General features: G+C 56.5%; 105 protein-coding genes and 2 pseudogenes (1 of these 107 cut by a window edge). 60 read left to right on the top strand and 47 right to left on the bottom strand.

What is annotated here, in order from left to right; all coding sequences use genetic code 11:
* The first annotated feature begins 98 nt into the window (after window positions 1-98).
* The 6 genes and pseudogenes from QMZ18_RS08280 (at window position 99) to QMZ18_RS08255 (ending at window position 3,886) form a co-directional block, all read left to right on the top strand.
* On the top strand, window positions 99-689 hold the full coding sequence (locus QMZ18_RS08280) for a hypothetical protein (protein ID WP_282605809.1): 591 nt from the start codon (window positions 99-101) through the stop codon (window positions 687-689).
* Between the two features lie 171 nt (window positions 690-860).
* Window positions 861-974 (top strand): annotated as a pseudogene (locus QMZ18_RS08275) (transposase domain-containing protein); the annotation flags it as partial.
* 142 nt (window positions 975-1,116) lie between these two features.
* Window positions 1,117-1,581 carry a hypothetical protein gene (locus QMZ18_RS08270; protein WP_282605808.1) on the top strand — a complete coding sequence of 155 codons (465 nt, stop codon included), beginning with the start codon at window positions 1,117-1,119 and terminating at the stop codon, window positions 1,579-1,581.
* Between the two features lie 283 nt (window positions 1,582-1,864).
* The gene (locus tag QMZ18_RS08265; protein ID WP_282605807.1) at window positions 1,865-2,281 is read left to right on the top strand and encodes a DUF6756 family protein; all 417 of its coding nucleotides are present in this window, start codon (window positions 1,865-1,867) and stop codon (window positions 2,279-2,281) included.
* A gap of 162 nt (window positions 2,282-2,443) precedes the next feature.
* A complete protein-coding gene (locus QMZ18_RS08260; protein WP_282605806.1) occupies window positions 2,444-2,896 on the top strand; it encodes a hypothetical protein in 453 nt (150 codons plus the stop codon).
* Between the two features lie 213 nt (window positions 2,897-3,109).
* Window positions 3,110-3,886 (top strand): PEP-CTERM sorting domain-containing protein, encoded by a 777-nt coding sequence (locus QMZ18_RS08255; RefSeq protein WP_282605805.1) that lies wholly within the window; start codon window positions 3,110-3,112, stop codon window positions 3,884-3,886.
* Window positions 3,887-4,359: 473 nt separating this feature from the next.
* Here the strand turns inward: QMZ18_RS08255 and QMZ18_RS08250 are convergent, their stop codons facing one another.
* A complete protein-coding gene (locus QMZ18_RS08250) occupies window positions 4,360-4,878 on the bottom strand; it encodes a thermonuclease family protein (protein ID WP_282605804.1) in 519 nt (172 codons plus the stop codon).
* A gap of 1,235 nt (window positions 4,879-6,113) precedes the next feature.
* Between QMZ18_RS08250 and QMZ18_RS08245 the strand changes: the two genes are divergently transcribed.
* Window positions 6,114-6,647: a PEP-CTERM sorting domain-containing protein gene (locus QMZ18_RS08245; RefSeq protein ID WP_282605803.1), complete on the top strand. Its 534-nt coding sequence runs from the start codon at window positions 6,114-6,116 to the stop codon at window positions 6,645-6,647.
* 750 nt (window positions 6,648-7,397) lie between these two features.
* Here QMZ18_RS08245 and QMZ18_RS08240 read toward each other — a convergent pair.
* Complete coding sequence (locus QMZ18_RS08240) at window positions 7,398-8,345, bottom strand: FadR/GntR family transcriptional regulator (RefSeq protein WP_282605802.1); 948 nt, start codon at window positions 8,343-8,345, stop codon at window positions 7,398-7,400.
* On the opposite strand from QMZ18_RS08240, the pseudogene QMZ18_RS37030 reads away from it, so the two are divergent.
* From QMZ18_RS37030 to QMZ18_RS08230, 3 genes and pseudogenes are all read left to right on the top strand, one after another.
* Window positions 8,283-8,438 (top strand): annotated as a pseudogene (locus QMZ18_RS37030) (antibiotic biosynthesis monooxygenase); the annotation flags it as partial. The gene QMZ18_RS08240 and the pseudogene QMZ18_RS37030 overlap by 63 nt on opposite strands.
* A gap of 150 nt (window positions 8,439-8,588) precedes the next feature.
* Complete coding sequence (locus QMZ18_RS08235) at window positions 8,589-8,915, top strand: hypothetical protein (RefSeq protein ID WP_282605801.1); 327 nt, start codon at window positions 8,589-8,591, stop codon at window positions 8,913-8,915.
* The gene (locus QMZ18_RS08230) at window positions 8,912-9,256 is read left to right on the top strand and encodes an antibiotic biosynthesis monooxygenase (RefSeq protein ID WP_282605800.1); all 345 of its coding nucleotides are present in this window, start codon (window positions 8,912-8,914) and stop codon (window positions 9,254-9,256) included. The genes QMZ18_RS08235 and QMZ18_RS08230 overlap by 4 nt, the downstream gene beginning before the upstream one ends.
* Window positions 9,257-9,506: 250 nt before the next feature.
* Here the strand turns inward: QMZ18_RS08230 and QMZ18_RS08225 are convergent, their stop codons facing one another.
* Complete coding sequence (locus QMZ18_RS08225) at window positions 9,507-10,418, bottom strand: LysR family transcriptional regulator (protein WP_282605799.1); 912 nt, start codon at window positions 10,416-10,418, stop codon at window positions 9,507-9,509.
* Between the two features lie 108 nt (window positions 10,419-10,526).
* Here QMZ18_RS08225 and QMZ18_RS08220 point away from each other — a divergent pair, with 108 nt between their 5' ends.
* The 4 genes from QMZ18_RS08220 to QMZ18_RS08205 all read left to right on the top strand — a co-directional run bounded on the left by QMZ18_RS08220 (window position 10,527) and on the right by QMZ18_RS08205 (window position 14,014).
* Window positions 10,527-11,303: a CmcJ/NvfI family oxidoreductase gene (locus tag QMZ18_RS08220; protein ID WP_282605798.1), complete on the top strand. Its 777-nt coding sequence runs from the start codon at window positions 10,527-10,529 to the stop codon at window positions 11,301-11,303.
* A 6-nt stretch (window positions 11,304-11,309) separates the two neighbouring features.
* The gene (locus QMZ18_RS08215; protein WP_282605797.1) at window positions 11,310-12,275 is read left to right on the top strand and encodes a TIGR03571 family LLM class oxidoreductase; all 966 of its coding nucleotides are present in this window, start codon (window positions 11,310-11,312) and stop codon (window positions 12,273-12,275) included.
* Between the two features lie 12 nt (window positions 12,276-12,287).
* A complete protein-coding gene (locus QMZ18_RS08210; RefSeq protein ID WP_282605796.1) occupies window positions 12,288-13,076 on the top strand; it encodes an SDR family NAD(P)-dependent oxidoreductase in 789 nt (262 codons plus the stop codon).
* An 89-nt stretch (window positions 13,077-13,165) separates the two neighbouring features.
* Complete coding sequence (locus tag QMZ18_RS08205; protein WP_282605795.1) at window positions 13,166-14,014, top strand: enoyl-CoA hydratase/isomerase family protein; 849 nt, start codon at window positions 13,166-13,168, stop codon at window positions 14,012-14,014.
* 338 nt (window positions 14,015-14,352) lie between these two features.
* Here QMZ18_RS08205 and QMZ18_RS08200 read toward each other — a convergent pair whose 3' ends face one another.
* Window positions 14,353-15,147, bottom strand: a complete 795-nt coding sequence (locus QMZ18_RS08200) for a helix-turn-helix transcriptional regulator (RefSeq protein WP_282605794.1) — start codon at window positions 15,145-15,147, stop codon at window positions 14,353-14,355.
* 135 nt (window positions 15,148-15,282) lie between these two features.
* Here QMZ18_RS08200 and QMZ18_RS08195 point away from each other — a divergent pair, with 135 nt between their 5' ends.
* The 5 genes from QMZ18_RS08195 to QMZ18_RS08175 all read left to right on the top strand — a co-directional run bounded on the left by QMZ18_RS08195 (window position 15,283) and on the right by QMZ18_RS08175 (window position 22,809).
* Window positions 15,283-17,118, top strand: a complete 1,836-nt coding sequence (locus QMZ18_RS08195) for a BCCT family transporter (RefSeq protein ID WP_282605793.1) — start codon at window positions 15,283-15,285, stop codon at window positions 17,116-17,118.
* Window positions 17,119-17,487: 369 nt separating this feature from the next.
* Window positions 17,488-19,182: a hypothetical protein gene (locus QMZ18_RS08190; RefSeq protein ID WP_282605792.1), complete on the top strand. Its 1,695-nt coding sequence runs from the start codon at window positions 17,488-17,490 to the stop codon at window positions 19,180-19,182.
* Between the two features lie 219 nt (window positions 19,183-19,401).
* The gene (locus tag QMZ18_RS08185) at window positions 19,402-21,135 is read left to right on the top strand and encodes a chloride channel protein (protein ID WP_282605791.1); all 1,734 of its coding nucleotides are present in this window, start codon (window positions 19,402-19,404) and stop codon (window positions 21,133-21,135) included.
* The gene (locus QMZ18_RS08180) at window positions 21,122-22,180 is read left to right on the top strand and encodes an extracellular solute-binding protein (protein WP_282605790.1); all 1,059 of its coding nucleotides are present in this window, start codon (window positions 21,122-21,124) and stop codon (window positions 22,178-22,180) included. Before QMZ18_RS08185 ends, QMZ18_RS08180 begins: the two co-directional genes overlap by 14 nt.
* Window positions 22,181-22,341: 161 nt before the next feature.
* Window positions 22,342-22,809 (top strand): GNAT family N-acetyltransferase, encoded by a 468-nt coding sequence (locus QMZ18_RS08175; RefSeq protein ID WP_282605789.1) that lies wholly within the window; start codon window positions 22,342-22,344, stop codon window positions 22,807-22,809.
* 71 nt (window positions 22,810-22,880) lie between these two features.
* Here the strand turns inward: QMZ18_RS08175 and QMZ18_RS08170 are convergent, their stop codons facing one another.
* Window positions 22,881-23,615 (bottom strand): DUF3047 domain-containing protein, encoded by a 735-nt coding sequence (locus QMZ18_RS08170; protein ID WP_282605788.1) that lies wholly within the window; start codon window positions 23,613-23,615, stop codon window positions 22,881-22,883.
* Window positions 23,616-23,702: 87 nt separating this feature from the next.
* Between QMZ18_RS08170 and QMZ18_RS08165 the strand changes: the two genes are divergently transcribed.
* Entirely contained in the window at window positions 23,703-23,876 is a 174-nt protein-coding gene (locus QMZ18_RS08165) for a hypothetical protein (protein WP_282605787.1), read from the top strand.
* A 99-nt stretch (window positions 23,877-23,975) separates the two neighbouring features.
* On the opposite strand, the gene QMZ18_RS08160 is transcribed toward QMZ18_RS08165, so the two are convergent.
* The 11 genes from QMZ18_RS08160 to QMZ18_RS08110 form a co-directional block, all read right to left on the bottom strand.
* Entirely contained in the window at window positions 23,976-24,452 is a 477-nt protein-coding gene (locus QMZ18_RS08160; RefSeq protein ID WP_282605786.1) for a GNAT family N-acetyltransferase, read from the bottom strand.
* 281 nt (window positions 24,453-24,733) lie between these two features.
* Complete coding sequence (locus QMZ18_RS08155; RefSeq protein ID WP_282605785.1) at window positions 24,734-25,333, bottom strand: ANTAR domain-containing response regulator; 600 nt, start codon at window positions 25,331-25,333, stop codon at window positions 24,734-24,736.
* Complete coding sequence (locus QMZ18_RS08150) at window positions 25,330-26,415, bottom strand: transporter substrate-binding domain-containing protein (RefSeq protein ID WP_282605784.1); 1,086 nt, start codon at window positions 26,413-26,415, stop codon at window positions 25,330-25,332. Before QMZ18_RS08150 ends, QMZ18_RS08155 begins: the two co-directional genes overlap by 4 nt.
* 51 nt (window positions 26,416-26,466) lie before the next feature.
* The gene (locus QMZ18_RS08145) at window positions 26,467-27,828 is read right to left on the bottom strand and encodes an amidase (RefSeq protein ID WP_282605783.1); all 1,362 of its coding nucleotides are present in this window, start codon (window positions 27,826-27,828) and stop codon (window positions 26,467-26,469) included.
* Window positions 27,815-27,967 carry a hypothetical protein gene (locus tag QMZ18_RS08140; RefSeq protein ID WP_282605782.1) on the bottom strand — a complete coding sequence of 51 codons (153 nt, stop codon included), beginning with the start codon at window positions 27,965-27,967 and terminating at the stop codon, window positions 27,815-27,817. Before QMZ18_RS08140 ends, QMZ18_RS08145 begins: the two co-directional genes overlap by 14 nt.
* Window positions 27,968-27,969: 2 nt before the next feature.
* Window positions 27,970-28,668, bottom strand: a complete 699-nt coding sequence (locus QMZ18_RS08135; RefSeq protein WP_282605781.1) for an ABC transporter ATP-binding protein — start codon at window positions 28,666-28,668, stop codon at window positions 27,970-27,972.
* Window positions 28,661-30,472, bottom strand: a complete 1,812-nt coding sequence (locus QMZ18_RS08130) for an ATP-binding cassette domain-containing protein (RefSeq protein WP_282605780.1) — start codon at window positions 30,470-30,472, stop codon at window positions 28,661-28,663. Before QMZ18_RS08130 ends, QMZ18_RS08135 begins: the two co-directional genes overlap by 8 nt.
* A 12-nt stretch (window positions 30,473-30,484) precedes the next feature.
* A complete protein-coding gene (locus QMZ18_RS08125) occupies window positions 30,485-31,351 on the bottom strand; it encodes a branched-chain amino acid ABC transporter permease (RefSeq protein ID WP_282605779.1) in 867 nt (288 codons plus the stop codon).
* A 54-nt stretch (window positions 31,352-31,405) separates the two neighbouring features.
* The gene (locus QMZ18_RS08120) at window positions 31,406-32,614 is read right to left on the bottom strand and encodes an ABC transporter substrate-binding protein (protein ID WP_282605778.1); all 1,209 of its coding nucleotides are present in this window, start codon (window positions 32,612-32,614) and stop codon (window positions 31,406-31,408) included.
* 219 nt (window positions 32,615-32,833) lie between these two features.
* Entirely contained in the window at window positions 32,834-33,235 is a 402-nt protein-coding gene (locus tag QMZ18_RS08115; RefSeq protein ID WP_282605777.1) for a VOC family protein, read from the bottom strand.
* Window positions 33,232-33,540 carry a helix-turn-helix transcriptional regulator gene (locus tag QMZ18_RS08110; protein WP_282605776.1) on the bottom strand — a complete coding sequence of 103 codons (309 nt, stop codon included), beginning with the start codon at window positions 33,538-33,540 and terminating at the stop codon, window positions 33,232-33,234. Before QMZ18_RS08110 ends, QMZ18_RS08115 begins: the two co-directional genes overlap by 4 nt.
* A gap of 157 nt (window positions 33,541-33,697) precedes the next feature.
* On the opposite strand from QMZ18_RS08110, the gene QMZ18_RS08105 reads away from it, so the two are divergent.
* Together QMZ18_RS08105 and QMZ18_RS08100 are read left to right on the top strand one after the other, a co-directional pair.
* On the top strand, window positions 33,698-34,198 hold the full coding sequence (locus QMZ18_RS08105) for a VOC family protein (protein WP_282605775.1): 501 nt from the start codon (window positions 33,698-33,700) through the stop codon (window positions 34,196-34,198).
* 147 nt (window positions 34,199-34,345) lie between these two features.
* On the top strand, window positions 34,346-34,903 hold the full coding sequence (locus QMZ18_RS08100) for an AAA family ATPase (RefSeq protein WP_282605774.1): 558 nt from the start codon (window positions 34,346-34,348) through the stop codon (window positions 34,901-34,903).
* 324 nt (window positions 34,904-35,227) lie between these two features.
* On the opposite strand, the gene QMZ18_RS08095 is transcribed toward QMZ18_RS08100, so the two are convergent.
* Window positions 35,228-35,668: a GFA family protein gene (locus QMZ18_RS08095; protein WP_282605773.1), complete on the bottom strand. Its 441-nt coding sequence runs from the start codon at window positions 35,666-35,668 to the stop codon at window positions 35,228-35,230.
* Window positions 35,669-35,802: 134 nt separating this feature from the next.
* Entirely contained in the window at window positions 35,803-36,852 is a 1,050-nt protein-coding gene (locus QMZ18_RS08090; RefSeq protein ID WP_282605772.1) for a LacI family DNA-binding transcriptional regulator, read from the bottom strand.
* 218 nt (window positions 36,853-37,070) lie between these two features.
* On the opposite strand from QMZ18_RS08090, the gene QMZ18_RS08085 reads away from it, so the two are divergent.
* The 7 genes from QMZ18_RS08085 (at window position 37,071) to QMZ18_RS08055 (ending at window position 47,118) form a co-directional block, all read left to right on the top strand.
* Window positions 37,071-38,135: a glycine betaine/L-proline ABC transporter ATP-binding protein gene (locus QMZ18_RS08085; protein ID WP_282605771.1), complete on the top strand. Its 1,065-nt coding sequence runs from the start codon at window positions 37,071-37,073 to the stop codon at window positions 38,133-38,135.
* A complete protein-coding gene (locus QMZ18_RS08080) occupies window positions 38,135-39,607 on the top strand; it encodes a proline/glycine betaine ABC transporter permease (protein ID WP_282605770.1) in 1,473 nt (490 codons plus the stop codon). Before QMZ18_RS08085 ends, QMZ18_RS08080 begins: the two co-directional genes overlap by 1 nt.
* A 123-nt stretch (window positions 39,608-39,730) precedes the next feature.
* Window positions 39,731-40,705 (top strand): glycine betaine ABC transporter substrate-binding protein, encoded by a 975-nt coding sequence (locus QMZ18_RS08075; protein ID WP_282605769.1) that lies wholly within the window; start codon window positions 39,731-39,733, stop codon window positions 40,703-40,705.
* Window positions 40,706-40,927: 222 nt separating this feature from the next.
* Window positions 40,928-43,324, top strand: coding sequence for a DUF1989 domain-containing protein (locus QMZ18_RS08070; RefSeq protein WP_282605768.1), 2,397 nt, complete (start codon window positions 40,928-40,930; stop codon window positions 43,322-43,324).
* Between the two features lie 319 nt (window positions 43,325-43,643).
* Window positions 43,644-44,669, top strand: a complete 1,026-nt coding sequence (locus tag QMZ18_RS08065) for a TRAP transporter substrate-binding protein (RefSeq protein ID WP_282605767.1) — start codon at window positions 43,644-43,646, stop codon at window positions 44,667-44,669.
* Window positions 44,670-45,134: 465 nt separating this feature from the next.
* Entirely contained in the window at window positions 45,135-45,656 is a 522-nt protein-coding gene (locus QMZ18_RS08060; protein ID WP_282605766.1) for a TRAP transporter small permease subunit, read from the top strand.
* Window positions 45,657-45,747: 91 nt separating this feature from the next.
* Window positions 45,748-47,118, top strand: a complete 1,371-nt coding sequence (locus QMZ18_RS08055) for a TRAP transporter large permease subunit (protein ID WP_282605765.1) — start codon at window positions 45,748-45,750, stop codon at window positions 47,116-47,118.
* Window positions 47,119-47,201: 83 nt separating this feature from the next.
* Here the strand turns inward: QMZ18_RS08055 and QMZ18_RS08050 are convergent, their stop codons facing one another.
* Window positions 47,202-47,900: an RraA family protein gene (locus QMZ18_RS08050; RefSeq protein ID WP_282605764.1), complete on the bottom strand. Its 699-nt coding sequence runs from the start codon at window positions 47,898-47,900 to the stop codon at window positions 47,202-47,204.
* A 147-nt stretch (window positions 47,901-48,047) separates the two neighbouring features.
* Between QMZ18_RS08050 and QMZ18_RS08045 the strand changes: the two genes are divergently transcribed.
* From QMZ18_RS08045 to QMZ18_RS08020, 6 genes are all read left to right on the top strand, one after another.
* Window positions 48,048-48,986: a phytanoyl-CoA dioxygenase family protein gene (locus QMZ18_RS08045; RefSeq protein ID WP_282605763.1), complete on the top strand. Its 939-nt coding sequence runs from the start codon at window positions 48,048-48,050 to the stop codon at window positions 48,984-48,986.
* A 275-nt stretch (window positions 48,987-49,261) separates the two neighbouring features.
* On the top strand, window positions 49,262-50,326 hold the full coding sequence (locus QMZ18_RS08040) for an ABC transporter ATP-binding protein (RefSeq protein WP_282605762.1): 1,065 nt from the start codon (window positions 49,262-49,264) through the stop codon (window positions 50,324-50,326).
* Window positions 50,327-50,431: 105 nt separating this feature from the next.
* On the top strand, window positions 50,432-51,754 hold the full coding sequence (locus QMZ18_RS08035) for an ABC transporter substrate-binding protein (RefSeq protein WP_282605761.1): 1,323 nt from the start codon (window positions 50,432-50,434) through the stop codon (window positions 51,752-51,754).
* Window positions 51,755-51,832: 78 nt separating this feature from the next.
* On the top strand, window positions 51,833-52,780 hold the full coding sequence (locus QMZ18_RS08030) for a carbohydrate ABC transporter permease (protein ID WP_282605760.1): 948 nt from the start codon (window positions 51,833-51,835) through the stop codon (window positions 52,778-52,780).
* Window positions 52,773-53,681: a carbohydrate ABC transporter permease gene (locus QMZ18_RS08025; RefSeq protein WP_282605759.1), complete on the top strand. Its 909-nt coding sequence runs from the start codon at window positions 52,773-52,775 to the stop codon at window positions 53,679-53,681. Before QMZ18_RS08030 ends, QMZ18_RS08025 begins: the two co-directional genes overlap by 8 nt.
* A gap of 231 nt (window positions 53,682-53,912) precedes the next feature.
* A complete protein-coding gene (locus QMZ18_RS08020) occupies window positions 53,913-55,685 on the top strand; it encodes a monovalent cation:proton antiporter-2 (CPA2) family protein (RefSeq protein WP_282605758.1) in 1,773 nt (590 codons plus the stop codon).
* A 37-nt stretch (window positions 55,686-55,722) separates the two neighbouring features.
* Here QMZ18_RS08020 and QMZ18_RS08015 read toward each other — a convergent pair whose 3' ends face one another.
* Complete coding sequence (locus tag QMZ18_RS08015) at window positions 55,723-56,151, bottom strand: hypothetical protein (RefSeq protein WP_282605757.1); 429 nt, start codon at window positions 56,149-56,151, stop codon at window positions 55,723-55,725.
* Between the two features lie 48 nt (window positions 56,152-56,199).
* On the opposite strand from QMZ18_RS08015, the gene QMZ18_RS08010 reads away from it, so the two are divergent.
* Window positions 56,200-57,426 carry a hypothetical protein gene (locus tag QMZ18_RS08010; RefSeq protein WP_282605756.1) on the top strand — a complete coding sequence of 409 codons (1,227 nt, stop codon included), beginning with the start codon at window positions 56,200-56,202 and terminating at the stop codon, window positions 57,424-57,426.
* Window positions 57,427-57,440: 14 nt separating this feature from the next.
* On the opposite strand, the gene QMZ18_RS08005 is transcribed toward QMZ18_RS08010, so the two are convergent.
* Window positions 57,441-57,767, bottom strand: a complete 327-nt coding sequence (locus tag QMZ18_RS08005; protein ID WP_282605755.1) for a cupredoxin family copper-binding protein — start codon at window positions 57,765-57,767, stop codon at window positions 57,441-57,443.
* A gap of 43 nt (window positions 57,768-57,810) precedes the next feature.
* Window positions 57,811-58,341: a DUF4142 domain-containing protein gene (locus QMZ18_RS08000; RefSeq protein WP_282605754.1), complete on the bottom strand. Its 531-nt coding sequence runs from the start codon at window positions 58,339-58,341 to the stop codon at window positions 57,811-57,813.
* A gap of 340 nt (window positions 58,342-58,681) precedes the next feature.
* Between QMZ18_RS08000 and QMZ18_RS07995 the strand changes: the two genes are divergently transcribed.
* Window positions 58,682-59,629 carry an AraC family transcriptional regulator gene (locus QMZ18_RS07995; protein WP_282605753.1) on the top strand — a complete coding sequence of 316 codons (948 nt, stop codon included), beginning with the start codon at window positions 58,682-58,684 and terminating at the stop codon, window positions 59,627-59,629.
* Between the two features lie 52 nt (window positions 59,630-59,681).
* Here the strand turns inward: QMZ18_RS07995 and QMZ18_RS07990 are convergent, their stop codons facing one another.
* A complete protein-coding gene (locus tag QMZ18_RS07990; RefSeq protein WP_282605752.1) occupies window positions 59,682-60,392 on the bottom strand; it encodes a FadR/GntR family transcriptional regulator in 711 nt (236 codons plus the stop codon).
* Window positions 60,393-60,677: 285 nt separating this feature from the next.
* Here QMZ18_RS07990 and QMZ18_RS07985 point away from each other — a divergent pair, with 285 nt between their 5' ends.
* The 3 genes from QMZ18_RS07985 (at window position 60,678) to QMZ18_RS07975 (ending at window position 63,112) form a co-directional block, all read left to right on the top strand.
* Complete coding sequence (locus QMZ18_RS07985) at window positions 60,678-61,445, top strand: SDR family NAD(P)-dependent oxidoreductase (RefSeq protein ID WP_282605751.1); 768 nt, start codon at window positions 60,678-60,680, stop codon at window positions 61,443-61,445.
* A gap of 39 nt (window positions 61,446-61,484) precedes the next feature.
* Window positions 61,485-62,426 carry a 2-dehydro-3-deoxygalactonokinase gene (locus QMZ18_RS07980; RefSeq protein ID WP_282605750.1) on the top strand — a complete coding sequence of 314 codons (942 nt, stop codon included), beginning with the start codon at window positions 61,485-61,487 and terminating at the stop codon, window positions 62,424-62,426.
* A 68-nt stretch (window positions 62,427-62,494) separates the two neighbouring features.
* Window positions 62,495-63,112: a 2-dehydro-3-deoxy-6-phosphogalactonate aldolase gene (locus tag QMZ18_RS07975; RefSeq protein WP_282605749.1), complete on the top strand. Its 618-nt coding sequence runs from the start codon at window positions 62,495-62,497 to the stop codon at window positions 63,110-63,112.
* Between the two features lie 37 nt (window positions 63,113-63,149).
* On the opposite strand, the gene QMZ18_RS07970 is transcribed toward QMZ18_RS07975, so the two are convergent.
* From QMZ18_RS07970 to QMZ18_RS07945, 6 genes are all read right to left on the bottom strand, one after another.
* Complete coding sequence (locus QMZ18_RS07970) at window positions 63,150-63,776, bottom strand: DUF3726 domain-containing protein (protein WP_282605748.1); 627 nt, start codon at window positions 63,774-63,776, stop codon at window positions 63,150-63,152.
* On the bottom strand, window positions 63,773-65,476 hold the full coding sequence (locus tag QMZ18_RS07965; RefSeq protein WP_282605747.1) for a hypothetical protein: 1,704 nt from the start codon (window positions 65,474-65,476) through the stop codon (window positions 63,773-63,775). Before QMZ18_RS07965 ends, QMZ18_RS07970 begins: the two co-directional genes overlap by 4 nt.
* Before the next feature lie 236 nt (window positions 65,477-65,712).
* The gene (locus tag QMZ18_RS07960) at window positions 65,713-66,156 is read right to left on the bottom strand and encodes a carboxymuconolactone decarboxylase family protein (protein WP_282605746.1); all 444 of its coding nucleotides are present in this window, start codon (window positions 66,154-66,156) and stop codon (window positions 65,713-65,715) included.
* Window positions 66,157-66,160: 4 nt separating this feature from the next.
* Complete coding sequence (gene fdxA, locus QMZ18_RS07955; protein ID WP_282605745.1) at window positions 66,161-66,493, bottom strand: ferredoxin FdxA; 333 nt, start codon at window positions 66,491-66,493, stop codon at window positions 66,161-66,163.
* A 49-nt stretch (window positions 66,494-66,542) separates the two neighbouring features.
* Window positions 66,543-67,547: a 2-oxoacid:ferredoxin oxidoreductase subunit beta gene (locus QMZ18_RS07950; protein ID WP_282605744.1), complete on the bottom strand. Its 1,005-nt coding sequence runs from the start codon at window positions 67,545-67,547 to the stop codon at window positions 66,543-66,545.
* Window position 67,548: 1 nt separating this feature from the next.
* Entirely contained in the window at window positions 67,549-69,417 is a 1,869-nt protein-coding gene (locus tag QMZ18_RS07945; RefSeq protein WP_282605743.1) for a 2-oxoacid:acceptor oxidoreductase subunit alpha, read from the bottom strand.
* A 182-nt stretch (window positions 69,418-69,599) separates the two neighbouring features.
* On the opposite strand from QMZ18_RS07945, the gene QMZ18_RS07940 reads away from it, so the two are divergent.
* The 5 genes from QMZ18_RS07940 (at window position 69,600) to QMZ18_RS07920 (ending at window position 76,173) form a co-directional block, all read left to right on the top strand.
* On the top strand, window positions 69,600-72,410 hold the full coding sequence (locus tag QMZ18_RS07940; protein WP_282605742.1) for a molybdopterin cofactor-binding domain-containing protein: 2,811 nt from the start codon (window positions 69,600-69,602) through the stop codon (window positions 72,408-72,410).
* A gap of 60 nt (window positions 72,411-72,470) precedes the next feature.
* On the top strand, window positions 72,471-73,505 hold the full coding sequence (dctP, locus tag QMZ18_RS07935) for a TRAP transporter substrate-binding protein DctP (RefSeq protein ID WP_282605741.1): 1,035 nt from the start codon (window positions 72,471-72,473) through the stop codon (window positions 73,503-73,505).
* A gap of 98 nt (window positions 73,506-73,603) precedes the next feature.
* Entirely contained in the window at window positions 73,604-74,164 is a 561-nt protein-coding gene (locus QMZ18_RS07930; protein ID WP_282605740.1) for a TRAP transporter small permease, read from the top strand.
* Window positions 74,165-74,169: 5 nt separating this feature from the next.
* A complete protein-coding gene (locus QMZ18_RS07925; protein ID WP_282605739.1) occupies window positions 74,170-75,486 on the top strand; it encodes a TRAP transporter large permease subunit in 1,317 nt (438 codons plus the stop codon).
* 27 nt (window positions 75,487-75,513) lie between these two features.
* A complete protein-coding gene (locus QMZ18_RS07920; protein WP_282605738.1) occupies window positions 75,514-76,173 on the top strand; it encodes a TetR/AcrR family transcriptional regulator in 660 nt (219 codons plus the stop codon).
* 71 nt (window positions 76,174-76,244) lie between these two features.
* On the opposite strand, the gene QMZ18_RS07915 is transcribed toward QMZ18_RS07920, so the two are convergent.
* A complete protein-coding gene (locus QMZ18_RS07915; protein ID WP_282605737.1) occupies window positions 76,245-77,792 on the bottom strand; it encodes a trimethylamine methyltransferase family protein in 1,548 nt (515 codons plus the stop codon).
* Window positions 77,793-77,940: 148 nt separating this feature from the next.
* A complete protein-coding gene (locus tag QMZ18_RS07910; protein ID WP_282605736.1) occupies window positions 77,941-78,873 on the bottom strand; it encodes a LysR substrate-binding domain-containing protein in 933 nt (310 codons plus the stop codon).
* Window positions 78,874-79,029: 156 nt separating this feature from the next.
* On the opposite strand from QMZ18_RS07910, the gene QMZ18_RS07905 reads away from it, so the two are divergent.
* The 6 genes from QMZ18_RS07905 to QMZ18_RS07880 all read left to right on the top strand — a co-directional run bounded on the left by QMZ18_RS07905 (window position 79,030) and on the right by QMZ18_RS07880 (window position 85,197).
* Window positions 79,030-80,061 carry a glycine betaine/L-proline ABC transporter ATP-binding protein gene (locus QMZ18_RS07905; RefSeq protein ID WP_282605735.1) on the top strand — a complete coding sequence of 344 codons (1,032 nt, stop codon included), beginning with the start codon at window positions 79,030-79,032 and terminating at the stop codon, window positions 80,059-80,061.
* Between the two features lie 7 nt (window positions 80,062-80,068).
* Entirely contained in the window at window positions 80,069-80,941 is an 873-nt protein-coding gene (locus QMZ18_RS07900; protein WP_282605734.1) for a proline/glycine betaine ABC transporter permease, read from the top strand.
* A 2-nt stretch (window positions 80,942-80,943) separates the two neighbouring features.
* Window positions 80,944-81,882, top strand: coding sequence for a proline/glycine betaine ABC transporter permease (locus tag QMZ18_RS07895; RefSeq protein ID WP_282605733.1), 939 nt, complete (start codon window positions 80,944-80,946; stop codon window positions 81,880-81,882).
* A gap of 29 nt (window positions 81,883-81,911) precedes the next feature.
* Window positions 81,912-82,889: a glycine betaine/L-proline ABC transporter substrate-binding protein ProX gene (gene proX, locus QMZ18_RS07890; protein WP_282605732.1), complete on the top strand. Its 978-nt coding sequence runs from the start codon at window positions 81,912-81,914 to the stop codon at window positions 82,887-82,889.
* Window positions 82,890-82,952: 63 nt separating this feature from the next.
* Window positions 82,953-83,882, top strand: a complete 930-nt coding sequence (locus tag QMZ18_RS07885; RefSeq protein WP_282605731.1) for a glyoxylate/hydroxypyruvate reductase A — start codon at window positions 82,953-82,955, stop codon at window positions 83,880-83,882.
* Between the two features lie 4 nt (window positions 83,883-83,886).
* Window positions 83,887-85,197 (top strand): FAD-binding oxidoreductase, encoded by a 1,311-nt coding sequence (locus tag QMZ18_RS07880; protein ID WP_282605730.1) that lies wholly within the window; start codon window positions 83,887-83,889, stop codon window positions 85,195-85,197.
* A gap of 91 nt (window positions 85,198-85,288) precedes the next feature.
* On the opposite strand, the gene QMZ18_RS07875 is transcribed toward QMZ18_RS07880, so the two are convergent.
* From QMZ18_RS07875 to fmdA, 3 genes are all read right to left on the bottom strand, one after another.
* A complete protein-coding gene (locus QMZ18_RS07875; protein WP_282605729.1) occupies window positions 85,289-85,615 on the bottom strand; it encodes a zinc ribbon domain-containing protein in 327 nt (108 codons plus the stop codon).
* 92 nt (window positions 85,616-85,707) lie between these two features.
* Complete coding sequence (locus tag QMZ18_RS07870) at window positions 85,708-86,223, bottom strand: AmiS/UreI family transporter (RefSeq protein ID WP_282605728.1); 516 nt, start codon at window positions 86,221-86,223, stop codon at window positions 85,708-85,710.
* Between the two features lie 255 nt (window positions 86,224-86,478).
* A complete protein-coding gene (gene fmdA / locus QMZ18_RS07865) occupies window positions 86,479-87,717 on the bottom strand; it encodes a formamidase (protein ID WP_282605727.1) in 1,239 nt (412 codons plus the stop codon).
* Between the two features lie 416 nt (window positions 87,718-88,133).
* Here fmdA and QMZ18_RS07860 point away from each other — a divergent pair, with 416 nt between their 5' ends.
* Window positions 88,134-88,892 (top strand): response regulator, encoded by a 759-nt coding sequence (locus QMZ18_RS07860; RefSeq protein ID WP_282605726.1) that lies wholly within the window; start codon window positions 88,134-88,136, stop codon window positions 88,890-88,892.
* A 13-nt stretch (window positions 88,893-88,905) separates the two neighbouring features.
* Here QMZ18_RS07860 and QMZ18_RS07855 read toward each other — a convergent pair whose 3' ends face one another.
* The 5 genes from QMZ18_RS07855 to QMZ18_RS07835 all read right to left on the bottom strand — a co-directional run bounded on the left by QMZ18_RS07855 (window position 88,906) and on the right by QMZ18_RS07835 (window position 97,209).
* Entirely contained in the window at window positions 88,906-91,383 is a 2,478-nt protein-coding gene (locus QMZ18_RS07855) for a response regulator (protein ID WP_282605725.1), read from the bottom strand.
* A gap of 214 nt (window positions 91,384-91,597) precedes the next feature.
* Window positions 91,598-94,273: an ATP-binding protein gene (locus QMZ18_RS07850; RefSeq protein WP_282605724.1), complete on the bottom strand. Its 2,676-nt coding sequence runs from the start codon at window positions 94,271-94,273 to the stop codon at window positions 91,598-91,600.
* A 517-nt stretch (window positions 94,274-94,790) separates the two neighbouring features.
* Complete coding sequence (locus QMZ18_RS07845; protein ID WP_282605723.1) at window positions 94,791-94,934, bottom strand: hypothetical protein; 144 nt, start codon at window positions 94,932-94,934, stop codon at window positions 94,791-94,793.
* Between the two features lie 339 nt (window positions 94,935-95,273).
* Window positions 95,274-96,374 carry a BMP family ABC transporter substrate-binding protein gene (locus tag QMZ18_RS07840; protein WP_282605722.1) on the bottom strand — a complete coding sequence of 367 codons (1,101 nt, stop codon included), beginning with the start codon at window positions 96,372-96,374 and terminating at the stop codon, window positions 95,274-95,276.
* 94 nt (window positions 96,375-96,468) lie between these two features.
* Window positions 96,469-97,209, bottom strand: coding sequence for a GntR family transcriptional regulator (locus QMZ18_RS07835; RefSeq protein ID WP_282605721.1), 741 nt, complete (start codon window positions 97,207-97,209; stop codon window positions 96,469-96,471).
* Window positions 97,210-97,409: 200 nt separating this feature from the next.
* Here QMZ18_RS07835 and QMZ18_RS07830 point away from each other — a divergent pair, with 200 nt between their 5' ends.
* The 7 genes from QMZ18_RS07830 (at window position 97,410) to QMZ18_RS07800 (ending at window position 104,637) form a co-directional block, all read left to right on the top strand.
* Complete coding sequence (locus QMZ18_RS07830; protein WP_282605720.1) at window positions 97,410-98,282, top strand: aromatic ring-hydroxylating dioxygenase subunit alpha; 873 nt, start codon at window positions 97,410-97,412, stop codon at window positions 98,280-98,282.
* Between the two features lie 124 nt (window positions 98,283-98,406).
* Complete coding sequence (locus QMZ18_RS07825; protein ID WP_322097171.1) at window positions 98,407-99,195, top strand: aromatic ring-hydroxylating dioxygenase subunit alpha; 789 nt, start codon at window positions 98,407-98,409, stop codon at window positions 99,193-99,195.
* Window positions 99,196-99,231: 36 nt separating this feature from the next.
* Complete coding sequence (locus QMZ18_RS07820) at window positions 99,232-100,995, top strand: Rieske 2Fe-2S domain-containing protein (RefSeq protein ID WP_282605718.1); 1,764 nt, start codon at window positions 99,232-99,234, stop codon at window positions 100,993-100,995.
* 8 nt (window positions 100,996-101,003) lie between these two features.
* On the top strand, window positions 101,004-101,657 hold the full coding sequence (locus tag QMZ18_RS07815; RefSeq protein WP_282605717.1) for a glutathione S-transferase family protein: 654 nt from the start codon (window positions 101,004-101,006) through the stop codon (window positions 101,655-101,657).
* Window positions 101,658-102,386: 729 nt separating this feature from the next.
* On the top strand, window positions 102,387-103,085 hold the full coding sequence (locus QMZ18_RS07810; RefSeq protein WP_282605716.1) for a hypothetical protein: 699 nt from the start codon (window positions 102,387-102,389) through the stop codon (window positions 103,083-103,085).
* Window positions 103,086-103,117: 32 nt separating this feature from the next.
* The gene (locus QMZ18_RS07805; RefSeq protein WP_282605715.1) at window positions 103,118-103,564 is read left to right on the top strand and encodes a DUF3293 domain-containing protein; all 447 of its coding nucleotides are present in this window, start codon (window positions 103,118-103,120) and stop codon (window positions 103,562-103,564) included.
* Complete coding sequence (locus QMZ18_RS07800; RefSeq protein ID WP_282605714.1) at window positions 103,561-104,637, top strand: NAD(P)-dependent oxidoreductase; 1,077 nt, start codon at window positions 103,561-103,563, stop codon at window positions 104,635-104,637. Before QMZ18_RS07805 ends, QMZ18_RS07800 begins: the two co-directional genes overlap by 4 nt.
* Before the next feature lie 24 nt (window positions 104,638-104,661).
* On the opposite strand, the gene QMZ18_RS07795 is transcribed toward QMZ18_RS07800, so the two are convergent.
* Complete coding sequence (locus QMZ18_RS07795) at window positions 104,662-105,600, bottom strand: LysR family transcriptional regulator (protein WP_282605713.1); 939 nt, start codon at window positions 105,598-105,600, stop codon at window positions 104,662-104,664.
* Between the two features lie 175 nt (window positions 105,601-105,775).
* On the opposite strand from QMZ18_RS07795, the gene QMZ18_RS07790 reads away from it, so the two are divergent.
* The gene (locus QMZ18_RS07790; RefSeq protein ID WP_282605712.1) at window positions 105,776-105,898 is read left to right on the top strand and encodes a hypothetical protein; all 123 of its coding nucleotides are present in this window, start codon (window positions 105,776-105,778) and stop codon (window positions 105,896-105,898) included.
* A 357-nt stretch (window positions 105,899-106,255) separates the two neighbouring features.
* On the opposite strand, the gene QMZ18_RS07785 is transcribed toward QMZ18_RS07790, so the two are convergent.
* The 7 genes from QMZ18_RS07785 to QMZ18_RS07755 form a co-directional block, all read right to left on the bottom strand.
* The gene (locus QMZ18_RS07785; RefSeq protein WP_282605711.1) at window positions 106,256-108,706 is read right to left on the bottom strand and encodes an ATP-binding cassette domain-containing protein; all 2,451 of its coding nucleotides are present in this window, start codon (window positions 108,704-108,706) and stop codon (window positions 106,256-106,258) included.
* Window positions 108,707-108,808: 102 nt separating this feature from the next.
* Entirely contained in the window at window positions 108,809-109,393 is a 585-nt protein-coding gene (locus QMZ18_RS07780) for a hypothetical protein (RefSeq protein WP_282605710.1), read from the bottom strand.
* A complete protein-coding gene (locus QMZ18_RS07775) occupies window positions 109,393-110,160 on the bottom strand; it encodes a hypothetical protein (protein ID WP_282605709.1) in 768 nt (255 codons plus the stop codon). Before QMZ18_RS07775 ends, QMZ18_RS07780 begins: the two co-directional genes overlap by 1 nt.
* A gap of 62 nt (window positions 110,161-110,222) precedes the next feature.
* Entirely contained in the window at window positions 110,223-111,869 is a 1,647-nt protein-coding gene (locus QMZ18_RS07770) for an SUMF1/EgtB/PvdO family nonheme iron enzyme (protein ID WP_282605708.1), read from the bottom strand.
* A gap of 1 nt (window position 111,870) precedes the next feature.
* Entirely contained in the window at window positions 111,871-113,073 is a 1,203-nt protein-coding gene (locus QMZ18_RS07765; protein WP_282605707.1) for a hypothetical protein, read from the bottom strand.
* Window positions 113,070-113,810, bottom strand: a complete 741-nt coding sequence (locus QMZ18_RS07760; protein ID WP_282605706.1) for an ABC transporter ATP-binding protein — start codon at window positions 113,808-113,810, stop codon at window positions 113,070-113,072. Before QMZ18_RS07760 ends, QMZ18_RS07765 begins: the two co-directional genes overlap by 4 nt.
* Window positions 113,807-115,343 carry the 3' portion of a vWA domain-containing protein gene (locus QMZ18_RS07755; RefSeq protein ID WP_282605705.1) on the bottom strand. 458 nt of this gene lie beyond the right edge of the window, so 1,537 of the gene's 1,995 nt are visible here — the last part of the coding sequence; its start codon lies beyond the right edge, outside the window; it ends in the stop codon at window positions 113,807-113,809. The genes QMZ18_RS07760 and QMZ18_RS07755 overlap by 4 nt, the downstream gene beginning before the upstream one ends.

Here is a 115,343-nt window from a genome sequence, read left to right as displayed (position 1 = left end):
AAGCGTGGAGAAAGGGGGCTGACCATGCCATCCTCAATGCTTGAAAAACTTTATCTGGGATATGTCGGATTAAGTATTGTCTGATGGACAAACCGTTCATGAATAAGGTCGCCATGATCTCTGGGCTAATCGCCCTTGTATGCGCGGTGGTGATACGGGTGGGAGCCTATTTCGAAGGCCTCAGCTTCGCAAACTCCTGGTTCTATCCAATTATAGTTGTGCCAATTATTTTGCTTTCATCGATCCTGTTCGTTGTATATTTCCTGAGTTTATTATTGTTCGTCAAAAAGACAAAACCAACACTGCGTATATTGGGGCGACAGAGCCTTATTATTGCCTTGGTCGTGGGCGTTTTCTATTTTCCATTCCCCACTTTTCTGGACGGCATGCATGAAGCGGTTTACTCGAAGTTGGATCGCGACCGGCTTTTGGAAATGGCAGAAGAATCTCGCAAGACAGCGAGTGTTGCAGCACTTAGGGAGAGGTTTTCTCAGGAGCTTTCTTTGAGTGAATATCCTCCAAGGATCAACGTTTCAGAAGACTCGGTTGAAATCTATTACGGTGGCGCCTTATCCAAGCACTGGGGCTATGCGGTGGTTGAAACGGATAAATGCCCTCGCGACTACATTCCAAGCCATCTTTGCCGAAAGGTCTTTGACAACGTTTGGGTCTACAAGGATATCTGGTAGCAATGAATATGAAGTAGCATCCCTATCAATTGGAGGCCATGCAGCATATCGGCTTCCCTGAAGTACGACAAGCTTCTCCGCGGCTACGGTCTGAAGGCGATCGAGTTCTGGCTGGATGGGCGCAGCGGGATCGGGGAGAGAGTACTTAGATCTGTCAATGTCGATAGTCAGATCGAAACCGCGAACCTCAACGGTGTCGATCCAGAGGCCTGGTTCACTGACGTTCTCAGCCGCATCGCAGATCGTAAGATCAACAGGATCGACGAACTCCTGCCGTGGCATTAAGCGCGAACGACAGCCTAAACTCTATGCGCACAATTCAATAGAGCGTCCGCGCCGAACGCTCACGAAAAATATAAGATTTATGGATATGCACTTAGAAATCAGATGTTGCCTCCAGGAATTAAAATTTTCAGGTGAATAAGTTATGGACGTGGGGATTGGGATATATTCGGATATAGAAGCCGAAAGCAAAGTGCGCTTGATTGTAAAGGCGGAGAGTTGTCTGAAGAATTATTTCAAAGACAGGGATTACGGACCTGACATAAAGAACATTACGATCGGATTTATATGTGAAAGGGATCAGCCTGGATTCGAAAAGTTCTCAGAAAAAAGGAAACCACAGTATAGTTCCAGGCGGAAGGTCGAAACTATTATGGGCGAACCCGTCGAAGATATACATAATCACTTTAGCTATAGCGTAAAATTCGACGAAGCCAGCTACGAACTGTTTGTTCAATCATCTGATATACAATCCCTAAGTTTAATCGCGGCCGAGCTGATTGAGGGACTATCAAATTTTGATAAACTGCCAAAGAAAGTTAAAAACTTTGATGTCGCGAAGTTTAAGGCAGATATGGTTGAACTCTTGAATGGGCTCGCTAGTTCGTGATCGGAGTCATGGGATTTGTCGCATACTTCAGATGAGGTCGAGCCTGACACCATTACATCTTACGAACTTGGCATTGCCATTTGGTCTGCGTCATCATCCGATGATCCGCATGCTGCTATTGACACCGTTCTCGTGTTTGAAAAAGGCTACAACGATTAGCTGATGCCCCATGCAACTTTCCACGTCACGTACCAGCCAATCAGTCTCTTCAAGGCCAGTGAGGCAGCACGCTATTGCGAGATAACCTTTAATTCGCGGAGTTGCGTGGGAATGGGATGGCAGGATGGATACTGAGCTACTCGCCAATCTCAGAGCCACGGTTGAAACATTGCCCGCTGTAAAAGAACTAGAAAGTGCCAAGGCTCAAGCTCTAGTCGACAGCATTGCGCAGAAATATGTCAGGGACCGTGATTGCATTTGGTGGTGGGGGAGCCTCTCGGTTGCCGCCCGAACGATCGACTATGGTGACAGCGGCGCTTTCGGCACCATCATCGAATTAGCTGGGCCAAATCCCGTGGTCTCTCTGATCGTTTCCGATGACGAGCCAGAACCTTGGCCGGTTTTTAAAGGCCCGCTTTCCGATGTCCTTTACGTAATTGGCGAGCAATGGTTCTTCGAGTATTTGCTAGTCGATGAAACAGAAAATTGGTGCATTTTCGATACACATCATAATCGTCTGGTGATCGCTGGAGACTTATAGGCAATCGATCGAGCTATGGCTGGACGATCGCAGCGGGATTGGGGAGGCTGATTTGAATTTATTCATTCTTCTTTGGGTATCTGTATTGACAATTCGAGATTGACTAATCGTCCCTCGCTCTCAACTCTGCGGCCCTTGCGAGGAATCCAGGAGGGACACGGCGTGACAATAGATTCGGGGACAGCTCGGAAGGCAGGATGGCTGCTGCTGGTCGTTGCAGTGCTCATGGGTAGCGCTATCTTGGTCTGGAAGGCAACTTGGAACCATAACGTGACACGTAAAGACAGCATTGTCCTACAGGCAGTGAAAGGCGCGATTGTCGCGGCATGGGATGTAGATGAGTTCTGCTGTCTTAGTTACAGAGGTCCGGGCGCTGATCCTGACTTTAAGATGACACGCGAAATGCTCGACGACTGGACGGAGGATATGGGAGCCAATAGCGTACTAAAATTCTCTGAGGCTGTGAGCAAAGAACACGCTATTTTCATCCGAGACCGCATTCATCTCAGGCAGGCTGCAACCTCGGCGTTGCTTCTGTCGGATTGGTCCGGACTGCCTCTTCTTATCAGTGCGCGTAACAGCAAAGCCCGCGAGATTAACGCGCGATACCCCTAACTTCGCTCAGTCGCCCAGGTCGGCGAACTCCTGCCATTTGCATTGCTAAGCAGACACAGATTAAGCCTCAGGTAATCAGTGCTATAAAAGCGCATATGTCGCTCGCTCACCTTCATTCATTAGAGAGAAAATAAACATAGACAAGTTACCATAAGTTGTTTATTTGTTGGTTTACATTTGAATGGTTGAGCGTGTCTCTTACAGGAGAACAAAATGCTTGGCTTAAATGGCTCTTCACGATCCACATTTTTGATGGTTGCTGCGGCGAAATTTGCCGTCTTATCGCTTGGAGCAGCTCCAACGAGTGCCGTTCCAATATCATACACTTTCACATTAGAAACTCCGCTTCAGGCCGAAGCTGTTCTGGAAGGTGATCTCGTTACCGGTCAGTGGGAATCTTCAGGACCGGGTTCGGACCTTGAGACCTTCGAAATTGTTGCCACTTCTCCTAACAATTTTTGGACGACGAAAATCCTTTTAACGCGAACTCCTTTTGATGAATTTAACGTAAAACCGTTCTCATATTCGATAGTTGAAATTTTTGGCCAACACATCACCGCCCCACATCCCGGCGAATCTGAGAAAGGGCCAGAACTAACAATTGGCAAGCGCGGTACAGGGCAAAATCCAGTACCAGGGAGTGTTCCGGCCTATGAAGATCTTGGTGACGCACTGGACTTACCGGCCGCACGTTTGAATCGCGGGATTATGACGAGAAGTGGGGTTCACCCAGGACCCGGTGAGAGACCACATGTTGACTGGATGTGGTCGGCATTCGATAGGAACAAGCGAACTCTTCGGGATGTCCTAGACGATCCTGACGATACGATTAGATTGAGAGTTTTCTTAGAGCATAATGAAGGAGGCCAACCAAAGCGATTGAGAAGGCTCCCCGAACCTGGCTCGTTAATCCTCTTTGGGTTTGGTGTTGCTTGTATGGTTCTGCTCGGAACAACTTCGCGGAGGTTCAAAAAGAACTTCGGAGTTTGAACGCTCGTTGTTGGTTTCGGAAAATAGCAAGAACTAGGCGCACTCTGTCTCGCCTTATGGTATGTCCTTTACCAGTTCACACACCATTGTATTCCACTCTCCAACCCAATTGCCCCACATTGAATTCCGTGCCAGTGTTTCTCGCGGGGGAGGCAGGAAGCCGGCAGCATAGCTTGTAACCTGCCTGGAGGAAGCGAGGAATGGATGCGGGTAGTTTTGTTGTTGGCGATAGGGCTGTTGATGTCTAGCTGCGCCTCGGAGCCAAATCCGGGGCCTCGCGGGCAGCCTACTGATGCAACGTCTGAACAACGAGAATCCCAGTGCGAGTGGATTAATCGAGAACTTACCGGCACTCGAAGCCACGCCAGTCTTCCAAGCGTTGAAAACGCAGGCCCAAAAGAAAAGCGTTTACTCCTTGACGCCATTAAGGCTGATATTGCCACGCTGGAGAAGCTGCACGAGAAATTCAGCTGCTAACCCCTCCTCGACACCGGATTCAGCATTAAAGTGACGAAGTAGCTACTTCCGCTTCCGCCACTCCCAAGGCATCTTAAACTCACTCCCCCACAGCCCTCTACTCGTCTTTTGGCTTCAGCCTCGATCGGCAGATACTCCGGGTTCGGCGCATTGCCCCTATACCGGTAGGCCACAGCCAGACCGTCGCGGATGATGCCGGCGCCCAAATCCTCGCCATCCACCCTGCAGACAGCCAATAGTCGCTTGTAGCGGTCCCGCTTGCTGGCCACACAGCGCGTCACCTTGCCGAGAACCATCCAGGCGGTCGCCATTATGCCGCAGGGCCACTCCTGGCCATTCAGGCTGGCTTTCTGGCGGCTCTCACAAGCGTCTATGCCGATGATGCGGATCCGCTCGTCGCGGACTTCCAGTGTGTCGCCGTCAATGACCGTGGCTGGGCCGGTGACTGTTTGGGCTTGTGCGGGGAGGGCAAACAGCAGAGCAACTAGGACGGGGATAACTCGCAGAACCCTCAAGTTAACGCGCTCGCTCTATCAGTTTGATCTTGCCGAAAACTTCTTCTGATACTTCGCAAGGAAGTCTGCCGGCACCTCAAGCACGTTTTCATCGTCACTGTCAATTAGCTGGCAAGTACATTCATACTGAAATTGCCGCTTCTTATTCCGACAGTTTCTCAAGGCCACGAATTCGGCATTGGACTGATCCGAGCCTCCTCCCATGTGTGCTCGCTTATATGTCACGGATACATTCTCCAGATCCTAAACCAAGCAAGCCGATAGCGCTTTGTGGGCAGAGCCACGCATACCTTCGCGATAAGGATTTGGATCGCCTTTCTTGTGATTCGACCCAATTCCAACTGAGATAATTTTTTGCTTTAAAATTTTCGCCATCAGCTCTTCATGGAACCAGTCTGTGCCAGTCTTGGCGGAGGTTTCTGTAGCGGTGCTTGCCGTATCAGGCTGCTGGTCCGACGCCGGTTTCTGGGCGCACGCACCCAAGACGATTAACGCCATGCCGAAGGCGGTAAAAGGGCAAAACTACTCGCATATTTATCTTCCCCAACGAAATTACCTATCATCGCAGACGATATTGAAGCACGATCGTAGGTGGTGGGGGAAGATTGTTCGTTTTAAGCCGTCCAGCCGCTCTTCTACCCATCGGAAGGCGGACTTTAACCGGGAAAACTGGGTACGGTAGGCTCGACGTCAGGCGGGAAAGGTCAACAACCTTTTTCCACGGTAACCGGTTCGTTGGTTGGCGTTTTCCCCACCGTCCGCTCACTCATGCAGCGGAACCAACTCGCAGAAAAAGTAAATGGTCATGGGGTGGCGCAGCTACCCACCGACATCCGCGTCCCTTTTGGGTTGACTAGGCCATGACCAAGGCCCGTGAGTGCACGTCCGACACTCTTGACCCAATTGCACGACGAATTTAGGTGAGCAGGTCAGTGCAGTAAGCCTGTAATCTCGATCGACACTGAAGCCACTCTTTTGTCGGCGGAATTTACAGTCGAAAATGTGAGTTAAGGCATTTAAAAGTATAATTTTTATGTCCAGGCTGCTGCCAATTATACAATTTTTGAGAGAATTTCTGTCGACGCTATTTACAGTTGCGTGGTGCGGCCCATGGTTGTTGAGTGGAAACTGGCGGATTTCCAACGTTGGCATGGTGTTTGCAAAATTTTGCTCCTACTGAGCAGATAGGACATCTGTTACAGGCGAGGCAATAAGCTCTAACATTGGGAACGGCTATGAAACTCGGTAAAATCGCAGTGGCTATCGTAAGCGCACTGTTCTTTTCCTTCACTAACAGCGCAAGCGCAACTCTCATTGGCGACGACGTGACGCTGGAGATTACAATTAACGGTGCCACTTTTGGTAGCCCGATAACAGAAACCGTAGGTGCCGGGGTTGAATTCGATTTCGGCAGCCTCATCGTGGATGTAAGCGCGTCACGTATTGATATTGTCGTTACCGATGGAGGTGGCCCTTTAAGGGCTAATGTAGACTATATTTTAACCGACCTGGACTGGGTTGGAGAGGTCGGAGAGATCGTCAATGTTGTTTTGAACCCGAACCCGGGGATCGGTAGTGTGAGTTTCACCGAGGATAGCGTGACGTTTTCGTCGTTTGCTGGAGAACCCTTTGTTGGGGGGCTTCTTGCTTCGATTGAAATTGTGACACCACACAGTAGCAGCGTCAGCGTTCCTGAACCCGGCACGCTCGCTCTGCTGGGCCTGGGTCTTGCCGGAATCGCCGTTGCGCGGCGCAAGCGGGCGAGTTAAGTCCATCAGATAGTATTCTGAATGAACGGCGGTCCGTTGAGGCCGCCGTTTTTGCTATGGCGTTTTCTCCGTAAGCGGTTCTGTCCGTCCGATGCGCGAGAAAGGCTCCCGGCTGCTCAGCCGATTCCTGATCTCGCGTGATACACCATTTGCATCGTGCTGGTTTGCGATGACGCGCGCCGAACGCTTGAGCAATTTGAGGGCACCGTGCCCGGCGCGCTTGCCCAAACCCACGACGAAGAACATGAAAACCAAACCCGCAGACTCTCGTTATGAATGAGGGAACATCGGGGAGCAGGTCAGGTGAGCAAGCGCTTCAACCCTTCAATCCAATGATGGTCCTCGCTAACAAGAAACCGCTCCGGAGGGCGGCTGTGCTGCTGGCTGTGATCCGTTATTCCGGTCGTCGTGCCGGTTCCGGATCTTGCGCCAGCGGGTTATAGCGGTAGACGTTCCCGTCCTGGTCTGTGGCCTCAATGTCCGGCCCAAATTCCACCAAATCCCCGAATCCTTGCCGCCACACGCCACAACCCGCAGAAACGCTGGGGTTTTTGGTACTTTTTGCCGCCACAAACCCAATTGTGTGGCGGCTACGAATTCGCTGTAACCCGCAGTATCGTTGACTTGTGGCGGCGTTGCGCTTTGAGCAGGGGGGTACAGGAAACAGGGAAGGATTCAGGGATGGAACAAGCGGTCGGTAGGGTCTGGAGCGGTCGTTCGTTCTGATTGCAGCGAAGGTCCGGAAGGAGCTCATTCTGCTCTTTCGTCAGGGTGCAGCGAACGTCTGGTTTCCTGACCAAGCTCCGAGAACTGAGGAGAACCGGGCGCTGCCTGAAGGGCTGCAATAATCGTACTCAGGTGCGATTGCATTGCGTCGTTCGCGCCCTCCGGATTTCTCCCTGCGATGGCGGCAACGATACGTTGGTGCTGATCGCTGTGCTGCTGTTTGAACATTTCGATGCCTAGGTGGCGGTATGTCCGATCCCATTGTGTCTGCCATGTCGAACGCCGCCGAGCGTCGGATAGGAAGTTCAGAATCGAAAAAAGCACCGCGTTTTTTGCCACCTCTGCAATTGTACGATGGAATACATCGTCTGCCTTCTGACACTCGAACCGATCACGACCGACCCGACCCGCTGCGACGCATTCATTCAGTCTCTTCACATCTGCCTTTGTTGCACGCCTTGCAGCTTCTCCCGCAACGACCGGCTCGATCAAGTATCGGGCCGTCACAAACTCTTCGACCGAAGTTGCGTGAACCAGGAAGTTCTCTCGAAGTGGTGCACTACCAGGCCTGGGTCCACGGAACGTGCCTTGACCTACGTGTCGCCAGAGCTTGTTCTCGCCTTCGAGCGTCGATAGCGCACGACGAACGGTTTCCCGACTACAGCATAAGCGCCGTGCCAACTCCCGTTCTGTGGGCAGCTTTTCTCCAATGGCCACCTCGTCACTGTCGAGTAAGCTACGGAGCTGAATGAGCGCACTTGATGATTTCATCTCTTTGCCTTCAATCAGACCAATTTGTAGACCAATATAACACGAACTCATGTTCCGGACACAACTGGCCGTGAGCATGGAAGCTGTTCTCTCGGTCGTTGCAGGATCACTCTGTGGAGCACTCAAAGAGGTCAGGATATGCACGCTCTGCTTTTTGAGCTGGAACCCCGAGCCGGGCATGAAGCCCATTATTTCAGGCACGCGGACAAGTTGCGACCTCTACTCCAGGAGCATAAGGGGCTCCTGTTCATTGAGCGCTTCAAGTCTCTCTCTCGACCAAACGTGATCCTATCCCACTCACATTGGAGGGACGAAGCTTCCCTCGCGAAGTGGCGGAGTGATCCGAAGCATCACGGCTCACAATCGGCTGGCCGGAACACTCATTTTAAAGACTATCGCCTTCGGATATCACATGTCCTGACGATGGCACGACCGGATGCGGAAGTGGAAACGTGGACCACCGAAGGTGCCTATGCCGATGTGGAATCGACCGAGCCGAGATATCTCACAATCGTCGCTTCAAAAGGTAAACCAGTCGAAGCGAACGGCGAGGCATTTCAAAGCGTGACCGTTGACGGCAGCTATCTCTCGGTCGAAGACGCGAGTTCATTAGATCACGGCAAGGTTGCCCTCGCGACAGCTATGGAAAATCCTTCCGTCACAAGTGCCATGCTGACGCTGGTTTCGCGGGATTATGGGATGTTCGAGCGCACCGAGGCGCCCCAGTATTTTCCAGCCATCAATTCGACGCTGAAAGGATACTCGTCATGATCGTCGTGATTTTCGAATCGTGGCCCAAACCTGACAAGGGGCAAACCTATCTGGATATGGGTCAAAGCATGATGGCCCTCGTCGAGGGTTTCGATGGCTTCATCTCCATCGAGCGCTTTGAAAGCGTGGTCGAGCCCGGAAAGTTCGTTGCACTGTCCTATTGGCGGGACGAGGCAGCCGTGACAGCTTGGCGAAACGTCGCGGAACACCGGCGTATTCAACAGGGCAGCCGCAAGTCGGTGTTTGACAACTATCGAATGCGTGTTGCCGACATATCCCGTGACTACAGCATGAAGGACCGGTCTCAAGCACCAACCGACAGCATCGATGCTCACGCTTGAACCGTGATCGGCGGCAAGCTTTAGCAAAAGGTGATGAGATTCCAATCGTAAGAGTTTCCATGCAGGCCGGGAAATCCTCCGCCTAGCTTCAACCGACTGGCCGCTTCGGGTCAACTCCTGCCCGTCGCGGCGGTCGCGAAGACTCCGATCTCTGAGGCAGTGAAAGAAGGCCCGGAGTCGGCCAGAATCGGTCGTTCGTCAGGGTGCAGCGAACGTCCGGTGTTGCGGTGTCACGTGATCTCGTGACGCGCTAGAGTTCCCATCGCGGGCTCTTCCCGATCTCGGTGATCAGGAAGTCGATGAACACCCGGACCTTGGGCGACAGTACGTTGGATTTGGGGTAGATGAGCCACAGGACGTTGTCCTCGGCTCCTTCGTATTCGGGCAGGACGCGTTTGAGCTGTCCCGATGCAAGTTCTTCCTGAATACTCCACAGCGCATTCAAAGAGATGCCCGCGCCGGCCAGGGTCGCACGCTTCTGGCTCAGCCCGTCATCCATAATCAACTGGCTCTTCGCCGCCCCGGGGTCGAATGCCGCGACAGCGCCTTGCGCGGTTTTCAGTGGCCGCGGGCCAAGGTGTTGAAAGGCGATGAGTTTGTGACCGGTCAGATCGGACGGTGTTTCGGGTGTGCCATGCGCGTCAAGGTAGGCGGGGGCGGCGCACAGGATGCGCTTGTCATCTGCCAGCTTGCGCCCTTTCAGACTGGTATCGAGCAGCGGCGCGTTTCGCAGGGCGAGGTCATAGCTGCCTTCGATCAGGTCGAACTGTACGTCGGACAATCGCAGGTCCAGCGTGAGATCCGGGTGCCGGTCCAGGAAATTCGGCAGGATCGGTGCGATATAGAGCTGTGCAAAGGTGCTGGGCGCGGTAAATCGCAGCGTTCCACTGACATGGGCCGATCCTTTGCCCAGAGCGGCGAATGCCGCCTCTTCCTGGGCGATCATCTCGCGCGCGAAGGGCAGGAAGTCGGCCCCTTCCACGGAGAGCGAAACTTTGCGTGTTGTGCGATGCAAGAGCTCTGCGCCCACGCTGTGTTCGAGCTTGGCAAGTTTCGCGCTGGACACGGCCGGGGCCATAGCCAACCGGCGCCCGGCTGCGCTGATGTTCAGCAACTCGGCAGCCAGAATGAACAGGCGTAACCCGTCAGTGTCAACACTCATTATATTCATTCTCCGAATTATGAATACGAAATTAGGCTGTTTATTCACTTTTGGCCAGAAGTCATATCCATGGGCAGCGGAAGGCACAGATCACAGGAGAGTGCTTCGATGGCACGCACCGCCACGGTCAACTACCATGTCCATAAAGACGAACGGCAAGCCTTTGAGCTCGACGCAGGCGGTATCGTCGGCAATCTGATTTCGCCGGAACTCGCTCCGACACAGGTGCAGTTGACCGATATACGGTCGTCCGTGGATCGGGTGCGCTTCGCGACAGACGCCGTGGAGTTTGCCACCGTCTGGAGTGCGGTTGAGGACTTTTCCGGGGAAGGCAGGAGTGAGACCTATGACCATGAACTCACGCAGCTTCTGACGGACAGGCTGGGTGCACGCGAGGTCGTCGTCTTTGACCATACAGTGCGCGTGGATAACCCGGATGCCACGCGGAAACCGGCGCGCAATGTGCACAGCGACTACAGTGAAGACGGGGCGAAGCAGCGCCTTGTTGATCTTCTGGGCACTGACAGGGCAGCGGAGTGGAGAGACGGACATTACGCCTTCATCAATGTATGGCGGCCTGTCGAGCATAGGATCAACAGCGCGCCTCTTGGCTTTGTGCGCCCGTCGAGCGTTGATCCCGCGGACTGGATCCTGCTCGATCTGATCTATCCGGATCGCAAGGGCCAGATCATGGGGCTTGCGGGTAATCCCCATCACGAATGGCTGTACCAATCCAAGATGACACCGGATGAGGTGGTGCTCTTCAACATCTACGATAATCGCGGTCTGCCTTCGATCGCGCATAGTGCGCTGGATATGGTCGAGGACCCGAGCGTGACGGTGATTCGCAAGAGTATCGAGAGCCGCACTTTGGTGCGGTACTGACCGACCATGCTGGACAACACGCAGACTGCTAGCTTTCCCCGGCTCAACACGGCCTACAATCGGGTCTTTCAGCCGGGCCGGCTGAGCCTGGGGCTGGTGCTGCCGCTTGAGGCTTACGTGGTCGGAGCGGAACCCACGATGAAGGGCCATCTCAAGGCTGCACGACTGGCCGAGCATCTGGGGTTTTCCGCGCTCTGGCTGCGGGATGTGCCTTTTAACGTGCCAAGTTTCGGCGATGCCGGGCAGATTTTTGATCCCTTCGTCTATCTGGGTGCGCTTGCCTGCGTGACGGAACGCATTGCGCTTGGCACGGCCAGCATCATCCTGCCCTTGCGACATCCGGCGCACGTGGCCAAGGCTGCTGCGACGGCGGATGTGCTGTCGGGCGGACGGCTGCTGATGGGTGTGGCGTCGGGGGACCGGCCCGAGGAATATCCGGCGATGGCGCAGAGCTACCCGGATCGCGGCGCGCGGTTCCGCGACAGCGTGGAGTACATCCGGGCGGTTGGCGCGCCATATCCGCTCCACCAAAGCGCGCAGGGCAGCTTGTCGGGCGGTATCGATCTTTTGCCAAAACCCACGGGGGAACGTCTGCCTCTGTTGATCACAGGTGGGAGCCAGCAAGCGCCCGATTGGGTTGCGCAGAACGGGGATGGCTGGATGACCTACCCACGGGACGCTGCCTCTCAGGGGCGCGTGATCGCTGACTACCGCGCACGGCTTGTGGCTTCGGGCCAGCCGGGCAAGCCGGTGATGCAGTCGCTCTATGCCGACCTGCTCGACGACGCAGAGGCGACCGCGCAGCCCATCCATCTGGGCTTTCAATCCGGCAGTGGATTCCTGCGCCGCTACCTGCGCGAGATCGAAACGCTGGGCGTGAACCACGTCGCCCTCAACCTCCGTTTCAATCAAACCTCAATCGACACCACGCTCAAGCGGCTGGCGGATGATCTGCTGCCCGACTTTGCCTAAAGGACCGATCATATGACCAAGACCATCCTCATCACAGGCTCCACCGACGGGATCGGCCTGCTCACCGCAAAACAGCTTGCCGCTGCCGGGCATCGCATTCTGCTGCACGGCCGCAGCGCGGAAAAGCTGGAGACCGCCGCTGCAGATATCGGCGGCACCGTCGAGGCGTTCAACGCGGATCTGTCCGACCTGTCAGCGGTGAAATCGCTCGCCTCGGAGATCTGCGCCAGATACGACAGGCTGGACGTGCTGATCAACAATGCCGGCGTGTTGAAAACCCCCCGGCCGGTGCTCGAAAGCGGGCTCGATATCCGCTTTGTCGTCAACACGCTCGCGCCATACCTGCTCACGGACCTGCTGTTGCCGATCATCCCGAAGGATGGCCGTGTGGTGAACCTGTCCTCCGCGGCACAAGCGCCGGTGAACCTGAATGCGATGCTGGGCAAAGGGCACCTGTCCGATATGGATGCCTACGCGCAAAGCAAGCTCGCCATCACGATCTGGACCCGTGAATGGGCCAAGGCGCTCCCGGACGGTCCCGCCATGATCGCTGTGAATCCCGGATCGCTGCTTGCGTCCAAGATGGTGAAAGAAGGCTTTGGCGTGGCGGGCAACGACCTGAGCATCGGCGCCGACATCCTGATCGAAGCCGCGCTCGGCCCCCGGTTTGCGGATGCGTCCGGCGCCTTTTTCGACAATGACAGCGGAACCTTCGCAAACCCACATTCCGCCGCTCTTAATGCCGCACCTGCAGCGGAGGTTGTTGAGACGATCAAGACCTTAGTGCGCCAGCACGGCTGACCCCCGCGGCGCTCTGCCTCCGCAAACCCAAACCGCTTAACCCCAACGCCTCTCATCCGTGATTCCGAGGCCCAAGAAAGAACTGCCCGATGAAATACGAGAACTTCCAAACCTTCGATGTGACGGTCGAAAACGCCATCGCGACGGTGACCTTCAATTTCGGATCCGTAAACGTACAGGGCCAGGAGATGCTGGCCGACCTCAACAGCCTTGCCATGCGCCTGGAACGGGACCGCGACACCAAGGTCGTCGTTTTCCAATCCGCCAATCCCGAGATCTGGGTCTGCCACTACGACACCGAACTGCTCAAGGACATGTCCACCCAAGCCGTATCGCGCCAAGATGCGCGGCTGCTCGACCTGCAATCGGTGTGCGAACGCCTCAGCAAAGTGCCGCAGGCGACCATCGCCAAGCTCGAAGGCTTTGCACGCGGCGGTGGGCACGAACTGGCACTGGCCCTCGACATGCGCTTTGCCGCGCGGGGCAAGTTCAAGTTCATGCAAATGGAAGTGGGCATGGGCATCCTACCCTGCGGCGGCGGCGCCTCACGCATGGCGCGTCAAACCGGCCTCGGCCGCGCGCTCGAGATCATCCTGAGCGCGCAGGACTACGACGCCGACGATGCCGAGCGCATGGGCACGATCAATAAAGCTCTGGAACCGGACGAAATCGGTTCCTACGTTGATGCACTGGCCCAACGGATCGCCCAGTTCCCCGCCGAGTCCATCAACGCCTGCAAACAGATGGTCTACGAGTCCATCGACAAGCCCATCGATGAGGCGTTGAAAGCGGAGGCCTACTGGCTCTATCAGGCCACCAGCAAAACCCCAGCCATCAAGCGCTTCACGATCGCCGATGAGCAGGGTCTGGAACATGACATCGAAAATCAACGCAACTGGAATGAGCTGGTCATGAAGGTTCAGGAAATCAGCAACTAACAAGAATTCGGGGAAAGCGGGCTCACGCCTGTCTGCCTAGCGCACCCGCTTTCTCTCAGGCTTCCAACCCTCGTGCAGCATCCTGAAAGTCTGGTTGCGCGCAGCCTCCAGAAACTCGGTCCCTGAAAGTAAATGCCGGATTTGTCCGCACTGCCGGCCCTAGGTTGAGGTTATTTACCGGGTTAGCCCAGGAAAACGCGATGCTGCACTGGGATCAGGTAACGGCTTCTTCGAAACGTACTGAAAAAAAACAAAGCCCGGAATGACGACCGGCACCGCCACTGTCACCGCCTGCGCAGCGTTGCAAGTGTCTCCACCCCCGGCAGGCAAGTGGCAGCTCATCCGATCTGGGCAACAAACTCATTCGGGTAAGCCAGTTCGATTAAGCGATTGCGAATGACAGGATCCACGGCCGTGCTGGTTTTAGGAAAGATCCCCGTTTGTTCGAGGCTTCGGCGTGCTGAAATCCGCTCTGGAATCCTTTTCCAGATAATTGGCGATGCGTAGGGCGTAAGGCGCGGGCGTGTTGCGACACCCATGGTCAGTCCCTGGAGCAGATTTATCTGCTGCCGATGGGCGGGAAACATGATTGTGCTGGAGATAAAGCCATCTTCGCTATTCGCGTTTTCAATAAGATAAATTCGGTTTCCCTGATATGCGACCTGTCCTAAAAGCCGCGTTTTTTGCCGGACGCTTCCGTCCTCGCTGTAAGCGCGTTCGAAGGTATGGCTGAGAACTTTGCCTTTGTCTTCCCGCAGCCATACCAAGGTTCGGATGATGTTTTCTCCCCAGGTGGGAGTCCGAAAATGCCCATGGAAGAACCCGAGGTATCTCCGCAAATGCCGGGCTTGGCCTTCGAAAACGTAATCCAGGGAATGACGCGTTCGCCTGGAATCGTCGAATTCCAGGTTGTCCATTTCAGCAGAAAACTGATTTTTATCTGCAACGAGTGTTTCTACGCTCACCCCAAAGTACTGAGAAATTCGGCGCAGATTATGGGCCGACGGCATACCGCCACCGTTGAGATAACGGTTAAATTGCTGACGGTTGAATCCGATTTCCCTGCAGACCTGTGCGATGCTGACCCGTTCAGAGCACAGACTTCGCAAATTATTCGAAAAACTTTCCGACATAACCCCTCCGCATTTCGCATGTTTATACTAACCCGCGTACAAATGGTTACAAGTGTGCAAAGCTGAGAAATATGAGGAGGTGGCGGTTTGTGGTGACTCTCATCATTGAACACATTGCTGTGGATGGGGGAACAGATGATAAAGCCACCTTTTACTGATGTCGTAATCAAGAAGGCGCCGGCCGGGTTTTACGAAAATTACAGCCTTCCGATTGCGCTGGGCAGCAAATGCATCATGGTCGTTCTGGTGCTTTGGGCACTGCTCTGGCCGAAATCCGCGAACAGCATTCTAGACAGTTTCAAATGGGAGCTTCTCGAGAGCTTTAACGCCTTTTACATCGTCCTCTTTGGATGTTTCGCAGTCTTCCTGATTGCCATTGCAGTTATCCCCTCAACGGGAGGGCGCGTGATGGGGCGGCCGGGGGAAAAACCGGAATTTTCGAATTTCTCCTGGTTCGCAATGATGTTCGGCGCAGGTTTGGGTGTGGGACTAATGGTCTTCGCCACCGCCGAACCCTTGGGGCTGTGGGCGTCGAATCCTGAAGTCCTGGCCCAGAACGTCGACGCAAATTCCAAAGAGGCCATCCGGCCCGCCTATATATTTACCTTTGCACATTACGGCTTTCACACATGGGGCGTGTTTGTCATCGCAGGTTTGGCGATGGCGTATTGTTCATACACACGCGGGATGCCCTTGACGCTGAGAAGTGCTCTGACACCGCTCATCGGGCGGCATGCAAATGGTCTCTTTGGACATGTAATCGACACGCTTGGCGTCGTGGCGACGATTCTTGCGGTCTCCGTGACCATCGGATTTGGTGTCAGCCAGTTTCTCAACGGCGTGTACGCGATCACCAACGTTGAATGGATTATGAATCTTGGTGGTGAGGCACCAACACCCAGCGCTGCAGGCTTGATTGCAGGTTTGATACTGATCATGGCCCTGTCAATCATCTCTGCCGTGTCGGGTGTGGGCCGTGGGGTTAAGTACTTGTCAAACCTCAACCTGGTTCTGTCGATGGTTCTGTTGTTGGTTTTTGTGATATTCGGCTCGTTTTTCTTTGCAATGACAACATACGGAGTCGCTCTGGCCGACTATATTCTGCACTTCATATCACTGTCCTTTAACGCTTATTTCCCACTGAACGAGGCTGATTTCACCGCTGCACTGCCACTGGCTGCGCAGCCTCTGGCGGGGGATCTTATTGGTGGAGCGACCAACGCCTGGGGGAGCTATGAAGGATTTGTATCCGGGCTGAGCGGTGATGCCGCGGCGCTCGATGAAGCGACTCTTACAGCGGCTTATGAGGCCGGCAATGAGGGCCGGCAGTTCGCATGGCAGGCGGGATGGACAACATTCTATTGGGCATGGATGGTCGCTTACGCACCTTTCGTCGGGCTGTTTCTTGCCCGGATTTCAAAAGGGCGCACAATTCGAGAGTTTGTCATTGGGTGTGTTATTGCGCCATCGCTGGTTTGCTTTGCCTGGATGACGATCCTCGGGGCCACGGCGATTGATCTGGAACTCAGTGGTGTTGCTGAAGGCGCGATCATCGGCGCGTCTAACACCAACAAGCTTTTCGTCACCTTGGCATACATTTTGGACGGCGGACTGTTGTCCGCGCTGTATGTGATGTGCGTTGTCCTGGTTCTGACCTTCCTGGTTACCTCGGCTGACTCCGGTATTCTTGTGATGAATACGATCATGTCCGGCGGAGACCAGGAAACGGGCATTAAGCACCGTATCGTCTGGGGCGTCATTCTGACTGCCGTGCTTGGCACGCTGTTGCTCGCAGCCGGTGAAAACAATCCGATGGAGGCGATAAGAAACGCGATGATCATCGGCGCTTTGCCGTTTGCCATGATTTTGGGACTGATGATGATTGCGTTGGGAAAAGCACTGTATCGCGATCACTTGCGTGACAAGTACCGTGATTTAATCCCTGCACCTAGCGCGTCGCCGATCGATTAAAGCGCCTTCGTCATTTCAAAAGGGAGGTGGCCTGCTTCACCTCCCTTGATAAAACCGCGCCGCTCATAAAACCGGGCCACTCATAAAACCGGGCCGCGTGGCGGGCGAAACTCCTAACCGCGGCTTTGGCTGCTCTTAACCCTCTGCGCTTGAAATGCTCGCCAAGGAAGTCGAAACCCCGTTCGATCCGACCGAGAACGCCTCGCCAGCGTCACCCCTTATCCCGAAATAGGGTACACCATTCCTGTCAGACCCGTTTCAAAGCGGGTGGGTAATTGCGATTGATTGGCCGGAAACGAACTCTTCGCCGCGGGCAGCGGCGGTTATGGTAAACTTGACGTTCGGCGAATTTTTCCTGGGGTAAACGACATGGCCAGCAAGTCCGATATTCAATGGTTCAAGAAAACATTTTACAACGAAATTGCCGCAGCGACGAAGAATACGATCTTCGATCCAGACATGCTGATCGCTATTGCGACGCAAGAAACCGGAAGCCTGTGGTCGCCGATGCGAAAGAAGGGGCTGCGCAAGAGCGAGATCGTCCGGCTATGTTGCGGCGATACGTTGGATGCGCCGAACAGAAGTGCGTTCCCCAAGACGAAGGCTCATCTGGTTGCCGTCAAGGACGGGGATAAGATGTTCGATATTGCCCGGGCGGCGTTGCTGGCAATGTCCCAGCATGTGCCGGGATATGGGTTTGCCAAGAATCGAAAGAACAAGTTTTGCCACGGCTACGGCGTGTTTCAGTACGACTTGCAGTTCTTCAAGGTCGATCCGGGTTATTTCCTCAACAAGCGCTACGAGAATTTCAAGCAGTCATTGGGTAAGGCGATGGAAGAGCTGACATCGTCGGCCCGGAAACGCAAACTACACAATCGCTCCTCGATCACCGATCTGGAGTTCACGACGATCGCCATAACCTATAACACCGGGCGGTATCGGTCCTCGCGGGGATTAAAGCAGGGCCATTTCGATGGGTCCAAGTTTTACGGCGAGCACATTCGCGACTACATTGCCATCGCCCGGTCGATCCCGAACCCCGACGGTTCTTCCCTTGGCGCGCCGACAGGTAACGGAAATGCGGTCGTCAATCCGCCAGCGCAAAAGATCGCGACCGGTCCGAAGATGAAGGTCGATGTGAACCAGACAAGCCATCTGCGGATGCGCAGCGAGGCCAAGATCAGCAGTCCGACGACCAAGAACATTGTCGCCCATCTGCCTGATGATCACCCGGTCCGCGCCTTCACCGGCAAGTCCGTCAACGGCTTCATCGAGATCGAAGCCGAACTCAACGGCAATGTCTTCCGCGGCTTCAGTTCCGCCAAGCACCTGAAGAAGACCTCCAGTGCGGCTGTCGTCGCGCCGCCGCCCCTGGCGACCGGGGACATCCCGGAGGCGCATGTGCCGCGCAAGGCCAGTTCCGTCACCAAGCGGACGCAGTCCGCGAATGCGTTTACGGTCAGGGAATCGGGGATGCCGTCGCGGACGGGCGGCACGCCCGAGGAGTTGCGCAAAGATCTGGCGCAAATCATTTCCTACCTCAATCCGCAGAAGGCCTCGCACAAGCGGTACCAACCCCGCTCGAACACCACGTTCTGCAATATCTATGCACACGATTACTGCGCTTTGGCGGGCGTCTATCTGCCACGTGTCTGGTGGACGGAGCGTGCGGTGATCGAGATTGCAAAGGGGGAGAAGGTCAAACCCCGCTATGGCTCGACGCTGCGAGAGATGCGGGCCAATGACATCTTCCGGTGGCTGGATGATCACGGCGCCTCGTTCGGCTGGCGGCGTGCATCGTCGCTGACGGATGTGCAGGACAACGCGAACCAGGGTGCTGTTGCCTTGATCATTGCCCGGCGTAAGAACGAGGGCCGGTCTGGCCATGTCTCGATAGTGGTGCCCGAGACAGATAAACATGCCGCCCGGCGTAACAGGCTCTCGGAAGTCACGGCGCCGCTGCAAAGCCAGGCAGGATCGCGGAACTTCAACTACAGTGCCGGTACAACCGGATGGTGGAACGCCGAAAAGTTTGCCGATAGCGCCTTTTGGTTCCACCCATAGAGGTGTCCCCGTCATGACGATATCCTCTGGCGGCACAAACACAACGTCAGGGTGCCAGCGAGATAGCAGCCGTTTTTCGAGCTGCCCGCGTTCGGTCGTTCCGTTCGGCTGTCTCTCGGACGACCGGTTTGTGCTGCACTGCTGATTCAATCCGATCCGCATTTACCGCACGAACCTGGGTTATTGCGTAACCGAGGAATAACGCCGATGATCTCGTAGATGCCCCCGAGAACGCAAAGCAAATCAGCTCCTCCCTTTGTGCGCATGCTTGTTCTGACCGGCATTGCGCTCGTTGTAGGGAGTGCGGCATCACTGGCCGCTATCGCACTTTTAGAACTGGTTTCGATTCTCAACAGCGCATTTCTGGTCGCGCCCAAATCGCGCGTGCAATGGGAAAGCATGCCGTGGCTGGTGGCCCTTGCAACGGTTCTCGTTCCAACTCTGGGCGGGCTGATCGTGGGGCTGATCCATCGGCATCTGTCACCTGCCGGGCGGCCGCTCGGCCCGCCGGACGTTATCGAGGCGGTTCAGTTCCACAGGCCACTTCCGGATCTTCGTAGCGGACTGATCTCGACTGGGACCGCCGCACTCTCGCTTGGCGCCGGTGCGTCGGTGGGGCAGTACGGACCGATGGTCTATCTCGGTGCTCTCTTCGGAAATTTTGCACATCGGCTGCAACTGGGTGTGCCGAACCTTGCCAGCATTGCGGTCAGTTGCGGCGTGGCCGCGGCGATCTCGACGGCCTTCAATGCCCCAATAGCCGGTGTTCTTTTCGCGCATGAAGTGGTCTTGCGCCACTATGCGACCCGTGCCTTTGCGCCGGTGACAGTCGCATCCGTGACAGGTTACGTTATCGCGAATGTGGTTTTCGAACGTCCCGCCCTTTTCCGCATCGAGTTTCCGGGCGTAGCGCATGGTTACGAGTTCGCCCTCGTCGCCCTCCTTGGCCTTCTTGTGGCAGTGGCTGCCATTGCATTCATGCGGCTTCTGCTTGCTGTCGGGCCCGCGTTCGCAGCTACGATCAAGCGGCCCGAGCTGCGCACGGCGTCGGCGGGTCTGGCGGTCGGCCTGACAGCATTGGCTTTGCCGGATGTGCTCGGTATCGGAACCTCGACACTTCGCTTTGCCACGATCGACGGCGCCTTTGGATTGGGCGAAGTGATTGTCCTCATCATCGCCAAGATCATGCTGACCGCTGTCTGTATCGGAGCAGGCTTTTCAGGGGGCGCGTTCAGCCCGTCGCTCCTGATCGGCAGTCTGATCGGCGTGTTTTTCTGGACGCTGGCCTCTGGGGTGGCAGGCGTCCCCAGTTCAGGCGCAGCGATCTATGCGATCAGCGGCATGATGGCCTTCGCCAGTGCCGTCATCGGGGCGCCTTTGACCTGCATACTGATCGTGTTCGAACTGACACGGAACTACGATGTGACCATTGCCGCCATGGTCGCGGTGGTCTTTTCCAACTTCGTTTCGCATCGGATATTCGGACGGTCACTGTTTGACGTACAACTCGCCAGGCGCGGCATTGATTTCTCGCTGGGCCGCGATCATGCGCATCTCACGGCCTTGAAGGTTGTCGATTACCTCAAGGCGGAGGCTGTGACCGCAACCGCAGAGGAAGCCCCGGAAGTCGTAGCCAAACGCCTTGAAGAGCGGGGGTGGCGGGAGGCGTTCGTTCTCGACCTGGAGAGTAAGCTTCTGGGCGTGTTCACATCCGGCCCCCATCAAGGCGTCACCCGTGTGGATCAAAGCGTTGTTCCTGCCAAGCTGGTATTCGACGACGGCACCGACCTGGCCGAGGCGATGCAAAGCCTGCGCGGATTTGTCGGCGACGCCGTCCCGGTCGTGTCGCGTGAAGGCGGTCAATATCTCGGTGCGGTGTCCGAGGCCGATTTGGTCTCGGTCTGGCTGGATGAAGCGGGCCGCTTGCGGAAAGAAGAAAATGCGTCTGTCTGAACTACTCCTTTTCTCGTCACTCTTTGCCGCACCGGCTGCGGCAGAAGATCTTACTGTCGTGTCATGGGGCGGTGCTTACGAGGCGGCGCAACAACAGGCCGTCATCAGCCCCTTCGCAGACCAGACCGGCATGGAGGTTCAAGTCATACAGTACGACGGAACCTGGGCCGCCCTGGCCGAGCGTGGCCCCAACGAAGGCTGGGATGTGATCGACATGCTGGACGATCAAGCGCGTGTCGCCTGCGCGCGCGGTCTGCTGCTCGAACTCCAGCCAAATTCGCTTTTCACGCCCGACGCGTTGGCGGATTTCACTCCGTTCGGCCCCGACCGCTGCGCCGTGCCGCAAAATGCCTATGCACGGGTCATGGCATTTAGCGACCGTGCTTTCCCGGGGGTGAAACCCACTCGCATCGAGGATTTCTTCGACATTGCCCGCTTCCCAGGCCCGCGCGCAATTCAGCGCAGCCCTGACGGCATCCTCGAATGGGCATTGATGGCCGAAGGCGTGCCGCCCGAACAGGTTTACGGACTGCTCAGCACCGATCGCGGCCTCAAGCTGGCCTTTCGGCGGCTTGATAGTATCCGTGACGATATCCTTTGGTGGCAGGATCCGGCCGAACCTGCCGAAATGCTGGCCGAGGGCCGTGCCGTCATGGCGGCCGGTTACAATGGCCGCTTCTTCGATATGGCGCAGCGCGGCCGCGCGCCCATCGATATTGTCTGGGATGGTCGCATTATCGGGATAGAGGTCTGGGCCATCGCCGCGTCGTCCGATGCACCGGATGCGGCGCGCGCCTTCCTGACTCATGCGGCGCAGCCCTCCAGCATGGCGCGTCTCGCCACGCACATTCCCTATGGTCCGACCCGGCGTTCCGCATTCGACAGGATCGGACTCAACCCCGACACGGGTGTGCCGATGCGCGCCTATCTGCCAAACGCGCCCCAGCATGGCGGCAGGTCACTTATTCAGGATAGCGGTTGGTACGCGAATACCGAACAGCTGCGAACGCGCCGGTTCCGAGCCTGGCTCGATGAGACAAACTAACCCGGGCTCGGGTCCCCACTGACCGGGGCGTCTTCAATGGTGCCAATCGATAGACCGCCCTCACGCCTATTGTTCGCAGAACGGCATCTCGCTAGTTTCGCGAACTTCGACTTTTGATCGGATATTCCATGTCTAGGAGGCCTGAGCCGGAAAACTTGAAAGTGATCGCTGCGGATGCGTCCGAGAAACCCCTCTTCGGAAACCTCATCCAATTGTATCTCTACGACATGGCCCTTCATTTCGGGACATCGGTCAATGCCACTGGGCATTATGAACATGACATTCTGGAAGAATGCTGGGAGCACCCGTATCTCTTCCATCTCAACGGCGAAATCGCGGGCTTCGCTCTGGTCACAAGGCATTGCACGATAAGGGAAAGAAGCCCTTGTTGGTACATGGCAGAATTCTGTGTGCTTCGGCCATATCAAAGAAAAGGGGTGGGGCGGGCAGCGTTCGGTTCAATCCTGGATATGCATGCGGGCGAATGGGAGATAACGTGGTTTGACGGCAACGTGCCTGCGGCTGGCTTCTGGCCTGCGACAATCCCGGTATCTGATCAGGAAATACACCAGCTCACGGTAAACGGCATGGACTGGACCTCTGTCGCATTCACTTCGCAAACAACCTGAAAAGCTTGTCGTTGAGAGGCCGCGTTCTCCCGCACCGGCGTTATCTGGCCTTCAAGCAGCAAGCCTGTGCATTACCTGCTTGATAGAGTGATTTTGTCAAAATAAGCGAGGCTTTCACCACCGGTGTTATCACTATCGCAAAAGAATCCCAAAACCGTCAGATGCGGCGCCGCTTCCTGTCCGCCAATGTCTTTATACAGCTGCAATAGGTCAACGCGCTGATCGTGCCAAACTCCCGTGTTCCCGGGCAGGCCGTTGGCCACATAATGATAGAAGTCGCCAATAATCTTGAATTCACCAGGTGCGTATTTTTTATTGCTCCAAATGATCTCGGCGGCGCGAGCTTTACCGCCATCATCTTCAAACTTTAGAAAAAACCGTGCTGGATGGTCGTCGCCTTCTTTGGTGTTTTCATCTATGTTTTTTTCGATGGGGCGCACGACTTTCCAGGCCCAGCTCAGGATTGGAAAGGCGCTAACGTCAATGCGAGTGTGCCGCGCAAGAATCGACCCGCTGTTATTGGTCTTGCACTGCAAGACGCGGCGTTCTTCGACTGTCTCGATGGAATAACTGGTTGGGGTGACGCCGAAAAAGGTGCGGTGGGCCCATCCATCGGCAAGTGGGTCTATCTGAAAATCACCATCAACGAGCAGGATTTGAGAGGCGTTTTCTGCCGGCGCAGTGAGTGGTTTGCCGGTATCGAAAGGATCGGACAAAATCGAATAGGCGGCAAATGCCAAACCGCCGAAGGCAACGACCGCCAGGCTCCCGAAAAACGCTGTTTTACCTGTCGGTTTCACAAACATATCCGCCCGTCCTCTATTCGCCAGGGTATACCAGAACACCGCGCGATCCATCTTCTTGGTAAGGTGTGCCTGTGGCACATGGGCCCAATGACTGATAAATTCCAGCTATCTTTGACCGACCCAGATCGGGAGACTCTGTCTCTCTACCGGATCAGCAATAACTTCATTTCATATGGCCAGTATCTGAAGCCCATGTCGGACTTGGTTCTCACCAATGACAGCTTTCGGGAATGCGGCTGCAAAATCCGAGTCCTGGTGTGAACGGCAGGATTGGACCGTGATCGATGATCCCCTAATAGAGGGCTTGCGGCACCGCCGCATGACAGCATTGAGCCCAAACCTACCAAGTCACCCAAGGCCTCAGGCGAGCTCCTTTGCCATTTTACAGACTTCAATTTCAAGCCCGCCGCGCGTCTTCCAAAGGCGCGTCCCTTCAGCTCTGTATCCATGCGACTTGTAGAATTCCAACGCTGACAATGCGGAATTCAGAGTGATCGTTACTGGGCGGGCAGAGGCAATTCCAGCTTCAGCGGCGCGTATCAGTAGAGACCCTACGCCTTTACGACTGGTGGACGGATCGACGTAGAGGCCGACGATTTCGTTTTCCTTATAGGAGCAGAAACCGACTAATTTTCCGGCATTTAAAGCGACCAGATAGGTCTCTCCCCCTGTTGTCATCGCATCCCGGTATTGGCTTACCTCAAGTCCAAAAGCCCAACTTTGGCATTCTTCGTTGTTGTACGAGAGTTGTCCAAGGCCCAAAACTGAACTGGAATGCACGCGAAGGATCGCTTCAACATCATCGGATGTACCTGCTCGGATATGAAGTTGATCCATTCCCTGTCCTCTAAAGCTTAGTTAGATTGCAGAAAATCGCATTGAGCTTCAATGGCTGCTTTGTCCGCCATCCGGACCTCCGCTCGTGCCTCTGGTTCGCGAGTGCGGCGAATGACAGCTTCCGGCAGTGCGGCTGACGGCTTCGGGCCGTTCTCGACACTCTGGATCCAGCCTTCTGGTGAGATGTCGCGGTGCAGGAAATGACCGGATCGAGTCTTCGTGGGACATTCGCCCGATGCCGCACGAAAAATAGACCATTCAAGGAGAAGCAGCCGCTTTCCCTAGATATCGCTCGATGCGATGATAGCGTCCGCAATAGCAGAGATGGGCGTTTTCGAGTTTTGGGACTTATCCCTTAGCCGCTTGTAGGCCTCTTCTTCGCTGATCTCTCTAGTCTTGGACAAAATCGCTACAGCCTGTTCGATTTTGCGTCTGGCTTTTAGCGTGTCGTCAAGCGATTGAATGCGGCGTTTAAGGCGTGACTCATGCCGAGCCAGGCCGATTGCAGTGGTAAGCGCCGCCAGTACGCCAAACACCCGGATTGGTTTGGAAAGAACACCATGTACATTCAGGCGTTCAAGCTCAGAGAGAACTTCTGGTGTTTCGAATGCAATGATTGCAATCCTGGCAATCGCATTTTCTCCCGCAAGCCAGGACAGGTTTTTATTGTCACTCAGAGGGGTGAGCAGGAACAGTACAACATCGACGTGATCCGGTAGGCTTTCAGGTGCTGGCCACAGACTTTCTACCTGACATCCAATACGCTTGAGCTGAGCAAGCAGCAGGGAGCGCTCTTGGTCGTCAGGATGAATAACTAACACTCGCATTCGTCGCAGGCGGCGAAGCAGGTTCTGATCTCTTACCGGCATGTCTTCGTTCATACGGCTAACTGTCCGCTGACTGAACGATCATAGGCGACCAGGTATGGGTCTGCTCGGACCACGCTTGGATTCTTGGAGACGATTTCGAACGTACCATCTTCGCAAGACCTTCCGATAAGTGGTCTTAGATTGAAATGGTTTGTATCGATATCGATAGACAGATCACCACCAGGCCCTTTGAATACCGCTCCTGAAAGCGCTTCGAGAACAGTGTCAGAATCTGTCGTGTCGGAAAGCCCGGCGGCATTGGCGAAGAAGTGGACGAGGGAATAGCAAACCTCGCTGTACACACCCGGAACCGCGTTATCTCCAAAACGGCTTTTGAAGGCTGCAACAAATTTTTGGTTCTGAGGCGAGCCGACCGAGCCAAAATAGGACGCGACTGAAAGATGTCCTGCCCGCGCCTCAGCAGGCATCTTCGCCAGTTCCGATTCAGTTGTTGTTAACGAGGCGATCGGAAGATTGCGATCCTGAGGAAACACACTCGCATAGGCGGAATAGAGATTGACGCTGTCCTCGCCAACAACGGTCGAGAGGATGACGTCGACTTGTTCCGACCCAATGTTTTTTAACTCGGTTTCCATTCGAATCTTGCCGGTCCCGAATGGGAGATAGGTTTCACCCACAACGGTTCCACCGCTGCTGGAAAGAAACTCCATGACGATTCGATTGATCTCGCGGGCATAGAGCGTGTCTGATCCAACGAGAGCGATTCTGTTCCCGTGATTTTTGAAAACATAGTCAAGAAGCGGCAAGATCATCTGGTTGGGAACTGCGCCGCCATAAATCACGTTTGGCGAATATTCGAAGCCCTCATAGACGGAAGGGTAAAAGAGCACTCCATTGTATCGCTCAATGATCGGCAGAACGGCTTTCCGGCTGGTCGACAAGCAACACCCAAAAATGCTGTTTACTCGGTGCTTAAGCAAAAGCTCTGCTGCCAGCTCCGTATATCTTCGGTCGTCACCCTCCGGGTTCAATATGACGGGTTCGATCTTGGAACCGCTGAGTCCACCGGTGGCGTTTATTTCTTCACAGGCCAGGAGGATGCCCTGAAGATGAGCATTTTCCGTAACCGCCATTGGACCTGTCTGTGAAAACAAAACGCCGATTTTAACTGGCTCACTCCCCATTTAGGCCTCACCACCATTTATACTTTGATCAATATTGCGCGCGATCGCCAAGAGTTTCTCATCACACCCTGGTTTGCCCATGAGCATCATGCCGATCGGCAGACCCTTAGACGATTTACCCACCGGGATGGTCAGACACGGTAATCCCGCCAAGTTCCCAATCCAGCAGAACCAGGTCATGCTGTCCTGTGTGGTTACACTTCGACCACCAAATTTTTGCTTGTCCTGTCCATGAGGCGGTGCCGGGACGGGCAGCGTCGGCAATACCAGCGCGTCCCAGTCAGGTAACTCGTTGAGCATAACCTTCAGCAGATGCGTTCGCAATTTTTGTGCTTCCAGAAACTCGACTCCGGTTAGACGCCGCCCTGCTTCGAGATGTGCTCTGGTGACAGATGTAAATCCTTCCGGGTTTTTGGCAAGCAGCGCATTGTGATAGGCGGTTGCTTCGCAATGGAGGATGGCTTCCCACGCCGCAAAATAACCTGTGACGTTAGCGAGTTGAGCTTCTGTGATAGCGGCATCGAGGGTAGAAAGAGCGCTCCTGATGGCAGCATCAACCTCATCCGACCGCTCCAGACCCTTACCTGTCAGACTTAGAAGTTTCGGCTTGCCCTCAAACGAAATCTGGCCAAACGGCGCAGCATTGAAGGTCGAGTTGTCTTTTGGGTCTGCCCCTAAAAAGAACGGAAGGAGATGCCCGATATCCTCTAAAGCAGCAGTCATCGGGCCTGGGGCATCCAGAGACCAGCTGAGTGGCAGGACACCGTTTCGCGAGGCGCGTCCGTAGCTGGGTTTGAAACCGTAAATGCCACAGGCAGAAGACGGGATGCGAACCGATCCACCGGTATCGCTTCCGAGGGCCGCCGCAACAATACCTGCAGCAACGGCCGCTCCAGACCCGCCGCTGCTGCCCCCTGTAATATGATCAAGATTATGAGGGTTGCGCGTGACGCCTATCGTGGATGTGTCGTTGGTCGCGCCGTAGGCCCATTCGTGCATGTTGGTCTTGGCGAAGATAACTGCACCGGCCGCACGCAAATTCGCCACAAGCGTTGCATCTGTGCCACTTGGTTCAAGAGGTGCCGCGTTTGAACAGGCCGTCGTCGGGTAGTCTTTTGTCAGATAGTTGTCCTTAACGGCAATCGGCACTCCGTCGATGGGACTGAGCGTTTTGCCGCTGCTGCGTCTTTGGGTCGCGGCTTCGGCCTGCGCCAGGACAGTCCGTTCGTCGAGGGCCGCAAATGCATTCAAACCAGCGTTTTTCTTTGCGCGCTCGAGGGATCGTTCGGCCAGGAAGGATGCTGTTTGCGATCCATCGGCGAGCGCGGCGACTTGCTCCGAAAGGCTTTCACTTCTTTTCATTGACCGCCTCCGGTTTAAAAATATGTGCCGGCTCCTCATCGGGTGACGGGACGCCCCGTTTAAGTCCTGCCCGTATGCGTTTTAGTGTGGCATCGATGCGATCATTCTGATCGTCAGTCAGTTCGGCTCGATCAGTCATAATCACACTCCCAATAGTTCCTGTTGGAGTTCTTTGTCCCTGCTGAGACTCTCCCGATCCGTCTCGAGATAAATGCTGCCCTTCTCCATCACGTAGGCCCGCTCTGCGATAGACAGGCAGAAATCAAGATTTTGCTCGGCTACCAGAATCGCAATTTCGCTTTCCTGATTGATGCGCTTTAGAACGCCTGCAATCTCATCAATGATGGAGGGCTGAACCCCTTCGGTCGGTTCATCAAGGAGTAGAATTTTCGGCTTGATCGCCAAGGCTCGGGCAAGTGCCAGAACCTGTTGCTGCCCGCCAGACAAGCCGCCAGCCAGATCATTCGCCTTGGGACCCAGAAGCGGAAAATCCGCCAACATCTTTTTGACGGTTTCTTTTGCATCAAAGCCGTTCGAAGCGGCGGCAACGGCGATGTTTTCCGTGACCGTCATTCTGGGAAATACAAATCGGCCCTGAGGTACGTAGCCAAGCCCCAACCTTGCCCTCTTGGCGGGAGCTGCCGGCGCGCGCGCGCCGGCTATTTCTACGCTGCCTTTTTTTGCCAGTATGAGGCCGGTTGCGTACCGCATAAGGGTCGATTTGCCGACACCATTACGACCGAGCAGGGCAACGATTTCGCTTGCCTTCACTTCAAGTGTGACATCCCGGATGATGGTGGTTTTACCATAGCCACCTGTCGCATTCGTAACCTTAAACATGCTCGCGCCTCCCCAGATAGATATCGAGGACGGCGTCATTGGCGCGGAGTGTTTCTATATCTCCCTCCGCGAACAGTTTGCCTTGATGAAGGACGGTAACGTGGCCTTCAAGCGTCCTGACGAATTCCATGTCGTGTTCGACCACAACAACCGTTGTGTGTTTTGCGAGAGTGCGAACCAGCAATGAGAGCTCGCGGGTCTCTTCATTGGTCATGCCTGCTGCGGGTTCATCCAGAAGGACAACGCGGGGTGCCAGGCAGAGGACCATACCGATGTCCAACCATTGCTGTTGGCCGTGAGACAAAGCAGAGGCTTGTGCGTTGGCCTGCTCCTCAAGGCCCAGCATGCCCAGAACTTTTTGGCTGATTGCTGTTGCCTGCTGCCCCTCTTTGGTTCGTGCATAAGCGGCGGACCACAGGTTCTGTTCGACGGTGTTTTCACCGAAGACCTGAGGCTTTTGGTTTTTGACACCCATGCCCTTGCGCACGCGCTCGAATATCGGAGCTTTCGTAACGTCATCATTGCCAAGTTTGATGCTTCCGCCCTCAGGGCGGTAAAGCCCGACACATGTCTTGAGGTATGAGCTTTTTCCCGCTCCATTCGGACCGATCAATGCGTAGGGTTTACCTGGCGCGAATTCGCGACTGACATCATTGACCGGAATGACACCTCCAAAGCGCTTGAAGAGATTATTGCTGTCGAGTTCCTTGGCGGGGCCTGCCTGTTCAGCAGCATCTGTGAGAATAGTCTCCAGAACTTCCGTATCTATCTTCACGGCACCGGCATGGCGTGCCGCGTCGTTTGGATCCGGTATGAATTGCCGCCAGAATTGACCGAGAGCCCCAAGGATTCCGTTTTGCAGGAAGAGCACCAGCAGAATCAGAATGGCACCGAGGATGAGTGTGGTCTGTCCACTCGCAGCACCGCCGCCAAGCCAGAATGACAAAGCGCCTATGGCAAGCGCTCCTAGGAATGGCCCGGCCAGTGTCCCCAGTCCTCCGACAAGAACATAGATTGGGACGAGTAGGGCCTCGGGCACAGAAAAGAGTGATGGATTGAGATAATTTGCCCACAGCGCAAAGAGAGCGCCGGCTACACCTGCAACGGCTCCTGAATACGCAAAATTCATTACCTGAATTTTACGAATGTCGTATCCGAGCAGTTCGGTCTTTTCGACATCGATGCGGATACAATCGACGACCTTTCCGAAATTGCTGCGCATCAGCCAACGGGTAAAGAAATAGATGACCGCCGAGATTGCCACAACGGTGGCAAATGTTTGATTGGGGTCGAGTGATTCAGCTTTTGATCCAAATCCCAGAACAATTCCCGGAATATTTGAAAGCCCGTTGTCTCCACCGATGGCGGCCTTGCCAATGTCGATCTTGAAGCTTTGTGTAACCGCCCACAAAAGAAGTGTGAAGGTATAGGAGAGAATTGTAGATTGCAGCTCGCCCATTCGAGCGAAGAAGATAATGTAGCCAAGTGCTGCCGCGACGACAGCTCCGAACAGAGCGCCCGAGGGCACCGCCCAGACCAGTGTCATGCCCCATTCCGATGCCATGTTGATGGCAATGACCGCGCCAAAATATCCGCCCAGTCCATAGAAGGCCGTTTGAGCGAGGCTGAGCAATCCGCCGCGACCCCAAATGATGTCGAGGCTCAGTCCGAGGAGACCAAAAATGATCCAGGAAGTGGCGACAAAGGCCAGGTATGGATCAAGCGAATGGGAGACCGCCAGGGCAATGGCGGTTGCAATTGCCGGGAACACCAGTCCTGATGAATAGTAGAGTCTTTCAAGCATCCAGCAGCACTCCTAGAGCTTACGGCGCCATCTGGCGGAGATACCCATCGGGTACAGCCACAGAAGGAGAGCGGTTACGAGGAAAAAGAAGACGTCACCGACAACGGACGTCATGAAACTGGCTGTCACTGATGCGCCACCACCAAGGCCAAGGGCTGTCAAGGCGCTGCCGGTCAAAGCGACGGGGCCGGCAACCACAACTGTGAGGAAACCTTTAACGGCGAAGAAGAGGCCCATGGACGGTGTGGCTGGGATAATGGGCAAAAGGATCGCCCCTGCGAAACCCGCCAGACCACACCCGATCGCAAATGTGAGTGTATTGACCCGCGAGGAGTCGATGCCAATCGCCTGAGCCATTTTTGGCTCTTGGATCGAGGCACGGGCTTTCATGCCATAGACGGTTTTCGTCATCAGAAGATAAACAAACGCGAGCATGACCGCAGCAACCAGGATCATGGCAATCGAATAGGCGGCGAGGCTGTAGCCGCCGATTTTGAAGTTGTATTGCGGCATGCCGATGCCTGGGGAAACGGTCCCGAAGAGCAAAACGGCGGCCTGGTTGAACACCATGCCGAGACCCCATGTCGCGAGCATGGTGTCAAACAATCGTCCGTATAATCGCCGTATGATGAGCAGCTCGACTATTGCGCCAATCAGCATGGTCGTGACAACGGCCACGGGAATGGCCAACGGATAAGGAATGCCGATCTGTGTCGCGGTGAGGGCAGAGTAAGCCCCGACCATCAGGAATTCCCCATGGGCGAGATTGATGACGCCCATGAGTCCATAAACGACCGCAAGTCCCAGGGTTGCGATCAGCAATATGGACGCGCTGGAGAGTGACGACAGAAGGACTGTCACCAGATAATCAAGTTCCATGCTTTCCTCCGGAAAAGAACACGCCTGTCTGTTGACAGGCGCGTCAGGTGGTTCTTAGTGCTCTTCGGGAGAAAAGTGTTCGGCGAGATCTGGATTATCGATCAGGTTGCACTTCTCGTTTTCATAGGTCGGTGCAGAGCCGGCAAAGGTTTGAACAATCTCGAAGCCATGATTGTTGTCGCCCTTTGCGATGTAAATGTCCTGACGCAGGTGGTGCGAGCCTGGCTCCAGAGTGACTTTGCCGTTCGGTGCGTCAAAGGTCAGACCACTTTCCAGAGCAGCAATCACCTCGTCGGGTTCGGATGACCCGGCTTTGTTTGCGGCCGCCGCCCAGATATGAACAGCGTTCCATACATCGACAGCGCCTGCCACGATCGGTGTGTCGGTGCCGTACCTGGCTTCCCAGGCGGACTTGAACTTGGTGTTCGCCTCGCTCTCCACGGACGGGAAATATCCCATAGCCGAAATAAGGCCTTCACCTGCTTGCGGAGACACAACAACCTGTTGGTTACCTGAACCATAGTTTGTGGAAACCATTCCGATAGTGTCTTTTAAACCGGCCGCCGCGAACTGCTCCAGGAAGCCTGTCTGGTTGGCGCCGACTGGAAGCGCGATAACCACATCGGGTTTTTCAGCCTGAATTTTTTGGATGGTCGGCGCGTAGTCAGTGACCGAGAGGGCGAGATAGTCTTCACCGACAACCTCAGCCCCGTTCTGCTTGGCAAATTCGTGGATCCAATGACCGGATATGGTTCCGAAATTGTAGTCCGGCGCCATGATATAGATCTTCTTGCCATAGTTCTCGACGGCCCATTTGATCAGGACGTTGAGCTGCTGTGAAGCAGAAGACCCCGTTACAAAGGTCTGCTTATCGCAGGCACCGCCTTCATAAAGCGAAGAATAGAAGTAAGGGATTTTCGCTTTGCGGAAGATCGGTCGAATGGCTTCGCGGGATGAACTGGTGAGACCGGCAAACATCGCGGAAATGCCGTCACGCAGAACAGAGGTCTGAGCGAACTGGGTATATTTGGCAAGTTCTGACTGGGCGTCATAGCCGACCACCGTGACCGGTTCGCCATTGACGCCGCCGGCTGCATTGACGGCTTCGATAGCAAGGTTCAGCGCGTTGTTCTGCTGAATGCCATAGATATTGAGTCCACCGGTGAGATCAAAGATAGCACCGACTTTAGTTTCGGCTTGAGCAACGGTTGCAGTGAGCGCAACAGCAGTGGTCAAACCGAGCGTTCGAAAGAAGTTTTTCATGTGAGGTGTTCCCGCCTGTTTTTGAATCAGACTGGACACCTAGACCGGATTTTCAGGAATTTTGTGCTTCAAAAACGCAAAACGACCCAAACAGGAATACATGTCCAGCTGAGTCGCTTGATAATTTTGCGTGCTTCGTCGCACAGCTACATATCCTCACACCGCTTGTTGGATGTCAAGCCTTTGCCATCAACAAGCCTATGCTGGCTTCTGCGAAGATCACGCTGGAGCGGCGTCTTTCATCTCGATCAGCTGAATAAGATTCCCGCAAGTGTCATCGAAAACCGCCATGCGAACCGGCCCTGCATCCATCGGCTCAAGAACAAACTCTACGTCCTGCTCGACCAGTCTTTTCCGCTCCGCATCAAGGTTCTTTACCTGAAATGAGTGCGCCGGAATGCCATCGGAAACCAGTGCATCTTTGTAAGGCTTAACAGCAGGATGCGTGCTTGGCTCAAGTAGCAATTCCGTTCCTTCAGGGTCTTCGTCAGACACGACAGTCAACCAACGACTTTCCCCTAAAGGAACATTGTTCTTCACCTTGAAACCGAGAACATCAGTGTAGAATTTCTCTGCTTTGTCTTGGTCATCGACAAAGACGCTAGTTATATAGATTTTCATGTTTTAGCTCCGTTTTGTTTGTATTTTTTGATCCATGAAGCAGCCGCGATATGATCTTCGTTGATGCTCAACGAATGTGCTTTCGTGCGTCCCTTCCATGATGTCTTGATCAAGCCGGCTTTCTCTAAAACGTCGAGATGCTGGGAAACCGTTTGACGGGAAAAGGCAACGCCATTCTCCGCAACTGATGCGGCGCACACCTCGAACAATGACTGACCGGGTTGCTGGCTCAAACGGTCGATGATGCGACGGCGAGTGCTGTCAGAAAGAGCTTTGAAAATGAGGTCGAGTTGATCGTCTTTCACTGTTCGCTTATTATGCAGTAATTTTACTGCATATCAAGTTCTGTCGAAAAGCGGTCATCTGAACGGAACAGTGCAATGACCCCTTCGTCCGCGTTGCCGGCCTCCGGCAGATGCATAGCGAATGACCGGTCAGAGCTCAAAATGACCAATTTTTGTAATGGCTGCATTTGCCGTTGAGGGCTCAAGAATTCACATGCAAAATGTGGAGAGATGGGGAGCCGTCAGCATGAAACTATTGCACGTTAGTGTAGCGGCACGCGATGCCGATGTCCTTTCCGCATTCTATAAAACTGTGTTTGGTTACGTGGACAGACGGCCACCAACGACGCTTTCCGGCGAGAAAGTTTCGAGAGGCAACGGCCTGCCAAACACGCACATCTACTCGGTTTGGCTGCGTCTACCTGACGACGAGGGGCCATTTTTAGAGATACTCGAATACAAGAACACCCTGGATCGACCGGAGCCAAGGGTGAACGAACCCGGTTTCGGACATCTCGCATTTGAGGTGAGCGACATCGAAGCGACAGTTGCAGAGATAATCAAGGCGGGCGGAAAATCGCAGGGTGAAGTCACTGACTTCGGAACTTTGAACAGCCCACTTCTAGTGGTCTATGTGCGGGATCCAGAAGGAAATATTTTGGAATTGGAACAGCCTTAAAGGCTGGGCAAAGAAGAAATCGGTTCAACCATCCGAAACGGCAACAAAGGCCGCTCTGACGACAGGCCGGGAAGGATTTGAGAGGTTTAAGAGGGCGTTGCAGCAAAATAATCTGAATACACAGAATGATTTTGTAGGTTTGCGAATATGAAGCTGGTCATCATAGTTGGCCCACCAGCGGTCGGTAAAATGACTGTAGGTCAAGAACTGGAAAAGCTCTCCGGCTATAAGCTTTTTCATAATCACATGACGATCGAAATGGTTGCGCCGTTCTTCAGCTACGGCAGTCGCCAAGGCCGCAGGTTGGTTCAAAGGCTGCGGCATGAATTTTTCGAGGCCTTCTCCGAGGACTGCGGGCCCGGATACATTTTCACATATGTTTGGGCATTTGGTGAGGCTGGAGAGCGTGAGTACATTGAAGGTGTCGCTGACAAGTTTGCGAAAAAAGGGCACGAGGTTTTTTGGATCGAGCTAGAAGCAAGCCTTGACGAAAGGCTCAAGAGAAACCGAACTGAGAACAGACTGAAGCATAAGCCTTCCAAAAGAGACCTCGCTTGGTCGGATAACAATGTGCTCAATATGAGCGACGAATATCGCCTCAATTCCAGCCAAGGCGAGATTGAACACCCCAACTACTTGCGAATTGACAACACCCGTGTGTCAGCTCCTGAGTCTGCAAGACAGATCTGGGCTTATGTGAAATGAATTTCTCTTAATCTCGAACCATCGACACACCTACGCGGGGAGCTGACGTTCAGCATTTCTGAAGCGACGACAACTCCGGCCCCCACTGCCGTCATTGGTTCAAAGTGCAGCGGACTTGCGCGCCGGGTCCCTCTCAGATTTTTCCGAAAGGCTGTTTGAGGACGGCGATAGCGATTCCGGAAGTGACCGCTTAGGTTCTATGCTGCCTCGAAACCAAAGCTGTTGCGTGAAGTCGTCTTTGCCGGCCTCGCCGGGATCCGGCGGCGCCGTCAAAAGGGAGGCGTCCAAATCGGATATTGACGCGCCTTGGCATAAGGACTGCAGTCATTGCTTCGAGGGGTCGGCGATGGTTGCACGCCCCGAGGTCGCAACCCGCTCCAGGTCATCGTCGATGTGAAGCCACGTCAGCCGCTCCGACTCATGGGTGTGAATTCTTGGCGCGAAGTCGTCGGCCTGATCGACAACGCCCAGCGAGATGTAAACCTGTCCGGGGAGATAATCGTAGCGCCCGGTCAGCGAAGAGCCGCAGTCGGCGCAGAACGTGCGTGTTACGCCGGGATTGACGGCCGCCTTGCGGCCTTCGTCCGGTGTAAATGTCACCGCCTGTTCCTCGAATGCCGCAAACGCGGCGACTGGTCCGCCCGTCGCACGCCGGCAGTCGTCGCAGTGGCAGTAGGCGACGGTTTGCGGCGCCTGAGTCGTGGTGAATGTTCGCGCGCCGCAGTAGCATCGACCTGTGCAGACAGTTTCGCCTTTGATGGACATGTGACGTCTCCCTTTGAATGACCGATTAGCGCGAGAAACCTTGCCCCAGCAAATCATCATATTTCTATCCACGCTCTCTGGTGTAAGCGCCATAGACCGGCGGGCTTTGAGCGCGATCTGAGCGATGCGGCGTGTTACGGTTTTTTTGGCGGTGCCGTCGAGCCGCCAGGAACCAGCCTGGTTTCGATGAGGACTGCGTGTGGCGCTTCTTCGCCCGACAGCATGGTGACCAGGGACTCGGCAGCCTTCAGGCCCATCTGGGCGGTGGGTACGTGCATGGTGGCAATCTGCGGGACCATTTCCTGCGCGATATCCAGTCCGTCAAATCCGCAGATCGAGAGATCTTCGGGGACGTTCAGTCCGCGGGACTGCGCCTCCATCAGTGCGCCGATGGCCAGCACGTCGTTGCCGCAAATCACTGCCGTGATTTCCGGTGCCCCATCGAGCAGCTGGGACAGGCCTTCGCGGCCGTTGCGGACGGAGAAGCTGCGGCTCGTCAGACGGTGCGCTGGAAGCTCCAGGTCAAAAGCATTCAGCGCATCCCTGATCCCGCGCGTACGGAGTCTCGCACGGTCGCTGACGCCGGAGGGGCCCTCTATCACTCCGATCTCCCGATGGCCCAGCTCCAGGATGTGACGCGCCATGGTTTCGGCGCCGGCGCGGTTGTCGTAGCCCACGCAGCGGTGGGGGCTGTCGGGGAGATAAATGGAGATCAGCAGATAGGGAATTCTGCGTGTTGCCAGCAGCTCGTAAAGATCCGGCGTACGATGTTCTCCGGCGAGGATCAGTGCGTCTATTCCTGACTCGACCAGGGCACGGGCTTCTTCCATCTCCAGGGCCTCGTCGAAATCGTAGTTGGCGATCACGAGGCTATAGCCCGACTCGCGCAGGCGTCGCTGAAGGGCTTCGATGAAGCGTGAATAGATGGAGTTGGCGATGGTGGGGATCAGGGCGCCGATCCTGAAGGTCTTCTGTGATGACAAGGCGCGCGCGGCGGGGTCGGGGATGTAGTTGAGCTCGGCAGCCACCGAGGTCACGTGCTTGCGCAGCTCCTCGGAAACCTGATGCGGCTGATTGAGGGCACGCGAGACGGTGGCCGTGGAGACACCGGCGGCCTTGGCGACCTGGCGCACGCCGACGCTGCCCGTCGTGCGGCGGTTCACACCGATTACCTGTTTGACCACGCCGTCCGTTCCAACATCAAACTGCTCTCCAATCGCCGGTCTGCACGCGGAATCGCCCGTGTGTGCCGGGGAAGCTTATCGCCGAAGCGAAGACATACCAAGCAGCATTGCGGCCCGATGACTCCCGCGCCACAGAAAGTGGCTTGCACTCGACGATAATTTGGGTTTATGTTTTATGTAACCGGTTACATTAAGCGGAAACGCGGGGTAGCGGCATAATGAATAATGCAAGTACAGGGGATCCGGTCATTGAGGTCCGGTCGGTCTGGAAGATTTTCGGATCGCGTGCGGCGGAGGCACTGGAGGCCATCCGCAGGGACAATCTCGGTAAACCGGAAGTCTTGGCGCAGTTCGGCTGCGTCGTCGGGGTGGCGGATGCCTCCTTTGCCGTCGAGCAGGGTGAGATCTTCTGCATCATGGGGCTGTCGGGCTCCGGCAAGTCGACCTTGGTCAGGCATATCAACCGGCTGATCGAGCCTACCGCCGGCGAGATTTTCCTCAAGGGACGGGACGTGAATGTCCTGAACGAAGAAGAGCTGCGCCAGGTGCGGGCCGAGACCATCGGCATGGTGTTCCAGAACATGGCACTGCTGCCGCACCGCACGGTGCGCGACAATGTCGGCTTTGCCCTGGAGCTGCGCGGTGTCGATTCCTATCAGCGCAGCATTGCGGCGGAAGAGACCATCGCAAAAGTCGATCTGACAGGTTACGGCGACCGCTATCCCTCGGAGCTGTCAGGTGGCATGCAGCAGCGGGTCGGCCTGGCGCGGGCGCTCGCCGCCGATCCCGACATTCTGCTGATGGATGAACCCTTTTCGGCGCTGGACCCGCTGATCCGCCGCCAGCTTCAGGACGAGTTCCTGGCGTTGTCACACGTCATGCACAAGACCACGCTCTTCATCACCCATGATCTGGACGAAGCGATCCGCATGGGCAGCCGCATCGCGATCATGAAGGACGGGGTCATCGTGCAGATCGGCACGCCGGAAGATATCGTGACCAAGCCCGCCGATGGTTATGTCGCGGACTTCGTTGCCGGCATTTCCCGGCTCAAGCTTGTGTTCGCCCATACGGTCATGCAGCCGATCGAAGCCTACAAAGCGAATGGCGGTAACGGTCTGGACGAGAGCCTCTGTCCCGTTGCGGATCCGGAAACCGATCTGAATGCGCTGGTCGATCTGTCGGTCGACAGCGAGCACCCGATCCTCATCAAAGACGACGGCAACGCGGTTGGCGTGGTGACCAAAACCGCATTGCTGCGCGGCATACAGGGAGAGCCGTGATGACTGATACACCCGCGATGACTGATACACCGGCAACTGCCGATCTCGGTGCCGAAGCGCAGGACAGTGGCCCGAGCCTCGAGGAACAGAAGCTCGTTACGGAATTCGCCGCCGAGAAAACCGACTACTACAGCGGCACCTTTGTTCAGCTACAGCAAAACCGCCTGACGGCAACGCATGTGAACCGCTCGGCGCTGTTGGCAGGCCCGTTTTGGGGCGCACGGCGCGGCAACTGGACCCACTTCTGGATCGCACTGCTGCTGGACGTTTCCGGAATCATGCTGATGGCCCGCGGGCTGTTCGCGGCATCCGAAGGGACCGGTAGCGTCAATCTGTTGTGGGGGGTGGCGGTTTTCGTCTGCGGACGGGTGCTGACTGCACGTTTTGCCGATCTGCTTTATTACCGCCAATACCAGAACTGGCGCATCGATCGCGCGATCAACGCGGGCATTTCCGCGCGCCGGGTGCAGTTGGGTCTTGCCCTGATCCTCGCGATCGGCCCGATGCTGATTTACCGCGCGACCCAGGTGGCGCCCACTCTGCGTGAGTGCAAGCGCATGTGGCGAGCCATGGCCAAAGGCGACGAGGCCGGATTTGCCGACCGCTTCAATTGCTGGGTCATCGGCGAGGTTCCGATCGGAAAGAACCTTCAGCAGCCGGTTGCCGGCGGCATCAACGACTTTATTGACTGGCTGACCATTACCTTCGTTTCGCTGTTCGATGCCATTACGATCAGTATTCGCGCCGTGCTCAATCTGCTGGAATTGATCTTCGTCGGGACGCCGTGGCCGGTGATGGCATTCCTGCTGATCCTGATCGCCTGGCGGACCGCCGGAAAGAACGTCGCGATCTTCACCGCGCTGGCGCTGTTTTATCTGGGCATGTTCGGCTTTTGGCAAAAGTCCATGTCGACCCTGTCGCTGGTTGGCGCCGCGACCCTGATCTGTGTCGTGCTCGGTGTGCCCATCGGCATCTGGTGTGCCAAGTCGCCGCGGATCTACGCCTTCATCCGGCCGGTCCTGGACATCATGCAGACTCTGCCGAGTTTCGTGTACCTGATCCCCGCCATCGCGTTCTTTGGGGTCGGCAAGCCGCCCGGCATTCTGGCAACCGTGATCTTCGCGTTGCCGCCGATGGTCCGTTTGACGGTGCTGGGTATCACGCAGGTGCCCGAAAGCGTCAAGGAAGCCGCGCTGGCCTTCGGCGCGACCCCGCGGCAACTGCTGTGGAAGGTCGAACTGCCGCTGGCCGTGACCTCGATCATGACCGGTATCAATCAGACAATCATGATGAGCCTGTCGATGGTCGTCGTTGCCGCCCTGATCGCAGCCAAAGGATTGGGCGAAGACGTGCTCTTTGCTTTGCAACACGTCGAACACGGTCTTGGACTGCTGGCCGGTGCGGCGATCGCGCTCTGCGCCATGATCATGGACCGGATCGTGCAAGGCGCGCGCAAGCCCGACCAAACTTAGAGTGCGATTGATGGAGAGGCTGAGTCACGGGTTCCGCCGAGACAGCGAAAAACGATCAGACTCTCGACTGTATTAATCGCTGTGAAGACAAATCGTTAAACCAAAAATATGGGAGTAGGGAGCATGAAGATAAAGACTTTGATGAAATCGACCGTTGCCGGCGCGCTGATGACAGCGGTGATCGGCGGCCCTTCAATGGCCGATGAAACCATCGCCATCGGCGAGCTGTCCTGGGACGGGGCAAGGGCCATCGGTTATGTCATGAAAGGTGTCATCGAGCTGCGCCTTGGCGGCAAGGCGGAAATGAAAAAGGCCGAAGCGGCCGTCATCTTCGCCGGCATGGACAAGGGCGATGGCGGCCTCGACGTCTACACGGATGTCTGGATGCCCAACCAGGGTGAAAAGTGGGCGACCTACATCGACGAAAAAGGCACGGTGGATCACAACACGACGCCTTACAAAGGCACGCAGAAGATCTTCATCCCAAAATATGTCCAGGAAGAATACGGCGTAAAAACGATCGAGGACCTTAATCGAGACGACGTCGTCGAACTCTTCGACCGGGACGGGAACGGTAAGGCGGAGTACTGGCCCGGCGCACCCGGCTGGAACTCGACCAACATGTGGCAGATCAAGTTCCGTTCCTACGGCCTGGACGACAAGTGGGAGGCCGTGAGCATCGACGATGCCATCTTCAAGGCGCAGCTCGACAGCGCATATAAGAAGAAAGAGGCCATGCTGTTCTATTACTGGACACCGGAATGGCTGCATGCGGCCTATGACATCGTGCCGATCGACGAACCCGCGCACACGGATGGTTGCATGGAAGTCTATCAGCCCAAGGACCGCGAAGACTGGCTCGAAGCCTCCACCTTCAATTGCTCGAGCAAAGATGCGCAGGTCTGGGTGGCCTTTTCGAAATCGCTCTACGATCGTGCGCCGAAGGTGGCGAAATTCCTGAAGAACATTTCGCTGGATCCTGCCACGGTCAATGAATGGATCCTGCAGGTCGGCCGCGACAAGCTCGATCCGCAGGACGTTGCGGAAGACTGGATCGATGCAAACCCTGAAATCGTCGACAAGTGGATTAACGGCTGACGTCTCCCTGTAGCCACTTGCCTCCCGCCCGGCTGCACCTCTGCCGAACCGGCAGCCGGTGTCGTCCGGGCGGACTTTTCCCGATTTCGTTTTGCAGTCTTTAGCGGCTGGTTCGAGTGGGTGGAGGGCGGTTCAGGTTTTTGAGCCGTTCCGTCAAGACCGATCGCATTCCGGCCTTTTTTGATTCTTTCTGGCCCCTTTTTCTGGAGCGCAAGAGATCCGATGACCGTTCTCTTTCCAGCTTCGCTGACCGCAGCCGAAACCGCAGCGGTCAGGCGTCCTGGCTTTGACAGTTTTGCCTCTCATCGGGAACGCTACTTTCTTCCTGCCAGAGGGGTTCTGATGCTCGACCTCGATGCCGGGGACAGGGCCGACGTGATCGACCTGGAAGGCGGCCAGGCGTTTCACCTCGCAAGCTTTGGTCCGGATGGCCGTTGGGATCAGGAGGCTCTCGACCCCGGAAGTCCGGATGCGCTCCGGACTGTTCCGGCGGTGGCGCTTCGAGAAGCCTTGACCGCTCAGTTCTCTGACGTAATGCATCGGCGCCAACTTGATCTGACGGCGCTTACATCGGCGTTCGCCGGACTGGGCGGCGAAAGTGCCCCGGGTGATTGCCTGGGTTTCGAAGCCCGGCGGCGCTGTATCCTGGCGATTGCGGCACCGGTTCAAGAGGCCGGGGCTCTGGAACGCGTCATCGACGGTCCGCAGCCGGGCGACCTGCAGGTCCGGATCGCCCGCCGCCGCTCCGCAGAAAATGACAGCGCAGAGCGGCCACCGCCGCTTTTGGCCGAACCGCGTCTCGATATGCTGGTGCCGCGCCGCAGCGGCCGGGCCTACGAGGTGAAAGCCGGCGAGTATATTCAGGTCGTCGATATCGCCGGCCGGCAGTGTTCCGATTTCATCGCTTTTTCGCGGCGCGCACTCGACCGGGGGCAGGAACGCTTTATCGATTCGACCGTCACACGCACCATGGTCGGGCGGGCCTATCCGAACCCCGGCATGACCGATAAATTCTATGATCAGGACAATCAGCCGCTGGTCCAGATTCTGCAGGACAGCTGCGGGCGCCATGACACTTTTGGGCTGGCCTGCACGGCACGGGTTTACGAAAACAAGGGCTTTCCCGGTCATATCAACTGTTCGACCAATATCTCCGAGGCGATGCGTCCCTGGGATGTCGCACCGCGCGGCGCCTGGCCGGCCGTCAACTACTTTTTCAACACTCAGGTCGAGATGGGCAACGCGATCCGGTCGGACGAGAGCTGGTCGCTGCCCGGCGATTATGTCCTGATGAAAGCCCTGACGGATCTGGTTTGTGTTTCCACTGCCTGTCCCGACGACACCTCGCCGATCAACGGCTGGGACCCCACCGACGTTCAGCTTCGCATTTATCGAGAGACAGAGATGTTTCGAAAATCGATCGCCTTCCGCGCAACCCCGGACTCCGATGCCGTCATGACCAAGGAAACGCCGTTTCACGTCCGCAGTTCCGAGCTGACACGCGACTATCGTGCGGCCAAGGATTTCTGGATCCCGGGCAGCTACACCGCATCCGGCGTGCTCGCGGAATACTGGGCATGCCGGGAAGCCGCCACTCTACAGGACATGTCGCAACTCGGTAAGGTGGATATCACCGGGCCGGGTGCCGAGGCCCTGATGGACCATGCACTGACCCGGGACGTGCGGCGCGTCTCGGTGGGGCAGGTCGTCTACAGCCCCATGTGCCGTTCGACCGGCGCAATGTTCGACGACGGCACGCTGTTCCGCTTGTCGCCCCATTCCTTTCGCTGGATGGCGGGCGATGCGCAAGCCACGAACTGGCTGCGCGAGCTGGCGGAGTCACTTGGCCTGGATGTGCGGGTACGTACGGCGACCTCCAGCCTCTGCAACCTCGCCGTTCAGGGCCCCAAATCGCGGGACATTCTGAAATCCCTGATATGGACGACCGACGCACACCCGCGCCTGGACGAACTGAAGTGGTTCCGTTTTCTCGTGGGCAGGGTGGGCGACTTCAACGGGCCGGCGGTTCTGGTATCCCGCAGCGGTTTCACCGGCGAACTGGGGTATGAAGTCTTCACCGCGCCGGAGGATGCCGCGGCCGTGTGGGATGCCATCATGGAAGCGGGCGCGCCTCAGGGGCTGATCCCGATGGGCCTGGAGGCGCTCGACCTGCTGCGGATCGAGGCGGCCCTGCCGACCGCCGGACATGAGTTCGACGAAAATACCGATCCCTTCGAGGCAGGGGCAGGCTTCGCGGTGCCTTTAAAGACAAAGGAGCGGGCATTCGTCGGCCGGGAAGCCCTCTTGCGAAACGCTGGTTCACCGCGCAGCCAGCTTGTCGGCCTGGTGATCACCGGACAGGATTGCCCGAACCACGGCGATCCTGTTTTTCGCGGACGAACCCAGGTCGGCACCGTGACCAGTGCCTGCCGCTCGCCTCAACTCGGACAGCCGGTCGCCATGGCGCGGATTGCCATCGAGGCTCTTGAGGCCTCGACGGAAGAAAGTCGTCAGGCCGCCTTCGAAATCGGCCAGCTTGACGGCCGCTTGAAGCGCCTCGCCGCGCAGCAGGTGCCGCTGCCGTTTTACGATCCGCAGAAACAGCGGCCACGTTCATAAGTGCCGGATAGTTTGTTAGGAAAAAACAAACTAACGCACTGAAGAATAAATAAAAATCTGAACACGCTCTCTTGCCGGGCAGGTCGGTAAGGGAGCCGGTGTCATCAGTCAGCTTGACTATGTTATCGATAACAACCATGCTGCGGCGAAGCGTCCCCCAACCTGTTGTAAGGCGTTCGACGGTGGGGCGCTGATGCCGGTGCGATAGGTAAACGGCTTGCCGATTGTTTGCTAGCATGCTAGCATTCAAAAAATAACAAGCCGACCTGAAGCCTGCAATTTTCATCGGAAAAAACAAAACAGTTCTCGGGAGGAACTCATGAAACTAGCCCATCAGCTCGCGGCAACCGCGGCAACCCTGGCTTTGTCCTGCGGTGTTGTCTTCAGTGCAGCCGCTGCAGATCACACCCTCAGAATCCAGACTCACTACGCACCTGAAACCGTATCCGGCAAGCTCGCGCAGCAGTTCGTCGACGACGTGGAAACCATGTCCGGTGGCCGTCTTGATATAGAGATGTTCTTCTCGTCCTCTGTGGTGAAATCAGTCGAAACCTTCGATGCGGCCGCCAGCGGTATCCTCGACGGCGACATGACCGGCGGCGCTTATCAGACGGGTAAAAACCCCGCGTTCCAGTTCGTCGGCGATATCATGGGCGGTTACGACACGCCCTGGCAGCAGTACGCCTGGCTCTATCATGGTGACGGTTTTAAAGCGGCCAACAATCTCTATAACGAATACAACATGCAGCTCATCGGCTGGTGGATCTACGGCCAGGAATCGATGTCTTCGTCCAAGCCGATTGCCGGACCCGAGGATCTGAAGGACTGGAAGTTCCGTTCGCCTCCGGGTCTGGAAACCGAGATTTTTGCCGAGCTGGGTGCCAGCCCGGTCGTGATGGATTTCACCGAAATCTTCACGGCGCTGGAGACCGGCATCATCGACGGTGCGGATGCCTCGGGCCTCGCCAACAACGTCGGGCTCGGTCTCTATGATCTGGTGTCGCATGCGACCTACCCGGGTTTTCACTCCATGCCTTCGGATCACCTGGCGATCCGCAAGGATGCCTGGGACGCCCTGCCGGAAGACCTGCAGCGCATCATCGAGGTTTCCATGCAGAAGCTGGCGTTCCAGACCGCGCTGACCTTCGAAGTGAAGAACAACGAGGCCGCTGCCGCCATGCGTGCCAAGGGCGTGACTCTCTATGACTGGTCAGCCGAAGACCGCGCCGACTTCCGCGCCGCCGCGCAGAAGGCCTGGCAGGGTTGGGCCGACAAGACACCGGAAGCCCGCGCATTGGTCGACAGCCACACGGCTTTCCTGAAAACGCTCGGCCTGGTGAAGTAACTCACACCAGCCGGAAACCCGCGATGAGCCAGAGCCTGATTTTCCCATTTCTCGACAAGGTGAGACGATCAGGCTCTTGGCGTCAACGCGGGGGAATCCAGGTCACTCCGGTTGAAGCCGACCAAATCGAGAGCCTTTGCGGGTTACTCCAAACATATTGATTATGTAAACATCATATGTTTTGCTGATTTTTAAAGCGGGGTCTGAATAGATGGCTGTTGTTGGACTGAGCGACCGACTGGTTTCTTTCATCGGCAACGGGAGCGCTCAACCGGCGTTCATGCATCATGTTCCGGACTTCGATGTTTGGAGAGCCCAGCCGCCACTCTGGCTGATCGATCCGGCGCTTTAAGGCAGACAGAACACCGGGTGGCCTATAGGCTGTTTGTTCGTTTTGTAGAATCGAAAAAAAACACAACCTCTGGCTCCCGCAGAGCGGAGTACCGGAGTACAGGGAACGGGAAAATGGTCGAACACGAAATTACCAGCTGGATGGACCGCGTCAGTATCGCGATCAGCCGCGTCACGATGTTCATCGTCGCCTTTATCGTGGCCATCATGTTCTACGAGGTGGTGGTGCGCTACGTCTTCTCGAGCCCGACACTCTGGGTCAACGAGATGTCGCTTTGGGTTGCGGGGGCCGTCTATCTGCTGGCCGGTCTCTACGTGATGCAGCAGCGTGCGCACATTCGGATCTTCATGCTCTATGATCTTGTGCCCCGTGCCTGGCAACGGTTTTTCGATGTGATCTCGACCTTGTTTATCTGCATCTTTTCGGCGGCCGTCGTGTGGGGCGGCTTTAACGAATCCCTGGCCAAGGTGATGCGTTGGGAGAAGTTCGGTACGGCCTGGGATCCACCGATTCCCGCTACTATGAAGCCATTGATCCTGATTACGGTCGTCCTGATCGCTGTTCAGGCGGTCACAAATCTCATCTCCGATTGGCACAAAGAAAAAGAAGTGCACGCCGTCGTCGACGACCTTTAAAAAGAACACACCGGTTGGGTGGAAACAGGGTAGGGGGAACCGGCAAAAAAGCCGGCCCCGCAAACCGCCGGTGCAGGGGGAAGAAAATTAAATGGACATTGGAACGATCTCGCTGATCCTGCTGATCAGTATATTCGTCCTGCTGGCGATCGGCATGCCGCTCGGGTTTGCCTCGGGATTTTTGGCGGTTGCCGTGTTGTTCATGAAGTTCGGTCCGGACCTGTTGCTCCGGTCTTTTGGAACCGGGCCGCTCAATATTCTGGCGCAGCGCATGTACGGTCTGATGACCGACTATGTGCTGATATCCGTCCCGCTATTTATCTTCATGGCCTGTTTGCTGGAGAGATCGAATATCGCCAAAACGATGTTCGACAGCCTGAACATCTGGCTGAGCCGGACCCGTGGCGGCATCGCCATCGTGACTGCGATCATGGCGATCATCATGGCCGCCATGTCCGGGATTATCGGCGGTGAAGTCGTGCTCCTCGGCCTGATCGCGCTGCCCAACATGCTCCGTCTTGGCTACAACCAGAACCTCGCGATCGGCACCATCTGCGCGTCCGGCAGCCTGGGCACCATGATCCCGCCCTCGATCGTCCTGATCATCTATGGCCTGGTGACGGAAACCTCGATCCATGCCCTGTTCAAGGCGGCTTTCGTCCCCGGGTTCATCCTTGCCGGCTGCTACATCGCCTACATCATGATCCGTACCAGATTGAACCCCGATCAGGCCCCGCTGCCGGAGGGCGGCGAAAGCGTCACCATGGCCGAAAAGATGAAGGCTCTGCCGGGACTCCTGGCGCCGCTGCTGGTGGTCTTTGTCGTGCTGGGATCGATCTACGGCGGGATCACCGGGATCACCGAAGCTGCGGGCATGGGGGTTGTCGCGGTGCTGATTCTCATCGTGATTCGCCGCGAAATGTCTTGGGCGCTCTTCAAGGAAGCCCTGATGCGCACCTACAAGTCGACCGGCACGATCCTCTGGATCACCTTCGGCGCGACGGCTCTGGCAGGTGCCTATTCCATCGCCGGCGGCCCGACCTATGTGGCCAATCTCATCGTCGGGGCCGAGTTGCCGACCTTCGGCATTCTGCTGGTGATGATGGTGATATTCCTGATCCTTGGCGCCATCATGGATTGGGTCGGCATCGTGCTGCTGGTCATGCCGGTGTTTCTGCCGATCGTCCTCAAACTACCGGTTGAGGAAATAGGTTTGACAGGCGCCCTGGTGGCCGCGCCCGCCTTCGTTTCCGTCTGGTTCGGCATCCTCTTCTGCGTGAACATGCAGGTGAGTTTCCTGAGTCCGCCTTTTGGTCCGGCGGCCTTTTATCTAAAGTCCGTGGCGCCGGCCCACATCTCGCTGGTCCATATCTTCCGGAGCTTCCTGCCTTTCATCGGTTTGCAGATCCTGGTGCTGGCTATCATTTTCCTCTTCCCTGAACTGACCATGGTATTCAGGTGATCGCGGGCTGGAGTAGATTGTTTTGACGGCGCCGAATCAACGTAAGTCAAAAAACGCTTCAAATTACTAGGTCAAGCGGTGGTTCAGTCGAGGAAGCGTACCCGGTCGGAAGCCAGCAATGCCTCGGTATGACCGGGCACCGCCAGGCCGTTTTCGACCTCTGAAAGAAGGGCCGTCTCGGCCGCGAGCAACGCCGGTAAAGCAGCCTGGGCCTCAGACGCGCGGGCCTGCGGTATGACGACGACGCCATCCCGGTCACCGGCCAGGATATCGCCCGGTGAGATCTGAAGGCCGCCAATCGACAGCGGGAGATTGACGGACCCGGGGCCTGAGCGGGCCGGTGAGTTGGGGGTCAGTCCGGCGCAGTAGACCGGCAGGCCGACCGGCAGGATTGCCTCGTAGTCGCGCAGCATGCCGTCGGTGACAAAGGCAACCACGCCTTTATTCTTGGCCATCCCGAGCACGAGATCGCCGGCGACTGCCGCGCCCTTGAAGGCGTCGGTTCCGGCAACGATCACATCACCGGGCTCGGCAAGCGCGACCGCGGCGAACAACGCCAGATTATCCGACGGGCCGCACAGCGCGGTGATGGCGGTCCCGCAAAATTTGAACGGCAGGCCATCCCCGGCACCCAGCGGTTTGATGCTGTGGTGCAGAGCGCCGCCGCCGCCCAAAGCATCGACCAGATTACTGGTGGCAATGCCGGAAAAGGCCGAGACGACCTCCGGTGCCGGGCGTTCGATCTTGCGGCGGGCCGTCAGGACGGGGGGATCTTCAATCATCTTGTCTTCCTGTTGCGTCTTCTACCTGCACGGCACGGAAAGGGCGCGAGGTCTCCATAAACGAGTATGCCGTCTTCCGGCGAAAAGTGATTTGTGTTATCGTTAACATGTAGCATAGGCTCAAACCGCATTCCACAGGAGACCTTAATGCTTCGCGCGGAGCAGATCGACTTTTACCGGACGCAGGGTTACCTGGTTCTGGAGCGCCGGATCCCGGACAGCCTGATCGCAGAGGCGAAAGACGAACTGGCGCGCTTTATCGAGATGGCGCGCGGAATGGAGCAAAGCGACAGCGTCCTCGATCTGGAAAGCAGCCACCGGTCCGATGCACCGCGGGTGCGCCGCGTGAAGCTGCCGCACAAAGTCAGCCCGGTGTTCGACGCCCTCATGCGCAGTGAATGGATTCTGGAGCCGGTTCGCGACTTGATCGGGAATTCGGTCCGCCTGCACACCAGCAAACTCAATCTGAAATCCGCCGGCTACGGAGCGGCGGTCGAGTGGCATCAGGACTGGGCATTTTATCCCCATACCAACGACGACGTGCTGGCGGTCGGGGTTATGCTGGACGATGTCGGACCCGAAAACGGGCCGCTGCTGATTTTTCCCGGCAGCCATCAGGGGGAAATCTTCGACCATCACGCGGAAGGCTATTTCTGCGGCGCGATGTCGCTTGCGAAATCCGGGCTGGACCCGGCGGACGCGGTCGCACTGACGGCACCGGCGGGTTCGATCTCCATTCATCATGGCCGCGTGGTGCACGGTTCGGACCTTAACCGTTCCACCCGTGACCGGGCGCTGCTGCTCTATGAGATGACGGCGGTCGACGCCTGGCCACTGCAGGGGTCCTTTAGCGAGATGGGGACGCTCGAAGACTACGATACCCGCATCCTGTGCGGTGATTCGACGATCGCGCCGCGGCTGGAATCCGTCCCCGTGCGGCTGCCGATTCCAAAACCGCAGGACGTTGCATCGATCTACCAGGTTCAAAGAGGGCTGTCCGAACGGACATTTGACGTGATTGAAGGGCAGGTTGGATCGGCAGCGGCGCCGCACAAAGACCAGGCCGAAAATCAGGCTGCCGGCTGACAGTCTGCGGCGGTCCGAACGGACCGGACGCATCCACGGATCCGGTATGAGTGTTCGAACAAAAACATAGTTTGTCAGGCCGTTAACTTGAATCTGTTGCACAGAGGAGAGTGAAAATAACCGGAGTAAGAGAAAGATTTCGGGCAGCGTGAAACTTTAGGCGAGACAGTTAAATCGCAATAATGTATACGTTAACGGATCCATAAACGCAGTATAAGCGGGATTAAGAAGGCCGGCAGCAAGAACGGCCCGGATTTAAGGGAGCAGTTGTATAGATGGCTTCGGTTGAAATCCGCGACGTCCGAAAATCATTCGGTCCCGTAGAGGTGGTGCACGGCGTCGACATCTCGATCGGCGACGGCGAATTCGTGATTCTGGTCGGACCTTCCGGTTGCGGGAAGTCGACCCTGCTGCGGATGATCGCAGGCCTCGAGAAAATCACATCGGGTGAAGTGTCCATCGGCGGGCGGGTGGTAAACCAGATGCCACCGAAAGAGCGGGACATTGCCATGGTGTTCCAGAACTACGCGCTCTATCCACATATGACAGTCTCCGAAAACATGGCTTTTTCCTTGCGGCTGAGGCGCACGGAAAAGGCACTTGTGACCGAGCGCGTCCATATCGCGGCGGAAATTCTCGGCCTGATGCCTCTGCTCGACCGCTTTCCCCGACAACTCTCCGGGGGACAGCGCCAGCGCGTCGCCATGGGGCGCGCCATCGTGCGCGATCCGCAGGTCTTTCTGTTCGACGAACCGCTGTCAAACCTAGATGCCAAACTGCGGGTGCAGATGCGCACCGAGATCAAGGAACTGCACCAGCGTCTGCGCACCACCACGGTCTACGTCACTCATGATCAAATCGAAGCCATGACCATGGCGGACAAGATCGTCGTGATGCACGACGGCATCGTCGAGCAGATTGGTGCGCCACTGGAGCTTTATGACAATCCGGCGAACCGCTTCGTTGCCGGCTTTATCGGTTCGCCGGCGATGAATTTCATGAGCGGGCAGATCCAAGGCGTGAACGGTACGGCGGTCCTGCGCACCGATGGCGGTATCGACCTGCCGCTGCAGGCTGCGCCGGCTGCCAGTGACGGCCGTCCCGCGGTTTACGGTGTCCGCCCCGAACACTTCATCCTGTCTGACGAGGGGGCGGAGGCATCGGTCGTGGTCGTCGAGCCGACAGGTTCGGAGATCCAAGTGGTTGCCGATATGGGGGGCGCGCACATCGTTGCCGTATTTCGGGAGCGGCATGACCTCAAACCGGGGCAGAAGATTTGCCTGCAACCCAATCCGGAACTTGTTCATCTCTTCGACAGCGATAACGGACAGCGTCTTTAAAAAGGAGGTTTTCGTGCCGCCCAGCAAGAACCTGCAGGCGTCACATTGACAACAATTAATCCAAAAAGGTGTTGAGAAATACCGAAACATAATGGGAGGAAATAGATGTTTAACATTGATCGCCGTTCCCTGCTCAAGGGAAGTACCGCACTCGCGTTGGGTGCCGCACTGAGCCCTGCTGACTTGCTCGGTTACGCCAAGGCCTGGGCTGCCGACATGAAGTTTACGCCGGAAGCCGGCGCCGAACTCCGCCTGTTGCGGTGGAAGCGTTTTATCCAGTCGGAAGAAGATGCCTTTCTGGCGCTGATCGACGCTTTCTCCAAAGCGACCGGTGTGAAGGTGACGGTCGAGAGCGAGTTCATGGACGACATTCAGCCCAAGGCATCGGTTGCAGCCAACGTCGGTTCCGGTCCCGATTTAATCTGGGGACTCTATTCGACGGCGCATCTCTTCCCGGACAAGCTTATTGATCTGACCGATGTCGCCGACCATCTGGGCAGCCAGTACGGTGGCTGGGTTCCAGCCGCGGAGACCTATGGCAAGGGCGACGGCGACAACTGGATCAACATCCCGATCTGCTTTGGCGGCAATTACCTGAACTACCGCAATTCAATGATCGAGAAGGCCGGTTTCAAAGAGGTTCCTCAGGATCTCGACGGCTTCCTGGAGATGTCCAAGGCTCTGAAAGCCAATGGGACCCCGATGGGTATGGCGCTCGGGCATGCCTCGGGTGATGGCAATGCCTGGACGCATTGGGCGCTCTGGGCGCACGATGCCTATGTCGTCGACGAGAACGACAAGGTGATCCTGGATTCACCGGAAGCGGTTAAGGCCTGCGAGTATGTCAAGGCACTGTACGATACCTGGATCCCGGGCACTGCGTCCTGGAATGACGGTTCGAACAACAAGGCCTTCCTCGCGGGTGAAGTCTCGGTCACCAACAACGGCATTTCGATTTATCAGAAAGCCCTGACCGAAAATATGACCGATATCTCCGAAGACATGGACCATGCCTTCTACCCGGTCGGCGTGTCCGGCGAGCCGACGGAATTGCACGTTGCCTGGTCGTTGATGGCCTTCAAATACTCGAAGTATCCGAATGCCTGTAAGGCGCTGTTCGAGTTTATTCTGTCCAAACCGCAATACGATGACTGGCTGGTGGGCTCCGTGGCCTATCTGACACATCCGCTGAACGGTTATGACAACAATCCGATCTGGACCTCGGACCCCAAGCGCACCATCTACCGCGACTGCGCCAAGCGGACCCTGACCGCGGGGGGTAAGGGCTCGGTCGGCGAACGGGCGGCGGCGGCGCTGGCCGACTTTATCGTCGTCGACATGCTGGCCTCGGCCGCGACCGGTCAGACGACACCTGAAGAAGCCGTCCAGCAGGCGACCCGCAAGGCGAAGCGGATCTATCGAGGCTAGGCTCAGACGCTGACTTGGAGAACCGGTGCTTCGGCGCCGGTTCTCGATACTCTTCTGCACTCGGGATAACTTCTCAATATGGTTGATGCCGCACCGGGAAATGACGCGGTTGTCTCGGCCAGCTTCTGGACGAGGCTAAACGAGAACCGGACCGTTCTTGGCCTCTGGTTCATGCTGCCGGCCGCGGCCTTTTTGATCTTTTTCCTGGCCTATCCGCTCGGACTTGGGATGTGGCTCAGCCTGACCGATGCGAAGATCGGCCGGGCGGGCGAGTTTATCGGCTTCGAGAATTTCACCTGGCTGTGGGGGGACAGCGTCTTTTGGCTGTCGGTCTTCAATACGCTGCTTTATACGGTCGTCGCGAGCGTCATCAAGTTCGCCATCGGTCTCTATCTCGCGCTTCTGCTGAACAACAACATCGCCTTCAAGGCGTTCATCCGTGCCATTGTGTTGCTGCCCTTCATCGTGCCCACGGTGCTGTCGGCAATCGCCTTCTGGTGGATTTTCGATTCGCAGTTTTCGATCCTTTCCTGGGCCTTGATCGAACTCGGCATCATCGACCAGAACATCGATTTTCTCGGAACACCCAACAACGCCCGCGCTTCGGTCATCTTCGCCAACATCTGGCGTGGTGTGCCCTTCGTGGCTATTACGCTTTTGGCCGGGCTACAGACAGTGCCGCAGTCGCTCTACGAGGCGGCGACCATCGACGGCGCCTCCAAGTGGGACATGTTCCGGCATATTACCTATCCACTTTTGACGCCGATTATCGCGGTCGTCATGACTTTTTCCGTCCTTTTTACCTTTACCGACTTTCAATTGATTTACGCCATGACCCGGGGCGGTCCGGTGAATGCCACCCACCTGATGGCGACGCTGTCGTATCAGCGTGCGATCCTCGGCGGAAATCTGGGAGAAGGCGCGGCGATTTCCACGGCCATGATCCCCTTCCTGCTGTCCGCGATCATGTTCTCCTGGTTCGGTCTGCAGCGCCGCAAGTGGCAGCAAGGTGAAAGCGATGACTGAGGCAACGCTGAAAACAACGAAGGCCAACGCCGGCGCCTCGGACGATTCCGATGGTATGGACTATCTGGTCACGCGGCGTTCAAGGTTCGTGACGGTCTATCTTCCGCTGATTCTGATCATGTTCGTCCTGCTCTTTCCGTTTTATTGGATGGGCACGACTTCGCTTAAACCCAACAGCGAACTGCTGGATATGAACAACCACAATCCTTTGTGGGTATCCTCGCCAACCCTGCAGCATTTCAACAAGCTGGTATTCGAGACCGAATACCCGGCCTGGATGTGGAACACCATGCTGGTGGCGGTTGTCGCAACCTTCCTCTCGATCGTGGCCAGCGTCATGGCCGCTTATGCGATCGTCCGTATCCGCTACCGGGGAGCGCAGACGGTCGGCGGACTGATTTTCCTCGCCTATCTGGTGCCGCCGTCGATCCTCTTCATACCGCTCTCGACCGTCATCTTCGAATACGGGCTGTTCGACAGCCCCCTGGCGTTGATCCTGTCCTATCCGACCATTCTGATACCCTTCAGCACCTGGCTGTTGATGGGCTACTTCAAGACCATTCCTTTTGAACTTGAGGAGTGTGCTCTGATGGACGGCGCCTCACGCCTGCAGATCCTGCTTAAGATCGTTCTGCCGCTTTCGGTCCCGGGTTTAATCTCAGCGGGAATCTTTTCTTTCACGCTTTGTTGGAACGAATTCATTTATGCCCTGACCTTTATCAGCACTTCGGCCAACAAGACCGTGCCCGTTGCGGTTCTTTCCGAACTGGTCGACGGCGACGTCTATCATTGGGGCTCGTTGATGGCCGGTGCTTTGCTGGGCTCCCTCCCGGTTGCCATCATCTATTCCTTCTTCGTCGAACACTACGTTTCCTCTATGACGGGTGCCGTGAAAGAGTAGTACGCCTGTGTCTGTCTTGTGACGCATTCCGAATAGATTTGGGTTGCCTGCCGCTGTCCTTTATATCTGACGTTCGATCGTCCGCTTGCCGGGGTGCTGTCCGGACAGGCGGCGAGCCGTTTGGCGGCTCGAACATCAGAGGGATAGAACAGGCAGATGCATCGAGACCGGAACTCAGGCCCTTCAGAAAACACGCGGCACTTCCGTTTCGCGCGCGGGCGAGCCTGAACCATGGCGGACGTCGGAGGGCCGATAGGGTTTCTGGGCGAGGCGGCGGTCTTCATGGCGGCGGCCGTTGTGGCCGTACCGCTGTTCAAGCGCTTCGGACTTGGCTCGGTGCTGGGGTTTCTGGCTGCCGGAATGTTTATCGGTCCCTTCGGCATCGGGATCATCAGCAACTCGGAAGATATCCTGCACTTCGCCGAATTCGGGATTGTGCTGCTGCTGTTCATCATCGGGCTCGAACTGAAGCCCAGCCGGCTCTGGGTGATGCGACGGGAAATCTTTGGCCTTGGGCTTGCGCAGGTCTTCGCCACCGGCGCTGTGCTCTCCACTTCAGCGTATCTGCTTGGCCTGAGCTGGCAGGCGGCGATTATCGCGGGTTTCGGGCTCGCGCTGTCTTCGACCGCTTTCGCGCTGCAGATCCTGCAGGAGAAGGGGGATCTGAACACCCGCCACGGACGGACCGCCTTTGCGATTCTGCTGTTTCAGGATATTGCCGTCGTGCCGTTGCTGGCGCTGGTCGGCATCTTCAGCTCCGGGGGCGGCGAGGCGGCGGATCCCTTCTGGCTGGCGGCGATAAAAGCCATCGCGGTGGTTGGCGGTCTGCTGGTGCTCAGCCGCTTCCTCCTGAACCGGATTTTCCGGCTGGTTGCCAAAGCCAACTCCCGCGAAGTCTTTGCGGCGGCTTCTCTGCTGCTGGTCGTGGGCACGTCTCTGATGATGGATGCGGCCGGTCTTTCCATGGCACTGGGGGCATTTCTGGCCGGGGTCATGCTCGCCGATTCGGAATTCCGGCACCAGTTGGAAGCGGACATCGAGCCCTTCCGCGGCCTTCTGCTGGGTCTCTTCTTCATGGCCGTCGGAATGTCGGTCGACCTGCGCCTGGTGTTCGAAAACCTGTGGCTCGTGCTGTTGGCCGTGGTGTCCGTTATGGCGGTCAAGGCCGTGTTGCTGTTCGTTCTGGCCCGTGTCTTCGGCGTCGGAAAGTTCGAGGGACTGAGCATCGCCTCGACCCTGTGTCAGGGCGGTGAGTTCGCCTTCGTCCTCTTTTCGGCCGCCTCCGCCGGCGCCGTCTTTTCGGATTTGATCGCCAGCCTCATGACCGCAAGCGTGACCATCTCCATGGCTTTGACGCCGCTGGCCACGAGCCTGGTCGGACGCTATGCCAAACGCACGGCCGCCAAGGAGCCGGCAGGCGAGAAGCCGCCGGTGCGCAAACTTGACGACGCCCGCGTCATCATCGCCGGCTTCGGCCGGATGGGGCAGGTGGTTGCGCAGTTGATGGCGGCCCGGGGCGTCATTGCCACGGCCATCGATACCGACCCGGAAAGGATCGAAATTGCAAAGACTTTCGGGACCAAGGTCTTCTATGGCGACGTGCAGCGGATCGACGTTCTCCGCGCGGCAGGGGCTGCCGAAGCAGAGATCATCTTTGTCTGTGCCGACGACAAGGACTCCTGTACGGAGATGTTGAAACGCATCAAGGGGTCGTTCCCCAAGGTGAAGACCATCGTCCGCGCGTATGACCGCATGCACGTCATGGAACTCAGCGATTGGACAACTGGTCTGATCGTGCGGGAAACCTTCGAATCCAGCGTGCTGATGGGGCGGGAAGGTTTGTTGCGGCTCGGCTTCTCCGAAACGGATGTCGACGACACCTTGACCGAGTTCCGGCGCCGGGACAGTGAGCGCCTGCGTCTGCAAAAGACCATCGGCATCTATGCCGCCGCAGAGCGAATGCAGACCCCATATCCCCCGGCGTCGTCCGAAGAGAAATCCTGACGCCCCGATCGGCAGGATGCGGTCGGCCGTATCTACTCTAGTTGCGGGGTACGCTCTGCTGTTTTCTCGACTGCCAGAGCGGTCGGGCAACGGCAAAGGCAATCAGCAGCCAGGCTAAAATGCCTTTGGAGTGATCGGAGAGCGTTGCGGGGCCGGTAAAGGTGAAGTAGCCCAGAATTGCATGAAATTCCGGCGGGTTCTGAATCACGATCTGCCAGGGCAGGCCATCGAAAATCGACTGGTAGTAGAGGTAGTAGAGCTGCGGCGACAGCCAGATAAAGCTCCACATGGCAAAAACGGCGACACCGATCCTTGCGGAAAGCTGTACCGGCAGGCCGCGGTCCGGAACCAGGCGGAAGAGGTAACCTGCCGCGATGAAGGTTGCGCCGGAGAGAAGCAGCGATACGGCCGCCAGACCAATCTGTCCGCCGCTCGAGAGTGTGTGGAAGGAATCGCCGTCGTACATAAGCTTTAAGGATCTTCGCCGCAGTTCGTAGGGTGATGGCCGGGGCGCGTGAATCTGCCTTCTGTCGAAATGGCCGCGCATCCTGTATTGTTGCCCGAAGAACTGCTGAGGCCAATGGGATTTACGATGGGGATGGCGTGGAAGCCGAAGTTTTGTGCCGCGAGGAGCCTGGTGCTCGTCATGGCGGTTGTCTTGGGGGCTGCAGGAGACTCGATCGCACGTGAAGCGATGGATAACTTCATTTTCGTCGCCAATCGGACCTCAGCCGAGATTGCGGTGATCGACACCCGCAAAGATGAAGTGGTCACGCGGATCTCGACAAACGGGGTGCCGCTTCACCTGCTGGCCTCGAAAGATCGCCGACAGCTGATTACAACGAGCGGTGAGACGAAGTCTCTGTCGATAGTCGACTTTGACAGCCGGGAAACCGTTTTTAAGCTTTCTCTCGGATTTGAGCCCGCGTTCGTCGAGCTTGGGCCCGACGACCGTCTGCTGGCCGTGGGCGGCGATGGTGGCAGCCTGGTGCTCATCTCACTTGAAGAACAGCGCGAACTCCACCGCATTGAAGGCCTGCGTGATCCCGGCTACGTGATGTTCAGTGCCAAAGGCAATCGCCTGTTCGTTTCGCATCGGGCGGCGGGCGAGGTCTCGGTGATCGATGTTGCGTCAGGCCGGCTGAGCGGTACGATCTCTCTCAATGAAGTGTCGCCGGCAAACGGCGGGATCTCGCACATTACCCGCACGCCCGGCGGCCGCTACGGCTTTGCCTTGCACCGCGAAGGCGGCGGCCTGAGTGTTCTCGATCTGGAAAGCGAAACCGCGATTAAATCCATCGACCTACCGGGTGGGCATTGGCGGGGGTTTCCCACCGTCGACAGCCAGTACGTTCTGGTGCCCAACAGCGGCGATGACAGCCTCTCGATGATCTCGACCCGGACCCGCCGGGAGTCCGCCCGCTTCGACGGAATCAAGGAGATGACGGGCGTGAACACGGCCCTGTTCGGCAGCGTGGCCTTCGCGTTCAGCCGTGCGGGCAACGGCGTGACGGTCATTGACCTGCTGGAACAGCGGATCATCGACCGCTTCACTTTGCCGTCTACGCCGGAGACCGCAGCCACCACCACAGACGGATTGAAGATCTATGTGGCGATGGCGGAGAGCGATCAGGTTGCGGTGATCGATGTCATCCGCAGCAAGGTGGTCAAGACTATTGATGGCGTCGGAGGCGAACCCTGGGCCGTCTTTGCCGCGGGTGCGCTCAACTACTGCCACTGAAGTGCGAGGGATTTTCAGGTCTGCCTGATCTCCAGTTTTGCCTTCATGTTCGGATGGAAGCGGCAGAAGTAATCACCATACATGCCGGCCTCTACCGTCGTCTGCCATTCTTCGTCGGTCTTGAGAGTCCCTGAGTCCCAGCTCTTGTCGGACGCAGTGGCGGTATGAGGCACGATATCGCGGTTGATCCAGGTGATCCGGTCTCCCGGGGTCACTGAAAGCTGCTTGGGAGAGAAGATAAAGTCCTTGATCTCCACGACGTGGGTGGCGGCCTCTTTCGCGTCGGCGTCGTTTGACGAAAGCAGCCTGGGTCCGGCGAGGGCCGTGACGGCAAGCGCCATCACAACCCTACGGGATATCTTGTGGTTATCCACGGTCCGGGCGCTACTTCAGCGACTTGACCATCATGGCCGCATGCTGTTCGTGGGCCTTGAAGATCTTCAGTGCTTTGACGAAGAGTTCTTTGACCTGCGGCGTCTCGATGTTCGGGATGAAGGTTTTTTCGACCAGACCGTTGACCGCCTTGTGGTAGCCGAGCTCGTTTTCGGCGTAGCGCTTGTCGAAGGCAGCGCCACTCAGGGCACTCATTTCGGCCACCAGAGCATCCGAATCACTGGTCAGTTTCTGGCTCAGAAAGTTGTCTTTCGGCGCGACCTTGAGTTCCTGCAGCAGGGCGAGGGCCTCTTCGTTGACGGCAGTGTGGTCGCGGATCATGGTGCGGGCGAATTCATGAATTTTCGGATTTTTCGAAATCGCCAGCGCCAGGTGCGCGTAGCGGATGTCGATGGAGTCCGCGGTGTAGGCGACGTGCGCGATTTCCAGATCGTTCAGTTCTTCCGGAGAGGCTGCAGTGCCGGGATTGATCCAGGCAACGGCAGAAAGGGCGAGGACGGAAAGAAAGAGTTTCGAGTTCACGGTTGGCTCCCTTTTGATGTGGGTTTTACTCAGAGCCTGACCGAACCAATCGATGTCGAAATGACGTGCGGACCAGTCTCTGCAAAATGGATTGGGAGAGCGCTTTACCCTCCTGATTACGGCAATCCACGGCGATTGCGCTTTATGTCTGCGGGAGGACTTCCAGCCGGATGTCGTCTTCGGCCGCTGTTTCCCTCTTTGCAGATATGCTAGGTAATGCTGCTTCCGACATATGATCAATCGCAGTTCGTACAGAAAACTTGATCGATCGTACAACACAGCATCAGAACCGGTGTTTTCGCTGGATCGGAGAACCATCTTCGGATGGGAGGGATACGACATGGATCTTCTGAGCAATATTCTTGATCTGCTGAGATTGAAGGGCACCTTTTATTTTAGGACCTCCTTCAATCGGCCGTGGGGTGTCGCGGTTCCGGCCTTCGAAAATGTGTCGCGATTTCACTTTGTCCATCGTGGACGGTGCTGGGTTACGGTCGCCGGTGTGGATTCCCCTGTTTTGCTCGAGCAAGGGGATCTTGTGATCATCACCCATGGCGCTGCGCACAGCCTGCGCGACCAACCGGATACCCCCCTGAAAACCGTCGACCAGGTGGTGGCAGAGGCCGGCTTTACCGGCGAAGGCGCATTGGTGATCGGAGATCAGGGGACCGGTCACGAGACGCAATTGATCTGCGGTCACTTCGCCTTCGATTCGGATGCGACCCATCCCCTGATCGAGAAACTGCCGCCGTATCTGCATATAAAGAACTTCGGCGAAGCCTCGACGCTATGGCTGGAAGCCACGCTCAAACTGATCGGTGCGGAGGCCGGCAGATCGAACCTCGGCGGCGATCTGATTGCTCTGAAACTGACGGAAATCATCTTCACGCAGGCGATCCGTGCCTTCCTGGCAAGCGACGGCCAGCGTCAGTTGGTTTTCAAGGGGATTGCCGACACGCATATCGGGCGCAGCCTGACCGAAATTCATCGAAATCCTGCCCATTCCTGGACTCTGGAAAGCATGGCACGCGTTGCCGGACTCTCCCGCACCGCCTTTGCCAACCGCTTTCAGGATCTGATGGGTATGACGCCGATACAATATCTGACCAATTGGCGTATGCAGATAGCGCGCCGGTCTCTCGTGGAATCCGAGAACTCAATTTACGAAGTGGCGGAGCAGAGCGGCTACCAATCGGAGGCGGCGTTCGGGCGCGTTTTCAAACGTCATTTCGATCTGGCACCTGCCACCTACCGCCGGGTGCGCCGCGCAGAAGACCGGGTGGCGTGACCTTTGACGCTCTCGTTATCTGATGAAGAGCCTAAACATTTTCATAGGATTGCTACTCCAGGCCGAAGCCGGCTTTGCGCAAAGAACTGAGCGTCGCATCGAGGAGTTGGTGCGAGCGGCGCCGCGCAGATTCGCGATCGCCCCGCTCTATGGCTTCGATCACCTCGCCATGGAGTTCGCGTGAATCCGGCGCCTCGATATTGGGGCGTGAGGTCAATTTGATGGAAGCGCGCAGGCTTTCTTCGATACAGGCGCCAAATCCGGAGAAGAGGGCGTTACCGCTGGCCGTCAGGATCAGGCGGTGAAAGGTGACGTCGCCTTCGATCGCGTCGTCGGAATAGTGGTCGCTGCGGCCGCCCATGGCCTCGAACGCGTTGCGGATCTGTTCGATCTGCGTCGTGCTGGCGCGTTCCGCAGCCAGAGCGGCCGCTTCCGGCTCGACGATCCGGCGCATGGCGAAAAGCTCACTGAGATAAGTCTGCGGCGGAATGACTTCGCGGCGCCAGCGCAGCATGTCGGCGTCGAGGAAGTTCCAGTCGATCCGTTCGCGCACGACAGTACCGATGCGCGGCCGCGAAACGATCAACCCCTTGCCGGACAGGAGCTGCAGCGCTTCACGCAGGCAGGTGCGGCTGACCGCGAACTCTTCCAGCAGACTGGTTTCGTGTGGCAGAGCGGTTCCCGTGGCGTAGGTGCCGGTGATGATCCGGACCGCCAGGGCCTCGACTACCGTGTCACGAAGGTTTAAACGCCTGCGCTGCATTGAAGCGGCATTCCCCGCAAGTGTGATCTTGAAGTCAATAGTAATACATATTACAAATCCTTCAATCTAGCCTGTAAACGCCGGTTCCGAGGGTTTTGCGCCCCGTAAGACCGATGACGCGAGACGATCTCGACGAGCCGGCGGAACGGCCACTGCATGTATCTGCATATCAGGGTAAAGTTCTCCACTGGAGGCACTGGGTATTGCACAACGTCATAACATCGCGGCCCGTGTTGGGACCGCGACATACTGCCGCTTACCAAGGCGGCCGGAAGGGTCGTAGAGATGTCGAAAGCCGCTACCTTTCACAGTCTTGAAAATAAACCGGTCTTGATCACCGGTGGCGCATCGGGAATCGGCAAAGCAATGGTTGAAGCCTTTGCGCGCCAAGGCTCCAAGACCGCGTTTCTCGATCTGGATGGCGAGGCCGGCGAAAAGCTGGCGGCTGCCCTGCGGGAAGAGACCGGTGCGATGGTCCTGTTCCGCAAGTGCGATCTTCGCGATATCGACGCCCTGCGCGAAGCCATCTCAGACCTTGCAAAGGAAACCGGTCCTTTCGAGGCTTTGATCAATAACGCGGCAAATGACACCCGCCACGACTGGCGCGAAGTGACACCGGATTACTGGGACGACCGGGTCGCCGTCAACCTGCGTCACTTCTTCTTTGCGATCCAGGCGGTTGCACCCGGGATGATCGAAGCCGGAGGCGGCTCGATCATCAATCTGGGCTCGGTGTCCTGGATGCTCGCGCAGGGCGGGATGCCTTGCTACACCTCGACGAAATCCGCGGTCCAGGGCATGACCCGTTCCTTCGCGCGCGATCTCGGACCCCATGGAATCCGGGTGAATACGCTGGTTCCCGGATGGGTCATGACCGAACGGCAGTTGGAGCTCTGGGTCGACGAGGTGGGCGAACGCCAGATGGACGAGCAGATGTGCCTTAAGGGCCGGGTCAAACCGAATGACATCGCCAACGCCGCATTATTTTTTGCTGCCGACGAAAGCTCCATGTGTTCGGCGCAGAGCCTGATTGTCGACGGCGGCTGGGTATAACTTCGATCTACTCTAAGCAAAATCGTGGGAAGAGGTTCGATGTCTGAGACCGGCGCACGCCTGCTTGTCGATTGGGGGACCACCAATCTGCGCGCCTTCCTCGTGACTGACGATGGTGTCATTCTGGACCGGCAGGTCAGTGACCGGGGCATTCTTTCCGTTGAAGCGGCAGTCATGCCGTCGGTCCTGGACGAGCTCGCGGCACCGTGGTCCGAGGAGATCGGGGATCGGCCTGCTGTGCTCTGCGGCATGGTCGGCAGCGCGAACGGCTGGCACGAAGTTCCCTATGCAGACTGTCCGGCGGCGTTCGATGACTTGCCTAAGGCCGCCGCGAAGCTTCATTCGGCAGCCGGTCGTGCGGTTTTTATTCTTCCTGGCCTTACCCGCCGAAGGGAACTGGCTCCGGGATTATCCCAGGCCGACGTGATGCGCGGGGAAGAGACCCAGATCTTCGGCGCCCTGAGCTGCCTGGAACGCGGCGACGCGACCTTCTGCCTGCCCGGGACCCACTCGAAATGGGCGCTTGCCAAAGACGGCTCTTGTGTTGACTTCGCGACCTATTTTACCGGCGAACTTTACAGCGTCTTGAGCCAACACTCGCTGCTCGGCCGCCTGATGAAACCGCCACAGGAAGTCGCCGAAAAGGGTTTGCCGGCGGGGTTTGCGCGTGGGCTGGCAACCGCCAAGGCGTCGGACGGCCTGTCGGGAACACTCTTTGCCACGCGGGCGGACATTCTCGCGGGACTCATGACGGGCGCCGAGGGTGCGGGCTATCTCTCCGGCCTGCTGATCGGCATGGAGATCCGGGAAGCCTTGCCGCGCTTTGCCCCTGCGGGGCCGATCGTGGTGGTCGGTGCCCATGGATTGGTGCCGCTGTATCTGGCAGCGTTGGAAGACGCAGGCGCCGCCGTCGAGGCGTTGGACGGCGAAGCGGCGGTTGTTGCCGGACTGCTGCGTGCGGCACGCATACTGGAATCTTAGAGGTAGAGCCTGATCGTTTCTCACTGGACAATTGAAAATCGAACAAGCTCTCAGGAGTAGTAAAGCTGATGTTTTCGAAAGAGGGTGCGCCCTATCTGATCGCCATTCTGCGCGGTATTACGACAGAGGAGGCACCGGCCGTTGTCGAGGCACTGATTGCCGAGGGCCTGACATGGATCGAGGTGCCGCTCAACTCGCCGAATGTGTTTGAGACGCTGAAGCTGCTGCAGGCGGAATACGGCCAGCGGGCCCAGATCGGTGCTGGAACCGTCACGCGGGTCAGCGAGGTTGAAAAGCTGGCGGCGCTGGGGCTCAGCTACTTCGTCACCCCCAACAGCAACCCGGCCGTGATCAGCGCGGCGGTTGACAGGAACATGGCCGTCGCCTGCGGCTGCATGACGCCGTCCGAAGCCTTTGCTGCGGCCTATGCCGGTGCCAAGGCGATCAAGCTCTTTCCCTGCGAAGTGATCGGCACGGCAGGCGCCAAGGCAATGCGTGCCGTCCTGCCGGCCGATGTGCCTCTCTTTGCCGTCGGCGGTATCGAGCCGGAGAGCCTGCAGAGCTATATCGACGCCGGTTGTCTTGGCTTCGGCATCGGCTCGGCACTCTTCAAGCCGGGCCGGCCGGTTGAGGACATTGCCGCCAGGGCCAAGGCCTTTCGTGAAGCCGCAGAGCGTTTATCGTAGATTTCAGCGTTTATTGACGGGGCGGCGGCCGAGCAAATCAGTCGTTGTCGTTAACGCCCGCACCGGCTCCGGTAAGACGAGATTGCTCGGAAGCCGGGGCATAGGTCCGGGCTGCGAATTTTTCGAGACGAGCGATGTGTCTTTGTTCGCTGTCTGGAACCCTTTGGAAAATTCTGTTCGATAGTCTGGACAACTTGCTGTCAGCGATCTGACATGCGGCCTGTTCGACAAGCAATGTCCGCTGCTGAGCAGAAGTCGTGAATCCATTCCGGCAAAGGAGGATCTCAGTGCTGTGCCAAGAAAGGCATCGTACGCCGGATGCTGTGGCAACGCCCAAGAATGGTGCCAGTAAGAGGGGATGCGCGACTCGATCAAACCGGTTAGGTGCAGTTTTCCCGCTATCCAAAATCGCGGTGCCGAGTTCGATAGGGCAGTAGATTGCAGGCGATTCTGGTTGGTGAAATGCAAACCAGGCCGGTGTGATTTCATTCTCTGCGTCGTCGCGCCAGCTCAAGTATTCAGCCAGGATCTGAACGCCTGGAGACCCATTTGCCTGGAGCCACTGCACGGCAAAACCGGCGTCCTCTGCCAATCCCCAGGTCATGCCGGCGCCCCGGGCAGCTTTTATCGCCAAGCTTCGTGTTTCTCCAAGCGACCAGCTCATAACGGTTTCTCCGGCGGGTAGGCAAGATCATCGGGGTCGGAGTCTGCGAGCTCCTCTGGAAAGGGAGCGCCCTGAAACATTGTAATCCGCACCCAGCGATCAGATCTCGGGTCGAATTTGGTCGCACCGAAGAAAGAGAGTTTGCACCGCAAGAGATCAATGGGGAGCATTTCTGCCGCAATGGTATTGTCCCGGATCTCGGCGTAAGGTTTTTGAGCGACAAGCTGTGCCCGCCGCACGGCGTGGCGATGTTCGGGATGTTTCATCAAAAATGCCGCTATCGTCTCGCTGTCGTCCCATTCTTGCAGACTTCTCAACATTGCTGCCGCGTCTCGCGCCGGCGCAAGGGGCTGTTCGTAGGCTTCGAGCGGTTCCTCGAAGCGCTCGCCTAAGCGTGGTTCCAGCTTTTCTTCGGAGACATACCAAACCCGCGCAATGGCGTCATCACTCTCAAAGTCCGTCGTCAAAGCCCAGCCGTAAGCTTCTCGAAGCCACGCTTTGAGAATGCCCGCGGGCAGTGTCCCGTTAATGTGGAAACTGCCGCTCTCATCCGCGGACATGGTGTCGGCAAGATCGTCGATCTGTTCGCCGTGCGGCTCCAGCATCAGTGACACGAGCTGTTCCTGTCCTTCGAGGCTCAGCGTGTTCGCTGCCCAGAGATAAAGTTCGTTCCAGGGCTGGGAGCCTTCCAAGGGATGATCTTCAAGGTGATTGCTCAATCGTGCCAGGTCTTCGCGGAGCCCGGCGATCTTTGGTGATTGATGAGGATGTTCGGACGTCCAGTTCCGGGCATTGATCGCGGCGCGCGCCACCAGGTTGCGAAAGAGGATCGATTTATCGGGCGCGGCCGTCTGGATCGAACGCACCCGCGCCAGCGCGGTTTCTCGTGCATTCACCCAAGCGTGGATCAGTGAAGGATGAGTCAGTAGAAACGGCGCCATGCCAAGCCCGGTCGAGTTTCCCACGCCTAACCTGCGGCGAATTCCCGGCGACATCAACACAGCGGTTTCCGGTGCGCGCGCCTGAGCCAGATGCTCGACCAGATCCAATGTGAAGGAACGGATCAGCCATACGGAAAGCAATTCAGGCTGGAAGGACCCTAGAAACTCGGGACGTTCCGCCCAGGTGTCCCGGTCTGCAGCGCCAAACTTTCCCGAACCGTAGACCGCAGTTGTCCGCATCAGATACCCGATCGGATCAACCATCTCTGTGGCGGGCTGCAGGCCCCGTGCCAGGCAATCAATGACATATTCGAACAAACGAACGGATCTGTTCGCACGGGACAAAACCAATTCGCTGGCGGAAATCCTGCCGGCTTCCTGCAGCGGCACGTTCTGCGACAAGCGGACAATGTCGTCCTCACTCGGTTCGCCGTCGAAGAGCGTAAAGGTCGCATCCCAGGCCTCAGCGATAACCCGGTCCGAGCGTTGCTCCGCCGGAAGATCATGAGCAAATGCAATGAGGGTGTAAACGCGTTCCGGCCCAATGGCGCGATAGGTCGCCACCCCGACGCCCCTGTGATCGATGCGCCAGACCGGCCGGTCAAAACGCCAACCCTGATGCTTCAATCTGCGCAGCAGCACCCGCATAAAACTCAGGCGGCTTTGATGAAAAGAGCCCATGCGCTTGAGGCGCATGACCTCACTTGGAGCGCGCAGGGCTATATCTTGCGGCTCTGACGAAGCCAGGTTGGTCGGCATGCGTGTTTCTCCATCAGATCTGGTGAAAATCGTCATCGTAATACTTCAACCAGTGTTCACCCATGAATCCGGCGACCCCGGCTTCGGAAAACCCAGGATTGCGCAGACCATCTGCTATTCCGGAAAATCCCGATTGTCTTCGAACCAACTCGACATAGCTGCAAAGTCCGCTTCAATTGCCGAACCTTCTCCACAATCCATTTTTTGCGTGCAACTTCTTTCAATAATCAGCAAGCCTAAGCCATCCCCGCTTCTCGGCCGAAAGCGATGGCCAGTCTGTTCCAGGCATTCATGGCAAGGACAACGAAGGTTATGTCGATCATCTCCGCTTCCGAGAAATGCTGCTGGAGATTCTGGTAGAGTTCATCCGGTGCTCCGGATGTGCTGATGTTGGTGACGCTCTCAGCCCAGGCGAAGGCCGCTTTTTCAGCAGATGAGAATTCCGCCGACTCCTGCCAGTTTTTGAGAGCCTCGATCCGCGTGCCGGCAACATCAAGATCGAGAGCTTGCTGTTTGTGCGTTTCGATGCAGTAACTGCAGCCGTTGATGCGGGACACCAAAATTTCCAGCAGACGCCTCATTGCCGGAGAAAGACTGCAGTGATCCGAATAGCCGTTCAAACCGGCCAGTGCCCTCACGGCACCCGGTGCGACTGTCCTGTACTCGATCCGTAACGTCATAGCGCTACACCTTTGCCGGTTCTCTGGAGAGGAGCGTCAGCTTGTTTTCGGCGTCCTTCCACGCAGCTGCGTCCGTGGGTGGTTCCTTCTGTTCGGTAATGACCGGCCAGATGCCGGCAAGCTCCGTATTGAGTGCCAGCCAGGTCTCGATATCGGGTTCGCTGTCCGGTTTGATGGCTTCGACCGGACACTCCGGCTCGCAGACCCCGCAGTCGATACATTCTTCGGGATTGATAACCAGCATGTTTTCGCCTTCGTAGAAACAATCCACCGGGCATACGCTTACGCAATCGGTGTGTTTACATTTGATGCAGTTTTCGGTGACGACATAGGTCATCGGGTCTCTCCGTCCAGTTCATTCGTCGCATTGGTGGCAGATTTGCGTGTTACGCCACGGTCCAGGTCTCGCCGCCGTGCAACAGCCTGTTGACCGCGGTTTCACGTGATTTGGGATCCGGGGTCTTATCGCGCATCAAATCGTTGTGGGTTGGCCGGTCCACGTCACGCAGAACGCCAATTGCCTCGGGCATCAGGGGATGGCGCATGCCGGCGATCATCTGAGCAATCGTGTTGGTGTCGGCTTTTTCGTCATGAACGAGAAGGTCGGGCTCGTTGTATTCTCCGCCGAGTGTCACGACTTCGGGCCCGGCAACGTCGAGGCGGATGCCTTTGTCCCGGTTTTTTCCAAAAACGAGGGGTTCGCCGTGCGCAATCGCGACGATATGGTCGTCCCTGATCGCAGGGTTCTTTGCAAAGTCGAACGCACCGTCATTGAAGATGTGGCAGTTCTGATAGATTTCGACGAAGGCGGAGCCGCGGTGTGCCGCCGCTCGACGCAAGACTTCGCCGAGATGCTTTGCGTTGGTATCCACCGAACGGGCAACGAAGGTTGCATTGCTGGCGAGGGCGATCGATAGCGGGTGTAACGGTTCGTGCGCGGTACCCATGGGAGTCGAGCTCGTAACAAGGCCGGGTAACGATGTCGGGGAGAACTGACCTTTCGTCAGTCCGTAGATGCGATTGTTGAACAATAGAATCTTAATGTCGACGTTGCGGCGCAAGGCATGCAAAAGATGCGTGCAGCCAATACTAAGGGCATCGCCATCACCGGTGACAACCCACACCTGCAGATCTGGGCGGGTGCGTTTCAAGCCCGTGGCGATTGCCGGCGCACGTCCGTGAATACCATGCATCCCATAGGTTTCGAGGTAGTAGGGAAATCTGCTCGAACAGCCAATTCCGGAGACGACGACTGTGTTCTCCGGCTTCACGCCGAGCGTCGGCAGAACTTTTTTCATCTGTGCTAAAATGGCGAAGTCGCCGCAACCCGGGCACCAGCGCACTTCCTGGTCGCTCGCGAAATTTGGGACTGTGTTTGCGGTTGCGTTCATCCTATTTCTCCTGCCCGAGCAATCTGTGGATTTCGGTCGTGATGTCGCCGATCCAGAAGGGTTGCCCGCGTACCTTGTTCAAACCCCGGACATCGACGAGATATTTGGCGCGCACAAGCTGCCGCAACTGGCCCAGATTTAGTTCAGGAGCCAGGACCGTCTTGTAACGTTTCAATATTGCGCCAAGCCCTCTTGGCAGGGGGTTCAGGCACCTCAGATGAACATGGGCGACACTAAGCCCGTCCCGTTGTGCCTGGACGATCGCCTCTTGGCAGGCACCGAAGGTTCCGCCCCAACTCACAACCAGAAGCTCACCTGACTCCGGCCCCGCGATTTCCAAGTCTGGTGTAAGCAGGGCCGTTTTCTCGATCTTGTCGGCGCGCAGCTTCACCATCTTCTCGTGATTGAGCGGGTCGTAGCTGATCGCGCCGGTTCCGTCGGCTTTTTCGATCCCGCCAATCCGGTGGGTCAGACCCGGCGTTCCCGGCAGGGCCCAGGGACGGGCGAGCCATTCGTTCCGGTCGTAGGGGCGGAATGGTTCCATGCCGGTCGGGCTTTTCGGATGTTCTATTTCAATCGCTTCAAGCGTTGTGATATCTGGAATGCGCCAGGGTTCGGCGCCGTTGGCGGTAAAGGCGTCCGAAAGAATCATCACCGGCGTCATCAGTTTGGTGGCAATGCGCCAGGCCTCAATGACGATGTTGAAACAATCTCCAGGGCTTGAAGGCGCGAGAACCGGCATCGGCGCTTCGCCATTTCGCCCCGTTACCGCCTGCAGGAGGTCGGTCTGCTCGACTTTTGTCGGCAAGCCGGTGCTCGGGCCGCCGCGCTGCACGTTGATTACCAGCAGGGGCAGTTCGAGCATCACTGCCAGGCCCAGCGCTTCGGTCTTCAAGGCGATGCCCGGTCCACTGGATCCCGTGGTACCCATGGCACCGCCGAAGGCGGCACCTATCGCCGAACAAATTGCGGCGATTTCATCCTCTGCCTGAAAGGTGCGTGCACCGCACTCGGTGAAACGGCTGACCCGGTGCAGGATATCGCTCGCGGGGGTGATAGGGTAGGCGCTGTAGAAAAGATCTTTGCCGCTCAAATGCGCCGCCGACATGAGTCCGAGCGCCAGCGCTTCATTTCCGGTTACGTTCCGGTAGGTACCGGGTGCTTGAGAAGCGGCAGGAACCTGGTAACTGCGCTCGAATGCCTCGGTGGTTTCGCCATAGTGCCAACCGGCGCGCAAGGCCAGTTTGTCTGCTTCGGCAACCTCTCCCGTAAACTTTGAGTCGATGTAGCGGGTTGTTGCGGTGAGATCGCGGCCGTAAAGCCAGTAGATGATGCCCATCGCAAAGAAATTCCGGCACCGGGTTGCGATCTTATGCCCGATGCCAAGCTGTTCGACTGCTTTCCGGGTTTGCGAAGTGATCGGCGCTTCGATGACCTGAAATTCGTCGAGAGAACCGTTCTCGACTGGATTTTCATCATACTTTGCCAGCCGCAGGCCTTTCGCATCGAATGCGTCGATGTCGATAACAATGGTGCCTTGGGCTTTCAGGTTTCCAAGGTTGGCTTTCAATGCCGCCGGATTCATCGCAACCAGCACATCCACTGTATCGCCGGGTGTCATGATCTGGCGCGACGCGAATTGCACTTGAAAGCCGCTTACGCCGGCTGGTGTGCCCCGGGGAGCGCGGATCTCGGCGGGAAAGTCGGGAAAGGTGGCAATGTCGTTCCCCATCAGTGCGGAAGAAACGGCAACCTGTGTTCCCGCCAACTGCATGCCATCGCCGGAATCACCGGCGAATCTGATAACCACCGCTTCAACGTCGACGGGGGATTTCGCCTGAGATTCCCTTACCTTTTCGTCTATCTCCACCGGGCGTTCTCCTCATATCAATGGCATTCACACAATGCTTAATTAAGTAAAAAATTACTTACAAATGAGAAATCGTCAAGCTTAAAAATTGTTGACAATTCAAAAAAATAAGTAAAAACTTACTTATAAATTATCGTGTCGATCTCATGATTTTGACGTAACCTGGACTTTGGAGGCTGTTGATGCGCGATCAGAGGCGCGAAAAAATCACCTTGAATGTAAATGGTGCGGAGGCGGTGATTGAATCCGATCGCGATCTTAGTTTGCTGGATGTGCTGCGTGAGGATCTCGATCTGACCGGCGCCAAGAAAGCTTGCGACAACGGAGAATGCGGCAGCTGCATTGTGATGATGGGCGGCAAGCCGACGAAATCCTGCCTGCTTCCAGTCGGCCGTGCGGTCGAAAAGGAGATCTTCACGATCGAAGGTTTGGCGCCCGAAGCCAATGATCTTCAGCCAGGCGAGGACTACTCGATCCTTCATCCCATCCAACAGGCTTTTCTGGAAAAGGGAGCGACACAGTGCGGTTTCTGTATCCCAGGAATGATCATGAAGACCCACACGCTGCTTCGGTCGAAACCGCATCCCAGCCGTGAGGATATTGTTAAAGGGCTTTCGAAAAACCTTTGCCGCTGCACCGGCTATACCAAGATTCTGGAGGCTGTCGAATACGCGGCGGAATTGATCGATCAAGGGAAGGATGCTGTCGGACCGGAGAAGGCGAACGGTCATGCCGTCGGTGTCAATGTCGCCCGGCTTGATAGCCCGGCGACGGTTACCGGCGCAGCGAAGTATGCAGCGGATCTGAAGATGGACGGCATGATCTACGGCAAACTTTTGCGCTCGGAACATCATCACGCGCGCATCCTGTCGATCGACGTCAGCGAAGCTGCCGCGTTGGAAGGCGTCGTGACCGTCATCACGGCCGACGATGTTCCCGGAACGCCTTTCCTGCCGAACTGCCAGCCTCAGGTCTATGTCTTTCCAAAGGACCGGATCCGCTTCAAAGGAGAAGCGCTTGCAGGTGTAGCGGCTGTTTCCGAGGCCGTGGCGGAAGAAGCGCTAAAGCGGATCAAGGTCGAGGTCGAGGTTTTGCCTCACGCAATAGAAGTCGCCGAATCGGCGCGCCCGGATGCGGTCCCGCTGTTCGATCACTCGCCGCGTATCTCCGCGCCAGAAGAGGTGTCGTGCGGTGACATAGAGGCCGGGTTCGCCAAGGCCGATGTGATCATCGAAAACGACTATACCGTGCCGGTACGCGAACATGCGGCGATGGAGCCGGAATCGGCGCTTGCTTACGAAGAAGACGGCAAGCTGATCGTTCGAACCGGCCTTTATCATGCTTTTGTGCAGGGAACGCAGTCGATCGCCAACAACCTGGCCATGAAGGAAGGCGATGTGCGGATCATCTGCCCTGCAATGGGAGGGAATTTCGGCACGCGCGGCGACACGCTCATTGCAGTCACGGCAGGCCTGATGGCGCAAAAGACGGGCCGCCCGGTCCGTATGACTTTCTCCCGCGCTGAATCCATACTGGGGTCATGCAAGGCACCTTCCGTCGATATTCGTTATCGCACCGGCGCAACCCGGGACGGCCGAATTGTAGCGGTTGATGTCGAGGTCATGCACGGAGCAGGCAGCTGGGCGCCGTTCCTGATAGACAAGACGACAAAAGGTGTCGAGCTCTGCTTCTACGAAACATTGGGCGCGTTGCTTTCTCACGCCACTGGACCCTATGAGATCGAGAACGTGCGCGCACGGGCTTGGGATGTGCTGACGAATGGTCCGCGTTATGTACCATTGCGGGGAACCAATGCGAATTACCTGCCACTCGCCTATGAGTCTCAGGTCGACCTCGTTGCCGAGAGTCTGGGTTTGGATCCGCTGGACGTTCGGCTGAAAAACGCAATACGGTCAGGATCGAAAACGCATTTCGGACAAACGCTTACGGAGCATGTCTCGATGGTCAGGGAGCTTGAGATGCTGCGTCCCCACTACGAAAAAGCCCGGGCGAGGCTGGCGGAACGCCGGGCGAAGCTCGACGGACCCTGGCGCCCCGGCCTCGGGATGGGCGCGGGCTGGCGCAACATCGGGTATCTGAAGACGTCAATCACGGCCGGGTGTGAATTAGACGACGACGGCAAAATTCATGTCATGGCCGGGACAGTCGAGCAGGGACAGGGGCCGACAACACAGTTTGCTCAGATCGCCGCTGATGCAATCGGCGTTTCAATGGCGCAAATGCGCGTGACCTTGGGCGATACGACCGCCGCGCCCTATCCGGTGCCGACGTTCAGTTCCGTTTCTACTGTGGGAACCGGCAAGGCCGTTCAGATGGCGGCCGAAAAACTACGGGATAAGATTTTACTCGCTGCTGGCGAACTCTTGCAGAGCGATCCTTTGAAAGTTCTGGTGAAGGGTAACAGTGTTTCTGTCGGAAATGCGCCTGATACACATGTTACGCTGTCTGAAATCGTTCGGCATCTTGAGCAGAATGGAGAGTCTAGTCTTTGTGAAGCGGAGATAAAATGGAGCGGAGAGGCGCCTACTATTCTCTACGGCTATAACACCGGACTGATTGAACTCGACGTGAACACCGAAACCGGACAGGTGCGGCTGCTGAACCATGTAAATGTCTGTGATCCCGGCACGCGTATCAATCCTTTGGCGGTCGACGGACAGATCGATGGCGCGATCGCATTTGGAATTGGCTTTGCGCTCAGCGAGCGTTTTCACCCTGACAACCCGGCGACCCTGGAGGGGTATGGTTTGCCGTCGAGCCGCGATATTTCACCAAAAGTGACGCGGCTCTATGTCGAGGATCCGCTTGAGCGGGGGCCGTTCGGCGCAAAGAGCATGGCGGAACATCCCGGCATCTCACCCATACCGGCGATTGTCAATGCGATCGCGAACGCATCAGGTGCGCGGGTGCGGGATATTCCTGCGACGCCGGAAAGGGTTATGGCAGCACTTGGGGCCGTCGCGGCGGAATAGGCGCAGGAGAGCGTCGAAAAGATCCTTCCTTATTGGATCGATCACAACAGGGAGAAGAAAATGAACAAAAAAACGGGAAAAACCAAAAACCTTACACGCCGGCAAATGCTGGCGACTTCAGGTATGGCCGTGGGCGCGGTGGCGGGAGCCACGTTCCTCGGCGGGAAGGCGCCGGTCTTTGCGGCAGGTAAGCACAAGCTGCGCTACATCGCCTTCATCAACCGCAACACCGTCTGGGGGAAACCCTACGACTTTCTAGCGGCGGAAGTGGACCGGCTCTCCGGCGGCGAACTTGAAATCGAATACGCGGGAGGGTCCGACGTGATCGGCGGATTCGATGCGCCGGAGGCGATTGCCAATGGTGTGTTCGATATGAGTCATTCGGCCAACTCCTATTTTGCCGGCGCCATGCCGTCTTCGATTTCCCTTGCCAGCGGAACTGCATCCGTTGACGAACTTCGTGCGTCCGGCGCGCTCGACGCCTACGCGTCAGTATTGATGGAACAGCGCGGCGTAATGATGCTGGGCGTGCCATTGAGTGGTGTCGGTTACGTGTTCCAGGTGCGCGGCAATCCAAGCGATCTGTCCTACTTCAAGGGGAAGAAGATTCGGTCGATCCCGCTCTACGATCCAATTCTTCAGTCGCTGGGGGCGACACCGGTGACTACGTCGCCCGCCGAAGCCTATACCGCCATGGAACGCGGTGTTGTTGACGGCCTGGGCTGGCCCGACATTGGACTGCTGGACTTTAAGTTCTACGAGCAGGCCAAATTCATAATGTTGCCGTCGTTCTATCAACTGCGAACCGCAACGCTCATCAATCCTAATTCGTTCAAAGCGTTACCCGAACCTCTGCAAAACATTTTGATCGAGGCATCGCGTTCTGCCGACGCGATAGGCGAGAAGTGGGCAAGAGAAAAACGCGATGCAGAGCACGCGGAGATGGGCAAGGCCGGGGTCGAGTTCGTGACCTTGCCCGACGCTGACGCCAAGCGGTTCATCGATTTGACTGAGGAAAAACTCTGGTCAAAGATTACCGAGCTCGCCCCAGAGGACGGCGCCCGCCTCAAGCCACTGTTTGGCACGGCCGGCTGAAAGAACGGTTTCGGTTAAACGATACCTGCGGGTCTGATTAGTCTAATTTGACCCGCAGTGTTATCGATGTGTGAGGGTATTCCGTTGGATCGCTCGGCGTGACTTTTGCAGCTTTTTATCGGTCGTTCGAACGCGTCGCGGCCTGCTTTGCCGCGGTGGCCGCGGCCCTCATTCTCGCAATGAGCCTTTGGATCACGTACGACGTTCTCTCGCGATATTTCTTCGATGCGGCGTCGCCGTGGGCCTTCGACCTCTCGGAATATGCGCTGGTTTGGATCACTTTCCTCGGTGCGCCTTGGGTTTTGATGCAAGACCGCCACGTGCGTATCGAAATCCTCGTCGAAGCCTTGCCGGTCGCGATGCAACGGGTTCTCGGGGTGCTGGTCTGTCTGACGGCAATCGCCGTTTGCGCGGTTCTGACATGGCGTACTGGAATTGCCGCGATCGAATACCTTGAGCGAAACATCATGATGCCCAGGATCTGGCGCATTCCCCGTGTCTGGCCCTACTGCGTCATTCCGCTCGGATGCGGGTTTCTCACTCTGGCCTTTGCTCTGCGCCTGACGCTCTATCTGAAAGAAACAGACCCCGAGGCAACCTTGCGCGCCAAGGCATCAGCGGGGCAGGACACCGGCTTGCCGGAAATTCAAGGGGAGTAGGCCAGGTGGAGTACGAGTGGGTATATAACCTGGCCTTCTTTTTCGGCCTGTTGATGCTGATGATGATCAGCGGCATGCCGGTGGCGTTCGGTTTTCTGACCCTGAACATCGTCGGCCTCTATTTTTTCCTTGGCGGCGCGGGCTCTCTTTCCCTGTTGGCGACCAGTTCCTTCTCGTCAATCGGTCAATTTGCTTTGATCCCGATTCCACTTTTTATTCTCATGGGCGAGCTCTTGATGCGAACCGGCCTGGCCGCAAAGACGGTCGAAGCCGTGGATCAGTGGATCGGCCGGGTTCCAGGACGGCTTTCGCTGTCTTCGGTCGGCGGTGGAACTCTGTTCGGTGCCTTGAGCGGTGCCAGTATGGCTTCCGTTGCCATGCTTGGCTCGACACTCGTTCCCGAGATGACCAAGCGCGGATACAAACCGGCGATGTCGGTCAGCTCGATTCTTGCAGGCGGCGGATTGGCAGTATTGATACCGCCGAGTGCTTTGGGCGTGTTGCTCGGCGCACTTGCAAAGGTCTCGATCGCCGAGCTTTTGCTCGCCGGGATCCTGCCCGGCGTCGTTCTCGCGACGATGTATTTCGCCTATTTCGCAGTGCGGGCTGCTTTGCAGCCGGAATTGGCGCCGCCCTATGAAGCGCCGGCGACGAGCATTGGCGAAAAATTCTATTCCCTGCTCACCATTACGCCGTTGCTGAGCCTGATCGTCGTTGTTACGGGATTGATCTTTCTCGGCGTTGCGACACCTTCCGAGTCGGCCGCAATGGGCGTTGTCGCGACTCTTGTGCTTGCTGCCTGCTATGGCCGTCTTACATTGGATGCGGTCAAGCAGTCCCTGATGGCAGCGATGACGACGACGGCGATGATGCTGCTGGTGATTGTCGGCTCGACCGGCTTCAGTCAGCTGTTGGCGGCAACCGGTTCGACATCGGCTCTGGTCTCTGCGGTCGGAGATTTGGGACTCAACCCAATTCTTACGGTCATCGTGATGCAGGTGATTGTATTGATCCTGGGGTGTTTCATCGACACCATCTCCATCATGCTGGTGGCCATTCCGGTTTTCATGCCGATCGTGTCGGCTATGGGACTGGATCCGATCTGGTTCTGCATCCTCATCCTTGTCCAACTGGAGCTGGCCGGAATTACGCCCCCGTTTGGTGTGTTGCTTTTCGTCATGAAGGGCGTTCAGCAGCACCTGAAAATTTCAGAGATTTATAAGGCGGCACTGCCGATTGTCCTGATCCAGATTGCACTTGTTGCACTGTTGATGATATTCCCGGAGATTGTAACCCTGTTGCCGAATGCGACGAGAAACTAACCAGGAAACTGCCGAAACGAGATGATATTGAGCGACGACAAACCCAAAATCAAAAGGGATGCCGCTGCCACCAAGGAACGGATCCTGCGGGCTGGAATGGCTGAGTTCGGCGCGAAGGGGTATGGCGGCGCACGCACGGAAGACATTGCCACTCGCGCCAAGTGCAACATCCGCATGCTTTATCATTATTTCGGCGGAAAAAAGGATCTCTATATCGCTTGTCTCGAGCGGGTGTACTCGCATATTCGGGAAGAAGAGCGGAAGCTCAAGCTTGAAGAACTAGAGCCGGTCGAGGCTATACGAAAGCTCGTCGGCTTTACCTTCGATCATATGAGAAACAATCCTGATTTTGTCCACATCGCCGGCGTCGAGAACACGCAGAGAGGCAAGTTCATCAAGAAGGTCCGGCCCGTTGCCAATGCAGCTGTCGACCTCATCGAAACCATTGAGCGTATCTTGAAAGCCGGTGCTGACAGTCGTGTACTGCGGGACGACATCGACGCGTTCCAGCTTTATATCTCAATCCTGTCGCTCAGCTACCTGCACCTGTCGAACCGATTTACGCTCTCAGCGACCTATGGCCGGGATTTGTCGGATTCCAACTGGCTGGATGAAAGGCGAGAGCACGTCGAGGATATGGTTGTCTCGTACGTCCGGCCTTTTTCAGTGCTGAAGCCGGCACTCTAAATCATACGGTTAGAGTAGATCCGCGTTAGACGGAATCGCCCCTGGCGATCTGTCGTCGCGGTGAATCTACTCTAGGAAACACTGGACGGAATTTCCGCTTCGCGTCGCGTCACGAAGGCGCGCAGTTCTTCGGCGATTGCCTGGTCGAGTGTAGGGGGGTCTTCCGCGTAGCGCTCCAGCATGTGCCGGCACCATTCCCGACCGCGCTGAGTCACGTCTTTACTGCCCGCGGCCCGCCAAGTCTCATAGCGTTCGTTGTCCTGGATCTCATCGAGAAAGGGAAGATGCTCACGCGTGTAGTCCTCGTTAAAGAAATGACCACCCGGCCCGACCTTGGCGAGTCCTTCGAGCGCCACATCCATATTGTCGAAAGAGGCTCCCTCCAACATCGTGTAGAAGCTTTGGAGCTGACGACCGTCAGTGGCGACTTTCGCCATCGAGATGCAAAGCGAGCCCTCGATCGTGCCGCCGCAATGGGTCAGCAGATTGCATCCGCCCAAAATGGCCGGATAAACCTTGAGGATGGAATCGTATCCTGCATAAAGATCGTCCTTCTTCGAACCGGTCTTTGCGCCATTGGTCCGCCAGGGAACGCCATAGTACCGCGCCATCTGGCCGAAGACGTACATCATCAGCGCCACTTCCGGAGAGCCGAACGTGGGCGAGCCGGACTTCATGTAGACCCCCATGGGTGCCACGCCCATGACCGCGCGGGACCCCGGGCGGACAATCTGGGTGAAGGCGATGGCCGCAATGACTTCGGCGACGATCTGTGCCGTGCCGGCCAGGATATGGACCGGCGTCGAAGCGCCGTAGAGTACGAAGGGAGAGATCAACATTGCCTGATTGGCCTCCGCGTACAAGCGCATCGAGGTCAGTTGGGTCTCGTCCCACACAAGCGGCGAGTTGCCGTTGAAGATGGCCGTCATGACGACATTTCGGTCGGTGAAGTCCTCGCCGAACACGATTCGGGCCATCGCAAGGCTGTCTTCGGCCTGATAGGCGGACTGGCCTGATCCCATGATGGGTTTGTCGGTGGTCAGAAAGCTGGATTCGACCATGTGGAGATGCCGGTGCGGCACCGCGACGTCCATCGGTTCCTGTGTGTAGCCGCCGTTGTAGTGGATCGCCGGATTAACCTGATGCAGCTTCATCAGCGTACGCATGTCATCGGCCGTCGCCTGCCGGCGCACGCCGTCAAGGTCGATGACGTTCGGCGTGCCGTAGGCAGGGCCGAAGATCATATGGCGGCCGCCCACTTTGACCGAACGCTTGGGGTTGCGGGCGTGATAGTCAAATTCCTGGGGAATCGTCTTGATGAGTTTGCGGATCAGCTCCCGCGGTATGCGAATACGCTGGCCGTCGACGTCGGCGCCGGCCTCGCGCCAAATCTCGATGGCGCGATCCTCGCGGAATTCAATGCCGATGGTTTCGAGAATTCCCATCGCCGTATCGTCGATGCGCTCCAGGCCTTCCTGGTCCAGCACCTCGTAGGTCGGGATGTTGCGTACGGCCGTCGGCAGGTGGACGATCGGCCCGCGTGTTCGCGCCTGCCGCCGCGCAGCCGCGCCGCCGGATCGCCTTCGTTGTTTGGTTGGAACTTCGAGATCTTCGGGCATGGTGTACCTCCATCCCGAAACTATTGGAGCAATCGGGCTTTGCAGCAAGCTTCGAATTGTTGTCCAACAGAGTAATCACAGGTTACGCACAACGGTTTGATCTGAGGATAATTGCTTGAAAATAAGTCTCTTTTGGTAAGATTGAGCGCTAGAGGGTTAACACCACGTTTTCACCCGGCTTACCCAATTCAACCTGCAACCAGCCATGAAAGTCGCTCACGATCTCGGGCACGGCCACGCCGCCCGGCTGGCAAAGATAATAGCCGCGTTGCGGCAAGGGATCGACGCTCAGCGCCTTCACGAGCACGCCGCTATCCAGAAACTGCTGCATCAGCGGCGGCCCGACGAGGCCGACTCCCTGGCCATCCAGAACTGCCTGCACGAAGTTGATGTAGGAATCATAGGAACTCATCCGTGGCGTCACCGGCATGTGTTCGCCCATGTCTCGAAAGTAGCTCGGCCAAAACGACGACTGATCCGCAGCGGCCTCGTAATCCAACAGCCGTACCTTCAATAGATCCTCAAGGGTTTCGAAGGGACCGTACCTCGTCATGAAACTCTGGCTGCAAGCGGGAAAAATCATCTGGCGCTGCAGGAGCTGGCTTTGCACGCCACTCCAGTTTCCCTCGCCATAGCGGATGGCGATATCGACGCCGGACTGCACCAAGTTGATCAAGTCATAAGAAACCAGCAGCCGGAAATCTACGGCCGGATCAATCTCGCGATACCGCCCGATGGTCGGCATCAGCCAATAGGTCGATACGCCGTTCGAAGTGGCGATGGTGATCAGACGATCGTCAGATGAGGTCTTGATGGCCTCGATCTCTTCGGCGATCGACTGGAATCCGTTCGAAGCCACGCGCGATAACCGGCGTCCGGCGCGTGTCAGCTCAACGCTGCTTTGGCCGCGCACGAACAGCTTAATGCCCAGTACCTCTTCCAGATGCCGCACCTGTCTGGAGACTGCGACCCGAGTCACGTTCAACTCTTTTGCCGCCTCGGAAAAGCTGACGTTACGCGCAGCTGCCTCGAAGGACAGCAGGGCTTTGACGGGTGGTAGTTTGCGTGACGTATAGGTCATGGGGCCCCGGTTGGATTGGCTTCCGGAATTTGAAGAGATCGATATTCGGGGTCAGCGTAACATGGAGTTACGCAGTGGGTGAACCTTTCTTCCAAGCAGGGTTGCGGCGTTATGTGCAAATATCTTTGAAGCTTCTTGGGGATACATGAAAAAATCATGGCAAACGAACATCCCGTAAACTGCTGTAATCTATGGAAGATATTCGGCGCGCGCGCAGAGCAGGCGCTGGAGGCCGCCAAGTCCGGTGAGGTCGACAAGGATGAGGCGTTCAAGCGTTTTGGCTGTGTAATCGGTGTTGCAGATGCCAGTTTTTCGGTCGCCGAGGGTGAGGTTTTCTGCATCATGGGCCTCTCTGGATCGGGCAAGTCCACCATCATCCGTCACGTGAACAGGCTGATTGAACCAACGGCCGGGCTGATCCATGTCGAAGGGCGCGACGTGATGGGTCTGAATCCAAAGGAGTTGCGTGAACTTCGTGCCCGCAAGATCGGCATGGTGTTCCAGCACATGGCGCTCTGGCCGCACAAGACGATATCGGAAAACGTGGCCTTCGGTCTGGAAGTCCAGAAGACACCGAAAGAGACCAGACGTGCGGCCGCCGATGACGCCCTGGAGCGTGTAAGCCTCGGCGGTTGGGGTGATCGTTATCCGGACGAGCTGTCGGGTGGCATGCAGCAACGAGTGGGCCTGGCCCGTGCGCTGGCGGCCGATCCAGATATCCTGTTGATGGACGAACCTTTCAGTGCGCTCGATCCGCTCATCCGCAAAGACTTACAGGACGAATTCCTGAAGCTCTCGCGCGAGATGAAGAAGACCACGCTTTTCATCACGCACGATTTGGATGAAGCAATGAAGATGGGTAACCGGATCGCTATCATGAAGGATGGCCGCATCGTACAGACCGGTACGCCTGAAAACATTGTCCTGCGGCCGGCGACTGAATATGTGTCCCGGTTTGTAAGCTCGATCTCGACGCTGAAATATATATCGGCCGTAGAGATCATGACCCAGGGTGGCACGGCGCCGGGAGCGCGGGAATTCGGCCCTTCAACACCGTTGCCGGCGCTGTTGAAAGCTTTCTCCGAAGGCGCCGAGGAACTTACGATCAAAGATGGTGACAGATGTCTGGGCCGTATCGGCAGTGCCGAGATTCTCGAAACCGTCAAATCCGATCTGGCGCGGGTGTGAGGCCAGGATGGATCCCCTGCTCAACCCCTTCGACTACTTCACACTTCCCTTCGGCGACTGGTCTGAATCCGCACTGGATTGGATCGTGGACATCGGGCGTGCGCCGCTTCTAGCCGCCAAGGCGCCGGTGCAGGTCTTTCTCAACTTAATACAGGGCGGATTAATCGCCGTTCCGCCTCTCGTTGGCCTCATATTCATCGCCGCTGTCGGGTTTTTTCTGTCTGGCTGGCGCCTGGCACTAATTGGCCTTGTCTGCCTCTGTTTCATCGGATTGATCGGCGCTTGGGAAGCCGCAATGATCACGCTGTCGATCGTCCTGACATCGGTTGTCCTTTGTATTCTCGTCGGGCTTCCACTTGGCATTCTGGCAGCGCGCAGTGATCGTTTCTTCCGGATCCTGCGGCCGGTTCTCGATTTCATGCAGACAATGCCGTCTTTCGTTTATCTCGTGCCGGTGGTCATGTTGTTCGGCATCGGTGATGCGCCGGGCGTGATCGTGACCTGCCTCTTTGCGATCACCCCGCTGATTCGTCTGACCAATCTTGGCATCCGCGAAGTGCGCGAGGATATGGTAGAGGCTGCCTACGCTTTCGGTGCAAGCGAAACGCGCGTTCTCTTCGGCACCCAGCTTCCGCTCGCTCGTCCCACGATCCTGGCCGGATTGAATCAGACCGTTCTGTTGTCGCTGACCATGGCCGTGGTCGCTTCCATGATTTCGGTCGGCGGCTTGGGGCGTATGGTACTTGAGGGGATTGGGCGGCTTGACTTTGGGTCTGCAACCGTCGGCGGGCTCGGGATCGTGATGGCTGCGATCCTGGTCGACCGCTACACGCAGGCGCTTGGCGCCGCACGCAGCGGCCGCGGATCGGGAGGGGCGTAAGCATGGACTTTTCTGCGCTGCTCGACCCGTTCGCATCGGTACAGATCCCACTGGCCGACCTGGCCAATGATTTCATTCGTTGGCTGACCAGTAATTTCCGCGACGTGTTCCGGGCGATGAAAGTACCGGTTAAGATCCTGCTCGATTTACTTGAAGACGGACTCCGGGACACACCGCAGACCATCATCATTGTCGCGCTCAGCTTCTTCGCCTGGCAACTGGTCAATCGCGCCACTGCAATCCTGACCTTCGTGGCGATGACTCTGATTGGCCTGATCGGCGCGTGGGACGCGGCTATGACCAGTCTCGCGGTCCTGGTCAGTGCGGTGCTGATCGCCACGCTTTTCGGATTGCCACTGGGAATTCTCTGCTCGCGCTCCAAACTGGTCTGGATCATCGTCCGCCCAATCCTGGACTTCATGCAGACGGTCCCGAGCTTCACCTATCTTGTCCCGGTCATCCTGCTGTTCGGCATCGGCAATGTACCGGGCGTGATTGTGACCGCTTTTTTTGCGACACCACCGCTCGTGCGCCTAACGAATCTGGGGCTCAAGACCGTCCGTGAGGACCTCGTCGAAGCTGCCGACGCATTCGGGGCGTCCCCCGTCAAACGGCTTTGGTCCGTCGAACTGCCGCTTGCCCGTCCCACGATCATGGCTGGGATCAACCAAACCGTCATGCTGTCTCTCGCCATGAGCGTCATCGCGTCGATGATCTCGGTTGCAGGGCTGGGGCGGCTGGTTCTTGTCGGGATCAGCCAACTCGATATGGCGCGCGCGGCGACAGGCGGCACCGGTATCGTGCTCCTGGCAATGGTGTTCGACCGGATTACGCAAGGCTTTGGGCTAACCCGGCGAGACAGAAACGGCAAGGGCTTGTGGGAACAGGGGCCGGTGGGCCGTCTGCGCGGCCTTTTGGCCGGCAACAGAATAAAAACCTGAAAAAAACCACTCAAGGGAGGAAAAGACTCATGACCAAATCAACACTGCGCGCCACGGTATCAGCACTCGTCATCACCGCGCTGGCGGGACCCGCTATTGCTGCAGAGGTGCAGCCTATCGGTACCGGGCGTACCGATCACCAGTTGATCTACGAAGTCATCGAGGATGGCCTGGCTGCGCTCGGCTACGAGACTGAAGAGATGTTGACCGCCGCTTACCCCGCCATCCACTTGAGCGTTGGTCAAGGCGATGCCCACTATACTGCAGTGCACTGGAAGCCGCTGCATGACGAGTATTATGCCAATTCCGGCGGCGACGATGTGTTCATGCGCGCCGGTCCAACCTACACCAATGCTATGCAGGGCTATTTCATTGACAAAAAGACCGCCGATGCGCACGGGATCTCGACTCTTGAGCAGATGAAGACGGCTGAGGTCGCGGCGATTTTCGACACGGATGGCGACGGGCTTGCCAACCTGACCGGCTGCAACCCCGGCTGGGGCTGCGAAAAGGTTATCGAGCATCACCTCGACGCCTATGAACTGCGTGATCATGTCAACAACGACAAGGGTGAATATTTCGCGCTGATGGCCGACACGATCGAACGTTTCGAGGCCGGCCAACCTATTTTCTACACAGCCTGGGCTCCAAACTGGATCATGTCGGTACTGGTGCCCGATCAGGACGTGGTGTTTCTCAATGCACCGTTCTCGTCACTACCAGGTCAAGACAGTCCAAACACAGAATGGGAAGACGGCCGTAACCCGGGATTCGGCGCCAACGACAACTATATTCTCGTGAACCGTGAGTTCGCCGCTGCCAATCCGGCGGCCTTTGCGTTTCTCAACGGACTCCGCATCCCGATCGCGGACCTCAATGCCATGATGGACCGGGTCAATGCGGGCGAGAATTCGCCGAAAGAAATCGAGACCGTGGCGCGCGATTGGATCGCCGCCCACCAGGCAGATTTCGACGCATTGGTCGGAAAAGCGAAAGCAGCCAACTGATCGTAGGTAAAATGGCGGGTGCCCGCATCATTCGGGCCCCGCCACAAAATAAAGCAGAACAAAATGGCGATCTATTTCCACTGGGATCAGGCGACGGATGATTTGTGGCGTGCTGCGTTTCACCATGCAGGTGCCGGCAGCGACCTCCGTCTTGAAGGCAAGTTGGGCGATCCGGACGACATAGAATTCGCGGTGGTCTGGGCTCCGCCGAAAGGCCGGCTCGGCGGATTCCGAAATCTGAAGTACATCTTTTCGATCGGCGCCGGCGTGACTCACATTACCCTCGATCCCGACGCCCCCCTTCACGTGCCAATCGTGCGGCTTCAGGACGACATGCTGGTGCTAGATATGTCGTGCCACGTGATTCACTGGGTGCTGCATTTTCACCGCTATTATAATCGCTACAGACTTTATGAGGCCGAGCGAAAATGGCTGCGGCATCGTTACCCCGAGAACGGCGAGCGCCGGGTTGCGGTGCTGGGTTTGGGGCAGACCGGGTTCGACGTCTGCCGGCGATTGCGCGAGCTCGACTTCGACGTGACGGGATGGAGCCGCAGTGCCAAAAATATCGAAGGCGTGACGTGTCTGCATGGAGAAGAGACGCTCCCGCAGGTCCTCGGCCGCGCGGATATTCTGGTCAACCTTCTGCCGCTCACCCCCGACACGACCGACCTGATCAACGTTAAAACCATCGGTGAGATGCCGGACGGCGCCTTCATTATCAATTGTAGCCGCGGCGGCACTATCATCGATGCCGACCTGCTCGCAGCTCTTGACAGCGGCAAGATCGAGGCTGCGGCTCTGGATGTTTTCCGGGAAGAGCCTCTGCCTCAAAACGATCCTTACTGGAACCACCCGAAGGTCAGCATCACACCGCATGCTGCGGCTCCTTCAAATGAGAAGTCGGCTGCTCGATTCATTGCTGGCCATATCCGCCGCGTGCTCGACGGCGGCAAGCCCTGGCCGATCGTCGATCTGGAGCGCGGATACTGAGGTCATGTCAAAACCCGCCGTCATCCCCCGGCACACCGACAGCAACGGCTGGTGGAACAGCCTGGCTCCCCCGCCGGTACCGCGCAGTCTAACCGGTCGGGTACGGGTGCGCACAGCCGTTGTCGGCGGCGGCATTTGCGGCGTTTCGGCGACCAACCGGCTGGCCGAGCTCTGCCCGGACGAGGAGATTTGTCTCATCGAGGCTGAGCGGGTGGGATACGGCGCATCAGGCCGCAACGCCGGCTTCATGCTTAACTTGCATTCGCATGGGGCACCAAAGCAGCTCGAAATCCTGCGACGAAACATGCAGCTCTGGGAGGCGGGACTCAACAGTTTGCGGCGGAAGGTCGAGAGCTGGCAAATCCAATGCGACTGGAGCGAGGCCGGGCGGTTTTACGGCGCGGCGGGGCCGGATGGCGAGAAACACCTTGGCCACATTGCCGAGACGCTGGATGCGCTGGATCTGCCTTACACCTGGCAGGGGCGGGACGCTCTGGAACAGCGGATCGGCACGGGATTTTATTCGAACGGTCTGCACACCGGTGGCAACGCGCTCGTCAATCCGGCAGCGCTTATGCGGGGCCTTGCGCAACACTTACCCGCCAACGTTACCCTATTTGAAGAAAGTCCGGTCACTGAACTGGAACCTCTCGACAACGGCTATAAGATCTGGACTCCTGATGGAGAAGTCATCGCGGATCGCGTGGTGCTGGCAACAGGGGTTTTCCTTAGGCAGTTCGGAATCGCGACGGCGCATTTCGTGCCGATGGCCACCTATGGCAGCCTGACCGCGCCGCTTGACCCTGCCGCCCTTTCCGTCTTGGGCACGGGAGAGGAGTTCGGGATGCTTGGCGGCTCCGAGTACGGTGCGACTATCCGGCTTACCTGGGACAAGCGGCTCTTCGTACGCAACTATTTCAACTTTGTTCCAGGTGCGCCCGCATCGCGCGGACGCGTGGCGGAGATTTCCCAGATGCACCGTCGGGCAATGGCGGTGCGCTGGCCGGATCTGTCGGACCAGCCCTTTGAACACAGCTGGGGCGGTTCGATGGCCTTCACCCGCAACAACGGCACAGTGTTTGGCAGCTTCGGGCCAAACCTCTATGCCGTGCTCACCAATGATGTTTCGCCGATGACACGGGGAGAGGCAGCCGGAAGCCTTCTGGCAGAGTACATGGAGAACATAGATAGCGAACTTCTTTCACTGCAGCTGTCGATACCCGGACCCAGCCGACTGCCGCCGCGCCCATTCCTGGATTTGGGGATCAGGCTTCGCCACGGTTACCTGCACCTGATCGCGCGGGATGAATTTTAATCGCGCGGTCAGATCATGAAATCCTCAACCTAGAGCAGATCAGGGCTAGATAGGTTCGCCATTGGCGTTCTATCGTACTTGTAAATTCGATCTAGTGCCCGATCATCCAGGGGCGAGAGGGGCCATGCTTGTGTTTGTGCCCGTGATGGCCGGAGCAGGCGTGCCCTTTGTGTTTGGACGAACCCCCTTCATCATTGGCCGATGGGGTGCTGCTCATTTTTGGCGTGTCGGCGCTCTTTTCGTTGCGCTGGTGTGCGATACGATTGAAAGGATCCATGTTGGCGATATAGGGGGCACTGAGTGCTCTCTCGGACTGGCGATCGCATGTCGGGCAGGGGAAAGGCGCTGCTGACAGGCTCATCGATTGCCATTCCGTAAAGGGTCCGCAGTTCGTACAGGTGTAATCATATATCGGCATTGATAAGCCTCCCAAGCAGCTGATCGGTGACAAGGACGTCGGTTTTCAAAGCGTTTTACGCGCACTCACCTCTCCGCTAATGCGACCGCAGATCAGGCTAAAACCCCGTCCAGCAGGAGATAACCCGGCAGCCAGCCGGTCAGGACACCCTCAATCGCGGTTACCGCTCCGGTCACCTTGGCGATTGGCTTGCGCAGGGCCAGCAGTAGAAAGAACATGAACCAGAGTACCGCCCAGGCTGCCCAGCAGAGGCCAAACCAGACGTCCCATGTGGTTGCAGCGTTCCCGAGCGTGTCGATCGCGACAGGTACAACGGTAATGGCGACGAAAAGACTGAACCAGCCCAGGCCTCTGCCATCGACGTTTTGAAAGCGGTTATAAGCAACCCAGAGATACGTGAATGTGAAAAGCAGGGTTAAACCGGCGGCCTTGATGGAGCCGGCATCGGCACTTGGACCGAACGCGAGGTAGAACGCGACGGAACCGGTAACGACTCCTGAGAAAATATTGATGATCGCAATCTCGCGATCGTCGACATGACCCAGGAGCCACAGACCGTTCAGGAAAAGCACGGCGCCCACGTAGAGCAAGGCAAATCCTAGCAGCATAATGTTGTCCTCCAGAGTATTGCACTTACCAGGCCGCTTCTGGTCAGGCCCGATTGGGCCCTAAAGTGACCTGGGTGGCAGCCGGTTACGGCAGGCTCGTGAGGGGTGTGGATGTGCCACACCCCTCACGAGGGTTTTTGCCTTGAGTCTGATCGTTTTCCACTGGATCAGTGAGAAGCGTGAATCAGCCTGACCTTCGAATTGGCGGAGGGCGATTCACGTTCTTGACCGTTTTTCGCCAAGAACGATCGGACTCTAGCTGCAGGAGGCTGCGTCGGCTCCGAAATCTTGCTTGGTTGGCCCCTTTGCATTCGGCTTGATATCGAAGTCGAAAATGCTGGTCGGAATCGCGACGGTACAGCATGCGTTCGGAATATCGACGATCCCGCTCACACGGCCTTCGATCGGCGCAGTTCCCAAAATCATGTAGGCCTGCTCGCCGGAATATCCGAATTTCTTCAGGTATTCCACGGCGTTCAAGCATGCCCGCCGATAAGCGACGGTGGCATCGAGGTAATGTTGTTCACCGGTATGCTCGTCGACCGATACACCTTCAAAAATCAAGTAGTCGGAGTAGTTGGGTTCAACCGGACTCGGTTGGAAAATCGGATTGGTGATACCGTATTTTTCCATCCCGCCCTTGATCACGTCGACACCGATGTCGATCCAGCCAGCCATCTCAATGGCGCCGCAGAAGGTTATTTCACCATCGCCCTGTGACCAGTGAATGTCACCCATCGAAAGCCCGCCACCAGACACATAAACCGGGAAATAGACCTTGGAGCCACGGGACAGGTTTTTGATGTCACAGTTACCGCCGTGCTCGCGACCGGGAACTGTGCGTGCGCCGTCCTTGCCGGCCGCCTCGCCGGCGGCGCCGCTCATCTGACCCATCAAGGCTGTCGTGGTGCCCGCGAGGCCATCCGGTAACGTACAAAGCGGAGGCACCCGGTCAGGGTCCGTATTGAACAATTTGGCTTCGCGGTCATTCCATTTCTTCAGCAACTCGGCTGAGGGCAGGGTGCCGATCAAGCCCGGGTGGATCATACCGGGAAATCTTACGCCCGGAATGTGCCGTGAGCTCGTATAGACCCCGTGGAAATCCCAGCACGCCTTCCGCGCGGCCGGAAAGTGCTTGTCGAGGAAACCGCCACCGTTCTCGTAGGCAAAAATGCCGGTGAAGCCCCATTGCGAGTCTTCGAGCCAACCTATGTCATTGATATCCACGACCAGCAGGTCGCCAGGTTCGGCGCCCTCGACGCCGAAGGGCCCGCTCAGGTAGTGCACCTTCGACAGATCGACGTCCCGGATGTCGTTCGCGGAATCGTCGTTCTTAATCTGGCCGCCAGTCCAGTCGTAACACTCGACACGGAACTCGTCTCCGGGTTTGAACCACTGAGCAATGGGTATGTCCGGATGCCAGCGGTTATGGGTTTTTACCTCCTGCTCTTCCGGCCATTTGTTCATTTCGGCTTTAAAGACGGTCTCCGCCATTGTGATTCCTCCTTGTACAGCAACTGCAGCTTCAGGCGTGGCGGCGTAAAGCTGGTTTTGCCTTGTTCGTCAGAGAGGAAAGACTAGCGCCCTATTGTAATGGCTTTGCGTGCAGCCTGTTTGAAATTGTAAAGTTTTGTAACCAAGGTATTATTTTTGTTCCTGCGCGTTAAAATTTGTCGGATCCTGGAGCTCGACCCGATCTTACGGAACCATTTGACCGGGAAGGTTTTCTGTTCCGGCGAGATGCGGTTTACGATGCGGTGGCGACCGATAAGTCGCAATGCGCTCAACAGGGCGTCTTGTCGGACGAGACCCTAAGAACAATCAATCTGATCTTAGAACCTGAAAGTGCTCTAGCCCTTGCGTAGTCTCTGAAGCGTTTCTCTAAATGTTACAGGCGACCGGTCAGCAACATGAGATCTTCACATATAGAAATGGTCGAGCCCAATCAGTCTCAGTGTGTTCTGGTTGTTGATGACGATCCGCGTATCTGCCGATTGCTGAGCCGGTTTCTGGCGGCGGAGGGCTATGCCGTCGAGCTGGCTTCAAATGGCCGGACCATGACGCATCTGATGAACGCAAAGTCGATTGATCTGGTGATTCTCGATTTGCGATTGCCCGGCGGAGAAGATGGCTTGAGTCTGGCTCGGCAGATCCGGGCCGAGTCAGATGTCCCCTTGATTATGCTTACCGGCCGGAGTGAAAGCGTCGATAAAGTTGTCGGTCTCGAGATCGGTGCCGATGATTATGTCACCAAGCCTTTCGATCGTCGTGAACTGTTGGCGCGTATTCGCAGTGTGTTGCGCAGATCCTCATCGAAAAAGGCGCAAACTGCGTCAACGGACGGAACGGTGTCCGTGCTGCATTTTTCAGGATGGGCTCTGGATCTTTCGCGCCATGAGCTGATTTCGCCGGAAGGGCAAAAAGTCGAACTGACGAGCTATGAGTTTCAATTGCTTGCCGCCTTGGCGCATCAGCCGGCGCAGGTTCTCTCTCGCGATCAAATCCTAGAGCTCATTGCGGATAGAGATTGGCAACCCTTCGACCGCAGCATCGATGTACTCGTTGGAAAGCTCCGCCGGAAGCTCAGGGATGATCCGAAAAATCCCAATTTGATCAAGACGATCCGGGGCGTCGGATATATGTTTACGCCGGCCCTGACGCAAGGCTGATGCAGGACCTTTCCTATCCTGAAGAAGATCGTGAATCTGAGTCCAGTGCCTGCCTGACACGAAATGCCAGCTCGTTCTTCACAAAAGGTTTTTTCACAAACGGGAACTCGTCATCTGCAATGTGAGGCTGAACTGTTTCATCGTCATAGTAGCCGGATGTGCAGATAACCTTAAGGGTGGGATACTGATTCTGCGCCACGCGGGCCAGACCGACACCATTCAGTTCTCCCGGCAGCACAACATCCGTGAAGAGAAGGTCGATCTTCGCATGCTCGGCCAACAGCGCTAATGCATCCGCTCCGTCGACCGCTTCCAGGACATCGTAACCAAGACGCGTCAGCATAGTCTTTGTTGTTTTGCGTACGTCACGACGATCTTCCACCACGAGGATGCGTTCTCCACTACCCTGTGGTGGAAGTGAGTTTATGGCGAGAAGTTCCGGCTCGACAGATTGGGTTTCTGATCTCGGAAGGTAGAGTTTCACGACAGTGCCTTTTCCAGGCCTGCTGGAAATCTCCAAATGACCTCCGGATTGCTGCACAAAGCCGTGGACCATGCTCAGGCCGAGGCCGCTTCCACGACCGACTTGCTTCGTTGTAAAAAACGGCTGTAAGGCGCGCGCAGCGACGTCTGGGTCCATGCCCATTCCCGTATCGCTGATCGCAATTCGCACGTAGTCGCCCGCGGTCAGCTGTTCCTGATCTCCGCTGTCCTGTTCAAGGCTTATGTTTCTTGTCTCGATCAACAGCTGCCCACCGTTGGGCATAGCATCGCGTGCATTGACGGCGAGATTGAGGAGGCTTGTTTCAAGCTGGTTATGGTCGATGGTAATGGGCCACAGATCTTCGCTCAGGCTTTGTTTGATTTCTATGGTTTCGTCGAAGGTGCGCTTCAGCATGCGATAAAACCCGGCGACGATGCTGCCGGCGTCAGCCAACTGCGGATATAGAACCTGGTTTCTTCCGAAAATAAGCCATCGGTTTGTCAGTTCGGCGCCGCTCTTGGCCGCGGACATTGCATCTTCGACCAACTCCCGTGCTTCGGCCGTGTTTCGAAGTTCATCCATGATGAGATCCAGATTTCCCGAGATGACGGCGAGAAGATTGTTGAAATCGTGTGCGATACCCCGGGTGAGCTGGCCCAGTACCTCCATCTTTTGTTTTTGACGCAGGCGCTCCTCGGTGCGTTTCCTCTCCGATATGTCTGTTGCAATGGTGCCGATGGCGATGAGCTGTCCGTGTGCGCCGAATACCGGAAACTTGGTCGCCAGGACGGTGTGGCTGATGCCGTCCGAAAAAGGTATGTCGAGCTCTTGAACGACGGCCTTACGAGTCTTTGCAACCTCATCGAATTGCATATTGTACAAGCGCGCAACCGGCAACGAAAAGAGCTGATCGGACGTCTTTCCGACAACATGTTCCTGCTCAAAACCGTGCCAGGATTCAAAGCGCCCATTTACGACCAGGAACCGCCCTTTCAGGTCCTTTAGCGAAATGAGAGATGGAGAGTTATCTATGATTTCTCGAAGCCGCTCTTCGCTCAGCGCCAGGTGTTCGCGTGCGCGCACGAGCCGGATGGCCTCATTGGTAAAGGACAGCAAAATCAATACAAGTTCATGATCTTGCTCCGAAATCTCGAATTCTTCTGCGGTGAGGATTGCCAAGACACCCAACGGCTGCTGGTCATCGCCGATCAGTGGAAAGCCCACCTGCGCGCCGAGGGACTGCTTTGCCGTGCTTTTTTCAATTGGCGTGAAGCTATCCGCCGGCATGGAAATGGAAACCGGATGATTGCGTTCGAGAACCTGTCGAATTAAGGGGCTTTCGGAAAGCTGCTGGATTTCTGCGGATGATGGTTCCAAGCCGTTTTTGCCGATGAAGTTTTCACTCTCTTTCAAGTATATTGCGGCATGGCAGTTGTTCAGGCTTCTGACGACTTCCTGGACAGCCGTACGGCAGAGATCAAAGAGCGTCGAGCAACTGGAAAGCTCCTGTATGCTTTCGACCAGCAGTCGCAAGCGGGCATTGGTTTCCTCGAGCTCGAGGTTGCGCCTCAGTAACGCAGCCTCGGCTTCTTCACGGCTCTTCGTCAAATTAATCCGCTCGAAACAGCGTTCCAGCGTCGCAACCAGATCTTCAGAAAAGAACGGCTTGCAGAGGTAATCATAGGCACCTGCCTGCAAGGCTTCGATCGCTGTTTCAGCAGAGGCATATGCTGTCATCAAAACAGCAATTATGTCTGGATACTTGCGGCCAAGGTCAGACACGAGATCAAGTCCACTGCGCTCGCCCATTCGAATGTCAATGAGGGCGACGTCCACGGACTTTTTTTCCAACAGGTCGAGAGCTTCCGAGGCACCATAAGCGCTTGCGACACTAAATCCCTCCAACCTCAGGAGGTGAGACAAGCTGTCGGCAAAGTCCCGGTCGTCGTCGACGACCAGTACCCGGCGCCCAATTACGCCATTGGAGGATGATTGCCGATCACTCATCCCAGTGCGCGTCCCTGTTTCGGTTTGTCTATTATTATAATTGTGATGCAAATATTGGCGCTTACGAGACGAAAATCTCAATTACTTAATAATCAATTCCAGGTTGCATGAATCGCAATATGGCGATGTATTTCAAATATTTGACGCTCGCTGAGTGTGTTGGTTCTAAAGTCTGGTCACTAAATTCTGAACAGGTGATCAGGGCAAATCAGCGTCAGGGACCAATCGCTGCCGAGCTCTTTGCATTGGGTTCTTCCCTCATGACCGGCAACCAAATCGTCACGCTTGTCCCTTTGCCCAAATCGCTTTGAATGGAAATATCGCCGTCGTGGCGTTCGACGATCCTCTGCACCAGGGGTAACCCCAATCCCACTCCGAAGGCCTTGGTGCTGAACAAAGGTTTGAAAATACTGTCTGCATCTTCCGGACTGATTCCGCATCCATCATCTACAATTCGCAATTCGACCTGCTTGCCACGAGTTCTTGTCGAGATGGTCAGGATACCTGAAGGAGAGGTTTTGTCGTCTTGCGGCACGATCGCTTGGTGGGCGTTCTGAACAAGATTTACGATCGCCTGCCGAAACTTCTCGCTGTCGATGAGAACTTTTGCACCGGATTGGAAGTCCGTCTTCAAGTGGACGAATTCCGGTAGCGTCTGTTCCACGACCTGAGCGGCAATCCAGTCATCAATCTGAACTGCTCGTGAGCGGATTTCCTTGTTACGGGAGAATTCCAGCAGATCTTCAATGATATGGGCGCAGCGCCAGATATTGCGCTGCATACGGTCGAGCTCGTCCTGTATCGGCGGGTCCGTATTTTTCAGGTATTTGCGCACAACGGATATGGACGAAAGTAGGGTCCCTAAGGGGTTCCTGAGCTCATGACTTACCGTGGCGGTCAACTGACCGATGGTCGCGAGACGCTCGCTTTGCATCAATTCCTGACGTGTTTCGGTCAGCTCTTCGAGCGAGGCGACCAGTTCTCTCTCGGCCAGTTCTCTGCTTTCATGGGACAGCACGATCCACCAAGCACCAATACAAATCAGTACGAGTGAAACAAGGTATACGCGAAGCAACAGCCGGACATTGTCGACCTGGGACGCAGTCGGGTCCAGTTCGATCATGCGATAGGCCAACAAGAAAAACGCCGCTGTCACAACGGCCAACGCCAGAAATACGCCCAGAAACTTGGCAAGACGCTGAATCAAATGTGGGGGGATCATGCGCCTGAGATGGCTGAATTCCAGCTCGCCCGCTTTGGCTGCGCTGAGGTTGTCGGGCGACTTGCAGACGTCATGGCAATGAGCATCGAGGCTGCAGCAGAGAGAACAAATAGACCCTTCATAAAAGGGACATTGCGCCATATCCTGCGCTTCGTAGGCATAGCTGCAGATGACGCACTGTACGGTCCCAGAGCCTGCAGCTTCATCAATGAGGGGAGTGTCTCGCGCGATGTAGTAGCGTCCCCGCGTTACGACCCCGATGGCGATGGCCGCGGCAAAGGACGTTCCGAGCGACAATGCGGCCGAATAGGCCTCTGCCACGGCGCCGAGAGTTCCGGCAAAAGCCGCCAGCGATATGACCGATGCGATTGCCATCGCGCCGCACCCGACCGGATTGACGTTGTAAAGATAAGCCCGTTTGAATTCGATGAAGGCCGGGCTGATACCAAGCGGCTTCAGAACGACGAGGTCTGCGAAGATCGCACCGATCCATGCGATGGCGAGTATCGAATAAATCGCCAATACGGTCTCCAGCGTCTCGAACACCCCCATCAGCATTAACAGGAGTGAGATCAGGATGTTAAAGATCAGCCAAACAACCCGGCCCGGGTGATAGTGGGTCACGCGTGAATAAAAATTGGACCAGGCCAAGGAACCGGCATAGGCATTCGTGACATTGATCTTGACCTGGGAAATCAGAACAAAGAGGGCTGCCGCCGATAACACCACCCAGGGGTCGTCGCTGACGTATTCATAGGCCTTGATGTACATGTGGATGGGTTCGACCGCGTTCGAGTAGGCCAACCCGGCACCCACTGCGATAACGGCGAGCAAGCTGCCGGCCAGGATCTTGAGGCCACCGATGATGATCCAACCCGGACCGGCAGAGATCACGGTGCACCACCAGCTGAAGCGGTTTTGGGCGGTTTTATCTGGCAGAAATCGTAAGTAATCGACCTGCTCGCCGATCTGCACGACCAGTGCAAACAAGACGCCTGTTGCGGCTCCGAACTGCAGATAGTTGAATTCGGACGCGTCGCCACGCGCGCCGGCAAAGTGGAGCCATTGGCTCAGGACCTCTGGTTCCTTGTAAAAAATAAAGACAAAAGGGGACACCAGCATGACCAGCCATATGGGTTGCGTGATGAGCTGTAACTGGCTGATCCAAGTCACGCCGAAGAATGTGATCGGGATGATAACGATTGACGACGTGATGTACCCAATGACGATCGGCAGGCCGAAATATATCTCTAGCGCCTGCGCCATAATGGCGGCTTCCAGAGCAAAGAATATGAAGGTGAAACCTGCATAGATCAGTGACGTGATCGTCGAGCCGATATAACCGAAACCGGCTCCGCGTGTGAGCAGGTCCATATCGACATTGTATCGGCTTGAATAGTATGCAATCGGCAAATTGGTTATGAACACGAAGAGGCAAACGATGATGATGGCGGGAAAGGCATTGCTGAAGCCGTAGTTCAACGTGATCGCACCGCCGATCGCTTCCAGTGCCAGAAACGAGATGCCGCCCAGAGCGGTGTTGGCTATGACGAAAGGAGACCACCTCCTGAAAGACCGGGCCGCATAGCGCAGGGAATAGTCTTCCAGAGTCTCATTCGCGACCCAGGCTTGATAGGAACGCCTTGCCTTGATTGTCTCTGACTTCATCAGCGCATCTCACGCCCTAAGTTGAACCATCAAGTGATGTTTTATTGCCGTTCAGATTGGGTGCTTTATCACAGCTGCATCGAACGAACGGGCATAGGACTATTGGAAGACGTAGCGTGTCGACCCGGTGTTTTCTCGCTTGGGCGATTTTGACACCGATGCGGTCTTTGATGAAAACGGTGTCCCTGTAACAGTATCCGGGTGGAGGGAAAAAAGCGAATGTTTGAGGGGAAGAGGCCGACCTATGCGGTGGGACGAACCTGTCGCTAATAACATTCGTCTTCACCTGATGCTGGTATCAGAGGCCAGGTTTCTCAGAGAACTTTTGCTGACATGTCCTATTGCAGGATTGGCAATGCTCTTCTAGTACCGGAACTTCAATTTTAAGGCTGAGAAGATCAAATAATTCGAACCTTTTTTCGAAATACCATAAATAAATCAAGTGATTAAATATAAGTTTCTAAGGAATTCTGCTTCGGAAACCGTGACGAATTCAGGCCAACTCCATTGGGATAGCTCAAACGATTTTTCCCGAAACGTTGGTCAAGTCATGATGCAGCCAGATCGAGCGTATTCCGAAGGACGACACGTTGCCCAGCTTGCCTGCCAGATTGAGGAGGCCGACTTTGTGGCGAATGATCTTCCAATTACTCCGCCGCATGAGGGTTACCGCCGTGACGTGATTTGATGGTTGGGTTTGCACCTCCATCAAAATCGGTAACCCTCACTCTTCCAACGGAGCAGTGTCAGATCAGGTTGTAACTCATACACATTAAGACCCCGCAAAAAAATCGTGTTCGTCTACGCCGGACTCAACAACCATTTCGATCAAGAACGCCGTCTCAACCGCTGCGAAAGCCTTTAGATGAAACGCGGAGCGGCAACAGCCGAATGGTGTCAGCCGGCAGCTTAAAGCATTGAGCTCTCGCCGATCGCAGGTACTGGTTCGTCTGCCTGACAAAGCCCGTTCGTGTGATAACGCTGCTAGGAGCCAATAGCCTCAACTGAGGTTGCCGGTCATCCCCTCGACAAACCAATTGAAACCGCGGATTTCGCCGTCAGGCAACACAGAGCCGGCGGTAACTTTGACGTTTCCGTCCTGATCTTTTAATTCACCTGCGTAGGGGTGAAGCGCCCCCGATGCCACATCTTCTTGCGTCTTGTTGATTGCCGCGACCGCCTCGGCAGAAATCTCTGGGTTTAGGGGCGACATCTTGACGACGCCATCAGAGAGACCCTGCCAGCGTTCGCTTGTTTGCCAAGTGCCTGCTGCGACCGCTTTCGCTGCGGAAACATACACGCTTGACCAGTCAAGCGTGAACGCCGTCAGATGACTTCCATTGCCGAATTTGGACATATCGCTGGCGTAGCCAATGGACCATACGCCCTTTTCTCCTGCCACCTGAACGCCTACCGGGGTGTCGGTCATCGAGCAGATGATATCGCATCCCTGCGAAATAAGCGTGATTGCGGCGTCTTTTTCCTTTCCCGGGTCGAACCAGGAATTCAGGAAGATGGCGCTGCAGGTCACGTCAGGATTGACACTTTGCGCGCCGAGCAGAAGGGCATTCGCCGGCCCAATAATATCGGGAATCGGGAAGCCTCCGATAAAGCCAATCTTGGCCGACTTGGTCATGTGCCCCGCAGCAACTCCAGCAACATAGGTACCTTCATAATATTTGGCTTCGAATGTGCCGAGGTTTGGCAGATGTTTGATGCCGGAGCAGTGTTCGAAGGCAACGTCGGGAAACCTTGGAGCGACCTTCTGCATGGGCGTGCCGTGCGAGAAGCTTGTGCCGAAAATAAGCTTGTGACCACTGGCTGCCAGTTCGCGGAACACACGCTCGGCATTCTGTGGATTGAAAACACTGTCGATCACTCTGATCTGAACCTTGTCGCCGAGTTCGGCCTTAATTGCTTCAACGCCAAGGCTGTGTTGTTTCGTCCAGCCAATTTCGGAAATGGGTGACACATACACTGCGCCTACCTTCAGAGTTTCCTGCGCAGCCAGACGGTCACTCCAAGGAGCTGTCGCAAGCAAGCTGCCGGCAGCGGCGGAGTACTTCAGGACTTTCCTGCGTGTTGTGTTGCCAGTCGTCATTTTTCTCTCCCACATTTTCGTTGTGTTCCGATTTTTTCCGGATTGTAGATATCGCCTGCAAAATTCGCGTTTATCAGCTGACTCTAGATCGGTTCTAGATGCCGGCGGCCGCGAAAGAATTCTTTTGCTCCTCTGCTGTAAGGAAAGGTGAAAGCGCTTCATCCAATGTCATTTGAGGGTAGTTAGACATGTCCATCACGTACCCTCGGACGACATGGTGATGATGGGATTCGATGAGGCTCATGGCCTGCTTCACGCGTCCGCGTTCCAGCAAATCCACGATTTTTGAATGCTCGTTCAGCAGATTGCAGTAGTCGAACCGGCTGTTGTACAGAGAGCGCAACAGATGTGTGCGCTGGACAATCTGGGAATGAATCTCCTGGGCCAGCCGGTTGTTCGTCAAACTGACCAATAACTCATGAAACCCCGCACCAAGGTTGTCCGCCAATTCGTTGTCGCCCTGGTCAATCGCTTCGGCCTGAAGCTTTATGTGGTCTCGTATCTTCTGCCAGTCGGCTGTCCCAAGTCGCGAGGCCAGTTGGACAGCAACCCCCTGCTCGAACAGCGTTAGGGCGTCGTAAATCTCCATGGCTTCCTGCAGGCTGTATCTTTTGACGAAGGCGCCCCGATTTCGTTCGATGGTCACCAACCCCTCACCAGCAAGCATGAGCAGCGCCTGTCGGATCACAATCCGGCTGCTGTCGAATTTTTCCGACAACTCGCGCTCGCCAAGTTTGGTCCCGGGTACGAGACGCTGCGCCAAGATTGCTCTCCTCAGCGTTTCAGATATCTGTCCTGACTTGTTGGCCAACTGATTATCTGCCCCTTTTTCCACAATGCATGACAATCACACCCATTCTTCCGTCATAAAGTGTAGTCCATATTCAGTTTTTTGCTTGTCAAAATTAATTTGATTGTATTTCAAAATAAAGAGAATTGGTATCCAATCTGGTGTTGCTATGATGTTAGCTTACGGCAAGTCATACTGCCGAAATTCGCCGAACGGTTGGGGTCTCCGGACTCAGGAGGGCAAAAATGACGGCGCGACGGGTCAACGATTGGTTGGAGCAGGAGCTACTGGACGATTGGCACGTCATTGCCGATCTTGAATCGATGGAAGTAGGCATCGATCGTCGAACCAAGCTATTTGGCGTAGATCTGGTTGCTACAGTGTTTGCCACGTCAGAAATCCGTGTCGAGCGGCCGGACACCGGCCGATCTGTCGCAAGTCAAAAGAAGTACGGTTTTCTTTGGGCCTCACTGGGCTCTCCGGATCGCGATGTTGTCGAGATCTCTGAAGCGCGGGAAGTGGACCGGCACCTTGTGACCGGCGGATCAATCGCAGTGAATGTTTCCGGGCTGCGCCTCGTCGAAAATTTCCTGGATATGGGGCATTTCCCCTTTATCCATACAGATTACCTAGGTGTGGAGCCGCACACCGAGGTCCCGCCTTACTCGGTCGAAATTTCCAGTGATGATGAGTTATGGACCAGGGACTGCAGATTTTTTCAACCTGTTGCCTCTCCGACCGCCAAGGGCGGATTCATGGTGGACTACGTTTACAGGGTCATCCGTCCTTACACAGTTTCTCTATACAAAAGCAATCCCAACCAGCAGGAGCGGATGGATTCCATTTATCTGTTCGTCCAGCCTGTGGATGAAGAGAACTGCGTGGCGCATCCATATCTTTGCTATCTGAAAGACGGGATTGATGAGGCAACCGTTCGCTGGTTCATGCAGCTGATCTTCGCGCAAGACAAGCCGATACTGGAAAATCAGTTTCCTAAGCGTCTGCCGCTGGATCCGCGCGCGGAAACACCAATCCGGGCTGATGCCAGCTCCGTTTTCTATCGTCGTTGGCTGCGAAGCCACAAGATAAACTATGGGGCAATCACTGCCGCCGGCTGATGGCGGGAGGCAATCGAACCCAACTTCAAATATGGCGGATACGATAATGGCAGTTTGCTCGGACAAAACGGTGTTGAACCAATGGTACGCAATAGGCGCGACAGAGGAGATAGAGCCCGAGAGAATGACGGAGACGGTTCTCTTGGAAGAAGAGCTCTCCTACACCGTCGATGCGCTCGGCAGCCCGAAGGTCTGGCGGACTGGACATGACGCAGGGGAATTAGTGCCGTCACAGTGCGTTTATGGTTATGTCTGGACCTGCCTAGGTGAAGCTTCGGGTGAAGTTTTCGCTATACCCGAATTTTCCGAGCCAGATCGCCGAAACATGAATGCTGCGACGATCGGCGTGAATGTTTCCGCGCCGCGCGCGATCGAAAATTTTCTGGACATGGGGCATTTCCCCTATGTGCATACCGATATTCTCGGCGTCGAACCACATACGGAAGTAAAGGAATACGACGTTGAGATCTCCATTGAGAACGACGAAATCCTGGCAACGCGCTGCCGTTTCTTCCAGCCTATGGCGTCGCAAGCGTCCGGCGGCGGTGCAGACGTCGAGTATATTTACCGAGTCCCACATCCGTTCTGTTCGGTGCTCTATAAATCCAGCCCCGTTGACGACAAACGCATGGATGTTATCGCCGTGTTCCTGCAGCCGGTCGATCAGGAACACATCCGAGCTCACATGATGTTATCCGTCCTCGACGAAGACAACGACGACAAATCCATTCGCCTTTTCCAGCAGACGATTTTTGGTCAGGACAAACCGATCCTGGAGAACCAGTTCCCTAAGCGCCTGCCACTGGATCCCCGCGCGGAGACCCCCATACGGGCAGACAAATCCGCCATAACCTATCGCCGCTGGTTAAGCCGCAAAGGCATTACTTACGGTGTGATACCCGCGGCCGCCTGAACTGCTGCAGGGCTCGAAAGATCCGGAGACAGGAACTTGGAAACACAGCATCGAAAATGGCACCCGATTGCAGCAAGCAGCGATTTGCCACTTCGCCACACTTTTCACGGTCAGTTGCTTGGCCGTGAGTTTGCCGTTTGGCGGGCCGACGATGGCTATGTGAATGTCTGGGAGAACAGATGCTTGCACCGGGGCGTTCGGCTTTCCATCGGCATCAATGATGGGGCTGAACTGAAATGTCAGTATCATGGCTGGCGCTACGCCAACCGAACGGCAGGCTGCACCTACATTCCCGCCCATCCGGCGGATGCGCCGGCGCGTACGATCTGTAACCGCACCTATCCTGCGGTGGAAAGATACGGCCTGGTTTGGTCAGGCGAAACACCCGATGGTGAACTACCGGAAATCTCGGAACTGGAAGCAGGCTCACCCTGTGCATTACGCGCTATCCCGGTTAATGCGCCCGCTGATCTGGTCACGAAACGGCTTGCTGAATACCGGTTCCAGCCAAACGCAAAGATTGATGGGCAGGGCGCGGAAATCACCGTCGAGACGGCGCAAGATGGCCACCTCTCTTTGTCTTCAGTCGATGGGGAAGTTTCGACAAAGCTTCTGCTTTTTGTTCAGCCCGTCGATTCAAACCGCACCGTCGTTCGCGGCGTATTGAGTGATCGTCCCAAGCAGGAAGACGAGCTTCGCGTTTTTCTCCACCATAGTCGGCGCCTTTCGTCTCTGCGGGACCTGATTGAGGCGGAGGCAGCTGGACTGCCGGTTCCGGAGCCCATGCAGCCGGTCATTCACCGGGTGTCCGAGGAACTGGCTTCCATGCCTGAGCAGACCCTTTCAGGGAGAACGGCCCCGCTTCGCGTAGAGGTTTCTCGTAAATGGGAAACCGCGGCGGGCATCGCCGGTCTTAAGCTGGTTCCTGTTGGCGAACAGCTACCGACTTTCCAGCCGGGAGCCCATATCGATGTTCATATGCCCAACGGACTTGTCAGGCAGTACTCGCTCACCAATGGGCCAGGGGAAACCCGGCACTACACAATCGGCGTTAAACTCGAACCGGATTCACGCGGTGGATCGCAATGTATGCACAGAGAAGTTCGCGAAGGCGATGTTCTGGCGATTTCGGAACCGCGTAATAACTTTCCGTTGCGCCGCGATGCCGTCAAGACGCTGTTTGTCGCGGGTGGCATCGGCATAACCCCGCTATTGTCTATGGCGCGGGCGCTACACCATTCCGACCTTCCCCACGAGCTGCATTATTTTTCGCAATCGGAAAAACATATGGCATTTCCCGAAGTGCTGGAACGACTGGGAAGCGGGGTGGTGCCTCACCTGGGTCTCGACCCAGCCGAAACCGGAAAACAACTCAAGGCGATACTCAGCAGATACCAGCCGGCAATGCACCTTTACGTCTGCGGTCCCGGGCCGATGCTGGAGGCAACCCGAAAGATCGCGGCAGACCATGGCTGGCCCGATAACAGTATTCATTTTGAGTATTTCAAGAACACCAACGAAGTCGACGACAGTTCAAGTTTTGAAATCGACCTGGCCCGCTCAGTGATGACGTTGCAGGTGCCGGCAGGGAAGACCATTCTGGCAGTTCTCCGGGAAAACGGTGTCGATGTCCCAAGTTCCTGCGAACAAGGTGCCTGTGGGACATGTCTGACGACTCTGCTCGAGGGCGAACCCGATCACCAGGATGTTTATCTCAACGAAAGTGAAAAGAGCAGCGGCAACTGCATTATGACCTGCGTGTCACGGGCCAAGTCCGGCCGCTTGGTGTTGGATATCTAGAGGTTGGGATGATCACGCTTTACGACTACGAACTTTCAGGCAATTGCTACAAGCTGCGCCTTTTCATGAGTATGCTCGACATTGAGTATGAGGTAATTGCAGTCGACTTCTACCCGGGGAAGGAACACAAGTCCGAGTGGTTTTTGGAAATCAATCCGCTGGGACAGCTACCGGTCCTTGAAGATAATGGCTTCGTGCTGCGGGACGCTCAGGCAATTCTCATCTACCTGGCGTCCAAATACGACGCGGGAGGCAAATGGTATCCGACCGATCAGCCCCAGACACTTGGCGATATAAGTCAATGGCTGGCTTTTGCCGACAGCATAACCTCCACGTCTTCAGCGGCCCGGTTGCACGATGGTTTATTTTATGACTTCGACATTGAGGCCTGCCGGGCGGGAGCCCACCGCTTGTTTCGTATCTTCGATGAGCATCTTTGGTTTGCCGAGAAACAGAACCGAAACTGGATTTGCCCAGGTGATCACCCGACCATCGCGGACATCGCCTGCTTCCCTTACGTAATTCTTTCCGAAGAAGGCGGCATCTCTCGTCAGGACTATCCGGCGATCCGCCGTTGGACCGATCGCGTCAAACGCATTCCAGGATTCGTGGTCATGTCAGGTGTGTTTCCTGCGGGACCAGCATTCAAAGCTGCCGGTTAGCACGTTGTCAGTTGTCCTGCCTGCGCGCTCGAAAGAGTGGCCCAGCTGTTGACCGATCTTGGTGATTTGAATCCGCTGTTATTTATTTTCGCCGGCGCACTGGGCTTTATTACGTTGACGCGGGAGCTTCATGCGTCGGCTCTGTCGCAGGGTTGCTCAGCGCATCATTTGTAGCGGCTTAATCAAGCCAATTTCGGACTTCCCCTCGTGGTTTGCTACAGAACTCCCGCACCATCTATCCGGTGGGTCCCGCTCGTCGTTGGGATAGGGTTTTAGCGCTGCCACCATAGTCCTCACTTCAATTCTTGCCTCTTGCCCGCAGTTTCGTGGTCCGGGGGAGTGGCATGGGTCTGCATCTCAAACCAAATCCCCGGACCAGCGGCAGCGAGGCCATCCCGGTATCGGCGTAGATGCGCTGGAGTCCGCCTGGGCGCCGGACGGCTTTATCAACGAAAAGTTTTATTGAAGCTCCCGAAAGTTTGCCATTCACAGCTGTATGACCGCCATTCACCCCTGTTCAATTGTCGGGGCTGCCTTCGCTACAAATATCGACGGAAAGAACTTCTTCCTTTTCGTACTTGTGAGGGCTGAACCGTGGTTACGACAGTGGATTTTAGGCAATTTCTTCAAAGGTTTTCCGAGAATTTCAAGCCGTATTACTTCACCATCTGGCAGAACATGCATAGTCAAGAGGGCGTCAGCTGCACGGCCGGAGCCAGTCGAATCAGGATGACATCCGCAAAAGGCTTGCCGATCGCCGACGCTTTCCACGAACTTCAGCATCAGCCTGATGAAACCTTCACCCGGACCAGCTACAAACAACTCTGCGGCGAGATGTATCTGCAATATGCCTTCGCCACGGAACATCTTGGAATCAAGATTGAACCCTATCTGGAAAGCGGCGACCCATACGAGAACAGCAGGGCCATGAGGACCGATGCCGTCACAAACAAGCATCTCTACTTTCTCCCGACAACGGATCAGGCCTTCGGCTCCGGAACGCCTGATATGACCGGCAATTGGATGACGCGGGAAACCGATATCGAGGTTGCCGGCTACCCGCTGCTGATCAACGATGTATTCCGTGCCGTGCATGATCTCTTCGGCCATGCGATTCCCAACACCACATTCGGACCCAGCGGTGAAGAGCGCGCCTGGCACTGTCATTCCCGCATGTGCACGGCGCTGGCCCTTCCGGCCCTGACGACCGAAACGCGGGGGCAAAACTGTTGGGTCAATTTCGGGCCTCATATGCGCAGTGGGGCCGGCAAGCTTCATGACGACGGAAACCCTGGCTGGCTGCCACCTTCACAGCGCCCCTTCGCGGTTCAGAAAAACGGTCTGTTGCCAAGCTGGATCAGCGGCATTGCGCTGATCCAGGATGCCCACGGCCTCATTCAGTGCAGAGAAGAACAGCGCCTGCACTGAGAGACTCTCACATAATTCGAGGTGATCCTCCCATGACCTTCAATCCCACTCTCTGGCGGGCCTATCAGACCGCAACATTCGAAGTCCTGCTGCCGGACAGGACGATCACGCTCCACCCCAATGCCCGTCACCGCGAATTGGACAGACTGCTTGCCAAGCACGAGGCGCAGTCCTGGGCCATCGTCACGGCTTTCAACCCCGGTTCGGAGAGACTACCGCCGGCCGAGAATGAAGTCCGCAACGGCATTCTCTACACGGACTGCATGACACGTGGATACAAAGTGATAGCGGCGCGCGGCGGGAGCTCCGACTGGGGTTGGGAAGCAAGTCTCCTTCTACTGGATATCGACCGGAAGGGCGCGATCGAACTCGGCCGGCGCTACGGCCAAAATGCGATCCTTTTCGGCCGGCGCGACGAAGCAGCCCTTCTCCTTTCCTGCCAAGGAATGAGCCACCTCCTCGAGGAACCACAAGCATGACATCGCCATCTCACGGGCCGTTTCAGGCGGCTTACGACCTCTTTCCTGAGCATGAGATTCCCTTCCTGCAAAGCGCCAAGAAGCGCCTGGAAAGAGCCCGACCCTACGAAGGTTTGAAAATTCTGCACAATATTCCGCTGACCATGGAATCGCTGCACAAGGTGCACGCTCTTCTGCTTGGCGGCGCCGAGATCAGCGTGACCTCGCCGAGCTTCATGGAGCCAAAGGCCGACGCGATCGCGGTAATGAAGGCCGCAGGCGTGCCCGTCCTTCTCGCGAACGACCCGCTGCCGAGCGAGGTCGACGTGACCCTGGATTGTGCGGGTGAGCTAATCGATCGCGTGACGCCTCGCATTGGCGCCGTCGAACTGACAGGAACTGGCACGCAGCGTTATCTCGCCAGAACAGACCTCAATTACCCCGTGATCTCGGTCGATCAGTCATCTGTGAAAAACCTGGAAGCGCTTCTTGGTACGGGCGACGCATTTGTTCGCGCCTTCGTCGAGCTCACAGGAGAGAGCCTCAAGGCGCGGTCGGTTATGCTGTTCGGTTTCGGTAAGGTCGGACAGGGAATTGCCCATGCTCTCGCGCCCAGTCACTGCCAAGTTACGATCGTGGAAACGGATCCTCACAAGATCGGCCGCGCCTCCCGGGCGGGTTACGTCTGCATCGATGGCGCCGATCGCGCGTCTGTCGAGCAGGCCGCACGCGAAGCCTTCGTCGTGGTTACCGCCACGGGCAGGAAGGGAATCGTTTCGGAGCTTTATGACCCAACCGCATTCCGAAACGCAGCTTATCTCGCCAACATGGGCGGCGAGGACGAATTTGGCTCTGCCTTCAGCGCATCGGAGATCATGGTAGAGAAGAAGCCGATCAACTTCGCAATCGATCACCCGACACAGATCCGTTACCTGGATCCGGTTTTCCACGCGCACAATCTCGGCATCGAACTCCTGCTCTTTGCCAACCTCGCGCCGGGTCATTACGCCTTTCCGGAATTCATCGCGGAGGAGATCACCTCAACCTGGCAATCCCTCTTCAATCTCGATATCTCCAGTCTTCTGGCGCAGTAAATCCAGATCCGAGGGGCCATGCCGTCAATCGGCCAGATCCACCTTGGTGACGTCGATGATGAAGTCGATGACAGCGCGGGCGCGCGCAACGGCCTTCAGATCGGGATGAAACAGCACCCAGACCTGCTCCTTCGCTGTGACGATCTCCGGTAATAGCTGAACGATGGGCGATCCGGTCCGCACCTGATAGTTCACCTGATAATCTGGCAGCATACCGATCCCCATGCCGTCGGAAACCGCTTGAAACTGCGTGCTCATGCAGTTTGTTTTGATCACGCGACGCGCGGCTGGCGCAATGTTGGCCAGAATCTGACTCTGGCAGGATGTCTCCAGTTCGCCGCTCAAATCCACGAAACGATGTGCTTGCAGATCTTCAAGGGATTCCGGACGCCCAAAGCGTTCCAGATAGCTTTCGCTGGCGTAGAGGAAGAACTTGACGCTGCCCAGCCGCCGGCCCACGAGGGATTGCTGCGACGGGGTTCCGATTCTCACGGAGACGTCCGCCTCCCTGTCCATCAGGTTGAGCTTTGACGAATTCAGGATTAGATCCAGGGTGATCGATGGATAGGAGGCCGAAAAGCCGGCCAGGTTCGGCGCGATGAGATTGAGGCCCAGACTGCTTGGCGCAGTTAATATCACGTCACCTTCGTAGCGGGCGTCGGCGCCGTTCACCGCGTCGGTCAGCAGAAAGGTTTCGCTCTCAATTTTCTCGACGTATTCCAGAAGAACGCGTCCTTCCTCCGTCAACTTAACCCCGTCTTTTCCCCGGGCAATCAGACGCGCGGCGAGACAGTCTTCCAGCTCACGGATTCGCCGGCTGATGGTTGGCTGGCTCTCGGCCAGATTTTTCGCCGCCTTGGAAATACTCTGCGAGCGCGACACAGCCAGGAAAATACGCAGCATATCCCAGTTGAGCGCCGACAGATCCCGGTGAGGCTGAGGAAGCGTCGAAGTGCTTTGCATGGTTCGCTCCAGTTAATGATTCAACACCGACGTAAACACACGAACACGGCAAAAATTCGCGTAACCGACTGATGAAACATGTAAATTAACTGTGATTTTTCGTGACGGGATGCGCGGGATTTCTCTTTATGCTCTGTTACGGGAGAAGTGGTTACGGGGTGTCTTGGAGCAATGAGTGCCTGAAGGACGTAAACGCCAAAACCGCGGACTGGCGCGGCTGATCCCCTTCGATCCGGCAATGAAAGCGATCAAACAACAGGGCGCCGGAAACGATCACACGCTTCTAAAGTTCAAGTGATACGCGCAAAGCAGGAGGGCATTGTTAGATGAAATTAACCTGGGACGCAGAATTGGACTGTCGGTGAAACATTTTCACAGCGACGTGCTGGTCGAATCGATGACAAGCCCGTAGGCGTTGCCTCATGCCGAAGAACTCCTATGCCCGCGATAAATTTCCACTAAGCGTCATCCGCCATACCGGCTGGCTATACTTGGGGTTCGCGTTGAGTCGCAGAGGCGTGGAAGATCCACTTACGGAGTGGGGGAGGGTGCTATCATCGAAACCGGTAACTCTCGCTCCTCCAACTGTGCAGTATCAGATAAGGTCGGAGCTAATACACTTCATGACATCATCCGATTTCATCTCTAACAAAGCTCAGCCAAACTGCTTGCGCCGCAGGATCTGCCGCCAAGAGGTAATTTGCAAGGTAAGTGCCAAGGCAACAATGGAGTGGAGTACGAGCAGTTGCGCTCCCTCGCTGTAGTGTCGTGCGACCATCTCGACGGTCTGGCCCGTTTCAGCATCGGCGATCAATACGGGGCCATCAGATTCGATGAAAACGGATTTCATTGCTTCTACAAATACGAAACTCGTTACCGTCGTTTCCGACAGAGTGCGGGCGATCTCGGGAAGGTAGGGTACGATAATTCCGGACAGGATGAGTTGCGGTACCAGCATTAAAGGTACGACCGTCGTTGCCTGTTCGGTTGTGTTGGTTACGGCCGATATCAACAGTCCAAGGCAGCAACCGGCCACGGCGGCCAGTACGGCAAAGCTCCATTGCAGGACCGGGTCACCCGGAATTTCCTGAGCGACCAGATATGTCAGCAGAAACACAATGCTTACCTGGATCACCGTAAAGCTTGCGGTCACGAGGAACTTAGACGTAACAAAGGCGACAGTTAAGAGGTTGACGTCGCTCTCGCGTTGAAAAATCTCGAGTTCGCCAACGATGTCTTTGGAGGCGCTGCTGCATCCAATCCAAAGGCCGGCGAGGCCAAGAAGCAAAAGCAACGACACCTTCGATTGCGTCACCGCCGTCGCGGGGCCGAAATCGGAAAATGCATAACCGATAAGGACGCCGATCAGCGTGCTCTGGACAAGTGCCATAATCCAAATCTGGGTGTCCGAGCCGAGCAACCAAAGGTTTCGGTGCGCTATCACAGCGGTCTGGCGTAAGCCACGGCTGATAGCTGCAAAGGGCTTGAAACCTTGTGACGGCGGAACGGATGTTGATTTCTCTTCAGCCTGAGGACTGGGCCTCGGGTGCTGCGCTTCGAACGCTGACCTCCAGTCGGAGGGTTTACGTTCCGGAAGCCGCGAAAAGATCTCTCCGAGTTTTTGGACGCCGAAGAATTCCAACGTTTCCGCCGGAGATCCGGTAAAGGCCATTACGCCGCCAACGTCCATGACGATCAAGCGGTCGCAATAGGCTTCGATGTTTGCGAGCGTATGCGTCACGCAGACGATCGTCATGCCTTTGTCGGCCATGGTCTTCAACAGCGCCATGATCGCCAGATCGGTGGTCTCATCCAAGCCGCTGGTGACTTCATCGAGGAACAGCAGCGCGGGTTTGTCGAGCAGTTCGTTCGCAAGACTGCAACGTTTCTTTTGCCCGCCACTCAGCCGGTCGATACGCGTATCAAGGCGTTCCGAGAGCCCGACTTCGCCTGCAGCGCGATCAACCATTGCAGCACGTTCGCCTGCAGACATATCAGGAGGGAGTCGAAGGCGGGCGGTATAGCCCAACGCACGGCGAAGGGTCAGCGGTTCGTGTAGCAGATTGTGCTGCGGCACCATCGCAATGACCTGTTTCAAATAGTCGAAATGTGCGTTCAGGTCCAAATCGTTAAACGTGATTTGGCCGCTTGTCGGCCGGACCCTCCCTGACATTGCATTCATCAAGGTTGATTTGCCGGAACCGCTTGGACCGATGATGCAGACGAATTCTCCGGCATCGATATCAAGCGTAACGTCATCGAGGATCCGCAAGGGTTCGGATTGACCGGCAATCTTGACATCCCTTGTCACGTTGCGCAGAGACAGGCCTGCCTCGGAAACCCGGTCGTCGACTTCTACGCTTTCGCCATCGTAGTCAAGGCGATAAGGACCGATATCCACCCTGTCTTCGGGGCCGACTTTTTGGGGCCCCTTGAGTCGAACCCCGTTAACGAAAGTTCCGGTTTCGCTCCCGAGATCTCGGACGACTAGGCCGCCGTCTTCGACTGTATAAAGTGCGTGTCGCTGCGAAATACCGGGGTGATCAAGAACGACATTTCCAGCACTGGCCGATCGACCGACCACAACACCTTTTCGATCGGGGACGAATTCCGCGACGACCTTAGACACGGGTTCCGTCGATATGAGCTGAGAGAGAATATCGTCATTCGGCCCGGCGTCTTCCCGTTGGTACGCCCAGCGGATTAGAACCGGTTGATCCCCAACCCGGTACAAGCAGGCAACGTCCGGAATGACCAAAGCGTTCTGGAGCGCCTTGGCCCGCCGGCGCGCATCCTGATCGCCCGCAGCTTCGAGCCGTTGTATGAGGCTGCGAATTTCGGCAACCATATCCCGCAGCTCGTCCCTTAAGGCTTTCGCCTGTGCCGCGGGGAGCTTTTCGAATGGCTGTACCGTCCCCAATAAGGGGCTCACCCAATCGACGATCCGGCCGTCCTGCGTCGGAACGGGCTCAGCGAACAAGGCTGCATGCCGAGGCCCCAGGGCGCTGTCCAACATCTGCGAGATAAACTCGTATGACCTGTCGCCCGGTCCGCCAAGCGGGCGAAGGCCTCCTAGTGTCGAACGGGTGATTCTCTGCTCAGCCAAAACGGTCTCCGGTCACACTATGCTTCAATAGTTCGGAAGGTGATTCACATTCTTGACCGTTTCAGCCAAGGACGACCCAACGCCAGCGAAAAACAGTCCAGATCATGAACTCAGCTCCGAGTTGATGGCTTCTCTCAGGCTGCGCTGCTGGCGCTGCAAAGCCGCAATCTCAGCATTGAGGTTCGCAGCATTCCCGTCGAGGGCAGAGGCGGTCACGACCGTTTTTTGTTCCTCGAGCTTCTCTTGCTGTGCGACCAGTTCGCTAAGTCTGCTCCGGTCCTGTTTATTCTGTGCCCGAAGGCGATTGAGATCATCGAGTGCTCCTCGTGAATCACGATTGACCTCAGCAAGACGCTCCATTGCTTCACGTTCTTCGTCAGCCGAACTTTTGGCGAGGTTATCCAGACGATCGGCATCGCGCTCGGCTTTGGCGACCGCGACTTGCAGGTCTGCGAGCTTTTCCAGGAGGTGATCCGTGCAGCGTTGATACTCGTCCGTCAGGACGCTGGTCGCCGCGCCGATAAGCTCCTGCTTTCGAAAGTCATAACTGCAGGGTGGACCCTGTGTTGCACAGCCGGAAACACCCAGGCCCAACAGCAACACGGAAAGCCATTTTGTCATGCTGCGCAGGGAGCTTCCCGCCTCCGCAAGGTGCAGACCATCTGAATGATTCGACAGAATGTTCATCAGCTTGTCACTTCCTCGGGAACCCGGTCGAGCTCCGCGTTCATATTTTTTAGCTGCTCGCGCATGCGGTTATTGATTTTTTCAAGCGCGACCTTCTGCTCTTCGAGATCGCTCGTGTCTTCATTGGCAAAGCTTTGCCGCCCATCGATTTCGGCTTCCATAAAGGTGATGTCGGCACTCAACTGCGACACCATACCGCCGATTCGGTCCCGATCTTCCTCCATCGTTTCAACCTCCATCGCGTAGGCCTTTCGTTGCGCCTCGGTCGCCAATGAGCTCTCGTTGAGGCGGCTGATGCGCGCGCGTGCCTGGCGCACGACAGCGGCAGATGCGTCGGCACGGGCCTGGTAAAAACTGAGCGAAGAATTAGCGCCATCGATGGAGGCCTGAATTCCCTTTTGCTCCGCTTCGGCGTCCTCTTTTTTCTTCGCAAAGTAATAGCCTGCGAAGTAACCGATCGTAGCCCCGCCGACTGCGACTCCTGCTGTGCAGAGTGACAGGGTATCCTCGCAGATAAGAGCACCCAGCACGCCGCCCACAACGGCGCCGCCAAGCAAAGCCTGCCCGCGTATCCGCTCAGACTCTGCCGCCAACCTCACCAGCCGGCGCTGTTCCTCTGTCATGCCCGGCCGCTCTTCGGTGGGAATGCCGGTAAAGACTCGTTCCACATCCTTAATGGGATTTGTCCCTGTGCAGCCTTGAAGAAGTAGCGAGAGAGCAAGAGGGGCTGCTACGGCAGCTGTTCGAAAACGACTTATCGGCTTCATGATTTTGTTCCCCAAACCATTAGTTGTATCTGACATGACAAAAAAATAGCCATACCGATCCATTACTCCGCTCCAAATGCAAGAATTTCGGAACGAGTCATTGATGGGTTTTCACGGTAGGCTTCAACAAGTGCAACGAATTGTTCGACCGGTTCCACCATCGGAAGCTGATCTGTCCGATCCATTTCCACAAGAAGTAAGTCCGCCTCGCGGCGAAGCGTTTCCTGGGTCGACGAAACGTATACCGCCTCCAGCGTAGCGACGTAGTTGGTCCCATCGATTTCAAGGTCACGATTAATATCCGAGAGACGGCGTTGAGCGGCTACCAGGGTATCGGAGGTGGATTCGATCGTTTCCCGATAGGTCTTTAACACGCCTTCACTGGCGGAACGCGCGCGCGCCTCTTCAAGCTCTTTTTGAAGTTGGATGGCTTCGTTTTCCGCCCAGGCAACGCGTTGCTGAACATTCCTACCCCGGGCGCGTTGATTCTTCATCGCCCGCAGGATGGCAGCACCGCTGAAAACGGCGCGCTGCATGGCAAGCGCGGTGGCCTCTTCACCTTCGCGGAGCGCGTTAACCAGGGCACTCTGGACACTTTCGAGTTCGGAACGTTTCGAAAGCTCCAGTTCTTCCTCGACCATCCTCGAAATCAAAGCGCGCGGGTCGTCCTTGTCAGCAGGGTCGAGCTCCCGCTCCCAGGCATCTTCCACGGCATGAATCACGCGGTCCGAACTGAGAATGAAGTTGGCAAGCGCTACACGCATCCCGATCTTGCCGAAACGAACCGGCGGCGCTTGACCAATCTGGTAAAAGGGATATTCGGACCGTGTTGCCGAACCAATTTCGGAGGATTTGGACGCGAACGAACCACCGCGGGCGACAAATCCACCGAACTGACCGTGACGCCGCCCGCCGCTATTCAGCGTAAAAAGTTCAAAAACCATTTCTTCGGCATTGCCGTAAATGTCGTAGAGGCCAAGCGGGTTCGGCTTCAAGCCACCAAAATATTGAATCTCCCCTCGCGATGAGACCCGCCCTTCATACCAGGCATATTCCTTGAGAGGACCGTCCATTGGAAACCGCCGCGCGTTAAAGGCTGCGGTGTCGCCCGCCGTGCGTCCACCGCGCGCGGCATACTCCCATTCCGCTTCGCTGGGCAAACGATAAAAACCCATCTTTCCTTCGGTTCTGGGGATCAGGTCTGGCAGGTTTGCACGGCTCCATTCACTCAAGTTCGCCGTAAAGAGCTGTGCATCGAACCAACTGATATTGGTAATTGGCAGATCGCCCTCGTCAGGATTTCTTTCAGGGCAGTCCTTGTCTTGTGCCCACGCCATAACCGCTTTGTACTGGCTGTGCGTTACTTCGTAACGCCCCAGAAAATAATGAGTCGTATTGGTATCCTTATTAGGGAAAGCGCCGCGAATGTACGCGTTTCGGGTATATTGATAGGGGGCCCGTGCAATATCCGGTGCGCCCATCCGAAAGCGTTGATCGTCAAGCGGGTCATCGGCCCTGGCTTCAGTGTCAATTCGCATTAGGGCCATCGCCCCGCCACAAGGGATCGGCATAATTAGATCAGCCTTGGGAATTGAACTCTCCAAGGTCGGTGCCGGGTCATACTCCTCGGGCGTCCAGGTGATTTTCACTTCTGCGGCAGCATGGGAGCTGGAAATGACTGCCAAGCCAAGAATGAGTAATAACCGCAATTCACGAACTCCTGATGATTGCGGCTGGGTCGGTACGCATAATTGCGTAACCCGCCGCAGCAGACGAGGACACTGAGATCGCGACAACGCCAACACCGACCAGAACGGCCTGGTCGACCGGCAGGATCGCCACGCGTTCCACGCCCCCGAGCACAGCACCAAACCAAGCCCCGATCGTGCGTTCGACGACGAGATAGACCAGCAGGCCTCCGGCGAATCCTGCCAGGGAAACCAATGCAGCCTGCGTCACTGGCACGGCCGCCAGCGCAATCGGAGCCATTCCCATCAGACTCAACATGCTCCAACTCAGCCGTTTGCGCCGCACCGCGCTCCAGAAATGCGCCATAAGAACGAAGAACAGGCCGATCACGCCGGCACCGGCGACAAAACTCAGTGCTGCATTCAGGTTGCTTTCAAGCTTCAGGATCGCGAGAACCTCGCGAGCGCGGGAACTGGTCTGGACACCAAGTATTTCTTCCAACCGCCGCGCTAGGTCGGGAAGCACGGAGAGATCAACTGCATAGATCCGGATCTTCTCAAAGGAATCTTGGCGCTCCGACAGAGGCAATCCCTCAGAAACACTCCAGGCCGGAACTGCGTAGCCAAAGCCATAGGCTTCGATCCAGGCAACCGTGTCAGCCGATAGAAGAACATAGTTGCCGGTAATCGTCTCATCCGGCAGGACCTTCAACACTTTGAACTCCGGCTCGATCGCGCCGGTGTGAGGAGGCCCGCGCTCGAGCAGGATCGCAACCCTATCGCCAGCCTCGACCCGAAGGCGTCGTGCGAAGGCTTCGCTCAGAAGCAGTTCATCTCCAGCCAGTGTGCCGCCGAGTTCCGTCAAAGGGTCCCCTGCGCCTGTCGTACCGTATCCACCGCTGATCGAGCGATTTCCATCGGGCAGCTTTTGAAGCGCCAGCCGCCCGGTTGTTGTGACGATATTCTGGCCTTCAGCAAACCCGACGCCAGGGAGTGCGCGAACGCGTTCGACGTCCTCCGCAGAAAACTCATGTGCGCCTTCGATAAAAATTCCAAGATTGTCCGGGCTGTCACGCAGGTCCGACAATAGTACCGTGACCGCACCAACCTTGACTCCCAACAAGACGAGAAGCGGCCCGATCATCGCAGCGATGAGAATCACCGCACAGAGGAAATGTACAGCGTCATGACGGATATCGGCGAACGCCAGGCGAAGCGAGATCACGCGGCCTCCCTTTCGAGCACCGCCCGGATCACACCCGGTCGGGAATCCGAAACCTGCCGGGTTTGGATCCGCGTAACGTCTTTAAGATCCATTTGTCCGCGTTGATGAGTGGACAAGATGGCTGCTGCACCCTCGTTCCGAGCGAGGGACAGTAGAAGCGCGATCACCGCTTCGCCGCCTTCCGGATCCAACGCCGCCGTCGGCTCGTCAGCAACAATAAACCGTGGCCGGTGCGCCAGCGCACGGGCCACGGCTGCGCGTTGTCGCAGACCTGGCGAAAGCGTCTCCGGTAACGCGCTCTCGCGTCCAGTGAGTCCGAGTGCATCGAACAGATGGTCAAGGTGTGCAGAATCAATGCGGCCTGCGGCTTTCTGAGTAAATTCGGCATTCTCCCGGACCGAGAGAAAGGGCAGCAGGTGAATCGATTGCAGGACATAGCCGAAACCAGTTGCCCGAAGCGACGCGAGTTCTTTGAATTTGGAATGCGACCAGAGGCGCGAAACGTCCTGTCGCGGGCCTGGTTCGAGCGCGAGCTCGATTCGCCCCCTGTCCGGGCAGGAAGCCAGACCGATCAACTCCAGAAGTGTGGTTTTGCCCGTTCCATTCAGCCCGGTCAGGATAGCAATCTCGCCGGCGGCAAGGCTAAAGTCCGGAATGTGCAGCTCAAAGCGGCGATCGGCACTCTGCCAGGATTTTTCCACGGCCGAGAGGGATATCCGATCTTGGCGTGCAGTCACGGTAATGCCTCCAGCGGCATGGCATAAACATGTTCCCCATCTTTCTGGCCGTCGTAAAGTGGCGTCCAGAGTTCCCGGGAATTGAAGAGGGTTTCATAGAGTTCCAGTTTATCCTTTAACTCGATCGTCGTGTTAATCCGGACACCAGGATCGTTGACCCACTCAGTCTCGGTAATAGACATTATTCGCCGGTCCGATACGTAGGGCAGGTATTCGAGGAACTCTCCGATCATGCCGCCGAGGTTGTCGGCTCCTTCGTTCGCCAGTCTGTTGCCATCACCGCCGAGGCCAACCACAACATCACGCACATTTTCGAAGAATAGATTTTCTTTACCTTCGCGTGCTGCTTTGTCCGCCTCGTCAATAATACCCTTCATGATCTCAGTCATGGATAAGAGTTGGTTGCGGGTCACAAGCACCCGCGGTTCGATGGCGAATTCCTTTTGCTGCTCGATTGCCCGGTCAAGGGTCCAGCCCCTCAGGATTGCCGGCACGTCCTGACCGGTTTTACGCCCGAGATAAGCCAGACGCATGGCCAGTCCGACTTCCGACATGTCGACGTCATCATCTTCGCTCGCGAGGTCTTCAGTAAGGTCAGTGTCTCTGGTGATGTCCGACACGAGTTTACCGACGACACTTCGGACCCGGTCACCGAATGCCTTCGGGTCTTTGGCATTGACCGGGTAAAACATTTCGTCCTCGATATTCCGAAACCGGGATATCGTGCGGTAAATCTCTTCGGCTTCTTCGTTGTAATCCCGCCCGGAGCGGGATTCGATGAAGATGGTCGAAATCCCAATACCTTTTTCTTGGGCCGCGCCGGTAATCATTGCCGGTCCACGGTTCGATTCTGCATGCGGATCACCGGGATCCTTGGGAGGGGCATCGGTGATCAGGACGATCATGCGGCCGGCAAAATCGGCCGGCCCGTTCTGCCAGACGGTATTCTGGATTGCGTAGTTCAGGCCGGCGAAGGAATCCTCGGGATACCCCCAGGTCGACGCGCCTTCCATCGCCCGCATCGCGGACAGACCCTCAAGGATTGCCTCCGGCGGCGCATCAGCTCTGAGCGGGACGTATTCTCTGACCCGATACTCGGTTCCAGGGCGTCCCTCGGGATCGTCCCGAAACCCGACCAGGCCGAAGGAAACGGCATCCTCTTGCTTTTTTTCTCTCAGCTTCCCGACGATGTCTCGGACTGCAGAAAGTGTTTCGGGAATAAAGGGCTTCATCGACTGCGTGGTGTCGACAACAAAGACAATTCCTGTCCGGAACTCAGCGTCGTCGGCTGAAGAGGTCACGCTGTTCAGCGGAATGGAAGCGACCTCGAGGTGCAAGACATCCTTTTTTCTTCTGCCAGACCCGATGCGCCGCTCCCGAAACTGGGTAATCGGCATCAGGTAGAAGCTATTCGTAATATCGACGAATTCGTCTTTTTCGATCGTAAGCACACCGCTGTCGGGGTCGGTTTCGCCCGTTGCAGCTAGCTCCCGGTAGCGCGCCGCGAGATCAAGATAGGATTCATGCTCGAGC

The organism is Pelagibius sp. Alg239-R121, from assembly GCF_947331435.1.
GTDB lineage: Bacteria > Pseudomonadota > Alphaproteobacteria > Kiloniellales > Kiloniellaceae > Denitrobaculum.
The sequence above is the reverse complement of the archived record's forward strand: the minus strand, read 5'-3'. Positions and strand labels throughout refer to the sequence as shown.

Bases quoted from the DNA above. Each gene is read 5' to 3' on its own strand.
- QMZ18_RS08280 (WP_282605809.1), top strand. From the start codon at position 99: ATGAATAAGGTCGCCATGATCTCTGGGCTAATCGCCCTTGTATGCGCG.
- QMZ18_RS08270 (WP_282605808.1), top strand. From the start codon at position 1,117: ATGGACGTGGGGATTGGGATATATTCGGATATAGAAGCCGAAAGCAAA.
- QMZ18_RS08265 (WP_282605807.1), top strand. From the start codon at position 1,865: ATGGATACTGAGCTACTCGCCAATCTCAGAGCCACGGTTGAAACATTG.
- QMZ18_RS08255 (WP_282605805.1), top strand. From the start codon at position 3,110: ATGCTTGGCTTAAATGGCTCTTCACGATCCACATTTTTGATGGTTGCT.
- QMZ18_RS08245 (WP_282605803.1), top strand. From the start codon at position 6,114: ATGAAACTCGGTAAAATCGCAGTGGCTATCGTAAGCGCACTGTTCTTT.
- QMZ18_RS08230 (WP_282605800.1), top strand. From the start codon at position 8,912: ATGATCGTCGTGATTTTCGAATCGTGGCCCAAACCTGACAAGGGGCAA.
- QMZ18_RS08225 (WP_282605799.1), bottom strand. From the start codon at position 10,418: ATGAGTGTTGACACTGACGGGTTACGCCTGTTCATTCTGGCTGCCGAG.
- QMZ18_RS08220 (WP_282605798.1), top strand. From the start codon at position 10,527: ATGGCACGCACCGCCACGGTCAACTACCATGTCCATAAAGACGAACGG.
- QMZ18_RS08215 (WP_282605797.1), top strand. From the start codon at position 11,310: ATGCTGGACAACACGCAGACTGCTAGCTTTCCCCGGCTCAACACGGCC.
- QMZ18_RS08210 (WP_282605796.1), top strand. From the start codon at position 12,288: ATGACCAAGACCATCCTCATCACAGGCTCCACCGACGGGATCGGCCTG.
- QMZ18_RS08205 (WP_282605795.1), top strand. From the start codon at position 13,166: ATGAAATACGAGAACTTCCAAACCTTCGATGTGACGGTCGAAAACGCC.
- QMZ18_RS08200 (WP_282605794.1), bottom strand. From the start codon at position 15,147: ATGTCGGAAAGTTTTTCGAATAATTTGCGAAGTCTGTGCTCTGAACGG.
- QMZ18_RS08195 (WP_282605793.1), top strand. From the start codon at position 15,283: ATGATAAAGCCACCTTTTACTGATGTCGTAATCAAGAAGGCGCCGGCC.
- QMZ18_RS08190 (WP_282605792.1), top strand. From the start codon at position 17,488: ATGGCCAGCAAGTCCGATATTCAATGGTTCAAGAAAACATTTTACAAC.
- QMZ18_RS08185 (WP_282605791.1), top strand. From the start codon at position 19,402: ATGCCCCCGAGAACGCAAAGCAAATCAGCTCCTCCCTTTGTGCGCATG.
- QMZ18_RS08180 (WP_282605790.1), top strand. From the start codon at position 21,122: ATGCGTCTGTCTGAACTACTCCTTTTCTCGTCACTCTTTGCCGCACCG.
- QMZ18_RS08170 (WP_282605788.1), bottom strand. From the start codon at position 23,615: ATGTTTGTGAAACCGACAGGTAAAACAGCGTTTTTCGGGAGCCTGGCG.
- QMZ18_RS08165 (WP_282605787.1), top strand. From the start codon at position 23,703: ATGACTGATAAATTCCAGCTATCTTTGACCGACCCAGATCGGGAGACT.
- QMZ18_RS08160 (WP_282605786.1), bottom strand. From the start codon at position 24,452: ATGGATCAACTTCATATCCGAGCAGGTACATCCGATGATGTTGAAGCG.
- QMZ18_RS08155 (WP_282605785.1), bottom strand. From the start codon at position 25,333: ATGAACGAAGACATGCCGGTAAGAGATCAGAACCTGCTTCGCCGCCTG.
- QMZ18_RS08150 (WP_282605784.1), bottom strand. From the start codon at position 26,415: ATGGCGGTTACGGAAAATGCTCATCTTCAGGGCATCCTCCTGGCCTGT.
- QMZ18_RS08145 (WP_282605783.1), bottom strand. From the start codon at position 27,828: ATGAAAAGAAGTGAAAGCCTTTCGGAGCAAGTCGCCGCGCTCGCCGAT.
- QMZ18_RS08140 (WP_282605782.1), bottom strand. From the start codon at position 27,967: ATGACTGATCGAGCCGAACTGACTGACGATCAGAATGATCGCATCGAT.
- QMZ18_RS08135 (WP_282605781.1), bottom strand. From the start codon at position 28,668: ATGTTTAAGGTTACGAATGCGACAGGTGGCTATGGTAAAACCACCATC.
- QMZ18_RS08130 (WP_282605780.1), bottom strand. From the start codon at position 30,472: ATGCTTGAAAGACTCTACTATTCATCAGGACTGGTGTTCCCGGCAATT.
- QMZ18_RS08125 (WP_282605779.1), bottom strand. From the start codon at position 31,351: ATGGAACTTGATTATCTGGTGACAGTCCTTCTGTCGTCACTCTCCAGC.
- QMZ18_RS08120 (WP_282605778.1), bottom strand. From the start codon at position 32,614: ATGAAAAACTTCTTTCGAACGCTCGGTTTGACCACTGCTGTTGCGCTC.
- QMZ18_RS08115 (WP_282605777.1), bottom strand. From the start codon at position 33,235: ATGAAAATCTATATAACTAGCGTCTTTGTCGATGACCAAGACAAAGCA.
- QMZ18_RS08105 (WP_282605775.1), top strand. From the start codon at position 33,698: ATGGCTGCATTTGCCGTTGAGGGCTCAAGAATTCACATGCAAAATGTG.
- QMZ18_RS08100 (WP_282605774.1), top strand. From the start codon at position 34,346: ATGAAGCTGGTCATCATAGTTGGCCCACCAGCGGTCGGTAAAATGACT.
- QMZ18_RS08095 (WP_282605773.1), bottom strand. From the start codon at position 35,668: ATGTCCATCAAAGGCGAAACTGTCTGCACAGGTCGATGCTACTGCGGC.
- QMZ18_RS08085 (WP_282605771.1), top strand. From the start codon at position 37,071: ATGAATAATGCAAGTACAGGGGATCCGGTCATTGAGGTCCGGTCGGTC.
- QMZ18_RS08080 (WP_282605770.1), top strand. From the start codon at position 38,135: ATGACTGATACACCCGCGATGACTGATACACCGGCAACTGCCGATCTC.
- QMZ18_RS08075 (WP_282605769.1), top strand. From the start codon at position 39,731: ATGAAGATAAAGACTTTGATGAAATCGACCGTTGCCGGCGCGCTGATG.
- QMZ18_RS08070 (WP_282605768.1), top strand. From the start codon at position 40,928: ATGACCGTTCTCTTTCCAGCTTCGCTGACCGCAGCCGAAACCGCAGCG.
- QMZ18_RS08065 (WP_282605767.1), top strand. From the start codon at position 43,644: ATGAAACTAGCCCATCAGCTCGCGGCAACCGCGGCAACCCTGGCTTTG.
- QMZ18_RS08060 (WP_282605766.1), top strand. From the start codon at position 45,135: ATGGTCGAACACGAAATTACCAGCTGGATGGACCGCGTCAGTATCGCG.
- QMZ18_RS08055 (WP_282605765.1), top strand. From the start codon at position 45,748: ATGGACATTGGAACGATCTCGCTGATCCTGCTGATCAGTATATTCGTC.
- QMZ18_RS08050 (WP_282605764.1), bottom strand. From the start codon at position 47,900: ATGATTGAAGATCCCCCCGTCCTGACGGCCCGCCGCAAGATCGAACGC.
- QMZ18_RS08045 (WP_282605763.1), top strand. From the start codon at position 48,048: ATGCTTCGCGCGGAGCAGATCGACTTTTACCGGACGCAGGGTTACCTG.
- QMZ18_RS08040 (WP_282605762.1), top strand. From the start codon at position 49,262: ATGGCTTCGGTTGAAATCCGCGACGTCCGAAAATCATTCGGTCCCGTA.
- QMZ18_RS08035 (WP_282605761.1), top strand. From the start codon at position 50,432: ATGTTTAACATTGATCGCCGTTCCCTGCTCAAGGGAAGTACCGCACTC.
- QMZ18_RS08030 (WP_282605760.1), top strand. From the start codon at position 51,833: ATGGTTGATGCCGCACCGGGAAATGACGCGGTTGTCTCGGCCAGCTTC.
- QMZ18_RS08025 (WP_282605759.1), top strand. From the start codon at position 52,773: ATGACTGAGGCAACGCTGAAAACAACGAAGGCCAACGCCGGCGCCTCG.
- QMZ18_RS08020 (WP_282605758.1), top strand. From the start codon at position 53,913: ATGGCGGACGTCGGAGGGCCGATAGGGTTTCTGGGCGAGGCGGCGGTC.
- QMZ18_RS08015 (WP_282605757.1), bottom strand. From the start codon at position 56,151: ATGTACGACGGCGATTCCTTCCACACACTCTCGAGCGGCGGACAGATT.
- QMZ18_RS08005 (WP_282605755.1), bottom strand. From the start codon at position 57,767: ATGGCGCTTGCCGTCACGGCCCTCGCCGGACCCAGGCTGCTTTCGTCA.
- QMZ18_RS07995 (WP_282605753.1), top strand. From the start codon at position 58,682: ATGGATCTTCTGAGCAATATTCTTGATCTGCTGAGATTGAAGGGCACC.
- QMZ18_RS07990 (WP_282605752.1), bottom strand. From the start codon at position 60,392: ATGCAGCGCAGGCGTTTAAACCTTCGTGACACGGTAGTCGAGGCCCTG.
- QMZ18_RS07985 (WP_282605751.1), top strand. From the start codon at position 60,678: ATGTCGAAAGCCGCTACCTTTCACAGTCTTGAAAATAAACCGGTCTTG.
- QMZ18_RS07980 (WP_282605750.1), top strand. From the start codon at position 61,485: ATGTCTGAGACCGGCGCACGCCTGCTTGTCGATTGGGGGACCACCAAT.
- QMZ18_RS07975 (WP_282605749.1), top strand. From the start codon at position 62,495: ATGTTTTCGAAAGAGGGTGCGCCCTATCTGATCGCCATTCTGCGCGGT.
- QMZ18_RS07970 (WP_282605748.1), bottom strand. From the start codon at position 63,776: ATGAGCTGGTCGCTTGGAGAAACACGAAGCTTGGCGATAAAAGCTGCC.
- QMZ18_RS07965 (WP_282605747.1), bottom strand. From the start codon at position 65,476: ATGCCGACCAACCTGGCTTCGTCAGAGCCGCAAGATATAGCCCTGCGC.
- QMZ18_RS07960 (WP_282605746.1), bottom strand. From the start codon at position 66,156: ATGACGTTACGGATCGAGTACAGGACAGTCGCACCGGGTGCCGTGAGG.
- fdxA (WP_282605745.1), bottom strand. From the start codon at position 66,493: ATGACCTATGTCGTCACCGAAAACTGCATCAAATGTAAACACACCGAT.
- QMZ18_RS07950 (WP_282605744.1), bottom strand. From the start codon at position 67,547: ATGAACGCAACCGCAAACACAGTCCCAAATTTCGCGAGCGACCAGGAA.
- QMZ18_RS07940 (WP_282605742.1), top strand. From the start codon at position 69,600: ATGCGCGATCAGAGGCGCGAAAAAATCACCTTGAATGTAAATGGTGCG.
- dctP (WP_282605741.1), top strand. From the start codon at position 72,471: ATGAACAAAAAAACGGGAAAAACCAAAAACCTTACACGCCGGCAAATG.
- QMZ18_RS07915 (WP_282605737.1), bottom strand. From the start codon at position 77,792: ATGCCCGAAGATCTCGAAGTTCCAACCAAACAACGAAGGCGATCCGGC.
- QMZ18_RS07910 (WP_282605736.1), bottom strand. From the start codon at position 78,873: ATGACCTATACGTCACGCAAACTACCACCCGTCAAAGCCCTGCTGTCC.
- QMZ18_RS07905 (WP_282605735.1), top strand. From the start codon at position 79,030: ATGGCAAACGAACATCCCGTAAACTGCTGTAATCTATGGAAGATATTC.
- QMZ18_RS07900 (WP_282605734.1), top strand. From the start codon at position 80,069: ATGGATCCCCTGCTCAACCCCTTCGACTACTTCACACTTCCCTTCGGC.
- QMZ18_RS07895 (WP_282605733.1), top strand. From the start codon at position 80,944: ATGGACTTTTCTGCGCTGCTCGACCCGTTCGCATCGGTACAGATCCCA.
- proX (WP_282605732.1), top strand. From the start codon at position 81,912: ATGACCAAATCAACACTGCGCGCCACGGTATCAGCACTCGTCATCACC.
- QMZ18_RS07885 (WP_282605731.1), top strand. From the start codon at position 82,953: ATGGCGATCTATTTCCACTGGGATCAGGCGACGGATGATTTGTGGCGT.
- QMZ18_RS07880 (WP_282605730.1), top strand. From the start codon at position 83,887: ATGTCAAAACCCGCCGTCATCCCCCGGCACACCGACAGCAACGGCTGG.
- QMZ18_RS07875 (WP_282605729.1), bottom strand. From the start codon at position 85,615: ATGCCGATATATGATTACACCTGTACGAACTGCGGACCCTTTACGGAA.
- QMZ18_RS07870 (WP_282605728.1), bottom strand. From the start codon at position 86,223: ATGCTGCTAGGATTTGCCTTGCTCTACGTGGGCGCCGTGCTTTTCCTG.
- fmdA (WP_282605727.1), bottom strand. From the start codon at position 87,717: ATGGCGGAGACCGTCTTTAAAGCCGAAATGAACAAATGGCCGGAAGAG.
- QMZ18_RS07860 (WP_282605726.1), top strand. From the start codon at position 88,134: ATGAGATCTTCACATATAGAAATGGTCGAGCCCAATCAGTCTCAGTGT.
- QMZ18_RS07855 (WP_282605725.1), bottom strand. From the start codon at position 91,383: ATGAGTGATCGGCAATCATCCTCCAATGGCGTAATTGGGCGCCGGGTA.
- QMZ18_RS07850 (WP_282605724.1), bottom strand. From the start codon at position 94,273: ATGAAGTCAGAGACAATCAAGGCAAGGCGTTCCTATCAAGCCTGGGTC.
- QMZ18_RS07845 (WP_282605723.1), bottom strand. From the start codon at position 94,934: ATGCGGCGGAGTAATTGGAAGATCATTCGCCACAAAGTCGGCCTCCTC.
- QMZ18_RS07840 (WP_282605722.1), bottom strand. From the start codon at position 96,374: ATGACGACTGGCAACACAACACGCAGGAAAGTCCTGAAGTACTCCGCC.
- QMZ18_RS07830 (WP_282605720.1), top strand. From the start codon at position 97,410: ATGACGGCGCGACGGGTCAACGATTGGTTGGAGCAGGAGCTACTGGAC.
- QMZ18_RS07825 (WP_322097171.1), top strand. From the start codon at position 98,407: ATGACGGAGACGGTTCTCTTGGAAGAAGAGCTCTCCTACACCGTCGAT.
- QMZ18_RS07815 (WP_282605717.1), top strand. From the start codon at position 101,004: ATGATCACGCTTTACGACTACGAACTTTCAGGCAATTGCTACAAGCTG.
- QMZ18_RS07810 (WP_282605716.1), top strand. From the start codon at position 102,387: ATGACATCCGCAAAAGGCTTGCCGATCGCCGACGCTTTCCACGAACTT.
- QMZ18_RS07805 (WP_282605715.1), top strand. From the start codon at position 103,118: ATGACCTTCAATCCCACTCTCTGGCGGGCCTATCAGACCGCAACATTC.
- QMZ18_RS07800 (WP_282605714.1), top strand. From the start codon at position 103,561: ATGACATCGCCATCTCACGGGCCGTTTCAGGCGGCTTACGACCTCTTT.
- QMZ18_RS07795 (WP_282605713.1), bottom strand. From the start codon at position 105,600: ATGCAAAGCACTTCGACGCTTCCTCAGCCTCACCGGGATCTGTCGGCG.
- QMZ18_RS07780 (WP_282605710.1), bottom strand. From the start codon at position 109,393: ATGAACATTCTGTCGAATCATTCAGATGGTCTGCACCTTGCGGAGGCG.
- QMZ18_RS07775 (WP_282605709.1), bottom strand. From the start codon at position 110,160: ATGAAGCCGATAAGTCGTTTTCGAACAGCTGCCGTAGCAGCCCCTCTT.